Origin of the sequence: Pseudomonas sp. SWRI81, assembly GCF_014268545.1 — a bacterium.
GTDB lineage: Bacteria > Pseudomonadota > Gammaproteobacteria > Pseudomonadales > Pseudomonadaceae > Aquipseudomonas > Aquipseudomonas hamedanensis.
This window is the reverse complement of record NZ_JABWQS010000002.1, coordinates 57,132-171,698: the sequence shown is the minus strand read 5'-3', so window position 1 is coordinate 171,698 and position 114,567 is coordinate 57,132. Positions and strand designations below refer to the sequence as shown.

General features: G+C 60.5%; 107 protein-coding genes (2 of these 107 running past the window's edge). 60 read left to right on the top strand and 47 right to left on the bottom strand.

The window, feature by feature from the left end; all coding sequences use genetic code 11:
* From HU765_RS02255 to HU765_RS02240, 4 genes are all read right to left on the bottom strand, one after another.
* A protein-coding gene (locus HU765_RS02255; protein ID WP_186618871.1) for a hypothetical protein crosses the window boundary here: on the bottom strand, positions 1-219 show its beginning. 939 nt of this gene lie to the left of the window's left edge; only the first 219 of its 1,158 coding nucleotides appear in the window; the start codon lies at positions 217-219; the stop codon falls past the left edge of the window.
* Between the two features lie 17 nt (positions 220-236).
* On the bottom strand, positions 237-734 hold the full coding sequence (locus tag HU765_RS02250; protein WP_186618870.1) for a PAAR domain-containing protein: 498 nt from the start codon (positions 732-734) through the stop codon (positions 237-239).
* A 430-nt stretch (positions 735-1,164) separates the two neighbouring features.
* Positions 1,165-1,932: a TerC family protein gene (locus HU765_RS02245; protein WP_186546257.1), complete on the bottom strand. Its 768-nt coding sequence runs from the start codon at positions 1,930-1,932 to the stop codon at positions 1,165-1,167.
* A gap of 67 nt (positions 1,933-1,999) precedes the next feature.
* Positions 2,000-3,307, bottom strand: coding sequence for a CitMHS family transporter (locus HU765_RS02240; protein ID WP_186546256.1), 1,308 nt, complete (start codon positions 3,305-3,307; stop codon positions 2,000-2,002).
* A 322-nt stretch (positions 3,308-3,629) separates the two neighbouring features.
* Between HU765_RS02240 and HU765_RS02235 the strand changes: the two genes are divergently transcribed.
* Positions 3,630-4,034: a GFA family protein gene (locus tag HU765_RS02235; protein ID WP_186546255.1), complete on the top strand. Its 405-nt coding sequence runs from the start codon at positions 3,630-3,632 to the stop codon at positions 4,032-4,034.
* On the opposite strand, the gene HU765_RS02230 is transcribed toward HU765_RS02235, so the two are convergent.
* Positions 4,031-4,357, bottom strand: a complete 327-nt coding sequence (locus HU765_RS02230; RefSeq protein WP_186546254.1) for a DOPA 4,5-dioxygenase family protein — start codon at positions 4,355-4,357, stop codon at positions 4,031-4,033. The two genes, HU765_RS02235 and HU765_RS02230, sit on opposite strands and share 4 nt — an antisense overlap.
* Positions 4,358-4,439: 82 nt before the next feature.
* Between HU765_RS02230 and HU765_RS02225 the strand changes: the two genes are divergently transcribed.
* Positions 4,440-5,108, top strand: coding sequence for an NAD(P)H-binding protein (locus tag HU765_RS02225; RefSeq protein ID WP_186618869.1), 669 nt, complete (start codon positions 4,440-4,442; stop codon positions 5,106-5,108).
* A gap of 3 nt (positions 5,109-5,111) precedes the next feature.
* Here the strand turns inward: HU765_RS02225 and HU765_RS02220 are convergent, their stop codons facing one another.
* Positions 5,112-6,062, bottom strand: a complete 951-nt coding sequence (locus tag HU765_RS02220) for a LysR family transcriptional regulator (protein ID WP_186546252.1) — start codon at positions 6,060-6,062, stop codon at positions 5,112-5,114.
* A 114-nt stretch (positions 6,063-6,176) separates the two neighbouring features.
* Here HU765_RS02220 and betC point away from each other — a divergent pair, with 114 nt between their 5' ends.
* From betC to HU765_RS02205, 3 genes are all read left to right on the top strand, one after another.
* The gene (gene betC / locus HU765_RS02215; protein WP_186546251.1) at positions 6,177-7,691 is read left to right on the top strand and encodes a choline-sulfatase; all 1,515 of its coding nucleotides are present in this window, start codon (positions 6,177-6,179) and stop codon (positions 7,689-7,691) included.
* A 16-nt stretch (positions 7,692-7,707) separates the two neighbouring features.
* On the top strand, positions 7,708-8,628 hold the full coding sequence (gene choX / locus HU765_RS02210) for a choline ABC transporter substrate-binding protein (RefSeq protein ID WP_186618868.1): 921 nt from the start codon (positions 7,708-7,710) through the stop codon (positions 8,626-8,628).
* Between the two features lie 211 nt (positions 8,629-8,839).
* Positions 8,840-10,408 (top strand): SulP family inorganic anion transporter, encoded by a 1,569-nt coding sequence (locus tag HU765_RS02205; protein WP_186618867.1) that lies wholly within the window; start codon positions 8,840-8,842, stop codon positions 10,406-10,408.
* Positions 10,409-10,516: 108 nt separating this feature from the next.
* Here the strand turns inward: HU765_RS02205 and aroE are convergent, their stop codons facing one another.
* A complete protein-coding gene (gene aroE, locus HU765_RS02200; protein ID WP_186618866.1) occupies positions 10,517-11,338 on the bottom strand; it encodes a shikimate dehydrogenase in 822 nt (273 codons plus the stop codon).
* 9 nt (positions 11,339-11,347) lie between these two features.
* Positions 11,348-12,262 (bottom strand): oxygen-dependent coproporphyrinogen oxidase, encoded by a 915-nt coding sequence (gene hemF, locus HU765_RS02195; protein WP_186546247.1) that lies wholly within the window; start codon positions 12,260-12,262, stop codon positions 11,348-11,350.
* A gap of 151 nt (positions 12,263-12,413) precedes the next feature.
* On the opposite strand from hemF, the gene HU765_RS02190 reads away from it, so the two are divergent.
* Positions 12,414-13,391, top strand: coding sequence for a quinone oxidoreductase (locus HU765_RS02190; protein WP_186618865.1), 978 nt, complete (start codon positions 12,414-12,416; stop codon positions 13,389-13,391).
* A gap of 21 nt (positions 13,392-13,412) precedes the next feature.
* Here HU765_RS02190 and HU765_RS02185 read toward each other — a convergent pair whose 3' ends face one another.
* The 8 genes from HU765_RS02185 to HU765_RS02150 form a co-directional block, all read right to left on the bottom strand.
* Positions 13,413-14,735 carry an AMP-binding protein gene (locus HU765_RS02185; RefSeq protein WP_186618864.1) on the bottom strand — a complete coding sequence of 441 codons (1,323 nt, stop codon included), beginning with the start codon at positions 14,733-14,735 and terminating at the stop codon, positions 13,413-13,415.
* Entirely contained in the window at positions 14,725-15,993 is a 1,269-nt protein-coding gene (locus HU765_RS02180) for an aminotransferase class I/II-fold pyridoxal phosphate-dependent enzyme (protein ID WP_186618863.1), read from the bottom strand. Before HU765_RS02180 ends, HU765_RS02185 begins: the two co-directional genes overlap by 11 nt.
* Positions 15,990-17,084 carry a DUF3419 family protein gene (locus HU765_RS02175; protein ID WP_186618862.1) on the bottom strand — a complete coding sequence of 365 codons (1,095 nt, stop codon included), beginning with the start codon at positions 17,082-17,084 and terminating at the stop codon, positions 15,990-15,992. The genes HU765_RS02180 and HU765_RS02175 overlap by 4 nt, the downstream gene beginning before the upstream one ends.
* A 42-nt stretch (positions 17,085-17,126) precedes the next feature.
* Positions 17,127-17,861 carry an iron-containing redox enzyme family protein gene (locus tag HU765_RS02170; protein ID WP_186618861.1) on the bottom strand — a complete coding sequence of 245 codons (735 nt, stop codon included), beginning with the start codon at positions 17,859-17,861 and terminating at the stop codon, positions 17,127-17,129.
* On the bottom strand, positions 17,839-18,507 hold the full coding sequence (locus HU765_RS02165; protein WP_186618860.1) for a hypothetical protein: 669 nt from the start codon (positions 18,505-18,507) through the stop codon (positions 17,839-17,841). Before HU765_RS02165 ends, HU765_RS02170 begins: the two co-directional genes overlap by 23 nt.
* A gap of 272 nt (positions 18,508-18,779) precedes the next feature.
* Positions 18,780-19,337 carry an L-threonylcarbamoyladenylate synthase gene (locus tag HU765_RS02160; protein WP_186618859.1) on the bottom strand — a complete coding sequence of 186 codons (558 nt, stop codon included), beginning with the start codon at positions 19,335-19,337 and terminating at the stop codon, positions 18,780-18,782.
* A 54-nt stretch (positions 19,338-19,391) separates the two neighbouring features.
* Positions 19,392-20,492 carry a DNA-processing protein DprA gene (gene dprA, locus HU765_RS02155; protein ID WP_186618858.1) on the bottom strand — a complete coding sequence of 367 codons (1,101 nt, stop codon included), beginning with the start codon at positions 20,490-20,492 and terminating at the stop codon, positions 19,392-19,394.
* A gap of 81 nt (positions 20,493-20,573) precedes the next feature.
* Positions 20,574-21,599, bottom strand: a complete 1,026-nt coding sequence (locus HU765_RS02150; protein ID WP_186618857.1) for a LysM domain-containing protein — start codon at positions 21,597-21,599, stop codon at positions 20,574-20,576.
* 160 nt (positions 21,600-21,759) lie between these two features.
* Between HU765_RS02150 and def the strand changes: the two genes are divergently transcribed.
* From def to HU765_RS02125, 5 genes are all read left to right on the top strand, one after another.
* Positions 21,760-22,266 carry a peptide deformylase gene (gene def / locus HU765_RS02145; protein ID WP_186546237.1) on the top strand — a complete coding sequence of 169 codons (507 nt, stop codon included), beginning with the start codon at positions 21,760-21,762 and terminating at the stop codon, positions 22,264-22,266.
* 57 nt (positions 22,267-22,323) lie between these two features.
* Positions 22,324-23,283, top strand: a complete 960-nt coding sequence (fmt, locus tag HU765_RS02140) for a methionyl-tRNA formyltransferase (protein ID WP_186618856.1) — start codon at positions 22,324-22,326, stop codon at positions 23,281-23,283.
* Positions 23,280-24,590, top strand: coding sequence for a 16S rRNA (cytosine(967)-C(5))-methyltransferase RsmB (rsmB, locus tag HU765_RS02135; RefSeq protein ID WP_186618855.1), 1,311 nt, complete (start codon positions 23,280-23,282; stop codon positions 24,588-24,590). Before fmt ends, rsmB begins: the two co-directional genes overlap by 4 nt.
* Positions 24,591-24,612: 22 nt before the next feature.
* A complete protein-coding gene (gene trkA / locus HU765_RS02130) occupies positions 24,613-25,989 on the top strand; it encodes a Trk system potassium transporter TrkA (protein WP_186546234.1) in 1,377 nt (458 codons plus the stop codon).
* A 142-nt stretch (positions 25,990-26,131) separates the two neighbouring features.
* Positions 26,132-26,449 carry a tetratricopeptide repeat protein gene (locus tag HU765_RS02125; RefSeq protein ID WP_186618934.1) on the top strand — a complete coding sequence of 106 codons (318 nt, stop codon included), beginning with the start codon at positions 26,132-26,134 and terminating at the stop codon, positions 26,447-26,449.
* A gap of 1 nt (position 26,450) precedes the next feature.
* Here the strand turns inward: HU765_RS02125 and HU765_RS02120 are convergent, their stop codons facing one another.
* From HU765_RS02120 to tag, 3 genes are all read right to left on the bottom strand, one after another.
* Positions 26,451-26,690 carry a PilZ domain-containing protein gene (locus HU765_RS02120; RefSeq protein WP_186618854.1) on the bottom strand — a complete coding sequence of 80 codons (240 nt, stop codon included), beginning with the start codon at positions 26,688-26,690 and terminating at the stop codon, positions 26,451-26,453.
* 82 nt (positions 26,691-26,772) lie between these two features.
* Entirely contained in the window at positions 26,773-27,660 is an 888-nt protein-coding gene (locus tag HU765_RS02115; RefSeq protein WP_083367454.1) for a lysophospholipid acyltransferase, read from the bottom strand.
* A gap of 40 nt (positions 27,661-27,700) precedes the next feature.
* Positions 27,701-28,258, bottom strand: coding sequence for a DNA-3-methyladenine glycosylase I (gene tag, locus HU765_RS02110; protein ID WP_186618853.1), 558 nt, complete (start codon positions 28,256-28,258; stop codon positions 27,701-27,703).
* Positions 28,259-28,339: 81 nt separating this feature from the next.
* On the opposite strand from tag, the gene glyQ reads away from it, so the two are divergent.
* The 4 genes from glyQ to HU765_RS02090 all read left to right on the top strand — a co-directional run bounded on the left by glyQ (position 28,340) and on the right by HU765_RS02090 (position 32,750).
* Entirely contained in the window at positions 28,340-29,293 is a 954-nt protein-coding gene (glyQ, locus tag HU765_RS02105) for a glycine--tRNA ligase subunit alpha (RefSeq protein WP_003187265.1), read from the top strand.
* Positions 29,290-31,344, top strand: coding sequence for a glycine--tRNA ligase subunit beta (gene glyS, locus HU765_RS02100; RefSeq protein ID WP_186618852.1), 2,055 nt, complete (start codon positions 29,290-29,292; stop codon positions 31,342-31,344). The genes glyQ and glyS overlap by 4 nt, the downstream gene beginning before the upstream one ends.
* Positions 31,345-31,348: 4 nt before the next feature.
* A complete protein-coding gene (gene gmhB / locus HU765_RS02095) occupies positions 31,349-31,888 on the top strand; it encodes a D-glycero-beta-D-manno-heptose 1,7-bisphosphate 7-phosphatase (RefSeq protein ID WP_186618851.1) in 540 nt (179 codons plus the stop codon).
* 82 nt (positions 31,889-31,970) lie between these two features.
* Positions 31,971-32,750 (top strand): lysophospholipid acyltransferase family protein, encoded by a 780-nt coding sequence (locus tag HU765_RS02090; RefSeq protein ID WP_186546228.1) that lies wholly within the window; start codon positions 31,971-31,973, stop codon positions 32,748-32,750.
* Between the two features lie 166 nt (positions 32,751-32,916).
* Here the strand turns inward: HU765_RS02090 and HU765_RS02085 are convergent, their stop codons facing one another.
* Positions 32,917-34,449, bottom strand: a complete 1,533-nt coding sequence (locus HU765_RS02085; protein WP_186618850.1) for a HAMP domain-containing sensor histidine kinase — start codon at positions 34,447-34,449, stop codon at positions 32,917-32,919.
* Between the two features lie 167 nt (positions 34,450-34,616).
* Here HU765_RS02085 and HU765_RS02080 point away from each other — a divergent pair, with 167 nt between their 5' ends.
* Positions 34,617-35,336, top strand: a complete 720-nt coding sequence (locus HU765_RS02080) for a response regulator transcription factor (RefSeq protein WP_186618849.1) — start codon at positions 34,617-34,619, stop codon at positions 35,334-35,336.
* A gap of 102 nt (positions 35,337-35,438) precedes the next feature.
* On the opposite strand, the gene gyrB is transcribed toward HU765_RS02080, so the two are convergent.
* From gyrB to dnaA, 4 genes are read right to left on the bottom strand one after another with little or no spacing between them, the layout of a single operon-like run.
* On the bottom strand, positions 35,439-37,856 hold the full coding sequence (gyrB, locus tag HU765_RS02075; protein WP_186618848.1) for a DNA topoisomerase (ATP-hydrolyzing) subunit B: 2,418 nt from the start codon (positions 37,854-37,856) through the stop codon (positions 35,439-35,441).
* Between the two features lie 5 nt (positions 37,857-37,861).
* Positions 37,862-38,965, bottom strand: coding sequence for a DNA replication/repair protein RecF (recF, locus tag HU765_RS02070; protein WP_186618847.1), 1,104 nt, complete (start codon positions 38,963-38,965; stop codon positions 37,862-37,864).
* 14 nt (positions 38,966-38,979) lie between these two features.
* Positions 38,980-40,083 (bottom strand): DNA polymerase III subunit beta, encoded by a 1,104-nt coding sequence (gene dnaN / locus HU765_RS02065; RefSeq protein ID WP_186546224.1) that lies wholly within the window; start codon positions 40,081-40,083, stop codon positions 38,980-38,982.
* Between the two features lie 39 nt (positions 40,084-40,122).
* The gene (dnaA, locus tag HU765_RS02060) at positions 40,123-41,649 is read right to left on the bottom strand and encodes a chromosomal replication initiator protein DnaA (protein ID WP_186618846.1); all 1,527 of its coding nucleotides are present in this window, start codon (positions 41,647-41,649) and stop codon (positions 40,123-40,125) included.
* 566 nt (positions 41,650-42,215) lie between these two features.
* Between dnaA and rpmH the strand changes: the two genes are divergently transcribed.
* The 21 genes from rpmH (at position 42,216) to glmS (ending at position 62,502) form a co-directional block, all read left to right on the top strand.
* Entirely contained in the window at positions 42,216-42,350 is a 135-nt protein-coding gene (gene rpmH / locus HU765_RS02055; RefSeq protein ID WP_003213577.1) for a 50S ribosomal protein L34, read from the top strand.
* A gap of 16 nt (positions 42,351-42,366) precedes the next feature.
* Positions 42,367-42,768, top strand: a complete 402-nt coding sequence (gene rnpA / locus HU765_RS02050) for a ribonuclease P protein component (protein WP_217844315.1) — start codon at positions 42,367-42,369, stop codon at positions 42,766-42,768.
* Positions 42,761-43,006, top strand: coding sequence for a membrane protein insertion efficiency factor YidD (yidD, locus tag HU765_RS02045; protein ID WP_010465488.1), 246 nt, complete (start codon positions 42,761-42,763; stop codon positions 43,004-43,006). Before rnpA ends, yidD begins: the two co-directional genes overlap by 8 nt.
* 2 nt (positions 43,007-43,008) lie before the next feature.
* Positions 43,009-44,691, top strand: coding sequence for a membrane protein insertase YidC (gene yidC, locus HU765_RS02040; protein ID WP_093096467.1), 1,683 nt, complete (start codon positions 43,009-43,011; stop codon positions 44,689-44,691).
* Between the two features lie 81 nt (positions 44,692-44,772).
* A complete protein-coding gene (mnmE, locus tag HU765_RS02035; protein ID WP_186618845.1) occupies positions 44,773-46,140 on the top strand; it encodes a tRNA uridine-5-carboxymethylaminomethyl(34) synthesis GTPase MnmE in 1,368 nt (455 codons plus the stop codon).
* 552 nt (positions 46,141-46,692) lie between these two features.
* The gene (gene mnmG, locus HU765_RS02030; protein WP_186618844.1) at positions 46,693-48,591 is read left to right on the top strand and encodes a tRNA uridine-5-carboxymethylaminomethyl(34) synthesis enzyme MnmG; all 1,899 of its coding nucleotides are present in this window, start codon (positions 46,693-46,695) and stop codon (positions 48,589-48,591) included.
* Entirely contained in the window at positions 48,588-49,232 is a 645-nt protein-coding gene (rsmG, locus tag HU765_RS02025) for a 16S rRNA (guanine(527)-N(7))-methyltransferase RsmG (RefSeq protein ID WP_186618843.1), read from the top strand. The genes mnmG and rsmG overlap by 4 nt, the downstream gene beginning before the upstream one ends.
* Positions 49,233-49,250: 18 nt before the next feature.
* Positions 49,251-50,048 carry a ParA family protein gene (locus HU765_RS02020; RefSeq protein ID WP_186546219.1) on the top strand — a complete coding sequence of 266 codons (798 nt, stop codon included), beginning with the start codon at positions 49,251-49,253 and terminating at the stop codon, positions 50,046-50,048.
* A 9-nt stretch (positions 50,049-50,057) separates the two neighbouring features.
* Complete coding sequence (locus HU765_RS02015; protein ID WP_186618842.1) at positions 50,058-50,930, top strand: ParB/RepB/Spo0J family partition protein; 873 nt, start codon at positions 50,058-50,060, stop codon at positions 50,928-50,930.
* A 148-nt stretch (positions 50,931-51,078) separates the two neighbouring features.
* Positions 51,079-51,486: a F0F1 ATP synthase subunit I gene (locus HU765_RS02010; protein WP_008084411.1), complete on the top strand. Its 408-nt coding sequence runs from the start codon at positions 51,079-51,081 to the stop codon at positions 51,484-51,486.
* A gap of 16 nt (positions 51,487-51,502) precedes the next feature.
* Entirely contained in the window at positions 51,503-52,372 is an 870-nt protein-coding gene (atpB, locus tag HU765_RS02005) for a F0F1 ATP synthase subunit A (protein ID WP_186618841.1), read from the top strand.
* A gap of 133 nt (positions 52,373-52,505) precedes the next feature.
* Entirely contained in the window at positions 52,506-52,763 is a 258-nt protein-coding gene (gene atpE / locus HU765_RS02000; protein ID WP_003097235.1) for a F0F1 ATP synthase subunit C, read from the top strand.
* A gap of 58 nt (positions 52,764-52,821) precedes the next feature.
* Positions 52,822-53,292, top strand: coding sequence for a F0F1 ATP synthase subunit B (locus tag HU765_RS01995; RefSeq protein WP_016772403.1), 471 nt, complete (start codon positions 52,822-52,824; stop codon positions 53,290-53,292).
* 12 nt (positions 53,293-53,304) lie between these two features.
* Complete coding sequence (locus HU765_RS01990) at positions 53,305-53,841, top strand: F0F1 ATP synthase subunit delta (protein WP_016772404.1); 537 nt, start codon at positions 53,305-53,307, stop codon at positions 53,839-53,841.
* Positions 53,842-53,862: 21 nt separating this feature from the next.
* Positions 53,863-55,407, top strand: a complete 1,545-nt coding sequence (atpA, locus tag HU765_RS01985; protein WP_103302851.1) for a F0F1 ATP synthase subunit alpha — start codon at positions 53,863-53,865, stop codon at positions 55,405-55,407.
* Positions 55,408-55,457: 50 nt separating this feature from the next.
* A complete protein-coding gene (atpG, locus tag HU765_RS01980) occupies positions 55,458-56,318 on the top strand; it encodes a F0F1 ATP synthase subunit gamma (RefSeq protein ID WP_007911960.1) in 861 nt (286 codons plus the stop codon).
* Positions 56,319-56,345: 27 nt separating this feature from the next.
* The gene (gene atpD, locus HU765_RS01975; RefSeq protein ID WP_007911961.1) at positions 56,346-57,725 is read left to right on the top strand and encodes a F0F1 ATP synthase subunit beta; all 1,380 of its coding nucleotides are present in this window, start codon (positions 56,346-56,348) and stop codon (positions 57,723-57,725) included.
* Between the two features lie 45 nt (positions 57,726-57,770).
* Complete coding sequence (locus tag HU765_RS01970; protein ID WP_016772407.1) at positions 57,771-58,196, top strand: F0F1 ATP synthase subunit epsilon; 426 nt, start codon at positions 57,771-57,773, stop codon at positions 58,194-58,196.
* Positions 58,197-58,313: 117 nt separating this feature from the next.
* On the top strand, positions 58,314-59,681 hold the full coding sequence (gene glmU / locus HU765_RS01965) for a bifunctional UDP-N-acetylglucosamine diphosphorylase/glucosamine-1-phosphate N-acetyltransferase GlmU (RefSeq protein ID WP_186618840.1): 1,368 nt from the start codon (positions 58,314-58,316) through the stop codon (positions 59,679-59,681).
* 209 nt (positions 59,682-59,890) lie between these two features.
* Positions 59,891-60,667 (top strand): DeoR family transcriptional regulator, encoded by a 777-nt coding sequence (locus tag HU765_RS01960; protein WP_186618839.1) that lies wholly within the window; start codon positions 59,891-59,893, stop codon positions 60,665-60,667.
* A gap of 2 nt (positions 60,668-60,669) precedes the next feature.
* Positions 60,670-62,502 carry a glutamine--fructose-6-phosphate transaminase (isomerizing) gene (glmS, locus tag HU765_RS01955; RefSeq protein ID WP_186618838.1) on the top strand — a complete coding sequence of 611 codons (1,833 nt, stop codon included), beginning with the start codon at positions 60,670-60,672 and terminating at the stop codon, positions 62,500-62,502.
* A 200-nt stretch (positions 62,503-62,702) separates the two neighbouring features.
* On the opposite strand, the gene HU765_RS01950 is transcribed toward glmS, so the two are convergent.
* From HU765_RS01950 to HU765_RS01930, 5 genes are all read right to left on the bottom strand, one after another.
* Positions 62,703-63,071, bottom strand: a complete 369-nt coding sequence (locus HU765_RS01950; RefSeq protein WP_186546214.1) for an antibiotic biosynthesis monooxygenase — start codon at positions 63,069-63,071, stop codon at positions 62,703-62,705.
* Between the two features lie 76 nt (positions 63,072-63,147).
* Positions 63,148-63,858, bottom strand: a complete 711-nt coding sequence (locus HU765_RS01945; protein ID WP_186618837.1) for a glutamine amidotransferase — start codon at positions 63,856-63,858, stop codon at positions 63,148-63,150.
* Between the two features lie 37 nt (positions 63,859-63,895).
* Positions 63,896-64,957 carry a 2Fe-2S iron-sulfur cluster-binding protein gene (locus tag HU765_RS01940; protein WP_186618836.1) on the bottom strand — a complete coding sequence of 354 codons (1,062 nt, stop codon included), beginning with the start codon at positions 64,955-64,957 and terminating at the stop codon, positions 63,896-63,898.
* On the bottom strand, positions 64,954-65,916 hold the full coding sequence (locus tag HU765_RS01935) for a diiron oxygenase (RefSeq protein WP_186618835.1): 963 nt from the start codon (positions 65,914-65,916) through the stop codon (positions 64,954-64,956). Before HU765_RS01935 ends, HU765_RS01940 begins: the two co-directional genes overlap by 4 nt.
* Positions 65,917-66,072: 156 nt before the next feature.
* Complete coding sequence (locus HU765_RS01930) at positions 66,073-67,287, bottom strand: MFS transporter (protein ID WP_186546210.1); 1,215 nt, start codon at positions 67,285-67,287, stop codon at positions 66,073-66,075.
* Between the two features lie 259 nt (positions 67,288-67,546).
* Between HU765_RS01930 and HU765_RS01925 the strand changes: the two genes are divergently transcribed.
* A complete protein-coding gene (locus HU765_RS01925) occupies positions 67,547-68,845 on the top strand; it encodes a serine hydroxymethyltransferase (RefSeq protein ID WP_186546209.1) in 1,299 nt (432 codons plus the stop codon).
* A 30-nt stretch (positions 68,846-68,875) separates the two neighbouring features.
* Positions 68,876-69,052 carry a hypothetical protein gene (locus HU765_RS01920; protein WP_186546208.1) on the top strand — a complete coding sequence of 59 codons (177 nt, stop codon included), beginning with the start codon at positions 68,876-68,878 and terminating at the stop codon, positions 69,050-69,052.
* Here the strand turns inward: HU765_RS01920 and HU765_RS01915 are convergent.
* Positions 69,049-70,545, bottom strand: coding sequence for a PLP-dependent aminotransferase family protein (locus tag HU765_RS01915; protein WP_186618834.1), 1,497 nt, complete (start codon positions 70,543-70,545; stop codon positions 69,049-69,051). The two genes, HU765_RS01920 and HU765_RS01915, sit on opposite strands and share 4 nt — an antisense overlap.
* A 134-nt stretch (positions 70,546-70,679) precedes the next feature.
* On the opposite strand from HU765_RS01915, the gene serC reads away from it, so the two are divergent.
* The 7 genes from serC to HU765_RS01880 all read left to right on the top strand — a co-directional run bounded on the left by serC (position 70,680) and on the right by HU765_RS01880 (position 78,483).
* The gene (gene serC / locus HU765_RS01910; protein WP_186546206.1) at positions 70,680-71,762 is read left to right on the top strand and encodes a 3-phosphoserine/phosphohydroxythreonine transaminase; all 1,083 of its coding nucleotides are present in this window, start codon (positions 70,680-70,682) and stop codon (positions 71,760-71,762) included.
* Positions 71,763-71,885: 123 nt separating this feature from the next.
* The gene (locus tag HU765_RS01905) at positions 71,886-73,139 is read left to right on the top strand and encodes a benzoate/H(+) symporter BenE family transporter (RefSeq protein ID WP_186546205.1); all 1,254 of its coding nucleotides are present in this window, start codon (positions 71,886-71,888) and stop codon (positions 73,137-73,139) included.
* Positions 73,139-73,984 carry a YggS family pyridoxal phosphate-dependent enzyme gene (locus HU765_RS01900; protein WP_186546204.1) on the top strand — a complete coding sequence of 282 codons (846 nt, stop codon included), beginning with the start codon at positions 73,139-73,141 and terminating at the stop codon, positions 73,982-73,984. Before HU765_RS01905 ends, HU765_RS01900 begins: the two co-directional genes overlap by 1 nt.
* Positions 73,985-74,007: 23 nt before the next feature.
* Complete coding sequence (locus HU765_RS01895) at positions 74,008-75,189, top strand: aspartate aminotransferase family protein (protein ID WP_186618833.1); 1,182 nt, start codon at positions 74,008-74,010, stop codon at positions 75,187-75,189.
* Between the two features lie 25 nt (positions 75,190-75,214).
* Positions 75,215-76,480 (top strand): serine hydroxymethyltransferase, encoded by a 1,266-nt coding sequence (gene glyA / locus HU765_RS01890; protein WP_186546202.1) that lies wholly within the window; start codon positions 75,215-75,217, stop codon positions 76,478-76,480.
* Between the two features lie 346 nt (positions 76,481-76,826).
* Positions 76,827-77,753, top strand: coding sequence for a LysR family transcriptional regulator (locus tag HU765_RS01885; RefSeq protein ID WP_186618832.1), 927 nt, complete (start codon positions 76,827-76,829; stop codon positions 77,751-77,753).
* Positions 77,754-77,856: 103 nt separating this feature from the next.
* Positions 77,857-78,483, top strand: coding sequence for a glutathione S-transferase (locus tag HU765_RS01880; protein WP_186618831.1), 627 nt, complete (start codon positions 77,857-77,859; stop codon positions 78,481-78,483).
* 229 nt (positions 78,484-78,712) lie between these two features.
* On the opposite strand, the gene HU765_RS01875 is transcribed toward HU765_RS01880, so the two are convergent.
* Genes HU765_RS01875 through HU765_RS01840 form a run of 8 tightly spaced genes read right to left on the bottom strand, consistent with a single transcriptional unit; the run spans position 78,713 to position 87,722 of the window.
* Positions 78,713-79,843, bottom strand: coding sequence for a glycosyltransferase family 4 protein (locus HU765_RS01875; RefSeq protein ID WP_186618830.1), 1,131 nt, complete (start codon positions 79,841-79,843; stop codon positions 78,713-78,715).
* The gene (locus HU765_RS01870) at positions 79,844-80,974 is read right to left on the bottom strand and encodes a glycosyltransferase family 1 protein (protein ID WP_186618829.1); all 1,131 of its coding nucleotides are present in this window, start codon (positions 80,972-80,974) and stop codon (positions 79,844-79,846) included.
* Complete coding sequence (locus tag HU765_RS01865; protein WP_186618828.1) at positions 80,958-82,334, bottom strand: glycosyltransferase family 1 protein; 1,377 nt, start codon at positions 82,332-82,334, stop codon at positions 80,958-80,960. The genes HU765_RS01870 and HU765_RS01865 overlap by 17 nt, the downstream gene beginning before the upstream one ends.
* Positions 82,331-83,596 (bottom strand): ABC transporter ATP-binding protein, encoded by a 1,266-nt coding sequence (locus HU765_RS01860; RefSeq protein WP_186546196.1) that lies wholly within the window; start codon positions 83,594-83,596, stop codon positions 82,331-82,333. Before HU765_RS01860 ends, HU765_RS01865 begins: the two co-directional genes overlap by 4 nt.
* The gene (locus tag HU765_RS01855; RefSeq protein ID WP_186546195.1) at positions 83,596-84,393 is read right to left on the bottom strand and encodes an ABC transporter permease; all 798 of its coding nucleotides are present in this window, start codon (positions 84,391-84,393) and stop codon (positions 83,596-83,598) included. Before HU765_RS01855 ends, HU765_RS01860 begins: the two co-directional genes overlap by 1 nt.
* Positions 84,394-85,836 carry a mannose-1-phosphate guanylyltransferase/mannose-6-phosphate isomerase gene (locus HU765_RS01850; protein WP_186618827.1) on the bottom strand — a complete coding sequence of 481 codons (1,443 nt, stop codon included), beginning with the start codon at positions 85,834-85,836 and terminating at the stop codon, positions 84,394-84,396.
* Between the two features lie 3 nt (positions 85,837-85,839).
* Positions 85,840-86,811 carry a GDP-mannose 4,6-dehydratase gene (gmd, locus tag HU765_RS01845; RefSeq protein ID WP_186618826.1) on the bottom strand — a complete coding sequence of 324 codons (972 nt, stop codon included), beginning with the start codon at positions 86,809-86,811 and terminating at the stop codon, positions 85,840-85,842.
* Positions 86,808-87,722, bottom strand: a complete 915-nt coding sequence (locus HU765_RS01840; protein WP_186618825.1) for a GDP-mannose 4,6-dehydratase — start codon at positions 87,720-87,722, stop codon at positions 86,808-86,810. The genes gmd and HU765_RS01840 overlap by 4 nt, the downstream gene beginning before the upstream one ends.
* Before the next feature lie 428 nt (positions 87,723-88,150).
* On the opposite strand from HU765_RS01840, the gene HU765_RS01835 reads away from it, so the two are divergent.
* Genes HU765_RS01835 through HU765_RS01805 form a run of 7 tightly spaced genes read left to right on the top strand, consistent with a single transcriptional unit; the run spans position 88,151 to position 97,266 of the window.
* On the top strand, positions 88,151-89,767 hold the full coding sequence (locus HU765_RS01835; RefSeq protein WP_186618824.1) for a glycosyltransferase: 1,617 nt from the start codon (positions 88,151-88,153) through the stop codon (positions 89,765-89,767).
* Positions 89,761-91,065, top strand: coding sequence for a glycosyltransferase (locus tag HU765_RS01830; RefSeq protein WP_186618823.1), 1,305 nt, complete (start codon positions 89,761-89,763; stop codon positions 91,063-91,065). The genes HU765_RS01835 and HU765_RS01830 overlap by 7 nt, the downstream gene beginning before the upstream one ends.
* Positions 91,062-91,937, top strand: coding sequence for a class I SAM-dependent methyltransferase (locus HU765_RS01825; RefSeq protein WP_186618822.1), 876 nt, complete (start codon positions 91,062-91,064; stop codon positions 91,935-91,937). Before HU765_RS01830 ends, HU765_RS01825 begins: the two co-directional genes overlap by 4 nt.
* Positions 91,934-93,088 (top strand): acyltransferase, encoded by a 1,155-nt coding sequence (locus HU765_RS01820; RefSeq protein ID WP_186618821.1) that lies wholly within the window; start codon positions 91,934-91,936, stop codon positions 93,086-93,088. The genes HU765_RS01825 and HU765_RS01820 overlap by 4 nt, the downstream gene beginning before the upstream one ends.
* Positions 93,082-93,909, top strand: a complete 828-nt coding sequence (locus tag HU765_RS01815; protein ID WP_186546187.1) for a class I SAM-dependent methyltransferase — start codon at positions 93,082-93,084, stop codon at positions 93,907-93,909. The genes HU765_RS01820 and HU765_RS01815 overlap by 7 nt, the downstream gene beginning before the upstream one ends.
* 50 nt (positions 93,910-93,959) lie before the next feature.
* Entirely contained in the window at positions 93,960-95,144 is a 1,185-nt protein-coding gene (locus tag HU765_RS01810; RefSeq protein ID WP_186618820.1) for a DUF3142 domain-containing protein, read from the top strand.
* Positions 95,131-97,266, top strand: coding sequence for a hypothetical protein (locus tag HU765_RS01805; RefSeq protein WP_186618819.1), 2,136 nt, complete (start codon positions 95,131-95,133; stop codon positions 97,264-97,266). Before HU765_RS01810 ends, HU765_RS01805 begins: the two co-directional genes overlap by 14 nt.
* On the opposite strand, the gene HU765_RS01800 is transcribed toward HU765_RS01805, so the two are convergent.
* Positions 97,263-97,892, bottom strand: coding sequence for a LysE family translocator (locus tag HU765_RS01800; protein WP_186618818.1), 630 nt, complete (start codon positions 97,890-97,892; stop codon positions 97,263-97,265). The genes HU765_RS01805 and HU765_RS01800 overlap by 4 nt on opposite strands.
* A 144-nt stretch (positions 97,893-98,036) precedes the next feature.
* On the opposite strand from HU765_RS01800, the gene HU765_RS01795 reads away from it, so the two are divergent.
* Positions 98,037-98,510: an Lrp/AsnC family transcriptional regulator gene (locus HU765_RS01795; protein ID WP_186618817.1), complete on the top strand. Its 474-nt coding sequence runs from the start codon at positions 98,037-98,039 to the stop codon at positions 98,508-98,510.
* A gap of 110 nt (positions 98,511-98,620) precedes the next feature.
* On the opposite strand, the gene lpdA is transcribed toward HU765_RS01795, so the two are convergent.
* Positions 98,621-100,021 (bottom strand): dihydrolipoyl dehydrogenase, encoded by a 1,401-nt coding sequence (gene lpdA, locus HU765_RS01790; protein WP_186618816.1) that lies wholly within the window; start codon positions 100,019-100,021, stop codon positions 98,621-98,623.
* A 208-nt stretch (positions 100,022-100,229) separates the two neighbouring features.
* Here lpdA and HU765_RS01785 point away from each other — a divergent pair, with 208 nt between their 5' ends.
* From HU765_RS01785 to cfaB, 5 genes are all read left to right on the top strand, one after another.
* On the top strand, positions 100,230-102,188 hold the full coding sequence (locus tag HU765_RS01785; RefSeq protein WP_186618815.1) for a protease modulator HflK: 1,959 nt from the start codon (positions 100,230-100,232) through the stop codon (positions 102,186-102,188).
* Positions 102,185-103,225 carry a protease modulator HflC gene (locus HU765_RS01780; protein ID WP_186618814.1) on the top strand — a complete coding sequence of 347 codons (1,041 nt, stop codon included), beginning with the start codon at positions 102,185-102,187 and terminating at the stop codon, positions 103,223-103,225. Before HU765_RS01785 ends, HU765_RS01780 begins: the two co-directional genes overlap by 4 nt.
* On the top strand, positions 103,222-104,271 hold the full coding sequence (locus tag HU765_RS01775) for a protease modulator HflK (RefSeq protein WP_186618813.1): 1,050 nt from the start codon (positions 103,222-103,224) through the stop codon (positions 104,269-104,271). The genes HU765_RS01780 and HU765_RS01775 overlap by 4 nt, the downstream gene beginning before the upstream one ends.
* Complete coding sequence (locus HU765_RS01770; protein WP_186618812.1) at positions 104,268-106,175, top strand: heavy metal translocating P-type ATPase; 1,908 nt, start codon at positions 104,268-104,270, stop codon at positions 106,173-106,175. Before HU765_RS01775 ends, HU765_RS01770 begins: the two co-directional genes overlap by 4 nt.
* Before the next feature lie 177 nt (positions 106,176-106,352).
* A complete protein-coding gene (gene cfaB / locus HU765_RS01765) occupies positions 106,353-107,540 on the top strand; it encodes a C17 cyclopropane fatty acid synthase CfaB (RefSeq protein WP_186618811.1) in 1,188 nt (395 codons plus the stop codon).
* A gap of 29 nt (positions 107,541-107,569) precedes the next feature.
* Here cfaB and cls read toward each other — a convergent pair whose 3' ends face one another.
* On the bottom strand, positions 107,570-109,009 hold the full coding sequence (gene cls / locus HU765_RS01760; RefSeq protein ID WP_186546176.1) for a cardiolipin synthase: 1,440 nt from the start codon (positions 109,007-109,009) through the stop codon (positions 107,570-107,572).
* 132 nt (positions 109,010-109,141) lie between these two features.
* Here cls and HU765_RS01755 point away from each other — a divergent pair, with 132 nt between their 5' ends.
* The gene (locus HU765_RS01755) at positions 109,142-109,660 is read left to right on the top strand and encodes a DUF3617 domain-containing protein (RefSeq protein WP_186546175.1); all 519 of its coding nucleotides are present in this window, start codon (positions 109,142-109,144) and stop codon (positions 109,658-109,660) included.
* Positions 109,661-109,731: 71 nt separating this feature from the next.
* On the opposite strand, the gene HU765_RS01750 is transcribed toward HU765_RS01755, so the two are convergent.
* The 6 genes in view from HU765_RS01750 to folE2 are tightly spaced (at most 11 nt apart) and all read right to left on the bottom strand, a layout consistent with a single transcriptional unit that may run on beyond the window.
* Positions 109,732-111,063, bottom strand: coding sequence for a dihydroorotase (locus HU765_RS01750; protein WP_186618810.1), 1,332 nt, complete (start codon positions 111,061-111,063; stop codon positions 109,732-109,734).
* Positions 111,064-111,066: 3 nt separating this feature from the next.
* Complete coding sequence (locus HU765_RS01745; RefSeq protein ID WP_186546173.1) at positions 111,067-111,627, bottom strand: carbonate dehydratase; 561 nt, start codon at positions 111,625-111,627, stop codon at positions 111,067-111,069.
* Entirely contained in the window at positions 111,624-112,499 is an 876-nt protein-coding gene (locus HU765_RS01740) for a metal ABC transporter substrate-binding protein (protein WP_186618809.1), read from the bottom strand. The genes HU765_RS01745 and HU765_RS01740 overlap by 4 nt, the downstream gene beginning before the upstream one ends.
* Positions 112,500-112,510: 11 nt before the next feature.
* Positions 112,511-113,377 (bottom strand): metal ABC transporter permease, encoded by an 867-nt coding sequence (locus HU765_RS01735; protein ID WP_186546171.1) that lies wholly within the window; start codon positions 113,375-113,377, stop codon positions 112,511-112,513.
* Entirely contained in the window at positions 113,377-114,045 is a 669-nt protein-coding gene (locus HU765_RS01730; protein ID WP_186546170.1) for an ATP-binding cassette domain-containing protein, read from the bottom strand. The genes HU765_RS01735 and HU765_RS01730 overlap by 1 nt, the downstream gene beginning before the upstream one ends.
* Positions 114,042-114,567, bottom strand: the 3' portion of a protein-coding gene (gene folE2, locus HU765_RS01725; protein ID WP_186618933.1) for a GTP cyclohydrolase FolE2. Its footprint extends 371 nt past the window's final position; only the last 526 of its 897 coding nucleotides appear in the window; its start codon lies beyond the right edge, outside the window; it ends in the stop codon at positions 114,042-114,044. The genes HU765_RS01730 and folE2 overlap by 4 nt, the downstream gene beginning before the upstream one ends.

The window sequence follows — 114,567 nt, the reverse complement described above, 5'->3', positions numbered from 1 at the left end:
GGGGTCGGCGATGAGGACGCCGCCGGGGGCGACCCAGTCTTCGGCTTCTTTCTGGAAGCGCCGCCACAGGCAGTTGCAGGTCAGCAGCGGGACTTCGACGCGGGTTTTCGGATTGGGGCCGGCGGTGCTGGTTTCCCGTTTGCAGGTGGGCAGCTCGCAAGTGCTGTCCCAGAGTTTTTTCATGTCCAAGTCGTCTGGCGCGATGCATTGTGCAGTCATTGTTTCTTCCTTGAAGCTCAGGCAGTCCAGCGTACGACGGCGAGATCGGGCTGCAGGGTCGCGACGCTCTGGGTCATGCCCTGCGCATTGGTCAGGCCTTTGACGATACGGCCTTCAGCAGTTTCGATTTCATAGCCCTGTTCGGCGATGGGTTCGCCGTTGCCGGCACTGATCGCTTTGAATTCGACCAAGGGCTGGCCGATGATCGGCAACGGTGGAACGAACGGCGCAGGGGTGTGCGAGCTGCCGATAATCACATTGCCGGAACCGCCAATCACGACGCCGCCATGGCTGGCGGTGCTGTCGATAGTCATGGCGTTCTTGCCGTTGATGAACACAGTCGACGAAAAGGCGCCGCTGAGCGCCTGGCCGCAGGTGCACTTGTCGCCGAGGCGGGCGGCGGCGAGGCCGTTGAAGAACACGTCGCCGGAACCGCTGGCAATCGGGTTTGTACCGTGGCCGGGAATCGGGCAAGTGGTCGGGTCCGTGACGCGCGCGGCGGGTTTTCCAGACATGAACGTTCCTTGTTCGTCGTTGAGGCGAGCAGGGACGCTAACGAGCGAAGGTCGGTGAGTCAACCTTTTCGGCCCGTTTCGAATGGATGCGATATGCCGCTGTGGGAGCGAGCCTGCTCGCGAAAGCGGTGGGTCAGACAGCCTCTTCTTCGACCGATATGGCGCCTTCGCGAGCAGGCTCGCTCCCACAGGTTTGGTGTCCGATCCGGAGCGAAATTCGTTGTTGGGGATCCAGCAAGTCATCATGTTGGGTGAGCTGGCCATCAACCGCGTCCTCGACAACCTCGTGCCGCCAGCCTGAACACAGAAACAAATGTAGGCGTGAGCCTGCTCGCGATAGGGCCATCAGCTTCAACATCATTGTTGACTGACAGACCGCTATCGCGAGCAAGCTCACTCCTACAAGGGGTGTTGCCTGAAGACTAGCGGGTTATTGGCCCGGCATATCCTTGCGCAGTTTCACCGGATCCTGCTGCTTCTTTTTCCGGTCCATCGCGCCGCGCAATTTGATGTTGATCGCTTCCACCGCCAGCGAGAACGCCATGGCGAAGTAGACATAGCCCTTCGGTACGTGCACGTCGAACGATTCGGCGATCAGCACGGTACCGACCACCAGCAGGAACGACAGCGCAAGCATTTTCAGCGATGGGTGCTTGTCGATGAACTCGCTGATCTTGCCCGACGCCAGCATCATCACCAGCACCGCAACGATAATCGCCGCAACCATGACCGGGACGTGGGACACCATGCCCACGGCGGTGATCACCGAGTCCAGCGAGAAGACGATGTCGATGATCGCGATCTGGATGATGGTGTAGAGGAAGTTGCCGCCCTTGCCCGAAGGCGCGTCGTCGCTTTCGTCTTCGCCTTCCAGCGCGTGGTACATCTCCTGCGAGCTTTTCCACAGCAGGAACAGGCCACCGAAGAACAGAATCAGGTCGCGGCCGGAGATGCCCTGGCCGAACACTTCGAACAGGTCGGCGGTCAGGCGCATGACCCACGTGATCGAGAGCAGCAACAGGATCCGCGTGATCATTGCCAGGGCAAGACCGAAGATCCGGGTGCGCGCCTGCATGTGCTTGGGCATGCGGCTGACCAGGATCGAAATCATGATGATGTTATCGATACCGAGGACGATTTCCAGGGCGGTCAGGGTAAAGAAGGCAACCCAGATTTCGGGGTTGGTCAGCCATTCCATGTGTATTCCTTTGATGTGTTAAACCAAGACGCCAGCGGGCAGCTGGCGTGTTGGTGAGTTGATGCCGTTACAAAGTGCTGAACAGCGGGAAAGTTCCCAACAGCAGGGCGGCCACCAGTATGCACAGGCAGACCAGAACTGCCCACTTCAGGGTGAAACGTTGATGGTCACCGAACTCGATACCGGCCAGGGCCACCAGCAGGTACGTCGACGGAACCAGCGGGCTGAGCAAGTGGACGGGCTGACCGACGATCGAGGCACGTGCCATTTCCACAGCGGTGATGCCGTAGTGGCTGGCCGCTTCGGAAAGCACCGGCAACACGCCGTAGTAGAACGCGTCGTTCGACATGAAAAACGTGAACGGCATGCTCACCAGCGCCGTGATCACCGCCAGGTACGGGCCGAGGAAGTCCGGAATCACTGCCAGCAAACTTTTCGACATGGCGTCGACCATCCCGGTTCCCGACAGGATACCGGTGAAAATGCCCGCTGCGAAAATCAGACTGACCACCGACAGCACGCTGCCGGCGTGGGCCGCCACACGATCCTTCTGCATTTGCAGGCACGGGTAGTTGACGATCATCGCGATACTGAACGCCACCATGAACAGCACCGGCAACGGCAGCAGTCCGGCGATCAGGGTGCACATCAACACCAGGGTCAAGAGGCCGTTGAACCAGATCAGCTTCGGACGGCGGGCGTCGGGGAACTGCGACACGCTGATTTCGCTGTGATCGAGGTCATCGCCGATCAGGTGCAGTTCGCCCAGGCGCGCACGTTCACGCTTGCCGTAGAAGTAGGCAATGATCAGGATCGCCACCACACCGGCGCACATTGCCGGAATCATCGGCACGAAAATATCCGAAGGGTCGACATGCAGCGCACTCGCCGCACGGGCAGTCGGGCCGCCCCATGGGGTCATGTTCATCACGCCGCCGGCGAGGATGATCAGACCGGCCATGATCCGCGGGCTCATGCCGATGCGGCTGTACAACGGCAGCATGGCGGCCACGCAGATCATGTATGTGGTCGCGCCGTCACCGTCCAGGGAAACGACGAGCGCCAGCACGGCGGTGCCGACCGACACTTTCAGCGGGTCGCCCTTGACCAGCTTGAGGATCTTGCGCACGGCCGGGTCGAACAGGCCGGAGTCGATCATCAGGGCGAAATAGAGAATGGCGAACATCAGCATCACGCCGGTCGGCGCGAGCTTGGTGATGCCTTCGAGCATCATCGGGCCGATCTTCGGCGCGAAACCACCGAACAGGGCAAACAGGATCGGGATAATGATCAGAGCGATCAGCGCGGACAGGCGCTTGGTCATGATCAGGAACATGAACGTGATGACCATGGCAAAGCCAAGGAAAGTCAGCATGGGAATACTCCAGGCGTAGCGCGGCGAATGAAATGAGCGGATCGGGCGCGATCAGCGCAGAGCAGCAAGCACAAGGCGTACGGGTGGAGTGACAGCGAAGAGGCGGGTTACAGAGAACATCAGAATCACCATTGTTGTTGTTAATTGGGCCGGGCGTGCAAGCCATCACACGCGTTGGGCCAACCGGTCTGTTGCCGGAGGTGGGGCGATCCTAATCGCGGAAGCTTTCAGCTACCTTTCGGTAGCGAAAGCGTCGAATGAACGGTCAACCGGCTGTCGGTTGCGGCCAAAGTCAATGAATACGGAAACGGGAGCTTTCGGAATGAGCCAATTGCACAGCGGTGGTTGCCATTGCGGACATATCCGCTATCAGTTCAGCGGGGCGTTGCAGGACATCGCTCATTGTCATTGCTCGATCTGCCGCAAGGTCAGTGGCGGGATCGTCACGACGTGGATCACCGTGCCCTCAGCGAATTTTCGTTGGCTGGCCGGTACGCCGGCGCGTTACGACTCGTCGTCCAGTTGCAGGCGGTTTTTCTGCCCGAACTGCGGCGCACATCTGGCGCTGGTGACATCGCTCAGCCCGGACAGCATCGATGTGACCATCGCTACCCTGGAACACGCGGAGCGGGCTGCCGCCGAGCGGCATATCTGGACCGACAGCCAATTGCCGTGGCTGCACCTGGATGAGCACCTGCCCGGCGAAGCCGAAGAAACGCTTGATTAGAAAACCGACAAATCCAACCGCCGGACCGCGCCCATCCAGATCGCATGCTCGGTGTGATCAAGCAAATCATTGCCCGTGTCCGGGTGCAGGAACACCACCAGGCCTTTGCGGTGGAGCGCAAGCCACGGCAATACCTCGCCAAGGAGCTCTGGACCGAAGGCCAGTTGGCAGCTCCAGTCGGGGTGCGGTCCCACCGGACGCTCATGTACACGGCCCATTTTCACGGCGAACAACTGCACAGCCTGTTCGCACAAGGCACGCGCCTGCTCGATGGTTTGTGCATCGAAATAGACATGGGCGTGGTAGCCCTTGATCGCTTGCATGTGTACCTCTTCTGAATCGGTTCGAACCCTTGGCGGTTTCCACCGTCACAGGCCATATAGGACAACGATAAGGAAAACAGCCATGAAAAATGCCGAAACCCCGGCGATGAAAGTGGCGCTCTATGGTGCCATGGCCAGCCTGGGCGGTGCGTTGATGGCTGAATTGCTGCGTCGCCAGCACGAAGTCATCGCCATTCTCGACGATCTCACCGCGCTCGCGCCGCGCCCTGGGCTGCGCACTAAAACCGGCGATCTGTTCGACGCCGAGCGGGTCAATCAGAGTGTCGCCGGCAGTTCGGCAGTGATCTGCCTGCTGGACGCGCCGGGTTTGCCCTTCAATAGTGACCACGTTGAGCGTTCGGTAACGCTCGGGCCGGTCGAACAAGTGCTGGCCGTCGACGCGTTGGTTGAAGGCTTGCAACTGGCCAGCGTGCCGCGCTTGTTTCTGATCGGCAATTTCGGCGTACTCGACGAGCCGGACAGCGACGAGCGCCTGCAACGCCATGCTGCCGAAGAAATGCTCGAGGCCGTACAAAGCAGCTCACTGCGCTGGACTTTGGTCAATGCGCCGCATGGCGTGGCCGGATTGACGATTGAGCATTTCAGCCAGGTCGGCGGCAATCTTGAGCCGGGTCTGGCCGAACCGCTGGAGCGCTTGAATCGCGTCGCGGTGGGGATTGCCGATGAGCTGCGGCTGAATCTGCATGTGGGGGAGCATGTGAATTTCGTGGCGGCTTCAGCGATCTCTTGATCTTCATACCGCAATCGAGGGCAAGGCCAGACCGTTGAGCGATTCGGCGCTGCTGGCCTGCTCGGACATCAACCAGTCGACAAACTGCTGGATCAGCGCCCCGCGGCGTTTGCGTTGCGGCAGCACCACGTAATACCCGAGTCGCGACAACGTGGTTTGCGCCAGCGGCCGGCACAGCAGACCCTGGACCAGCAAGTTATCCACAAGGTGGCGCCAGCCGATCGCCACGCCCTGACCACCAATCGCCGCTTGAATCAGCAAGGTGTAATTGTCGAAACGCAACTGCCCCGGTGCCGGCGGCGTGGTGATGCCCAGTTCGCGAAACAGACCACTCCAGTCAAACCAGTTGCTGCTGTTTTCCCCGCGCAAGTGCAGCAGCGGAAACTCCAGCAGCGCCTGGGCGGGCAGGGGCAATGGACGATCCTTGAGTAATTGCGGACTGCACACCGGGAAGACCTCCTCGCTGAAGAGCCAATGGCTTTCGCCCTGCTTGAATCGACCGTCGCCAAACAGGATGGCCACATCGATATCGGTGCGCAGCATGTTGTGGTTGCGCTCGCTGGTGACCAGGCTGACGTCGACCTGAGGATTGGCGGCATGGAAGCGGTGCAAACGCGGCATCAGCCAATACGCGGCGAAGGCAAAATCCGTGGCGACCTGCAGCACTTCGTGCTGCTGCTGTGCGCTGATCGCGCTTAATCCGGCGTCGATATGGTGCAAACCGAGGGCCACTTGCTCAAACAGCAGGGCGCCGACCTCGGTCACTTCGATCCCCCGATAAATCCGATCGAACAGCCGCGCGCCGAGCTGCTCTTCCAACCGCTTGATTTGCTGGCTGATCGCCGGTTGTGTGGTGCCCAGCTCCACCGCTGCCGCCGTGAAGCTGCGATGGCGAGCAGCGGCTTCGAAGGCGCGCAGCAGGTCGAGGGACAGGCTTCCCAAGGCTTCATACATAAGCTGTGCTTATCCTAGTCATTGCCCGGCGCGGGCTTTACCCGATCCAGCATGGACTCCATGCTGGATCGCAGCAATGTCGCATAAATATTCACTATGGAATGCCGCGATCAGATGAAGCGCAAGAATATCCTGTTCATCATGGCCGATCAGATGGCCGCGCCCCTGTTGCCTTTCTACGGCCCGTCGCCGATCAAATTGCCCAATCTTTCGCGCCTCGCCGCTCAGGGCGTGGTGTTCGACGCGGCGTATTGCAACAGCCCGTTGTGTGCGCCGTCGCGTTTCACCTTGGTCAGCGGCCAGTTGCCGAGCAAAATCGGCGCTTATGACAACGCCGCCGATTTTCCCGCTGACATCCCGACCTACGCCCACTATCTGCGTCGCCTCGGCTACCGCACCGCGCTGTCGGGCAAGATGCATTTCTGTGGCCCCGATCAACTGCACGGCTATGAAGAACGCCTGACCAGCGACATTTATCCGGCCGATTACGGTTGGGCTGTGAACTGGGACGAACCGGATGTGCGGCCGAGTTGGTATCACAACATGTCGTCGGTCTTGCAGGCAGGGCCGTGCGTGCGTACCAACCAGCTCGACTTCGACGAAGAGGTGGTGTTCAAGGCGCAGCAGTATCTGTTCGATCACATTCGCGAGGAGGGCGATCAGCCGTTCTGCCTGACCGTGTCGATGACGCACCCCCACGATCCGTACACGATTCCCAAGGCATTCTGGGATTTGTATGACGACAGCGATATTCCGCTGCCGACAACGCCGGATCAGCACGAACTCGATCCGCACTCGCAACGCCTGCTCAAGGTCTACGACCTGTGGGACAAGCCGCTGCCTGTGGATAAGATTCGCGACGCACGCCGGGCCTACTTCGGTGCCTGCAGCTACATCGACGCCAATGTCGGCAAACTTCTGCAGACCCTCGAAGAAACCGGGCTGATCAACGACACCATCATTGTTTTCTCCGGCGATCACGGCGACATGCTTGGCGAGAAAGGCCTCTGGTACAAAATGCACTGGTACGAAATGGCCGCGCGGGTACCGCTGCTGATCAGTGCGCCCGGGCAGTTTGGCGCCGGTCGCGTCAGCGCTGCGGTTTCCACCGCCGATTTGCTGCCGACCTTCGTCGAACTGGCCGGCGGCACGCTGCAGCCGGGCCTGCCACTGGACGGCCGTTCACTGGTGCCGCACCTGCAAGGGCAGGGCGGCCATGACGAGGTGTTCGGCGAATACATGGCCGAAGGCACCGTCAGTCCGCTGATGATGATCCGCCGTGGCGCCTACAAATTTATCTACAGCGAAAGCGACCCGTGCCTACTCTTCGATGTGCATAACGATCCGCACGAAAGGGAAGAGCTGAGCCAGTCACCGCAACATCGTCAGCTGTTTGAAGACTTTCTCGCGCAAGCGCGGGCCAAATGGGACATCCCGGCGATCCATCGGGACGTACTTGCCAGCCAGCGCCGACGCCGTTTCGTCGCCGACGCCCTGACCATCGGCAAGCTGAAGAGCTGGGACCACCAGCCGCTGGTCGACGCCAGTCAGCAATACATGCGCAACCACATCGACCTTGATGATCTGGAGCGCAAAGCCCGTTATCCACAACCCTGCCAAAACCAATAATCTCAAGGGGAAGTCCATGCGCAAGTTATCCACAGCAGTGACCGTCGGCCTGATCGCGTTGAGCAGCGCCTCGGCCTTCGCCGAGCAAGGCTGCGAAACCGTGAAAATGGCCGATCCGGGCTGGAGCGACATCGCCGCGACCAATGCCATCACCGGGTTTCTGCTGGACGGCATGGGCTACAAGGCCAAGGTCGATACCCTCGCGGTGCCGATCACCTTCGGCGGCTTGAAGGACGGCCAGGTCGATGTGTTCCTCGGCAACTGGATGCCGGCGCAACAGGGTTTCTACGACAAATTCGTCGCCACCGGCGATGTCACGCAACTGGCGAAGAACCTCGAAGGCACCGAATTTACCCTCGCCGTACCCGATTATGTCTGGGAGGCGGGTGTGCATGATTTCGCCGATCTGAACAAGTTCGCCGACAAGTTCGACAAGAAGATCTATGGCATCGGTTCGGGCGCACCGGCGAACATCTCGTTGCAGGACATCATCAAGAAAAACGACTTCAACATGGGCCAGTGGAAACTGATCGAATCCAGCGAGCAGGCGATGCTCGCCGAAGTATCGAGGGCGGTGAAAAAGCAGAAATTCGTCACCTTCCTCGGCTGGACGCCGCACCCGATGAACGTGCAACTGAAGATGCGTTACTTGAAGGGTGGCGAAAAGTACTTCGGTGACACCGGCAGCGTATTCACCCTGACCCGCAAGGGCTACGCGGAGGCTTGCCCGAATGTGGGTAAATTGCTGACCAATCTTTCGTTCACTCAGGAAATGGAGAACAGCATCATGGCCGAGGTGGTGAACAAGAAGATCAGCAATGCCGAAGCCGCCAAGGCGTGGATAAAGGCCAATCCCGTGGTGCTGGACAAGTGGCTGGATGGCGTGAAGACTCTGGATGGCAAGGATGCGTTGGCGGCGGTGAAAGCCAAACTGTAAGGCCATCTGACTGTCGACCACATACCTGTGGCGAGGGGATTTATCCCCGATCGGCTGCGAAGCAGCCGCAAGACCCATGAACTCGATATACCTGACTCACCGAGAACGCTGGGTTTGGGGCCGCTTCGCGGCCCATCGGGGATAAATCCCCTCGCCACAATGATTGCTGTGTCCTGATAGGCTTGCCTGAAAACCCTAACCGCGAGGACCCATGGCCTTCCCCAGCCGTCACTCACTGTTCCCCTTCCTCGCCTGGCTGCCCCGGCAAACCCGTGCCAGCGTCGGACGGGATCTGGTCGTTGGCCTCAGCGGTGCGATTCTCGCCTTGCCCCAGTCGATTGCCTACGCGCTGATCGCCGGCCTGCCCCCCGAATACGGCCTGTACGCTGCGATTATTCCGGTACTGATCGCCTGCCTCTGGGGGTCGTCCTGGCACCTGATCTGTGGCCCGACGGCGGCCATTTCGATTGTGCTGTATGCCAGCATCAGTCCGCTTGCCATGCCGGCTTCCGAGGATTACATCACGCTGATTCTGCTGCTGACCTTGCTCGCCGGGGTTTTCCAGTGGCTGCTGGGTTTACTGCGCTTCGGCGCGCTGGTGAATTTCGTTTCGCATTCGGTGGTGCTCGGCTTCACCCTCGGCGCAGCAGTGGTAATTGCCATCGGGCAGTTGCCGAATCTGCTGGGACTTGAGTTGCCGGCCAGTGCCACGGCTCTTGCCAGTCTGATGGACCTGCTGCGCCACCTCGGCGCTGTGGATAACCCTTCGCTGATGCTTGGCGCGGCGACGGTGGTGCTCGGCGTGGTGTTGAAACGCCTGTTGCCACGCTGGCCGACCCTGCTGATCACCTTGGTGTTGGCCAGTCTGTGGGTGTGGTTGTGGCCGGCCATGTTCGCGCATGTGCATCTGGTCAGCGCCTTTGTCGGGCGCTTGCCGCCCTTCAGTGCGCTGCCGCTGGATCTGGATCTGGTCCTGCGGTTGCTGCCCAGCGCCGTGGCCGTCGGCATGCTCGGGCTGGTCACCAGTCTGTCGATTGCCCGTTCGATTTCGGCGCGCTCGCAGCAACTGCTCGATGCCAATCAGGAAGTGCGTGCCCAAGGCTTGTCGAATATGGTCGGTGCGTTTTTTTCCGGATCGTTGTCGGCGGGGTCATTTACCCGTTCCGGTCTGAGCTACGAAGCAGGCGCCTGCTCGCCGCTGGCCGGGGTGTTTTCAGCGCTCTGGGTGGCGCTGTTCGCGCTTTTCGGTGCAGGGTTGATCGCGCACATTCCGATCCCGGCCATGGCCGGCAGTATTTTGCTGATCGCCTGGGGCCTGGTGGACCATCGCGGCATTCGCGCCTTGTGGCGGGTCAGCCGCGCCGAATTCGTGGTGATGGGCCTGACGTGCCTGGCGACACTGCTGCTGGAATTGCAGACCGCCATTTACGCCGGGGTGCTGGCCTCGTTGTTCTTCTACCTCAAACGTACCTCGCAACCGCGGGTGCAGCATTGGCGCGATGGTGAAGACGATGTGCTGCGGGTCGGCGGTTCGATCTTTTTCGGCGCCAGCCATTACTTGCAGGTGCGCCTGCAACGCCTGCACGGCACGCGAGTAGTGATCGAGGCGCAGCAGATCAACTTCATCGACTATTCAGGGGTGGAAATGCTGCATCAGGAGGCACGGCGCCTGCTGCGCCAGAATCGCAGCCTGACCTTGCGCCGGGCGCGGCCGCAGGTGGTGGAGGAGTTGCGGAAACTGGAAGGGGCAGAGAAATGCCCGATCCGCTTTGAAGACTGAACATCACATACCCTTGTAGGAGTGAGCCTGCTCGCGATAGCGGTGTATCAGTTGAAACATTTATATCTGACCCACCGCTATCGCGAGCAGGCGAAGGCCTACAGGGAATTATTGCGCTAGCTGGCGGCGTAGCTCGGCCAGTACCGACGCCGTATCCGGGCGCACACCGCGCCACAGGAAAAACGCCTCGGCCGCTTGCTCCGCCAGCATTCCCAGGCCATCCATCGAGACCGTCGCGCCGTGCTCACTGGCCCAGCGGCAGAACGCGGTCGGCTCCTTGCCATACATCATGTCGTAGCACAGCGTCTGCCCCGGTTCGATCAGGCTCGCGACGATCGGCGGCACATCACCGGTCAGGCTGGCGGACGTGGCGTTGATGATCACATCCACCGGCTCGCGCAGCCAGTCGAACCCACTGGCCGACACTGGCCCCAGATCGCCGAACAATTCGGCCAGCCGCTCAGCCTTGTCCACGGTGCGATTGGCGATGATCACCGACGCCGGTCGTTCCGCCAGTAACGGCTCCAGTGCGCCCCGCACTGCGCCCCCGGCCCCGAGCAGCAGGATGCGTTTGCCCGTCAGGCTGAACCCGGCATTGACGGTCAGATCGCGTACCAGCCCGGCGCCGTCGGTGTTGTCGCCGAGCAACGAACCGTCGTCCAGTTTGCTCAAGGTATTCACCGCACCGGCTCGCTGTGCGCGTGCGGTCAGGCTGTCGGCTAGACGATAAGCGTCTTCCTTGAACGGCACGGTGACATTGGCCCCACGCCCCTCCTGGAAAAATACCGTGGCGCAGCCGACAAAATCATCCAGCGGCGCCAGCAGCGTGCTGTAGTCAAGGTGCTGGCCGGTCTGTTCGGCGAACAGTTTGTGAATCATCGGCGATTTGCTGTGGCCGATCGGGTTACCGAAAACAACGTAACGATCCATCGAAGGTCCTCAGGCCTGGGCCAGCCAATCGCGGTCTTGCAGGAAGTAGTCGGTCAGGCGCGCTTCTTCGCTGCCCGGTTCGGCCTTCCAGTCGTAGCCCCAGCGCACTTGGGGCGGCAGCGACATCAGGATCGACTCGGTACGCCCGCCCGATTGCAGGCCGAACAGCGTGCCACGGTCGTAAACCAGGTTGAATTCGACGTAACGGCCACGACGAAACTCCTGGAACTCGCGCTGCTGCGCAGTGAACGCAGCGTTCTTGCGGCGTTGCACGATGGGCAGGTACGCCTCGATGTAGGCGTCGCCGATGGCACGCATGAAGGCGAAGCTGGTGTCGAAGTCCCATTCGTTCAGGTCATCGAAAAACAGACCGCCGATACCACGCGGTTCATGCCGATGCTTGATGTGGAAGTAGGTATCGCACCAGGCCTTGTAGCGCGGATAGACGTCCGCGCCGAACGGTGCGCACGCTTGCGCGGCGACACGGTGCCAATGAATGCAGTCTTCTTCGTTGCCATAGTAAGGGGTCAGGTCGAAGCCGCCGCCGAACCACCAGACCGGCTCTTCACCTTCTTTCTCGGCAATGAAAAAGCGCACGTTGGCGTGGGACGTCGGCACGTGCGGATTGTGCGGGTGAATCACCAGCGACACGCCGAGGGCTTCAAAACCGCGACCGGCCAATTCCGGACGATGAGCGCTGGCCGAGGGCGGCAGACCGCTGCCGAAGACGTGAGAAAAGTTGACGCCGCCCTTTTCGATCAGCGTGCCGTTCTCGATCACGCGCGTGCGACCGCCACCACCGGCAGGCCGGGTCCAGGCGTCTTCGACGAAGCGCGTGCCGCCGTCCTCGGTTTCGAGCGCGGCGCAAATGCGGTCTTGCAGGTCGAGCAGATAGGCCTTTACGGCGTCGGTGCGGGTCGTCATGGCATCACCTTGGATCGAGCGGCGCCCCAGGCAGGCGGGCAGCGCAAATGGGCGCGTAGCATACCATCGCAGACCGGCGCGCCGCAGTTGACGAAGACCAACCAGGGGAGTTGCATAGGGTCCTCGCAACAATCCCAAGGAGAGCAGGCAGATGGCAAAGCGTATCCAGTTCCGCGCCCATGGCGGTCCCGAAGTGCTCGAGTATGTTGACTACGAACCTGCCGCGCCCGGACCGAATCAGGTGCGCGTGGCCAACCAGGCGATTGGCCTGAATTTCATCGACACTTATTACCGCAGCGGGCTGTATGCGCCGCCCGCCTTGCCGTCCGGCCTCGGTGCCGAAGGCGCCGGTATTGTTGATGCGGTGGGCAGCGAGGTCACCCGGTTCAAGGTCGGTGACCGCGTGGCGTATGGCAGCGGCCCGTTGGGGGCTTACAGCACGCAACACGTTTTGCCCCAGGACAATCTGGTGCACCTGCCTGACGAAATCAGCTTCGAAACCGCTGCCGGGGTAATGCTCAAGGGCCTCACCGTGCAATACCTGCTGCGCCAGACCTACGAATTGAAGGGTGGCGAAACCATTCTGTTCCACGCCGCTGCCGGTGGCGTCGGGTCACTGGCCTGCCAATGGGCCAAGGCGCTGGGGGTGAAACTGATCGGCACGGTCAGTTCGAAAGACAAGGCTGAACTGGCGAAGGCTAACGGCGCATGGGCAACCATCGATTACAGCCATGAAAACGTGGCCGAGCGCGTACTGGCGTTGACCGATGGAAAGAAAGTCCCGGTGGTGTACGACGGGGTCGGCAAGGATACCTGGCTGACGTCGCTGGACAGCGTCGCACCGCGCGGGCTGGTAGTGAGCTTCGGTAATGCGTCAGGTGCGGTGGACGGCGTGAACCTGGGCATTCTGGCGGCGAAAGGCTCGCTGTACGTCACCCGTCCGACCCTGGCGACGTACGCCAATAACGCCGACAACCTGCAACGCATGGCGGATGAGCTGTTCGAGATGATTATCATCGGCAAACTCAAGGTGGACATCAGCCAGCGCTACTCGCTGGCTGATGCGGCAAAAGCACAAACCGAACTGTCGGCACGGCGCACCACCGGTTCCACCATTCTGCTGCCCTGAACCAGTTGCTGACCCGACCCGTCACGCCAGGCGGGTCGGCGCCTGTTGCAACTCGACAAAGAACGGCGTCTTGCCGGCCGTGGTGGTCGCGAAGGCTCCACGGGGTAGCCGCCGCACCTGCAACCCCAGCACGCCGGGCAATTTGAGCAATGCACTGGCCTGCGCCTCGGCGTGCAAAGCCTGCTCAAGGCCACCCTGCGCAGCAGCGGGCAGTCTGTCCTCGGCGATGACCAGACGCATGCACGTGCCGTTCACCTGTCGCTCAATCTGCACCTGAATATCCGCCGCATGCAGATCAGGAATTGCTTGTGCGAGCACACTCAGAATCTGCCGCTGGGTAATGATCGCGCCGCCCAGCTTGATCGTCGTCTCTACTCGCCCCACAAGCTCCAGCACTGGCAGGGCACTGCCACAGGCGCACTTGGGCAAGTTGGGCACGATTCGCCCGCAGTCACCAATGCGGTAACGCAGCAACGGCACATGGTCCGGCAGCAATGGCGTCAGCAGAAACTCGCCGCATTCACCCTCGGGCAGCGCTTGCAGGGTCAACGGATTGACCACTTCGACCAGCATCGCGTCGGCATGCAGATGATAGAAACCCGGCTCCAGATGGGCGCACTGAAAACCGATCGGGCCGGTCTCCGTCGCGCTGTAGCCCAGTGATCGCAAGGTCAGGCCTGGCCAGTCCCGCGCCAGTTGCTCACGAAGCAGCGCGCTGCACGGTTCTCCGATGTAGTAGAGCCACTTCAGGCTACCCAACTGTCTTCTGTCGACAGCGACATCATTGAACAGCGCCGCCGCGAAGGAGGGCGTGCAGATCAGGGCATCGGCCTTTTGTGACTGGACCAGTTCGGCAATGCGTTGAAGGCCCATCAGTGAGCCGGCGGGTAACAAGCGCGCGCCGAGGCGCTGAACGATGGCCGCCGCGTATTGAAACGCGCCCTGCATTTCGCCGGCAGTGAGGCAATCGATCACCACAGAGGGGGTCTGGCCCGTCGCAAACATCCGTACGCCCAAGCGCACGATGCTGTCGTTGAAGGCCCAGGAGTGGGTGATGTGTTTGCGGTTGCCGGTGCTACCGCCCGATGTCAGGGTCAACCCACCGCCCGGCGCCAGGTGCGATGCCTCGCCCAGCAGAGAAAACAGCAATCCGCCCTGTTCGTCCTCTACGGCCTGAACCGGCAGCAGGTGCAGATCCTCCGCGCTCTGCACGCGCCGTATCGGCGGACACACCGTACAGAACCAGGACAACGAACGCGCATGGGCGAACTTGCGCGCAAGGGCTTCGGTCGCTGCCGCGTAAACCGTGGCAGCGCTGGCAAACAGCAGCGGATCATCGGTCATGGGTGCGTTCTCCCTGACGGATGCACAACTCGTCGAAGCCAGTGCTCACGGCTGTCGCCAGGTGTTCGAGCTGGGCCTGGCTGTGATTCGCGCTGATTGCCAGACGCAGCATCGCCTCGCCTTTGGCCACCACCGGAAACAGCGCAGTGGTGACCGCAATGGCATGCCGGCGCAGATGCAGCGCCAGACTGACTGCATCACGCTCGGCGCCGACCCGGACGAAGCGTATGGGCGACGCGATCCGGTGATTGCCCAGTCGCGCCCCCAGCAAGTCATCGATCAGCGCGACATTGCGCCACAACGCGGCCTGAAGCAGACCCAACTGCGGTGAAAGATGAATATTTGCAGAGGCGACCGCGGCACCGACACCGCCCATGGACAGAGGGCCGCCGAAGGTATAGGTCGAGGCGTGGCGCCGTATCAGTTCGGCATCGGCCACCGTCCGCACGGTAATTGCCCCACCGGTTGCGCCAAACGCCTTGGACAGGGAAGACAGCACAATCATGCGATCGCGCAGTGACTCCGTGGCGGCGACAAGCGCATATCCGCCGCCTGCCAGCCCATGGATCGAGGTGCCATGGGCGTCATCTGCATACAGATAACCGTCAAAGCGCTCGGCCAGTTGCAGCAAGCGATTGACCGGATACACCCCGCGCATCGAACCGATGCTGTCGGTCAGGATGATTGGCGTATTGCCTGCCGCGACGGTTGTCGTACAGGCATCTTCGACTTGCTGCACATCGCTGCAATCGCAGCGCAGCACGGGCCCGAACTGGCAAAGAATGCCTTGCAATACTTGCATTGAGGCATGGGCGGCCCGGTCGACGATCCAGCCGGGACCTCGACGCAAGGGATACGAGGGCAACTCGCCGGAGCCGAGCAGCGGCAGGCAACCGAGGTGTGCGCTGCCGACCGAGTTGAAGGTGACCGTATGCCCCTGGAAAATTTGGTTCAGCCGCTCATCAAGTTCGCACATCGGCGGCAGCAGTGCCCGGGTGCGCGCGGCAGCGAACTGCACACCGAACATTTCCACGGCCTGCACCGCGCCTTCAATCAAGCGGGGATCGCATTCGAGTCCCAGATAAGAGCAGGAAAGAAATTCAGTCAGGCATTCGCCACTGTCCAACTCGATGTTCTTGCCTTCGCGCTTCATGACCTTGAGACCGTTGAGGCCGGCATCGAACAGTTGCTGTTGGTCGTCACGGGCCTGGCGAACGCGATTGCTGACCCAGTTGACGGTCGGATGAGGTGTATTCATCGGGATACCTGCACAGGTGAGGTCTGGCGATAGACCTGTACGCGCCAGAGCTGGGTTTTTTCACGCGCAATCGCTTCGTGAAACTGCGAGCTGACATCACGGAAGCCTTCGCAATCGGGCCGGACCACGCACAAATGGCCGCGTATCACCGTGAGGGCATGCTCGGCCAGGGCCGGCCGCAGCCGCTGCAGAACCATGGCGGCAGTAGCATCGGGCAAAAATGAAGGCACATCCGACAGCGAGACGAAATCCACGTCCGTGCACCCGGCCACGCAATCAACGATGTCGCCCTGCACCACGCTCACTCGGCACTGCTTCAACGCTTCACGAGCACTTTGAAAAATCTGCGGATCACACTCCAGCGGGTAGCCTTGCGGATACCGCAGCTCACCGAAGAACAGCATCTGCAGAAAGAAGCTTTCGCGCACGACCTGGGTCGTGAACAAGGCATGGAAAATGTCGAGGTAGACCTTGCGCGAACTGATTCCGAGGTTATTCGCCGGAAACGCACCGCGGTAAAGCAACGAATTGAGTACGGCGGCATTGCCCAGTAACCCGATGACGGCTTTCCAGCGCCGAAGTGGAAAATGGCGGCGGTAATAGTCCGATTGCTCGCCAAGGTCGCAACACTGGAAGATCCCACGGCCGGCCTTTCCGGTGACCAGACCGTTGATCCTCGCCAGGCGCCGCAAGGTCTGCTCGAACGCGCCCAGATAGATCGGCGCGTGCCAGTGACTGGACTGGAACAGGTCCGCCAGCCAGCGGCGATCCGCCAGAGGCAGGTCCAGTTGCCGAAAAACCGACTGGCGCCAAGTAGTCGATGTGTCTGGGCGATACCCCATGAAGTCCATGAACGACTCATGGTCGGTCTGCTCCAGCAAGGCCAGGCGCAACCGGGTGAACGCCAGTTGCGGTGCACTGATATCAGCACAGGTCAGGCGTGCCGGGCATCGGGCGAGCAAGGGCAAAAGCCGGCTGCCACATCCAGCGACGTCCACCACATGCCGGGCATGCTCGGGCACAATCCTGTGCTCGAGCGCGGCATCTTCATCACCCAGCGAATAATTCAGCCGCTCGAAGTAATCAGCCATGCCGGCCTCCCTGCGTCCGCTGCGAAAATGAACAGGCACGCGTCATGATTGATCCAGGGCATGCAGAAAGTCGTAGCGGGGCGCCTGGCCGCTTTGCCAGGCTTCGTACTGCTCATACACCGCTTCGAGCATGTTGCCGGTCAGGCGCAGACTGGTTTCCATCACCACCGTAATGGCGTCCCAGTCAGCCTGACTTTTGCAGGTTCGCTGCAGGATGAGTTTGATTTCGTTGAAGTGCTCGATATCGATATCGGAGTGCGCAATAAAAAATGTCAACTGGGCAGGTTTCAGCGCCAGAACTTCGCTTATCCGCGTGATCAATGGCGTGATGAACTGATAGGCGTTTTCTGCCCAATAACTGTAGCCAAGTCGCTGTAAGGGATTCCCGGTGAAAGAGATCCAGTACAAATAAGCGATCAGCACTTCTGTGGCCGGAAGTGCAGGCGGCATATCGAAAACTTCGCTCTTGAGGCCCAGACTCATGACATCGTGCAGGGCCATTTTTTCATGGCCGACTTCCTGGGCGGCATGTTCGAAGCAGAACTTTGCATAGACCGGATTATCGGCGTGACGCACGCCCACCAATCCCTGATTACGGGCATTGTGCGCGGTGTAGTGGAATGTTTCGATCATATAGAGGGCATATAACGCTTTGTTCACGCTTCCTTCGCGGATGACCCTGACCAACCGTGAGTTGTCGAGAATACCGGCCCATGTTTTTTCGATTCGCTGGTCAAGCAGAATCAACTGCTGTTCAAAACTGACGGACAGGTTCATCGCAATTCTCCGAAGGGTTGGCATTGAGGGCGACGGGTTGCTGCAGGGCTGCAAGGATTTCCCGCCATTGCGCCGCGAGCAGCCAGTAATCGCCACGCGCGCGTTGCTCGATATGAAGTGCAAAGGAGGGAAGCGGGGTCAGGCCGAAACGCTGGAACATCCGCCGCTGTGGCGACCGGCACAAGGCGGTGATTCCTTGATAGCCACGGTTGATCGCCCACTCGGTAGCAACCGCCAGCAGGCCATTGATCGGTACGGACCGGTGCTGTTGCGATTGGGTGATCAGGCGACTGAACTCGACATGACGCGCCAGCGCCACCGTCGGTGAAAGATACTGTTGCGCCAGGGAGGCCCATTCGAAAGGCGAGGGCGTTACCCTCAATACGCCCACCAGTTGGTCACGCTGGTACATCAGAAAATGAGTACTGCGCGCCACAATCGCCAGGCTGGTTTCCAGCGCCCGGGCTCTGGAGGTCAGCATGTAATGTTGTAAGCGCAAACGAAACTGCCGCCCGACAAATCGCTCAAATTCGCGAGCATCCGAGCCGGCTTCAAGAATAACGACACGATAACCGCCTTGCTGATTAATCAATGCCACTTGCAGTCGTTGCAGATAGTCCCTGAGTTGTAAATCCGTAGTATCCATTCCTTCTCCGCAAACGTTAACTTATCGAAGTTTTCTGCGCGCATTTGAATGATGGATGCTTTTGGAAATATCGCCACTGCGCGACTTCTGATAATCACGTGGGAAAAATTACTGGATTTTTATAGTTATCGATTCGTCTGACACACAAAGAAACAGCACAACAAACAAGTTGTTTAAATTACGAGTGAGATTGAAAGACGAATAACCAACGGATGTAGTACTCCTCGTCTGGACGATCGAGGAGTACTCACGGATTGCGGGAAAAAATGCTGTCAGTCGGGACGAACGACATTGCCGGTGACCAGATCGCGGATGACGCTGGGGTTCTTGCGCCCTCCCAACTGCCCGCCCAGCACGCGGTCGATCTGTCCGCGAAAATATTGCTCGACACGCAGGCGGGTACGCGCCGCCGGGCGTCCCTGTGGGTTGGCCGAGGTGGAGATCAGCGGCCCGACCATCGAGCACAGATCGCGCACCTGCGGATGATCGCTGACGCGCAGCGCCACGGTGTCGTGCACCCCGGTCACCCATTCCGGCAACAGGTTCTGGTGCGGTACCAGCCAGGTGTTTGGCCCCGGCCAGGTGCTGGCCATGCGGTCGAGCCACTCTTGCGGGAAGTCTTCAAACAAAAAGTCGAACTGGCGGATGTTGTCTGCCACCAGAATCAGGCCTTTATTGACCGAGCGATTTTTGATCGCCAGCAGCCGATCCACCGCTTCCTCGTTCCACGGGTCGCATCCCAGACCCCAGACGGCTTCGGTTGGATAGGCAATCACCGCGCCGGCGCGAATATCTCGTGCGGCTTGCTGCACACGCCAACTGTTGACCATGAAAAAATCTCCGCAAACAGGTTTCGCGCAGTTTACCGATCTTCCCCGTAAAACCTAGCTTGTCCTGGCCAACCAGCGACCGTTTTCGCACACGGCGCGGCCGTCCATTTCCAGTTCGGTCAGCGCTGCCAACACTTTGGGCAAGGCCCAGCCACTGCTGTTGGCCAGCGCCTCGCTGGTATGAGGCGCCGCGTGGAGCAACATGAGCAGCGGATGATCGGCCTCAGCTATATCGGTGGATAAAGGCAGATGTTGCCAGCCACGCAAGGCTTCGAGGATATGTTCTATGGTTTCCACCAGGACCGCGCCGTCACGGATCAACTGGTGACAGCCACGCGCACCCGGATGGTGGATCGACCCCGGAATCGCATACACCTCGCGCCCCTGTTCCGCCGCCAGCCGGGCGGTGATCAGCGAACCGCTGGCGACACTCGCTTCGACCACCAGCACGCCGAGGGACAAGCCGCTGATAATCCGGTTGCGCCGGGGGAAGTTGCTGGCGCTCGGCCCGGCATCCAGCACCAGCTCCGACAGCACGGCACTGCCTGACTCGATCATGGCGTCGGCCAACCGCCGATTGCGCTGTGGATAAAATTTTTCAAGCCCGGTGCCAAGGACGCCAACGGTCTGCCCGCCGACGTCCAGTGCAGCTTGATGGGCCGCCGCATCAATGCCCAGCGCCAGACCACTGGTGATGACGAAACCGGCCCCGGCGAGACTGCGGGCGAACGCGGCCGCGGTGTCCATTCCCGGGCGCGATGCGCGACGGCTGCCAACCATGGCCAGTTGCGGCTTTTCCAGAATCAGCGGATCCCCGGCCACGAACAGCAGCGGCGGCGGGTCGGGAATCTGCGCCAGCAGCGCCGGGTAATCCGGCTGGTCCCACATCAACAGATGTTGGCCCGGACGCTCTAGCCAGCGCAGTGCATGGCTGGCGCCATCACGAACTTCAGGGCTGCGCCGGGCCTCGGCGCACGTTGCTGGCAACCCCAGCGAGCGCCAGGCGCTGGCCGGTGCGCTGAGGGCTTTCGACGCCGAGCCGAAGGCTTCGAACAATTTTGCAAAACGCTTGGGACCGATGTCCGGCAAGCGGTGCAAGCGCAGGCGCGCTTCCAGTTCTGCCGGCGAGACCGGCGTACAGACAGACGACATCATGGATCATCCTTGATCGTGGACAAGCCCCGAACCCTTCGGGACAAGTTGTGGATAACTCTGTTTATAACTTGTTGAGCAAGCTTACGGATTGCGTACCTTGTCGAGCACCGCCAGCGAGCGCGATGCGTTGAGGACGAGGCCATAGCTGAGCTTTTCGTACGTACGAAACACCATCAGCAAACCGGCGCGTTCGTCGGGAATTTTCACCGGCTGGCCGGTGATCCGGTCGCGCACGGTTTCACCGGTTTTCATCACCGCCAGCACGTTTCCTTCGGCCAGACCGTCGCGCCTGCCCTTGTTCAGGGTAACGACATCCATCACGCCGATCTGCGTGACGCCGCGTGGCACGTCGATGATCACGCCGTTAATGGCGGTAGTGGGCGCGCCGGGCATGAAGGTCGAGTTGATCGAGCGCTCCTCGCCGCTGAACAAGCGGTCACCCAAACGGACTTCCTGGGTGGTGCGTTGCAGCGCGAGCGTGGCGACGTCGCCTTCGGTGGCGATAATCTCGCCGCCGCCGATGTCGTCGGCATTGATGCCGAGGAATTCCTGGGTCTGCGGGTCGGTGTAGACCTTGCCTTGGCGGAAGATCCCGTAGACCGGCTGATCCGGGTCGAAGTGACCACGGGCAAAGATGCGATCGCCGGTGCCGCTGAGGACGCGTTCGGCATCACCGGCAACGATATAGGGCGCCTTGTCGAAATCTTCCGCCGTGTCGACGATACGGTTGCTCAGCAGAAAACTGTTGATTGACTTCAGTGGAATGCTCGGAATCGCCTCGGCCACCGGGCTGGTGCGGATCCGTGGCGACAGTTTGATGGTGCCGCGTGAGTCGCCGCGCTTGACCGTCAGTTGTGGCTGGCCGTTGACGTAGCTGAGCGTCAGCGTGTCGCCGGGGTAGATCAGGTTGGGGTTTTCGATCTGCGGGTTGGCCCGCCACAGTTGCGGCCACTGCCAGGGCTCGCGCAGGTATTTGCCGGAAATGTCCCAGAGGGTATCCCCTGTCACCACCGTGTATTGCTGCGGAAAACCATCCCTGAGTTGCACCTGCCCTTGTGCCACGCCGGCCGAAGCCAGCAACAGCAGGGCGAGTAGTGTTTTCCTCATGCAGTGAATCCCTTTATCATGTGCGTTCGCGTGAATCGTCAGAGCCCCCGTGGCTCGCTTCTGATTTTGTAGAAGCTACGCTTCACAACGGTAGCCTGCATCCTCGGACCTGCCAGGCCATCGACCCGACTTTACTCAACGTGTGCAGCAATCAAAGCCTATGGCCATTTTAAACATCCTCGAATTTCCGGACCCGCGTCTGCGCACTATCGCCAAACCAGTGGCTGTAGTGGACGACGAAGTGCGTCAGTTGGTCGACGACATGTTTGAAACAATGTATGAAGCGCCCGGCATCGGCCTCGCCGCGACCCAGGTCAACGTGCACAAACGTATCGTCGTGATGGACCTTTCCGAAGACCGTACCGAGCCACGGGTGTTCATCAACCCCGAGTTCGAACCGCTGACCGAAGAGATGGACCAGTATCAGGAAGGCTGCCTCTCGGTGCCGGGCTTCTACGAAAACGTCGACCGCCCGCAAAAGGTCCGAATCAAGGCGCTGGACCGCGACGGCAAGCCCTATGAACTGATCGCCGAGGGCCTGCTCGCGGTGTGCATCCAGCACGAATGCGACCACCTCAACGGCAAATTGTTCGTCGATTACCTGTCCACGCTCAAACGCGACCGGATCAAGAAGAAGCTGGAAAAGCTGCACCGCCAGAACGCTTGATGCCCCTCTTCAAAGGCTTGCTGCGGCAAGCCTTTTTCTTTTTGTGAGACGCCTTTCATGACTGAGCCATTGCGCATCGTATTTGCCGGCACCCCGGAATTCGCCGCCGAACACCTCAAGGCCCTGCTGAGCAGCCCTTACGAGATCGTTGCGGTCTACACCCAACCGGATCGCCCGGCCGGTCGTGGACAAAAACTGATGCCGAGCCCGGTCAAACAGCTGGCCCTGGAAAACCATATCCAGGTGTTGCAGCCACCGACGCTGCGCAACGCTGACGCTCAGGCTGAACTGGCCGCGCTGAAACCAGACCTTATGGTGGTGGTCGCCTACGGCCTGATCCTGCCGCAAGCGGTGCTGGATATTCCGCGTCTGGGCTGCATCAACAGCCATGCGTCCCTGCTGCCGCGCTGGCGCGGTGCGGCACCGATCCAGCGCGCCGTCGAACACGGCGATGCCGAAAGCGGCGTGACCGTGATGCGCATGGAGGCCGGTCTCGATACCGGACCGATGCTGCTCAAGGTCGTCACTCCGATCAGCGCCGAAGACACCGGCGGCACGTTGCATGATCGACTTGCCGAGATGGGCCCGCCCGCCGTGGTGCAAGCGATCGCCGGTCTGGTGGCCGGCACGCTGGAAGGTGAGGTGCAGAACGACGAACTCGCCACCTATGCGCACAAACTGAACAAAGACGAAGCGCGGATCGACTGGAGCCGTCCGGCGGTTGAACTGGAGCGTCTGGTGCGCGCCTTCAATCCATGGCCGATCACCCACAGCACGCTCAACGGTGAAGCACTGAAAGTGCTGGCGGCGACGCTCGCCGACGGTCAGGGCGCGCCCGGCGAAATCCTCAGCGCCAGCAAGGACGGCCTGATCGTCGCTTGCGGCGAACAGGCGCTGTGCCTGACCCGCCTGCAACTGCCCGGCGGCAAGGCACTGAACTTCAGCGACCTGCTCAACAGCCGCCGCGAGAAATTTGCCGTCGGCACCGTGCTGGGTAAAGCGGTGGACGCACTATGAATCCGCGTCTGGCTGCAGCCAAGGCACTCGCCGCCGTGCTCAGTGGCAAAGCTTCGCTGAACAGCTCCCTGCCGACACAACTGGACAAGGTTGAAGATCGTGACCGTGGCTTCACCCAGGACCTGGCCTTCGGCACTGCGCGCTGGCAGCCACGGTTGTCGGCGCTGGCGGAAAAGCTTTTGCAAAAGCCGTTCAAAGCCGCCGACGCCGATGTCGAGGCGCTGCTGCTGGTCGGTCTCTACCAATTGCTCTACACCCGCGTACCGGCCCACGCCGCCATCGGCGAAACCGTCGGTTGCGCCGACAAGCTGAAAAAACCGTGGGCTAAAGGTTTGCTCAACGCGGTGCTGCGCAATGCCCAGCGCGAAAGCGAAACCATCTTTGCCGAGCTGGAACGCGACCCGGTGGTGCGCACTGCCCATCCTCGTTGGCTGCAAAAATCGCTGAAAGCGTTCTGGCCGGAGCAGTGGGAAGCCATCTGCGAGGCCAACAATGCGCATCCGCCGATGATTCTGCGGGTCAACCGCCGTCATCACAGCCGCGACGCCTACCTCGCCCTGCTGGGCGAAGCCGGAATCGCCGCAACGCCGTGCGTGTACAGCCGCGACGGTATTGTCCTCGAAGCCGCTGCCGATGTACGCAGCCTGCCGGGCTTCGCCGAAGGCTGGATCAGCGTGCAGGACGAAGCCGCGCAACTGGCTGCCGATCTGCTCGACCTGGCGCCGGGCCAGCGGGTGCTCGACGCCTGCTGCGCGCCCGGCGGCAAGACTTGCCACATCCTCGAAGCCGAACCGGCGCTGGCCGGCGTGGTGGCGGTGGACCTGGAAGCCAAGCGCCTGGTGCGCGTGAAGGAAAACCTTGAACGCCTCGGCCTCAGCGCTGAACTGATCGCCGCCGACGGTCGTGATATTGATAAATGGTGGGACGGCAAACCGTTCCAGCGCATCCTGCTCGATGCGCCTTGCTCAGCCACCGGCGTGATCCGCCGGCATCCGGACATCAAGCTGACCCGTCAGCCCGACGACATCGCCGCCCTCGCGCAACTGCAAGGCGAACTGCTCGACGCGATGTGGAAAACCCTTGAAGTCGGCGGCGTCCTGCTCTACGCCACTTGCTCGACGTTGCCGACCGAGAACACCGAAGTGATTGCCGCGTTCCTTGGACGCACGCCGGGCGCCCGCGAACTCGATCTGGCGACGGCGGCGGGCATCAAGCAGCCCCACGGTCGCCAGTTGCTGGCCCAGCAGGGCGGGCATGATGGGTTCTACTACGCCAAGCTGATCAAGATCGCTGCCGCGCGCGGCTAAACAGATTCGATGGAGTGACTGGATGAAAATCATCATCCTCGGTGCGGGACAGGTCGGCGGTTCGCTGGCCGAACATCTGGCCAGCGAGGCCAACGACATCACCGTGGTCGACACCGACGGCGAACGCCTGCGCGACCTTGGCGACCGCCTCGACATCCGCACGGTGCAGGGCCGCGGCTCACTGCCGTCGGTGCTGCGCCAGGCCGGTGCCGACGACGCCGACATGCTGGTGGCCGTGACCAACAGCGACGAGACCAACATGGTCGCCTGCCAGGTCGCCCACACGCTGTTCCACACGCCGACCAAGATCGCCCGGGTGCGCGAGGCTTCCTACCTCAATCGCGAGGAACAACTGTTCCAGAACGAGGCGATACCGGTCGATGTGCTGATCAGCCCCGAGCAGGTCGTGACCAATTACATCAAGCGCCTGATCCAGCATCCCGGCGCCTTGCAGGTGATCGACTTCGCTGAAGGCGCGGCGCAACTGGTGGCGGTGCGCGCCTATTACGGCGGGCCGCTGGTGGGTCAGCAACTGCGCCAGTTGCGCGAACACATGCCGAACGTCGAAACCCGCGTGGCAGCGATTTTCCGTCGCGACCGGCCGATCCTGCCGCAGGGCGACACGGTGATCGAGGCCGACGACGAAGTGTTCTTCATCGCCGCCCGTGAGGACATTCGCGCGGTGATGAGCGAGATGCGCCGCCTCGATGAAACCTATAAACGCATTGTCATTGCCGGCGGTGGGCAAATCGGTGAGCGCCTGGCCGAAGCCATCGAAAGCCGCTATCAGGTGAAAATCATCGAGATGAGCCCGGCGCGCTGTCGCTACCTCTCCGACACCCTCGACAGCACCGTGGTGTTGCAGGGCAGCGCCTCGGACCGTGATTTGCTGCTGGAAGAAAACATCGCCGACGCCGATATTTTCCTCGCCCTGACCAACGATGACGAAGCCAACATCATGTCGTCGCTGCTGGCCAAACGGCTGGGGGCGAAGAAGGTCATGACGATCATCAACAACCCGGCCTATGTCGATCTGATCCAGGGCGGCGACATCGATATCGCCATCAGCCCGCAATTGGCGACCATCGGCACCTTGCTCGCCCACGTCCGTCGCGGCGACATCGTCAGCGTGCACTCATTGCGCCGCGGTGCGGCGGAAGCCATCGAGGCGATTGCCCACGGTGATTCGAAATCGAGCAAGGTCATCGGCAAACCGATCGAGAAGATCGGCCTGCCGCCAGGCACGACCATCGGCGCCGTGATCCGCAACGAACAAGTGATCATCGCCCACGACGACACGGTGATCGAAGCGGGCGACCATGTGATTTTGTTCCTTGTGGATAAAAAGCATATCCGCGATGTGGAGAAGCTGTTTCATGTGGGGTTGAGCTTTTTCTGAGATATGCAACGACTCACGGGCCCTTTCGCGAGCAGGCTCGCTCCCACATTTGAAATGCGGTCCCCCTGTGGGAGCGAGCCTGCTCGCGAAGGCTGCCTCACTGGTTAGAAGACCGTCCTGACGATCAATAGAAAGGGATCCGCTGATGCTCGAATCTTTGGAAAAAATGCTCGCCAAGGGTGTGGATAACTCACTGCTGCGCTTCGGCCTGGGCAAGGGCTATCTGGATCAGGGCGAGCACGCCAAGGCTGCCGAACATTTCCAGCGCTGCGTCACGTTCGACCCAAAATACTCGGCGGCGTGGAAGCTGCTGGGCAAGGCGCACTTGGCGCTGGGCGACCACGCGGCGGCGCGTCAGGCCTGGGAGCACGGACTGGAAGCGGCCCGCGCCCATGGCGACAAGCAGGCCGAGAAAGAGATGACGGTGTTTCTGAAGAAGCTCGAGCGTCAGGCGCCTTGATCTACAAATAGCGCAGGCCGATGCCCTCGGCGTCTACGCTGACCACTTCCATGCGCACGCTCGGCGCGCCTGTGGGTAAGTCCTGAACCTGACCATAGACCACCGCGCCTTTGGGCAATGACGCCAGTTTCGGATGCTGAACGTAGACCCCGGTCGGTGACAGGTTGCGCGTCTGCCCGAGGCATTCGCCGAAGCTGTCGTGGGTGATCTTGATGCGAAACGACTTGCGGTGTTCGGACATCTGCTGCGCCCTTGAATGAACGATTGTGGATAACCTCGCCAATGAGGTTATCCACAGACCATGCCAATCCCGTCGAATCTGTTCAGTACCAGCGTGCCTCACCCGGCGGACGTTTCTTGAAGCGTTTCATGCTCCACATGTACTGGCTCGGGTACGCCGCCACGTAACGCTCCACGACCTTACTCATGGCCGCGCAGGATTCAGCGGTATCCGTGCTGTACATGGCTTCGGGGGCGGCTTCGAGAATCACTTTGTAGCCTGAACCGTCCGGCAGGCGCAGGGCATGCAGAAACACACCGACCGCTTTGCCGCCGGCCAACATGTTCGGGACGAATTTGCTGGTCAGCGCTTGCGTGGCAAAGAACGGCACGAAGATCCCGGCGGATTCGGCCGGTTCCGGGTCGGCGGGAATACCCACTGCACCACCTTTGCGCACTTCCTTGATGACGCTGAGAATGCCTTCCTTGGTGGAGGCGGCGACCTTGTTGCCCAGTTGCACGCGCTGCTTGCGCAACAATTCATCCACAGCCTTGAGCTTGGGCGGGCGATAAAAAATGATCGGTTTGCACTGGCTGCAATAGAAGTGGTTGAGCACTTCCCAGTTGCCCAGATGGCTGGTGATGCCAACCACGCCTTTGCCCGAAGCCAGCGCATCCTTGAGGATGTCGAGGCCTTCGACTTCGCGCACCAGATCGATCGAACGCTGCGCCGGCCAGATCCATGCGCAGGCGCTTTCGGTCAGGGACTTGCCGATGTCCTTCAGGCTCTGACCGACCAGACGCTCGCGTTCGGCCGGGTCCATCTGGGGAAAACATTTGGCGAGGTTGATCCGCACCACGTCGCGGGAACGGTTGGGGGTTTTCCACATGATCCAGCCGATCGCCGAACCCACGGCTTGCACGGCCCGCCATGGCAGCAGGGCAAACAGCCGCAGAGCGCCTACCAGCAAGGCGCCTTTAAACTTTTCCACAGGTCACTCCTGATCTTGTGCGGTGCGCGAGGCGGCCATTCTAACCGCCGTTGGCGAGCTGCGCGTAGCGGTCGCAGTCTTGCGTGTGGTCCATGACCATGCCTGAGGCCTGCATCAGCGCGTAGCAAATGGTCGGGCCGACGAAGGTGAAACCGGCTTTTTTCAGCGCTTTGCTCATCGCCAGCGCTTCAGCGGTAATCGCCGGGACTTCGCTGCGATCCTTGAAATGATTGATGATCGGTCGGCCGCCAGTGAACGACCAGAGCAACGCCACCGGATCCTCCAGCGCCAGCCACGCCTGGGCATTGCGCCGGGCGGCGTTGAGTTTCAGGCGATTGCGGATGATGCCCGGATCTAGCATGAGTTCGTCGATCTCGGCGTCGCTCATCTGCGCCACGCGCTGCACGTCGAAGCCGAACAGCACTTCACGATAACGCTCGCGTTTGCGCAGCACCGTGATCCACGACAGCCCGGCCTGGAACCCTTCGAGCAAAAGCAACTCGAACAAACCCTGCGCATCGCGTAGCGGCGTGCCCCACTCCTGATCGTGATAAGCCATGTACAGCGGATCTTCGGTACACCAAAAGCAGCGTGGCATAAGGCTCCAGGGGGCGTGCGCAGCAACGAATCGGGTATACTCCCGCTCTTTAAATCGCAGCCCAAGAAACAGGTGAATTTCGTGAGCCAGCCTACGCCAGCCGTGCGTACCTTCCAAGACTTGATCCTCGCGCTCCAGCAATACTGGGCCGAGCAAGGTTGTGTGGTACTTCAGCCCTACGATATGGAAGTAGGCGCCGGCACTTTCCACACCGCGACCTTCCTGCGCGCCATCGGCCCGGAAACCTGGAACGCCGCCTACGTGCAGCCAAGCCGCCGTCCGACTGACGGCCGTTATGGTGAAAACCCTAACCGTCTGCAGCACTACTATCAGTTTCAGGTCGTGCTCAAGCCCAACCCGGACAACTTCCAGGAACTGTACCTGGGCTCGCTCAAGCATGTCGGCCTCGACCCGCTGGTCCACGACATCCGCTTCGTTGAAGACAACTGGGAATCGCCGACCCTCGGCGCCTGGGGTCTGGGCTGGGAAGTCTGGCTCAATGGCATGGAAGTCACTCAGTTCACTTACTTCCAGCAGGCCGGCGGCATCGAGTGCTACCCGGTAACCGGCGAGATCACCTACGGTCTCGAGCGTCTGGCCATGTACCTGCAAGGCGTGGACTCGGTCTACGACCTGGTCTGGGCTGACGGTCCGTTTGGCAAGGTCACCTACGGCGACGTGTTCCACCAGAACGAAGTGGAGCAGTCCACTTACAACTTCGAACACGCCAACGTCGATAAACTGTTCGAACTGTTCGACTTCTATGAAAGCGAAGCCAAGCGCCTGATCGAACTCGACCAGCCGCTGCCGTTGCCGAGCTATGAAATGGTTCTGAAGGCCTCGCACACCTTCAACCTGCTGGATGCGCGCCGGGCGATCTCGGTGACCGCGCGTCAGCAATACATTCTGCGCGTGCGCACCCTGGCGCGTTCCGTTGCGCAAGCCTACCTGCTGGCGCGCGCCAAGCTGGGCTTCCCGATGGCGACCCCGGACCTGCGTGACGAAGTACTGGCCAAGCTGGAGGCTGCACAATGAGTGCGCAAGATTTTCTGGTTGAACTGGGCACCGAAGAACTGCCACCCAAAGCCCTGAACACTTTGGCTGAAGCGTTCCTCGCCGGTATCGACAAGGGCCTGCAAGCCGCCGGCCTGAGCTACGAAAGCAAAACCGTCTACGCCGCGCCGCGTCGTCTGGCCGTGCTGATCACAGCGCTGGCCACCCAGCAGCCGGATCGCAGCATCAACCTCGACGGCCCGCCACGTCAGGCCGCGTTCGACGCCGAAGGCAATCCGACTCAGGCCGCCCTGGGCTTTGCCAAGAAGTGCGGCGTCGAGCTGAGCGAAATCGACCAGAGCGGGCCAAAACTGCGCTACAGCCAGAACATCGCCGGCAAGCCGACCGCGAGCCTGCTGCCGACCATCGTCGAAGATTCGCTGAACGACTTGCCGATCCCGAAACGCATGCGTTGGGGTGCGCGCAAGGAAGAGTTCGTGCGTCCGACCCAGTGGCTGGTAATGCTGCTTGGCGACCAGGTCATCGACTGCACGATCCTCGCGCAGAAGGCTGGTCGTGATTCCCGGGGCCACCGCTTCCACCATCCGGAATCCGTGCGCATCGGTTCGCCGTCGAGCTACCTCGCCGATCTGCGTGCCGCCTACGTGCTGGCCGACGCCAACGAGCGTCGCGAGATCATCAGCAAGCGCACCGAAGAACTGGCCACGCGCCAGGAAGGCACCGCGATCGTGCCGCCGGCGCTGCTCGACGAAGTGACCGCACTGGTTGAATGGCCGGTGCCGCTGGTGTGCTCGTTCGAGGAACGCTTCCTCGACGTGCCGCAGGAAGCGCTCATCACCACCATGCAGGACAACCAGAAGTACTTCTGCCTGCTGGATGCCGACGGCAAGTTGCTGCCACGTTTCATCACTGTGGCCAACATCGAAAGCAAAGACCCGCAGCAGATCATCGCCGGTAACGAGAAAGTGGTGCGCCCACGCCTGACCGACGCTGAGTTCTTCTTCAAGCAAGACAAGAAGCAGAAACTCGAAGATTTCAACCTGCGCCTGCAGAACGTGGTGTTCCAGGAAAAACTCGGCAGCGTCTACGACAAGGCCGAGCGCGTGTCGAAACTGGCGGCGTACATTGCCGCACGCATTGGCGGCAACGCTTCCTGGGCCGCCCGCGCGGGCCTGCTGTCGAAGTGCGACCTGGCCACCGAAATGGTCGGCGAGTTCCCGGAGATGCAAGGTGTCGCCGGCTACTACTACGCGCTGAATGACAACGAGCCGCAAGACGTTGCGCTGGCGCTGAACGAGCAGTACATGCCACGCGGCGCCGGTGCTGAACTGCCGGCAACGCTGACCGGTGCGGCCGTCGCGATCGCCGACAAGCTCGATACCCTGGTCGGCATCTTCGGTATCGGCATGTTGCCAACCGGCAGCAAAGACCCGTATGCCCTGCGCCGCGCCGCCCTCGGCGTGCTGCGCATCCTGATCGAGAAACAACTGGATCTGGACCTGAACGACGCCGTCGCCTTCGCCGTGAATGCGTTCGGCAGCAAGGTCAAGGCTGCTGGCCTCAACGAGTCCGTGCTGGAGTTCATCTTCGACCGTCTGCGTGCGCGTTACGAAGACGAAGGCGTCGATGTTGCCACCTACCTGTCGGTACGTGCCCTGAAGCCGGGCTCGGCGCTGGACTTCGACCAGCGTGTGCAAGCGGTACAGGCCTTCCGCAAACTGCCGGAAGCGGCAGCGCTGGCGGCGGTGAACAAGCGTGTGTCGAACCTGTTGAGCAAAGTCGAAGGCTCGGTGCCGACTGTGGTCGAAGCCAAGTATTTCGACAACGCCAACGAGTTCTCGCTGTATTCGGCGATCCAGCAAGCGGATCAGGCCGTGCAGCCGATGGCCGCAGCGCGTCAGTACAACGAATCGCTCGCGCGCCTGGCGGCGCTGCGTGAGCCGGTGGACGCGTTCTTTGACGCGGTGATGGTCAATGCCGACGACGCCAAAGTGCGGGCCAACCGTTACGCGCTGCTGGCGCGTCTGCGCGGTCTGTTCCTCGGCGTTGCCGACATTTCGCTGCTGGGTTGAGGGATTGCTGGTGAAACTGCTGATTCTCGATCGGGACGGAGTCATCAATTTCGACTCCGACGCTTACATCAAGTCGGTAGAGGAGTGGATTCCGCTGCCCGGCTCGATCGAAGCGATTGCGCAGTTGAGCAAGGCCGGCTGGACGGTGGCGGTGGCCACCAACCAGTCGGGCATTGCTCGCGGCTATTACGACCTCGCCACCCTTGAGGCCATGCACGCGCGCTTGCGCGAACTGGTCGCGGAACAGGGCGGCGAAGTCGGGCTGATCGTGTATTGCCCGCATGGTCCGGACGAGGGTTGCGATTGCCGCAAACCGAAACCTGGGATGCTGAAAACCATCGCCGAGCGTTACACCGTGCCATTGACCAACGTCTGGTTCGTGGGTGACAGCCTTGGTGACCTGGAGGCTGCCAAAGCCGTCGATTCACAGCCAGTTCTGGTGAAGACCGGGAAAGGCGCAAAGACTCAGGGCAAACCCCTGCCGGTTGGCACTCTGATTTTTGACGACCTGGCGGCGGTTGCCGCAGAACTTATCCACAAATAGAGTATTTCCGATTTCCTGACCAGGGATTGATCGGGAGTGCGCTTGAACAGTCGGGCATTGCCCCGTAACGGTAAACGTCACTATGTCGATACTGCGGGCCATCAGGATTTTTCTCTTTTACCTGCTGCTGGGCACCACATCCCTGCTGTGGTGCACTTTGAGTTTTTTTATCGCGCCTTTTCTTTCGTTCAAGGCGCGTTATCGTTTTATCAACGTGTACTGGTGCCGCTGCGCCTTGTGGTTGACCAAGGTATTTCTCGGTATCCGCTACGAAATCAAAGGCGCGGAAAACGTGCCAGACCGGCCCTGCGTGATTCAATCGAACCACCAGAGCACCTGGGAGACTTTTTTTCTCTCCGCTTATTTCTCGCCATTGAGCCAGGTGCTCAAGCGGGAACTGCTTTACGTGCCGTTCTTCGGCTGGGCCATGGCCATGCTGCGACCGATTGCGATCGACCGGGACAACCCGAAAGCCGCGCTCAAGCAAGTGGCGGCCAAGGGTGACGAGCTGCTCAAGGACAATGTCTGGGTGTTGATCTTCCCTGAAGGCACGCGCGTTCCTTTTGGCACTGTCGGCAAATTCTCACGCAGTGGCAGCGCATTGGCGGTGAATGCGGCGCTTCCGGTACTGCCGATTGCACACAATGCCGGCAAGTTCTGGCCGAAAATCGGTTGGGGCAAGAAGTCCGGCGTGATTACCGTGGTCATCGGTGAGCCGATGTACGCCGAAGGCACGGGTCCTCGTGCCATCGCCGAGTTGAACGACCGTGTGCAAGCGTGGAACGAAAAAACCCAGCGCGAAATGGGCTCGTTGCCAGCGGCCCCACAAGCCCCGGCTGCAACCGACCAGTTGGCTGTCTGAGATTTGTGGATAACCTGTGTACGGTTTTCTCTATATCGACCGCAATCAAGACTTAACCAGTTGATTTTTCTATATATTTCTTGAGCGACTAAACCGCCGTAAAAGGTGCATAAGTTTTTTTCGGGAGTAAAAAAACCGGCTTATATAGCCGGTTTTTTTGCGCTCGTCATTCGGCGACCAATGGCAGGCCGAGTCGAAACGTCGTCCCATGATTAACCATGCTATGGCATTCAATCGTGCCGCCATGGTGATCGACCACAGCCTTGACCATCGACAGGCCCAAGCCGACGCCGTCGATGCCCTGCGCGGAAGAGAAACGCCGATACTGGCTGAACAGATCCGGCAACTCGTCGGCGGCGATGCCTTTGCCCTGATCCGTCAATTCGCAACACAGCCAGTCCTTTTCGCAACTGACGCGCAATTCAATCGATGTATCTGCCGGACTGTACTTGATCGCGTTTTCCAGCAGGTTAAACAACGCCCGGGTCAATAAGCCTTGATCCGCCATGATCAGCCGCTCCTGGCAGGCCTCATCAAGATCATGAAGCAGTTCGATGCGTTTCTGCCGAGCGATGGGCATCGCCTGGTCGAATACATCCAGCACCAGCATGGCGAACAGACTTGGCTGGAATTGATAGGCCTCGGACTCGGCCCTCGCCAGCAAGACAAAGCCATCGGTGAGTTCCAGCGCCCGGCGCACTTGACGCTCAATCTGCTCGAACAGCGGGGCGTCGGTGCCGGCCTCATGCCGATGCACATCCAGCAGCGCAAGAATCGCTGAATGCGGGGCACGCAAATCATGGGAAAGAAAGCGCAACAAAACCCCACGCTGCTCTTCGGCTGCGCGCTCGGCGCTCAGGTCGGTGAGGCTGAGCAACCAGCCGATCGGGGTGTCGCCGTCCACCGGCAGCAATGCTGCACGTTCCAGGCGCAGGCTTCGTTCGCGCAGGTCACGAAATTCAAGCAGGGGCAGGGCCGACAAGGCAGGGCGCGCACCTGTGGACAAGTCGGGATAGCCGAGCCGCGCCAGTTGTTCGAGAATGCCATCGCCCACCAACTCGCTGTCGAAGAGCTGCCGGGCCTTGCGATTGCCTAAAAGGATCTGCCCCTTCGGGTCACTGATCAGCGTCGCCACGGGCAAGTACTCCAGACCATCGGCGATGAAGCGACGCGTATCGCGCGTGCGGCTCATGGCTTGTTCAAGGGCCATGATTTGTCCTTGCAACCGATCAGCGCCGGTAAATTGTGTGCGTCGGCGTTCGGGGAACACTTTGGGTTCGCTGTCCAGCCGCGCCAGTTCCCAACCAAAATAGGTCAGTACGACGCTCAGGCGCCGCCAGTTCCAGATCAGATAACCGAACAACATCCCCAGCACAGCCGATGTCGGCGACCACCAGCGCTGTATTTCGGCCAGACCGGCGCTGGCCGCCAGCGCACCGGCCATGCCGGTCAGGGTGATCCACAACGCCAGGCGTGGGCGCCACAGCAACAGCCCGAGCACACAGGCGACCAGCCCTGCCGAGAACAACGCTCCGATGATGGGCGATATATCCCGCAGGTTGACCTGTGTGCGATACGACAACAGTGCAGTCAGCGGCAACAGCACTAGACTTATCCACAACCACTCGCGCACCAATCGCCGAAACAATCGCTGCACTTGGCTGGGCTCGCGGCTTTCACGTCGGCGCGGGTTAGACATGGCAAACAGGGCAGGGCAGTGGGAATGGTTTCATGGGCCACAGGTCAGAGACGTAGACCCGGGAATCATAGCGGACGTCGACCCATGTCGGGCTGCTGACTTTCATCGCGTTGATCGAAGCACTATCGTGCGAGACTCACCGCCCAAGCAACAAGGAATCGTCACCCATGCGCGTTGCCATTCTGGACGACGAGCCCGCCGAGTTACGGCGGGTCGAGCAAACCCTGCAGCAAATTGCCGATGCCGACGGACAGGTCTGGTCGCTGCACAGCTTCGAACGCGGCGAAGACCTGCTGCGTCAGCTGCGCAGGGAGACCTTCGACTTGCTGATCCTCGACTGGCAACTGCCCGACCTCACCGGCCTGGCACTGCTGCGCTGGACCCGCGAACACATGGAAGCGCCCCCGGCGGCGATCATGCTCACCAGTCGCGACGGCGAAAACGATATCGTCCAGGCGTTGAATGCGGGTGCCGATGATTACGTCAGCAAGCCGTTTCGACCGAATGAACTGAAGGCCCGGGTGGCTGCCGTTTTGCGTCGGCACAGCCAGCAACGCACCGCTGGCGCCGAAGTACTGAGCATTAATGACCTGACGTTTGACGATGCCGAGCTGACCGTAACCCGCGAAGGCAAGCCGATCGTCATGACCGAACGCGAGTACCGACTGGCCCGCTGCCTGTTCAGTAATCTGGGGCGGCCGTTGTCGCGGGATTATCTGTATGAGCGGTTCTGGCCGCACGAAGAAATGCCGTCGTCGAGACCGCTGGATACGCATATCTACCGCTTGCGCAACAAGCTGGGGCTGACGGCTGATCGCGGTTGGCAGTTATTGACGATCTATGGGTATGGGTATCGATTGGAGAGTGTGGCGGGAGCTGCCGAATAACGCGACAGGACGCAGGCTGGGCAACGCTGGCACAACTGCGATCTTTTGATCCGCCAACAAAAAGGCCAACGCAATGCGTTGGCCTTTTTTATGCAACCCTGATCAGAAATCCAGGTTGGAAACCGCCAGCGCATTGCTCTCGATGAAGTCCCGGCGAGGTTCGACCGCATCACCCATCAGGGTGTTGAAGATCTGGTCTGCGCCGATGGCGTCTTCGATGGTGACTTTCAGCATGCGACGCACGCTTGGGTCCATGGTGGTTTCCCACAGCTGATCCGGGTTCATTTCGCCCAGACCTTTGTATCGCTGGATGGTGTGGCGCTTGGTGCTTTCGGCCATCAGCCAGTCCAGGGCTTCCTTGAACTCGGTGACGGCTTTCTTGCGCTCGCCACGCTGGATGTACGCGCCTTCGTCGAGCAGGGTGCTCAGTTGCGCGCCAAGCGTAACAACGGTTTTGTAATCGTTGCTGCCGAAGAAGTCGCGGTTGAAGGTGACGTAGTTCGACAGGCCGTGGGAGATCAGTTCGACCTCTGGCAGCCATACACCACGTTCACGGTCTTCGCGAAGGCTGGCCTTGTAGACCAGACCCGACTTCTCGTTGGTGCGCAGGCGCACTTCGTACTGGGCCAGCCACTCTTGCATCGCCGCGTGGTCGCCAAGCTTTTCAAGGCTGACGGCTGGCAGGTAGATGAAGTGTTCGGTCAGTTCCTGCGGGTACAGGCGCGACAGACGCTTGAGGGTCTTCATCACCATGCGGAAGTCGTTCACCAGACGTTCCAGCGCTTCACCGGAAATGCCCGGAGCGTCTTCGTTCAGGTGCAGGCTCGCATCTTCCAGGGCCGACTGCGTCATGTACTCTTCCATGGCGTCGTCGTCTTTGATGTATTGCTCTTGCTTGCCTTTCTTGACCTTGTACAGCGGCGGCTGGGCGATGTAGATGTAGCCGCGCTCGATCAGCTCCGGCAACTGACGGAAGAAGAAGGTCAGCAGCAGGGTACGGATGTGCGAACCGTCAACGTCAGCATCGGTCATGATGATGATGTTGTGATAACGCAGCTTGTCGATGTTGTACTCTTCGCGGCCGATGCCGCAACCCAGCGCGGTGATCAGCGTGCCCACTTCCTGGGACGAGATCATCTTGTCGAAACGGGCTTTCTCGACGTTGAGGATCTTGCCCTTCAACGGCAGGATCGCCTGGGTCTTGCGGTTACGTCCCTGCTTGGCAGAGCCGCCCGCGGAGTCACCTTCCACCAGGTACAGTTCGGACAGCGCCGGGTCTTTTTCCTGGCAGTCAGCGAGCTTGCCCGGCAGGCCGGCGATGTCCAGCGCGCCTTTGCGGCGGGTCATCTCACGGGCCTTGCGCGCGGCTTCACGGGCACGGGCGGCGTCGATCATCTTGCCGACGACCAGCTTGGCTTCGTTGGGGTTTTCCAGGAGGAAGTCGGAGAAGTACTTGCCCATCTCCTGTTCCACTGCGGTCTTCACTTCGGAAGACACCAGCTTGTCTTTAGTCTGGGAGCTGAACTTCGGATCCGGCACCTTCACCGAAATGATCGCAGTCAGGCCTTCGCGGGCATCGTCACCGGTGGTGGCGACCTTGTGCTTCTTCGCCAGACCTTCCTGCTCGATGTAATTATTCAGGTTACGCGTCAGCGCCGAACGGAAGCCCACCAGGTGGGTGCCGCCGTCGCGCTGCGGAATGTTGTTGGTGAAGCACAACAGGTTCTCGTTGAAGCTGTCGTTCCACTGCAGGGCGATTTCCACGCCGATGCCGTCTTCGCGCTGGATGTTGAAGTGGAACACCTGATTGACCGCAGTCTTGTTGGTGTTCAGGTATTCAACGAACGCACGCAGGCCGCCTTCGTATTTGAACAGCTCTTCCTTGCCGCTGCGTTCGTCCTTGAGGACGATGCCGACACCGGAATTGAGGAAGGACAGTTCACGAATTCGCTTGGCGAGGATGTCCCAGCTGAAGTGAATGTTCTTGAAGGTCTCGCTGGAAGCCTTGAAGTGAATCTGCGTACCGGTGGTCTCGCTGTCGCCAACGATGGCCATCGGTGCCTGAGGCACGCCGTGGACGTAGGTCTGTTCCCAGATCTTGCCGCTGCGGCGAACGGTCAGTACCAGCTGTTCCGACAATGCGTTCACTACCGACACACCTACACCGTGCAGACCGCCGGAAACCTTGTAGGAGTTGTCGTCGAACTTACCGCCCGCGTGGAGGACGGTCATGATGACCTCGGCGGCAGAAACGCCTTCCTCTTTGTGCACGTCTACCGGGATGCCACGACCGTTGTCTTTAACGGTGATGGACTCGTCCGGGTGGATGATGATGCTGATGTCGTCGCAATGGCCGGCGAGGGCTTCGTCGATCGAGTTGTCGACCACCTCGAACACCATATGGTGCAGACCGCTGCCATCATCGGTGTCACCAATGTACATACCGGGACGTTTGCGTACGGCATCCAGGCCTTTCAGCACTTTAATGCTCGTTGAGTCGTACGTATTTTCTTCGCTCAATGCCTTCACTCCCGATGGTCGTGGGTCTGGGTGATACGGCCCTGTTCCACGTGGAACAGAGCGACTGGCGTTTCCGTCTGCCAGCCTTCCCTCAATAATTCGTGATCTACACAGGTGATGAAAACCTGGCAGCGTAAGTCTTCCAGCAAGCGGCACAGCGCGCGGCGGTGACCCTCGTCCAGCTCGGACGGCAAGTCATCCACCAGATAAATACACTGACCGCGGCGGGCCTGGCTGACCAGATGCCCTTGGGCAATCCGCAGTGCACAGACCACCAACTTTTGCTGACCCCGCGACAAGATGTCCGCGGCGTTGTGTGCGCCCAATCTGAGACGCAAATCAGCCCGTTGCGGTCCGGCCTGGGTATGGCCCATTTGCTGATCCCGTTGCACGGAACCGGCGAGTACGGCGCTCAATTCCCGGTCTTTGTCCCAGCCTCGGTAATAGCTGAGCGTCAAACCCTCGAGCTCAACCAGTTCGCTCAAGGTCTGTTCGAAGACCGGTTTCAAGGCTGTGATGTAAGCGCGGCGGTATTCATCGATTTCAGCGCTGGCCTGGCACAGTTCCCTGTCCCAAACCGCTTGCGAAACGGCGTCAAGTGTACCATGCCGCAGCCAGGAGTTTCTCTGGCGCAAGGCCTTCTGCAAACGCTGCCAGGTCGCCATGAAACGCGGTTCGACGTGGAACACACCCCAGTCGAGAAACTGCCGGCGAATCTTCGGCGCACCTTCCAGCAGACGGAAGCTGTCCGGGTTGATCAACTGCAGCGGCAGGATCTCCGCCAGTTGCGCAGCGCTACGGGCATTCTGTCCGTCGATGCGGATCTGGAATTCGCCCTGACGGTCGCGGGAAATCCCCAGCGCGCTATGCCCGCCCTCAGCCAGTTCAACCTGGCCGAATACGGTGCAGGCCAATTGTTCGTACTGGATGACCGGCAACAGCCGCGTGCTACGAAACGAACGGGCAAGCCCCAGCAGGTGTATGGCTTCCAGAACACTGGTTTTGCCGCTGCCGTTGGCGCCGTAAAGAATATTGATGCGGGGAGAGGGGGAGAAGGTCACCGGGTGCAGATTGCGCACCGCGGTGACCGAAACACGACTTAAGGACATCCAGATTCAGCTGATTACAGACGCATCGGCATGACAACGTAAGCCGAGTCGTCATTGTCGGACTCTTGCACCAGCGCACTGCTGTTGGAGTCGGACAGGATCAGGCGAACCTGCTCGGTGGTCATCACGCCCAGCACGTCGAGCAGGTAGCTGACGTTGAAGCCGATTTCCAGGGAGCCGCCGTTGTATTCAACGCCCACTTCTTCTTCCGCTTCTTCCTGCTCCGGGTTGTTGGCCTGGATTTTCAACTGACCGCTGGCCAGTTGCAGACGGATGCCGCGGTACTTCTCGTTAGACAGGATCGCGGTGCGGCTGAACGCTTCGCGCAGCGCCTGACGATCGCCCAGCACCAGCTTGTCGCCGCCCTTCGGCAGTACGCGCTCGTAATCCGGGAATTTGCCGTCGACCAGTTTCGAGGTGAAGGTGAATTCACCCGTGGTCGCGCGGATGTGGTGCTGACCCAGGACAATGCTGACATTGCCGTCCGGTTCGGTGAGCAGACGCGCCAGTTCGAGGATACCCTTGCGTGGCACGATGACCTGGTGGCGATCCGGCTGACCGATATCGGCCTGCATCGAGCACATGGCGAGACGGTGACCGTCGGTGGCTACAGCGCGGATGATGCCGGCGGAAACCTCCAGCAACATGCCGTTGAGGTAATAACGCACGTCCTGCTGGGCCATGGCGAAACTGGTGCGCTCGATCAGGCGGCGCAGCTTGCTCTGCTCCAGGCTGCAGGTCAGCGAACCCGGGCCTTCCTCGACAGTCGGGAAATCGTTGGCCGGCAAGGTCGACAGAGTGAAACGACTGCGACCGGCCTTCACCACCAGCTTCTGCTCGTCGACCTTGATATCGATCAGCGCATCGTTGGGCAGGCTTTTGCAGATGTCCATCAGCTTGCGTGCAGGCACGGTGATGGAGCCTGTTTCAGCCGGCTCTTCAAGTTGCACACGACCGACCAGTTCGACTTCAAGGTCGGTACCGGTCAGCGACAGTTGCTGGCCTTCGACAACCAGCAGCACGTTGGAGAGTACCGGCAAGGTCTGTCGGCGCTCGACAACGCCTGCGACCAGTTGCAGGGGTTTCAACAGGGCTTCGCGTTGAATGGTGAAATGCATGGTCTAGTCCCTTGCCTTAATAAGCTGCGCTGGTGTTCATCAAGTGGTCAGTGTACGCAGCAGGTTCTTGTAGTCCTCGCGGATGTCCGCGTCGGATTCCTTAAGTTCGTTGATCTTGCGGCAGGCGTGCAACACGGTGGTGTGATCGCGGCCGCCAAACACATCGCCGATTTCCGGCAGGCTGTGGTTGGTCAGCTCCTTGGACAAGGCCATGGCCACCTGACGCGGACGAGCCACCGAGCGCGAACGGCGCTTGGACAGCAGGTCGGAGATCTTGATTTTGTAGTATTCGGCGACCGTGCGCTGAATGTTATCCACAGAGACCAGCTTGTCTTGCAACGCCAGCAGGTCTTTCAGCGATTCGCGAATCAACTCGATGGTGATGTCGCGCCCCATGAAGTGCGAGTGGGCAATCACGCGTTTCAGCGCGCCTTCCAGCTCACGGACATTGGAACGAATACGCTGGGCAATGAAAAATGCAGCGTCGTGGGGCAGCTCGACTTTGGCCTGGTCGGCCTTTTTCATCAGGATCGCCACACGGGTTTCCAGCTCTGGCGGCTCGACGGCCACCGTCAGCCCCCAGCCGAACCGGGACTTGAGGCGCTCTTCAAGGCCTTCGATTTCTTTCGGGTAGCGGTCACTGGTAAGAATGACTTGCTGACCGCCTTCAAGCAAAGCGTTGAAGGTGTGGAAAAACTCTTCCTGCGAGCGCTCTTTGCGGGCGAAGAACTGAATATCGTCGATCAGCAAGGCGTCCACCGAACGGTAGAAGCGCTTGAACTCGTTGATCGCATTCAGTTGCAGCGCCTTGACCATGTCAGCGACGAAACGCTCGGAATGCAGGTACACGACCTTGGCATTCGGGTTCTTCTTTAATAGATGGTTACCCACCGCATGCATCAAGTGGGTCTTACCCAGGCCGACGCCACCATAAAGGAAGAGTGGGTTGTAGCCGTGCTTGGGGTTGTCCGCCACTTGCCAGGCCGCTGCACGGGCGAGCTGGTTGGATTTACCCTCGACGAAATTTTCAAAGGTAAACGTGCGGTTCAGGTAGCTGGTGTGCTTGAGCGCGCCTTCCACCTGGACCGTGCGCTGTTCAGCGCGGACCGGGGCCTGTTGCGAAGCGGCGCCGGACATGGGGTCGAAACTGTCGCGAGACGGTTCATCGCTGACTTCGGGGCTTTTCTGCGTCGAGCGCTTGGCGGCCGGGGCTGGCGTCTGAGCTGGCGCCGGAGCGCTTACCGGCGCGGCATTGGCCTGAGCCTGGGACACCTGCGCGGCAGCCAGCGGCGCATTCGGCGCGGCACGCGGAGCGGAACTGCGTTTGCTGCCTATTAATAAGGAGAGCGCCGGCGCCATGCCGTTGCCATGCTCATCCAGCAGTTCAAGGACGCGCCCCAGGTACTTTTCATTGACCCAGTCGAGCACAAAACGGTTCGGTGCGTAGACGCGCAACTCGTCGCCTTCGGCTTCGACCTGTAGTGGACGGATCCAGGTGTTGAATTGTTGGGCAGGCAGCTCCTCGCGCAAAAGCTCCACGCACTGCTGCCAAAGTTCCACTGACACGGATATCCCCTAAGTTGAAAGCCGGTGAGGCAAAAACAAGCGGCCATTGTAGCGGCGAGCGGTTCACTTATCCACATGCAGGTTGCCCGCCGACCATGATTTATCAATGCCTTAAGTGATGTAAAAGCGACCAACGGTGTGTGCATAAGGTCTGTGGATAACCCCGACTGAGCTCACTGGACAACTGGGGGTTGAACTCGGTGGATAACCTGCCTGTGGATAAACAGCCATTCCACGCACAGCTTATCCGACAGCGCAGCACAGGCTTGTCACCGCTTACCACGGTAGTTGTCATTCTCTGTACACCTTGTATTCAAAGGCCTGATGGTACTTATCCACAGAGGAAGGCGGGTCTAGCTTTTATAAGCTTTACAGAAAAGCTTTAAATAATTCCCTTCTTTATTTTTATGTATACCGGGCAGGTGTTCTGGCAAAGACGAGCCTCGGATCTATTTATAAGGAAACGCTGGTTGGAAATTGACCTGAAGGCTTGCTTTCTCTAGAATCCCCGGTCTCTTAAAACGGGGGCCATTCCGGCCCGTTGTGGACGAACCAGGTAACACGACATGAAACGTACTTTCCAACCAAGCACTATCAAACGCGCTCGTACCCACGGTTTCCGTGCTCGCATGGCTACCAAGAACGGCCGCGCAGTTCTGTCGCGTCGTCGCGCCAAAGGTCGTGCGCGTCTGGCAGTTTGATAATCCGGTACTGGAGGTGAGTCAGGACTTCAGTCGGGAAAAGCGTCTGCTTACTCCCCGGCATTTCAAGGCAGTCTTTGACTCCCCTACCGGCAAGGTTCCGGGGAAAAATCTCCTGCTCCTTGCACGCAACAACGATCTTGATCACCCCCGTCTCGGGCTGGTTATCGGGAAAAAGAGCGTAAAGCTCTCCGTTGAGCGCAATCGCCTCAAACGTCTGATGCGCGAATCGTTCCGTCTGCACCAGGATTCACTGGTCGGCTGGGATATCGTTATCGTCGCGCGCAAAGGTTTGGGTGATGTAGAAAACCCCGAATTGATTCAGCATTTCGGCAAACTCTGGAAGCGTCTGGCACGCAGCAAGCCCGTTCCGGCAGTCAAAACCGAAACTGTAGGGGTAGACAGTACCGATGCGTAAACTGGCCCTCGTTCCGATCCAGTTTTATCGTTATGCCATTAGTCCTTTAATGGCCAGCCACTGTCGTTTCTACCCCAGTTGTTCCTGCTACGCGTATGAAGCCATTGAAAATCATGGCCTTCTGCGCGGTGGCTGGCTGACCTTTCGTCGTTTAGGTCGCTGTCATCCGTGGAATCCCGGTGGTTATGACCCGGTTCCACCTATCCCTACCTCCCGTTCTTCTTCGATGGCCGAGTAATCATGGATATCAAACGCACGATCCTGATCGTCGCCCTGGCAATCGTGTCCTACGTCATGGTTCTTAAATGGAACCAGGACTATGGCCAGGCTGCCCTGCCGACTCAGAATGTTGCTTCCAGTACGACTACATCCGGTTTGCCGGACACCGCCACAGGCACTAATGCTGCTGCCAGTGACGATATTCCGCGTGCCGCCAGCGATACCAGCGCACCTGCCGAAACGCCGGTCGCCGCCAGCAAGGATCTGATCCAGATCAAGACCGACGTGCTCGATCTGGCGATCGATCCACAAGGTGGCGACGTTGCCCAACTGACTCTGCCGCTGTATCCGCGTCGTCAGGATCGTCCTGATGTGCCGTTCCAGCTGTTCGATAACGGTGGCGAGCGTGTTTATCTGGCACAAAGCGGTCTGATCGGCACCAACGGCCCGGATGCAAACCCGGCCGGTCGTCCGGTTTACTCCTCGGAAAAGAAGACTTATCAACTGGCTGACGGTCAGGACCAACTGGTCGTTGACCTGAAATTCAGCAAGGACGGCGTCAACTACATCAAGCGTTTCACGCTGAAACGCGGCCTGTACGACGTAGCCGTTTCCTACATTGTGGATAACCAGAGCGCTCAGCCCTGGAACGGCGCAATGTTTGCCCAGTTGAAGCGCGACGCCAGCGCTGATCCTTCGTCGACTACGGCGACCGGTACCGCGACTTACCTGGGCGCTGCCCTGTGGACAAGTTCGGAGCCGTACAAGAAAGTCTCCATGAAGGACATGGACAAGGCGCAGCTCAAGGAAACCGTCACCGGTGGTTGGGTGGCCTGGCTGCAACACTACTTCGTGACCGCGTGGATTCCGGCGAAGGGCGAGAACAATATCGTCCAGACCCGTAAGGACAGCAAAGGCAACTACATCATCGGTTACACCGGTCCGACGTTGACCGCTGCTCCGGGTGCCAAGGTTGAAACCAGCGCTGTGCTGTACGCCGGCCCGAAAAGCCAGGCCGTGCTGAAAGAGTTGTCCCCAGGTCTGGAACTGACCGTCGACTACGGCATACTGTGGTTCATTGCCCAGCCAATCTTTTGGTTGCTGCAACACATCCACGCCATTGTCGGTAACTGGGGCTGGTCGATCATCTTCCTGACCATGCTGATCAAAGGGATCTTCTTCCCGCTGTCGGCCGCCAGCTACAAATCGATGGCGCGCATGCGTGCCGTGGCGCCGAAACTGGCTGCACTGAAAGAGCAACATGGCGATGACCGGCAGAAAATGTCGCAAGCCATGATGGAGCTGTACAAGAAAGAGAAGATCAACCCGCTGGGCGGCTGCTTGCCGATCCTGGTGCAGATGCCGGTTTTCCTTTCGCTGTACTGGGTGCTGCTGGAAAGCGTGGAAATGCGCCAGGCGCCGTTCATGCTGTGGATCACTGACCTGTCGATCAAGGATCCGTTCTTCATTCTGCCGATCATCATGGGCGCAACCATGTTTATCCAGCAGCAGCTGAACCCGACACCTCCGGATCCGATGCAGGCGAAGGTCATGAAAATGATGCCAATCATCTTCACCTTCTTCTTCCTGTGGTTCCCGGCCGGTCTGGTGCTGTACTGGGTGGTGAACAACTGCCTGTCGATTGCACAGCAGTGGTACATCACGCGTAAGATCGAAGCGGCGACGAAGAAAGCCGAGGCGTAACTTGCACTGTGGATAACACCACTCAAAACGCCCCCTAGTGGGGCGTTTTGCTATCTGCCACTTTTGTCTGGATTCCGGTTTATGAGCACACCTCGTGAAACCATTGCCGCTGTCGCCACCGCCCAAGGTCGCGGCGGTGTGGGCATCGTCCGTATTTCCGGGCCGTTGGCCAGCGTGGCGGCGAAAGCCATCAGCGGCCGCGAACTTAAACCGCGTTACGCACATTACGGTCCATTTTTCAGTGATGGTCAGCAGGTGCTTGATGAAGGTCTGGCCCTATATTTCCCCGGGCCGAACTCGTTCACCGGCGAAGACGTGCTGGAACTGCAGGGCCATGGCGGTCCGATCGTTCTGGACATGCTGCTCAAGCGCTGCCTGGAACTGGGCTGTCGTTTGGCGCGGCCGGGGGAATTCAGCGAGCGGGCGTTCCTCAATGACAAACTCGATCTGGCTCAGGCCGAGGCGATTGCTGATTTGATCGAGGCCAGTTCTGCCCAGGCTGCGCGTAACGCTTTGCGTTCATTGCAGGGCGCGTTTTCCCAGCGTGTGCATAACCTGACCGAACAGCTGATCGGCCTGCGTATTTACGTCGAGGCCGCCATCGACTTCCCGGAAGAGGAAATCGACTTTCTCGCCGATGGCCATGTTCTGAGCATGCTCGACAAGGTGCGTGACGAGTTATCCACAGTCCTCCGCGAAGCCGGGCAGGGTGCCTTGTTGCGCGACGGCATGACCGTGGTCATTGCCGGCCGGCCGAACGCCGGCAAATCGAGTCTGCTCAATGCCCTGGCGGGTCGCGAAGCAGCGATCGTGACCGAAATCGCCGGCACGACCCGGGATATCCTGCGCGAACATATCCACATCGATGGTATGCCGCTGCACGTTGTCGACACCGCAGGCCTTCGTGATACCGACGATCATGTGGAAAAGATCGGCGTCGAGCGCGCATTGAAGGCTATCGGTGAAGCGGACCGCGTTTTGTTGGTCGTCGATGCAACCGCACCGGAAGCGCTGGATCCGTTTGCACTTTGGCCAGAATTTCTGGAAACCCGACCAGATCCGGCAAAAGTTACCCTGATCCGCAACAAAGCGGACCTGACGGGTGAAGCGATTACCCTGGATACCAGTGAGGATGGCCATGTGACGATCAGTCTCAGCGCCAAGTCCGCCGAAGGACTGGACCTGTTGCGAGACCATCTCAAGGCCTGCATGGGTTACGAGCAGACCTCAGAGAGCAGCTTCAGCGCACGCCGTCGGCATCTCGAAGCGTTGCGCCACGCCAGTGCGGCGCTGGAACACGGCCGTGCGCAGCTGACCCTGGCAGGCGCGGGAGAACTGCTGGCCGAGGACTTGCGCCAGGCTCAGCATTCCCTGGGGGAAATCACTGGCGCGTTTAGCTCTGATGATCTGTTGGGAAGGATCTTTTCCAGCTTCTGCATCGGCAAATAGTCCCTTCGCTACTCCCGGCAGGTCCGCTCGCGACCTGCCATCTCCCCTCTCAGCATTATTTTCGCTCGCTGTTTGTCTGACTTTTCGGTCCCGACAAGGATTTTCTGCGTCCGCGATTCGCCTTTTCAGTCAATATCTGTGGATTAAGCCCTGTGAATAACTGCCGCTAAGGTCGGTTGATAACAGGGCCTGAAAACTGGATATAAACCCCTCTGTGGATAACAACCTCTTTCATCCACAGGCTTACACCGGTTATCCAAGCCCCTCACTGGCACATGGTCACAGGGTTTTGAATCTCTGTACACATTGAATAATAAGGCCTGCGGCGATCTATCCACAGAAAGGTTGCCCAGTAAGAGTAAACATAAAAACAAAGGTTTTATAAATTTCTCTCTTTTTTATTCTTTTAATCTCGAGTTCTCCACAGCTGGTTAAATTTTGTGCAAAGGGTTCTTTAGGAAGGGCGAAGTCCCTATACTTATCGACCAGGTCCAGAAACCTGATCTCAAACTAATTCCTGAATGACCTACATAAGCAGGCACGAGGTGCGTGGTGGATTTCCCTTCCCGTTTTGAAGTGATCGTCATCGGCGGCGGTCATGCCGGTACCGAGGCAGCACTGGCCTCAGCACGTATGGGGGCAAAAACCCTGTTGCTGACGCATAACGTGGAAACCCTCGGTGCAATGAGTTGCAACCCGGCCATTGGTGGCATTGGCAAAAGCCATCTGGTCAAGGAAATCGACGCCCTCGGCGGCGCGATGGCCATGGCCACCGATAAGGGCGGCATCCAGTTTCGCGTGTTGAACAGCCGCAAAGGCCCTGCCGTACGGGCGACCCGTGCGCAAGCCGACCGGATTTTGTACAAAGCCGCTGTCCGCGAAATCCTCGAAAACCAGCCGAACCTGTGGATATTTCAACAGGCTGCTGATGACTTGATCGTTGAGCAGGATCAGGTGCGCGGCGTTGTCACCCAAATGGGTCTGCGGTTCTTCGCCGATTCCGTGGTGTTGACCACCGGCACGTTCCTCGGTGGACTTATCCACATCGGTTTGCAGAATTTCTCCGGCGGCCGCGCTGGTGATCCGCCATCCATCGCTCTGGCCCACCGTCTGCGTGAGTTGCCATTGCGGGTAGGCCGCTTGAAAACCGGTACGCCGCCGCGCATCGACGGCAAGTCTGTGGATTTCTCGGTGATGACCGAGCAACCTGGCGATACGCCGATCCCGGTGATGTCGTTCATGGGCAACAAGGAACAGCATCCGCGGCAAGTCAGTTGCTGGATCACGCATACCAACGCTCGCACCCACGAAATCATCGCGGCGAACCTCGACCGTTCGCCGATGTACTCGGCTGCCGGTGAAATCGAAGGCGTCGGCCCGCGTTATTGCCCGTCGATCGAAGACAAGATCCACCGCTTTGCCGACAAGGAAAGCCATCAGGTGTTCATCGAGCCGGAAGGTCTGACTACCCATGAGCTGTATCCGAACGGGATATCCACAAGCTTGCCGTTCGACGTGCAATTGCAGATCGTGCAATCGATCCGCGGCATGGAAAACGCGCACATCGTGCGTCCGGGTTATGCGATCGAGTACGATTATTTCGATCCGCGCGATCTGAAGTACAGCCTCGAAACCAAAGTCATCGCCGGTCTGTTCTTCGCCGGGCAGATCAACGGCACCACCGGTTACGAAGAAGCCGGCGCCCAGGGTTTGCTCGCGGGGGCCAATGCCGCGTTGCGCGCCAAAGGCAAGGAAGCCTGGTGCCCGCGCCGCGATGAGGCGTACATCGGTGTGTTGGTCGACGACCTGATCACCCTCGGTACCCAAGAGCCGTACCGCATGTTCACGTCCCGCGCCGAGTACCGCCTGATCCTGCGTGAGGACAACGCCGACCTGCGTCTGACCGAAAAAGGTCGCGAGCTCGGCCTGGTCGATGACGCGCGTTGGGCGGCCTTCTGCAAGAAGCGCGAGAGCATCGAGCTCGAAGAACAGCGTCTGAAAAGCACTTGGGTTCGTCCGGGCACGCCGCAGGGCGAAGCGATTGCGGCAAAATTCGGCACACCGCTGACCCACGAATACAACCTGCTCAATCTCTTGAGTCGTCCGGAAATCGACTACGCTGGTCTGGTCGAAGTGACCGGGCAGGGCGCAGAGGATCCACAGGTCGCCGAGCAGGTCGAGATCAAGACCAAATACGCCGGTTACATCGACCGTCAGCAGGACGAAATCGCCCGTCTGCGCGCCAGCGAAGACACGAAACTGCCTGTGGATATCGATTACACCAACATTTCCGGTCTCTCCAAGGAGATCCAGAGCAAGCTCGGTGCAACGCGTCCAGAGACGCTGGGCCAGGCTTCGCGGATTCCGGGTGTAACCCCGGCGGCGATTTCGCTGCTGATGATTCATTTGAAAAAACGCGGCGCGGGCCGTCAGTTGGAGCAAAGCGCTTGAGTTCTAAGGTCACTTCGCAGCACGCCGAAGAGTTATCCACAGGAGCCCGCGCGCTCGGTGTCAATCTGACGGAAACCCAGCATGAATTGCTGCTGGGTTACCTGGCCCTGTTGATCAAATGGAACCAGGCCTACAACCTGACCGCCGTGCGCGATCCGGATGAAATGGTTTCTCGTCACTTGCTCGACAGCCTCAGCGTGATGTCGTTTATCGAAAACGGCCGTTGGCTCGATGTCGGCAGTGGCGGCGGCATGCCCGGTATCCCGCTGGCGATCCTGTATCCGGACTCGCAAGTGACCTGTCTGGACAGTAACGGCAAGAAAACCCGCTTCCTGACTCAGGTCAAACTCGAACTGAACCTGGATAACCTCCAGGTTATCCACAGTCGTGTCGAAGCGTTCCAGCCTGATCAGCCGTTCAACGGGATCATTTCCCGGGCGTTCAGCAGCATGGAAAACTTCACCCACTGGACGCGTCACTTGGGCGATGCCAATACACGCTGGCTGGCAATGAAGGGCGTTCATCCGGCCGATGAGCTGGTAGCATTGCCGGCAGACTTCAAACTCGATAGCGAACACGCCCTGGCCGTACCCGGTTGCCAAGGCCAACGCCATCTGCTGATACTGCGCCGCACGGCATGATTGGGAACACAAGCAAGAATGGCTAAGGTATTCGCGATAGCGAACCAGAAGGGTGGTGTGGGCAAGACCACCACCTGCATCAACCTCGCAGCATCCCTGGTCGCTACCAAGCGCCGGGTGCTGTTGATCGATCTCGATCCACAGGGCAACGCCACCATGGGTAGCGGTGTGGATAAACACGGCCTGGAAAACTCGGTCTACGACCTGCTGATCGGCGAATGCGATCTGGCCCAGGCCATGCACTACTCCGAGCATGGCGGTTATCAGTTGCTGCCGGCCAACCGCGACCTGACGGCGGCCGAAGTGGTGCTGCTGGAAATGCAGATGAAGGAAAGCCGCCTGCGCAGTGCCCTGGCGCCGATCCGTGATAATTACGATTACATCCTGATCGACTGCCCGCCGTCGCTGTCGATGCTCACGCTCAACGCACTGGTTGCCGCTGACGGGGTGATTATCCCCATGCAGTGCGAATACTTTGCGCTCGAAGGGTTGAGCGACCTTGTGGATAACATCAAACGCATCGCCGAGCTGCTGAACCCAAACCTGAAGGTCGAAGGTTTGCTGCGCACCATGTACGACCCGCGCCTGAGCCTGATGAACGACGTCTCGGCGCAGCTCAAGGAACACTTTGGCGAGCAGCTCTACGACACGGTGATCCCGCGCAACATCCGCCTGGCCGAAGCGCCAAGCTACGGCATGCCGGCGCTGGCCTACGACAAGCAATCGCGCGGCGCGCTGGCCTATCTGGCGTTGGCGGGTGAGATGGTTCGCCGTCAGCGCAAAAATTCACGCACCGCCGCCGCTCAGGCAATTTAAGGAATCCCCATGGCCGTCAAGAAACGAGGTCTCGGACGTGGACTGGATGCACTGCTGAGTGGTCCGACGGTCAGCGCGCTGGAAGAACAAGCTGCGCAGGCCGATACCCGCGAACTGCAACACCTGCCGCTGGATTTGCTGCAGCGTGGCAAATATCAGCCACGCCGCGACATGGACCCGCAGGCGCTGGAAGAACTGGCGTCGTCGATCAAGGCCCAAGGCGTCATGCAGCCTATCGTGGTGCGCCCGATTGGCGGCGGTCGCTATGAGATCATCGCCGGTGAGCGACGCTGGCGAGCCAGCCAGCAGGCCGGGCAGGAAACGATCCCGGCCATGGTTCGCGATGTACCGGACGAGACCGCTATTGCCATCGCGCTGATCGAGAACATCCAGCGCGAAGACCTCAATCCGATCGAAGAAGCGGTTGCCCTGCAGCGCTTGCAGCAGGAGTTCCAGCTGACCCAGCAACAAGTGGCTGACGCTGTGGGTAAGTCGCGGGTGACTGTGGCTAACCTGTTGCGACTTATTGCACTGCCGGAAGTCATCAAGACCATGCTGTCCCACGGCGACCTGGAAATGGGTCATGCCCGTGCTTTGCTCGGTCTGCCGGACAATCAGCAGGTTGAAGGGGCGCGACATGTTGTCGCACGAGGGCTGACCGTGCGCCAAACCGAGGCACTGGTTCGTCAGTGGTTGAGTGGCAAACCGGAGCCTGTTGAAGCAAGCAAACCCGACCCGGACATCGCTCGCCTCGAGCAGCGCCTGGCCGAGCGCCTAGGCTCTGCGGTGCAGATTCGCCATGGCAAGAAGGGCAAAGGACAACTGGTGATTGGTTATAACTCGCTCGATGAGCTGCAAGGCGTGCTCGCACACATTCGCTGAAACAATTCCTCATGTAGCGCGCAGTCGGAAATCACTACCTGACAGTTGAATAGGGGCAGAACCGCCCCTATACTCTGCGCGCATTTTGTCGGCACAAATTATGCCAAGTTATTGAATTCTGGCAGCCGACCATTGGAGAGCAAACGTGATGGAAACCCGCAAGCCAAACCGCCTGCCCTTCCATCGCCTGGCAGTTTTTCCGGTGCTGATGGCTCAATTTGTCATTTTGCTCATTGCCGCTTTGGCGCTCTGGCAATGGCATGGAGTCGTTGCCGGATACTCGGGACTTTGCGGAGGCCTGATAGCCTTGCTGCCCAATGTTTATTTCGCTCACAAGGCATTTCGGTTTTCCGGCGCCCGAGCAGCCCAGTCCATCGTCCGGTCTTTTTATGCCGGCGAGGCAGGCAAACTGATTTTGACGGCAGTGCTGTTTGCACTGGTGTTTGCAGGTGTGAAGCCACTGGCGCCGATAGCAGTATTCGGCGTGTTCGTGCTGACTCAGTCGGTCAGCTGGTTCGCTCCCCTGCTGATGAGAACAAGACTTTCGAGACCTTAGGGCGTTTGAGGCAACCATGGCAGAGACAACCGCTTCGGGCTATATCCAGCACCACTTGCAGAACCTGACTTTCGGTCAGCTACCCAACGGCGGCTGGGGCTTTGCCCACACCGCAGCAGAAGCCAAGGAAATGGGCTTCTGGGCTTTCCACGTCGATACTCTCGGCTGGTCGGTCGCGCTGGGTCTGATCTTCGTTCTTCTTTTCCGCATGGCGGCAAGGAAAGCGACTTCGGGTCAGCCGGGTGCCTTGCAGAACTTCGTTGAAGTATTGGTCGAATTCGTCGATGGCAGCGTGAAAGACAGCTTCCATGGCCGTAGCCCGGTGATTGCACCGCTGGCACTGACCATCTTCGTCTGGGTGTTCCTGATGAACGCTGTCGACCTGGTACCGGTCGACTGGATTCCTCAGCTGGCCATCCTGATCTCCGGTGATGCGCACATCCCGTTCCGCGCCGTGTCGACGACCGACCCGAACGCGACCCTGGGCATGGCCTTCTCGGTGTTCGCACTGATCATCTTCTACAGCATCAAGGTCAAGGGCATCGGCGGCTTCATCGGCGAACTGACCCTGCACCCGTTCGGCAGCAAGAACATTTTCGTTCAGGCCCTGCTGATCCCGGTGAACTTCCTGCTGGAGTTCGTGACCCTGATCGCCAAGCCGATCTCTCTGGCTCTGCGTCTGTTCGGCAACATGTATGCCGGCGAGCTGGTGTTCATTCTGATCGCTGTGATGTTCGGCAGCGGCCTGCTCTGGCTGAGTGGCCTGGGCGTTGTTCTGCAGTGGGCGTGGGCTGTGTTCCACATCCTGATCATCACCCTGCAGGCGTTCATCTTCATGATGCTGACCATCGTCTACCTGTCGATGGCGCACGAAGAAAACCATTAAGACCAGTCTCGACTAGTCTGATGTCCTTCCCGGTAAAACGGGAAGGGGCTCCTGACGGGGCATCTGAAACGATTTGTTTTACCGCTTTAATCTAAAAAACCTAAACCATACGACGTAAAAGTCGGGAGGAAAGATGGAAACTGTAGTTGGTCTAACCGCTATCGCTGTTGCACTGTTGATCGGCCTGGGCGCACTGGGTACCGCAATTGGTTTCGGCCTGCTGGGCGGCAAGTTCCTGGAAGGCGCCGCGCGTCAGCCAGAAATGGTGCCAATGCTGCAAGTTAAAATGTTCATCGTTGCCGGTCTGCTCGACGCCGTAACCATGATCGGTGTTGGTATCGCTCTGTTCTTCACCTTTGCGAACCCGTTCGTTGGTCAGATCGCTGGCTGATTACTCGGATATTCCGGGTAATTTGGTGTGATGGACAACGTAACTGCGAGGTGTTGGCGTGAACATTAATGCGACCCTGATTGGCCAGTCCGTTGCGTTCCTGATTTTTGTACTGTTCTGCATGAAGTATGTATGGCCACCGGTCATCGCTGCTCTGCACGAACGTCAAAAGAAGATCGCTGATGGTCTGGACGCTGCCAGCCGTGCAGCTCGCGACCTGGAGTTGGCCCAAGAAAAAGCGGGTCAGCAACTGCGCGAAGCGAAAGCTCAGGCAGCTGAAATCATCGAGCAAGCCAAGAAACGCGGTAACCAGATCGTCGAAGAGGCTGTTGAAAAAGCCCGTATCGACGCTGACCGTGTGAAGGTTCAGGCTCAAGCCGAGATCGAACAGGAACTGAACAGCGTCAAAGACAAGCTGCGTGCCCAAGTGGGCTTGCTGGCTGTTGGCGGCGCCGAGAAGATCCTGGGTGCCACAATCGATCAAAACGCGCACGCAGAGCTGGTTAACCAACTGGCTGCTGAAATCTAAGCGAGGGCGATCATGGCAGAACTGACCACGTTGGCCCGACCTTACGCTAAGGCGGCCTTCGAGCACGCTCAGGCCCACCAGCAACTGGCCAATTGGTCAGCCATGCTCGGCCTGGCAGCGGCGGTGTCGCAAGACGACACCCTGCAGCGCGTGCTCAAGGCCCCGCGACTGACGAGCGCAGAAAAGGCCGCCACGTTCATTGACGTGTGCGGCGACAAGTTTGATGAAAAGGCACGCAATTTCATCAACGTCGTTGCCGAAAACGACCGTCTCCTGCTTCTGCCGGAGATCGCCGCTCTGTTCGACCTGTACAAGGCCGAACAAGAGAAATCGGTAGACGTTGAAGTCACCAGTGCTTTCGCATTGAACCAAGAACAGCAAGACAAACTCGCCAAGGTTCTCAGTGCACGACTCAACCGGGAAGTGCGCCTGCAAGTTGCGGAGGATGCTGCCCTTATAGGTGGTGTCGTTATCCGCGCCGGCGACCTGGTTATCGATGGCTCGATTCGCGGCAAAATCGCGAAACTTGCCGAAGCATTGAAATCTTGAGTTTGAAGGGGCAGCAGAGCAATGCAGCAACTCAATCCTTCCGAAATAAGTGAAATTATCAAGGGCCGCATCGACAAGCTCGATGTGACCTCCCAAGCCCGTAACGAAGGCACTGTCGTCAGCGTATCTGACGGCATCGTGCGGATTCACGGTCTGGCCGACGTCATGTACGGCGAGATGATCGAGTTTCCGGGCGGCGTCTACGGTATGGCCCTCAACCTGGAGCAGGACTCCGTAGGTGCCGTAGTATTGGGCTCCTACCAGTCGCTGGCTGAAGGCATGAGCGCCAAGTGCACCGGCCGCATCCTTGAAGTTCCTGTTGGTAAGGAATTGCTGGGCCGCGTAGTCGATGCACTGGGTAACCCTGTTGACGGCAAAGGTCCACTGGGCAACACCGAGACCGACGCGGTCGAGAAAGTTGCTCCAGGCGTGATCTGGCGTAAGTCGGTAGACCAGCCTGTACAGACTGGCTACAAGGCTGTCGATGCCATGATTCCTGTCGGCCGTGGCCAGCGTGAGCTGATCATCGGTGACCGTCAGATCGGTAAGACCGCTCTGGCAATCGACGCGATCATCAACCAGAAAGACAGCGGCATTTTCTGCGTCTACGTAGCCATCGGTCAGAAGCAATCGACCATCGCCAACGTGGTTCGCAAGCTGGAAGAAAACGGCGCCCTGGCCAACACGATCATCGTGGCTGCCAGTGCTTCGGAATCTCCTGCGCTGCAATTCCTGGCACCGTACTCCGGTTGCACCATGGGTGAATTCTTCCGTGACCGCGGTGAAGACGCGCTGATCGTTTATGACGATCTGTCCAAGCAAGCAGTGGCTTACCGCCAGATTTCCCTGCTGCTGCGCCGTCCACCAGGCCGTGAAGCTTACCCAGGCGACGTGTTCTATCTCCACTCCCGTCTGCTGGAGCGCGCATCCCGCGTTTCGGAAGAATACGTAGAGAAGTTCACCAACGGCGCAGTGACCGGCAAAACCGGTTCCCTGACCGCACTGCCGATCATCGAAACCCAGGCTGGCGACGTTTCCGCGTTCGTTCCGACCAACGTGATTTCCATCACCGACGGTCAGATCTTCCTGGAATCGGCCATGTTCAACTCGGGCATCCGCCCTGCAGTGAACGCCGGTGTTTCGGTATCCCGTGTGGGTGGTGCCGCTCAGACCAAGATCATCAAGAAGCTCTCCGGTGGTATCCGTACCGCTCTGGCTCAGTACCGTGAGCTGGCGGCATTCGCCCAGTTCGCTTCTGACCTGGACGAAGCGACCCGTAAGCAACTTGAGCATGGTCAGCGCGTTACCGAGCTGATGAAGCAGAAGCAATACGCACCAATGTCGATCGCTGACATGGCGCTGTCGCTGTATGCCGCTGAGCGTGGGTTCCTGACTGACATTGAAATCGCCAAGATCGGCAGCTTCGAACAAGCGCTGATTGCTTTCTTCAACCGCGATCACGCCGATTTGATGGCCAAGATCAACGTTAAAGGTGACTTCAATGACGAAATCGACGCTGGCATGAAAGCCGGTATCGAGAAGTTCAAGGCCACCCAAACCTGGTAAGCCGCAGCGGGAGCCGCGAGGCTCCCGCTTGCTAACCTGATAGGTGTTACATGGCAGGCGCAAAAGAGATTCGCAGTAAGATTGCGAGCATCAAAAGCACGCAAAAGATTACCAGCGCCATGGAAAAAGTGGCGGTCAGCAAAATGCGCAAGGCACAAATGCGCATGGCTGCTAGCCGTCCTTATGCGGAGCGTATCCGCCAGGTAATTGGGCATCTGGCCAACGCCAACCCGGAATACCGCCACCCGTTCATGATCGACCGCGAAATCAAGCGCGTCGGTTATGTCGTCGTGAGCAGTGACCGTGGTTTGTGCGGCGGCTTGAACACCAACCTGTTCAAGGCCCTGGTCAAGGACATGGCGGTAAACCGCGAAAACGGCGTCGAGATTGATCTGTGTGTAGTCGGTAGCAAGGGTGCGGCCTTTTTCCGCAACTTCGGCGGTAACGTCGTTGCAGCTATCAGCCACCTGGGTGAAGAGCCGTCGATCAATGATCTGATCGGCAGCGTCAAGGTGATGCTGGATGCCTACCTGGACGGCCGTATTGACCGCCTGTCCGTGGTGTCCAACAAGTTCATCAACACCATGACGCAACAGCCTACCGTGGAGCAGTTGATTCCATTGGTGGCGACCCCGGATCAGGATCTCAAGCACCACTGGGACTATCTCTACGAACCGGACGCCAAAGAGCTGCTTGACGGCTTGATGGTCCGTTACGTCGAGTCGCAGGTCTACCAGGCGGTGGTCGAGAACAACGCGGCTGAACAGGCTGCGCGGATGATCGCGATGAAGAACGCTACCGACAACGCCGGTGATTTGATCAGCGATTTGCAGCTGATCTACAACAAGGCGCGTCAGGCTGCGATCACCCAAGAGATCTCGGAAATCGTCGGCGGCGCTGCCGCGGTTTAACGGTTCAAATATTCAGAGGATCCAGCTATGAGTAGCGGACGTATCGTTCAAATCATCGGCGCCGTTATCGACGTGGAATTTCCACGCGACAGCGTACCGAGCATCTACAACGCGCTGAAAGTAGTGAGCGCGGCTGAAACCACCCTGGAAGTTCAGCAGCAGCTGGGCGATGGCGTGGTTCGCACCATTGCGATGGGTTCCACCGAAGGCTTGAAGCGCGGTCTGGAAGTCACCGACTCTGGCGCAGCCATCTCCGTACCGGTCGGTAAAGCGACTCTGGGCCGGATCATGGACGTCCTCGGCAACCCGATCGACGAAGCTGGCCCGATCGACACCGAAGAGCGTTGGGGCATTCACCGTCCAGCACCTTCGTTCGCTGAACAAGCGGGCGGCAACGACCTGCTGGAAACCGGCATCAAGGTTATCGACCTGGTTTGCCCGTTCGCCAAGGGCGGTAAAGTCGGTCTGTTCGGTGGTGCCGGTGTAGGCAAAACCGTAAACATGATGGAACTGATCCGTAACATCGCCATCGAGCACAGCGGTTATTCCGTGTTCGCCGGTGTGGGTGAGCGTACTCGTGAGGGTAACGACTTCTACCACGAGATGAAGGACTCCAACGTTCTGGACAAAGTGGCACTGGTTTACGGTCAGATGAACGAGCCGCCGGGTAACCGTCTGCGCGTAGCACTGACCGGCCTGACCATGGCCGAGAAGTTCCGTGACGAAGGTAACGACGTTCTGCTGTTCGTCGACAACATCTATCGTTACACCCTGGCCGGTACCGAAGTATCCGCACTGCTGGGCCGTATGCCTTCGGCAGTAGGTTACCAGCCGACCCTGGCCGAAGAGATGGGCGTTCTGCAGGAACGTATCACTTCGACCAAGGAAGGTTCGATCACGTCGATCCAGGCGGTATACGTACCGGCGGACGACTTGACCGACCCGTCGCCAGCGACCACCTTCGCCCACTTGGACGCCACCGTCGTTCTGTCCCGTGACATCGCTTCCCTGGGTATCTACCCGGCGGTAGATCCACTGGATTCGACTTCGCGCCAGCTGGACCCGAACGTGATCGGCCAGGACCACTACGACACCGCTCGCGGCGTCCAGTACGTTCTGCAGCGTTACAAAGAGCTGAAAGACATCATCGCGATCCTGGGTATGGACGAGCTGTCGGAAGCCGACAAACAGTTGGTAAACCGTGCTCGTAAGATCCAGCGCTTCTTGTCGCAGCCGTTCTTCGTGGCTGAAGTCTTCACCGGTGCCTCGGGTAAATACGTTTCCCTGAAAGACACCATTGCTGGCTTCAAAGGCATCCTCAACGGTGACTACGACCACCTGCCAGAACAAGCGTTCTACATGGTTGGCGGCATCGAAGAAGCGATCGAGAAAGCCAAGAAACTGTAATCCCGGCGCCCGGCAACGGGCGCTAATTTAGGTTGAGGCAATCAGATGGCTATGACAGTCCATTGCGATATCGTCAGCGCGGAAGGGGAAATCTTTTCCGGCCTGGTCGAGATGGTGATTGCGCACGGTGCACTGGGTGATCTTGGTATCGCTCTGGGTCACGCGCCGCTGATCACTAATCTCAAGCCGGGTCCGATCCGCCTGATCAAGCAAGGCGGGGAAGCCGAGGTGTTCTACATCTCCGGTGGTTTCCTCGAGGTTCAGCCGAACATGGTCAAGGTGCTTGCCGATACTGTGCAACGTGCCGCCGATCTGGATGAAGCTCAGGCTCAGGCAGCGCTCAAGGCTGCCGAGAATGCGCTGAACGAAAAAGGCGCGGACTTCGACTACGGCGCCGCTGCCACACGTCTGGCCGAGGCTGCAGCCCAGCTGCGCACCGTCCAGCAGATCCGCAAGAAGTTTGGCGGTTAATCCGTCAGCCGCTTGTTGTGCGATTGATAAAAAAGGGTAGCCTCGGCTACCCTTTTTTCTTTTCAGAATTTCAAACCCCGGTCGCAGTTGCTGACCACCCAGGATTGGTAGCCAGTCATGTCTCTCGAAATCGTTATTCTCGCGGCCGGTCAAGGCACTCGTATGCGCTCGGCACTGCCGAAGGTATTGCACCCGATTGCCGGCAACTCCATGCTGGGTCATGTTATCCACAGTGCGCGGCAACTTGATCCACAGCGCATTCATGTGGTCATTGGCCATGGTGCCGATGCGGTACGCGAGCGCCTGGCCACCGACGATCTGAACTTCGTTCTGCAGGACCAGCAACTGGGTACGGGTCACGCCACGGCTCAAGCAGTGCCATTCATCAGCGCCGACACGGTATTGATCCTCTATGGTGACGTGCCTTTGATCGAAGTTGAGACCCTGCAGCGCCTGCTCAAGCATGTCGTGCCCGGGCAGATGGGTTTGCTCACTGTTGAGCTGGACGATCCGACCGGTTATGGCCGCATCGTGCGCGACGCTGATGGCAAAGTTGCGGCGATCGTAGAACACAAAGATGCCAGCGAAGCACAGCGGGCAATTACCGAAGGCAACACTGGAATCCTCGCCGTGCCGGCCAATCGCCTGGCCGACTGGATGAGTCGCCTGTCGAACAACAATGCCCAGGGCGAGTATTACCTGACCGACGTGATCGAGATGGCGGTCAGCGACGGTCTGGTGGTGGCCACCGAACAGCCGCACGATCCGATGGAAGTGCAGGGTGCCAACGATCGCAAACAGCTGGCCGAGCTGGAGCGTCATTACCAGTTGCGTGCCGGTCGCCGTTTGATGGCGCAAGGCGTGACCCTGCGTGACCCGGCGCGCTTCGATGTGCGCGGTGAAGTCACTGTGGGCCGCGACGTACTGATCGATATCAACGTGATCCTCGAAGGTCATGTGGTGATCGAAGACGACGTTGTCATCGGCCCGAATTGCGTAATCAAGGACAGCACCCTGCGTAAAGGCGTAGTGGTCAAGGCCAACAGCCACATCGAAGGCGCTGTGCTGGGGGAGGGCAGCGATGCCGGCCCGTTCGCGCGGCTGCGTCCTGGCACGGTGCTCGAAGCACGCGCGCATGTGGGTAACTTTGTCGAGTTGAAAAACGCTCACCTGGGCGAGGGCGCCAAGGCCGGGCACCTGACCTACCTGGGCGATGCCGAAATCGGCGCGCGCACCAACATCGGGGCGGGCACCATCACTTGCAACTACGACGGCGCCAACAAGTGGAAAACCGTATTGGGTACGGACGTGTTCATCGGATCGAACAATTCGCTGGTCGCGCCTGTGGATATCTCCAACGGTGCAACCACCGCGGCCGGTTCGACCATTACGCAGAATGTGGATAACGCGCAATTGGCCGTTGGCCGTGCACGGCAAAAGAACATCGACGGCTGGAAGCGGCCGGAAAAGATCAAGAAAGACTGAGTTATCCACAGCGGAAAATATGTGGGAGCGGGCTTGCTCGCGAATGCGGTGTATCAGGTGCACATTTGGCACTGACACTCCGCATTCGCGAGCAAGCCCGCTCCCACATTCGTTTTTGCGTTTGTAAAAAATCAATCAGCGACTTGACGATTTTCATCTAATAGGTTTTGATTGCTTTCGTTATCTTTCGAATCGAAACTTAAGCCGCCATGTCGAAACGCAACACGCCCCAGCGCCGTCACAATATTCTCGCCTTGCTCAACGAGCAGGGCGAGGTCAGTGTCGACGAGCTGGCCAGACGCTTCGAAACTTCGGAAGTTACGATTCGCAAGGATCTGGCTGCGCTTGAAACCCATGGTCTGTTGCTGCGTCGCTACGGCGGAGCAATCACCATGCCCCAAGAGTTGGTCGCGGAACCTGCCCAGAGCGTTTCCAGCTACAAGCAGGCGATCGCTCGTGCGGCGGTCAAACGCATCCGTGAACACGCGCGCATCATCATCGACAGCGGCAGCACTACCGCGGCGATGATTCCCGAACTCGGCCAGCAGCCGGGTCTGGTGGTGATGACCAATTCCCTTCACGTCGCCAACGCCCTGAGCGAACTTGAGCACGAGCCGGTGCTGCTGATGACCGGCGGCACCTGGGATCCGCATTCGGAATCCTTTCAGGGCCAGGTCGCCGAGCAAGTACTACGCTCGTATGACTTCGACCAGTTGTTCATCGGTGCCGATGGCATCGACCTGGTGCGTGGCACCACCACCTTCAATGAGTTGCTGGGTCTGAGCCGCGTGATGGCCGAAGTCGCGCGCGAAGTCATTGTCATGGTCGAAGCCGACAAGATCGGTCGCAAGATTCCCAATCTGGAGTTGCCCTGGAGCAGCGTCCATACCCTCATTACCGATGATCGCCTGCCCGATGCTGCACGCGATCAGCTCCAATCCCGCGGTATCAACGTGATTTGCGCGGCTGTCAGTCAGGAGAATTAAACATGTGTGGAATTGTTGGCGCAGTGGCCGAACGTAATATCACTGCCATCCTTCTCGAAGGCCTCAAGCGCCTCGAATACCGCGGCTATGACAGTGCCGGTGTAGCTGTTTTTACCAACGACGCAACCCTTGAGCGCATGCGCCGCCCGGGTAAAGTCAGCGAACTTGACGCCGCGCTGGCCGAGCATCCGCTGGTGGGGCGACTTGGTATTGCCCACACCCGCTGGGCCACCCACGGCGCCCCGTGCGAGCGCAACGCTCACCCGCATTTCTCCGGCGATATCGCGGTGGTGCACAACGGCATCATTGAAAACCACGAAGCGCTGCGCGAACAGCTCAAGGCGCTGGGTTACGTGTTTACCTCTGACACCGACACCGAGGTGATCGCGCACTTGCTGACGCACAAGCTCAAGGACCAGCCTGACCTGACCGTTGCGCTCAAGGCTACGGTCAAGGAATTGCACGGTGCGTACGGTCTGGCGGTGATCAATGCCAAGCAGCCGGATCGTCTGGTCGCCGCGCGCAGTGGCAGCCCGCTGGTGATCGGCCTCGGCCTGGGTGAAAACTTCCTCGCGTCCGACCAACTGGCCCTGCGTCAGGTTACCGACCGTTTCATGTACCTGGAAGAAGGCGATATCGCCGAAATTCAACGCGACAGCGTGCAGATCTGGGACGTCACCGGCAAAGCGGTCGAGCGTCAGACTGTGCAATACAGCGACGGTGCCGAAGCGGCCGACAAAGGCGAATTCCGCCACTACATGCTCAAGGAAATTCACGAACAACCGGCGGTGGTACAACGCACGCTCGAAGGCCGTCTGAGCGACCAGCAAGTGCTGGTACAGGCTTTCGGCCCGCAAGCGCCCGAGCTGTTCGCCAAGGTCCGCAACGTGCAAATCGTCGCCTGCGGCACCAGTTACCATGCCGGCATGGTTGCCCGCTACTGGCTTGAAGAACTGGCCGGCATCCCCTGCCAGGTCGAGGTCGCCAGCGAGTTCCGCTATCGCAAAGTCGTGGTGCAGCCGGACACCTTGTTCGTGACCATCTCACAGTCCGGTGAAACCGCCGACACCCTGGCGGCCCTGCGCAATGCCAAAGAGCTGGGTTTCCTCGCCAGCCTGGCCATCTGCAACGTCGGCATCAGCTCGCTGGTGCGCGAATCCGACCTGACCCTGCTGACCCAGGCCGGCCGCGAAATCGGTGTGGCCTCCACCAAAGCCTTCACCACGCAACTGGTCGGGCTGCTGCTGTTGACCCTGTCGCTGGGTCAGGTTCGCGGTACGTTAGGCCAAGGCGTCGAAGCCACACTGGTCGAAGAACTGCGCCGCCTGCCCACCCGTCTGGGCGAAGCGCTGGCGATGGACAGCACCGTGGAAAAAATCGCCGAGCTGTTTGCCGAGAAAAACCACACCTTGTTCCTCGGCCGAGGCGCGCAGTTCCCGGTGGCGATGGAAGGTGCCTTGAAACTCAAGGAAATCTCCTATATCCACGCCGAAGCCTACCCGGCCGGGGAGTTGAAACACGGCCCGCTGGCGCTTGTAGATAACGACATGCCGGTGGTCACCGTCGCGCCCAACAACGAACTGCTGGAAAAGCTCAAGTCCAACTTGCAGGAAGTCCGCGCCCGTGGCGGCGAACTGGTGGTGTTCGCCGACGAGAAAGCCGGAATGACCAACGGCGAAGGCACCCACGTCGTACAGATGCCGCACATCCACGACATCCTCTCGCCGATTCTCTACACGATTCCGCTGCAGTTGCTGTCGTACTACGTCGCGGTGCTCAAGGGCACGGACGTTGACCAGCCGCGTAACCTGGCGAAGTCGGTGACGGTGGAGTAAGTTATCCACCGCTAAAGAATAGATTTTCGAGCAATGCCAAAGCCCCTGATTTCAGGGGCTTTTTCTATTTAAGGGCTTCTACCGAATGTACGAATGGGCGTTGCGGGATTATCGATGTCGAAGAGCGGGTTGCGGTGAGCCCTGCTCACCACAGTCGGCAATAAATTTCTCGCCCCTGTGCAGGTGACGAGAATACGCCGTTAAACCACCGCGGCAGCCGCGCCGGGTTCACCGTCGACCACTACGTTGTACGGTGCCTGTTCGCGATCACGCAGACCGTAATCACGAATCACCGATGTCACACGCACGCGATAGTCATCGAAGATTTTGTCGCGTCCGGCGCGCTGTGCCGACAGGTGGGCTGTCACGTTGCGCCATTGCACCACGGCCTCCTCATCGCGCCAGGTAGTGACCGACATCACCTTCTTGGGGTTGAGCGTGCTTTGAAAGCACTCGACGGAGATAAACCCGTCCATGGGTTCAAGCAGCGGGGTCAGCTTGTTGACCAGGTCAACATAGGTCTCGCCCTGGCCTGGCAGTGCCTGTAACTCAAACAAAACGACGATCATTTTTGATTCCTCATCCTTGATATTTTTCAGGTGGTTTTACACGGTGCAAATGCGCTGGGCGGGTGCCCGACCGCTATCAGTGTTTTATCGGGGCGCCCAGGTTGTTCAGCCAGGCCCGCATGACTTGGCTCGCGGCGCGGGTGAGGCGGTCGCCGAGGTGAATGGCCTCGCTGCGCAGCGCAACAGGGTCGATGCCGGTTTGTGCAAGTTCGCTGGCATGGCCAACCAGCCATTGCTCGATGTTGGCGGTATCGGCTTCGAGGTGAAATTGCAGGCCGAGAATCGTGTTGCCCACGGCGAACGCCTGATGAGCACCCACCGGGGTACTGGCCAGCAGCACAGCGCCTTCTGGCACATCGAACTGATCGCCGTGCCAGTGCAGCACGGGGGTGTCCATCAGTGCGGCGAGCGGCGAGTCTTGACCGGCCGCGGTCAGGGTCAGCGGTGAAAAACCGATCTCCTTGACCCCCATCGGGTAGACGTCGGCCTGCATGGCCCGGGCGATCAGTTGCGCACCGAGGCAGATGCCCAGCAGGGGATTTCCCGACGCAACGCGCTGGCGCACCAGTTTCAACTCGTCGTGCAAAAACGGATACAAATGCTCGTCATAGGCTCCAATCGGGCCGCCGAGCACGATCAACAAGTCGGCCTGCAGCACCGGCTCGCTGTAGATGGCGTCGACCGTGGGGTCCAGGTAAATCAGCGTATAGCCTGCTTCGGCGAGAACGGCATCCAGGGTGCCAACGTCTTCGAAGTGAATGTGGCGCAATGCAATGGCAGTTTTCATGGAAAAAACCAGTTGTTGAAGTAAGGGCGGTAAGTGTTCATACCGTGGTTGAGAGGTCGACTTTGATCGTCCCGGATTGCGGGAAGGTGCAGCAGGCGAGGGCGTAGCCGTCGTCCTTGTCCTTGTCGGTCAGGCAAAAGTCGGGTTCAAGGGTGTAGTGACCCTCCGATACCTTCAGCCGGCAGTGACCGCAGATGCCGGCGCGGCAAAGGCTGCGCACCGCGATGCCGCTGGTTTCAAGCATCTCCAGCAAACTCTTGCCGGCGGGCGGCTCCAGCACCTGATCGTTGTGGTTCAAGTGCAGGCGCAGCGTCGCGTCGGCTTGAGCCTGCGGCTGAGCGGCGCAGGCCGGCGCGGCCGGTGGTGTGAATGACTCGATGAGCAAGCGGCTCGCGGGGAACATGGCCAGGGTGTGTTCGCGCATGCCCTGGGCGAAGCCATGGCTGCCGCAGATCACCACGCGGTCGGGATTACCCAGCCGGCTCAGGTCCTGGATCTGCGGACGACCGGCGCTGAAGTGTCCGTTGTTGTTGACCGCTTCGCGGGTTACGAACACCTGCAAGGAGAACCACGATGTGGTCAGCTCAAGCTCCAGCAACTCCTGTAGAAACGCAATCTCGGCGATGGACGGCACACACAGCAGCAGGCTCACATCGGGCACCGCCAATCCGCGTCGCGCACGCTCGGCCAGGCCACGCAACAATGCAATCGGCAAGGTGATGCCGATGCCGCCGGCGAGCATGCCGACCTGGCGGCAACCCAGAACCGACTCCAGCGAAATATCACCTGCGACAAACTGCATCGCGATGCTTGAGCCGGCTTGCAGCGTAGTGTGCAACTGGTCCGAAACTCCGCCATGGCCTTCACGCTTGATCGCAATGTCGAACCGGTCGACGCCATGCTTGCGCGTGATCGAATACAACCGTTGGTGATAGGTGCCCGCCATGTCAGCGGCGTGCAGGGCCACGTGTCTGCCAGCCTCCAGGCTGTCGAGAAATTCGACGGGGGCGTCCACCGCGCGCAGGGTGAAGACTTTTACGTTGGCCGTTTCAGTGCTTACGTGTTCGCACAGGGCCGTGAGGAATGCCATGCCGTTCATGCGCGGGCCTTCTCGCCTAAGGTTTCAATGGCATGCTCGGCACTGCTGAGGCCGTTGCCGGTCAAGCCGATCCGGTCTATCAGGGCTTCGAGCGAGTCGGTGTAGACGCTGATTTCGTTGTTGTCGCCCACGTCACGCACGATCTCGCCGGCGTGGGGGAAATCCAGCATCGAAAACACGTTGGACCATGCGCCCATTTCGTTATTGGCGAACATCTGCACCGTGCGCAGGATGATCGCGCGCAGGTACTCGCGTTCCTTGCGGCTCAGGCCATTGACGATGTCGGAAGCGACGAAGCTGAAGACGCTGGAATGGCTCCACTCGTCCATGGCATGGGTGCGCGTGACCTCATGGCACACTGCCTGAATGCTGGCGTCCTCGGCCATGGTCTTGAGGTAGTCGGTGATGAGCGTTTCGCTGGCACACGCGACGCCGAAGCGGGTCAGGCGTCGCTCCCATTCGGCAGTGCAGTTGGCCAAGAGGGCCTCGCGCCAGGTCACCAGGTTGAACGCGCTGAAGTCCAGAGGGGGGAGTTTGCGCATGTCATAGATATAGTTGCAGGCCATGATGGACATGCGCGTGTGCAGGGCTTCGTCGAGCAGTGCCTGAGACATCACGTCTTGCAGCAGGGCGCGGTTGTTGCTCGGCGGCGGGGTCTTGATAATGTCCTCGCAGGCCGGCACGACCACATTGCATTCGATGTAGATGGTCTTTAGGTTGTAGATGCCCCACGCATAGGACAGACATTTGGATTGCAGGTCCTGAGGGGCTTCGAGCCAGGCCTGGTGATGACGAAACGGTAACAGCGACAGACTGAAGTCGTGCTTGTCGGCATCGAAGGCGAGGCCCCAGTAGTTCGGTTGCGGGTTGTTGACGGCCGCGCGGGTTTTCCAGAGCGTGGAGAGTTTGGCCAGCATGTTTTTTACTACGTCATCGGTACCACAATTCAAACGTTCCATGTTTTAACTCCAAGGGAATCGGCTATTGGTGTTGGGGTTTACCGTGCAGTCCTTGCAAAAATAACGAGTGCGCACAAGCGAGGGGTGCAGCGCAATAAATGCGGGACGGCGCCCTTCAAGTCTGCGGCAAAAACACGTGGCGGCTATTGATTCAGGTCACTTGAAAGCCACTTGGAGTGCTGCCATTTTTCGGACCCTTGCCATGGACCGCTCCTGTATCAGGGTCAGTACAACGGTCAGGCTCATGAAGGCGGCGCTGGCCCAGAAAATGGCGTTGGGCTGACCTTGGTCGAGCAGCCAGCCGAACCCGACTGGCCCGATGGCGCCACCGATGTTGAAGCCGGTAGAGACGATGCCGAAGGTTTTGCCTTCAGCACCCTTCGGGGCAGCCGCCCGTACCAGCATGTCGCGGGACGGGGCGATCACTCCAGTCAGAAAGCCCGCAGCCCCCAGCACGATCAGCAGTGCGGGCTCGCTCAAGCGTGCCGTGGCGACCAGCAGCATCAGCACGGTGGCCAAGGCGAACGCGCTGGCCGCGACTACGCCATGGCGGCGAGTCCGGTCGGCCAATGCTCCCCCCGCCAGCACGCCGAAAGCGCTGGCAAAGAGGAAGGCGGTCAACGCCGAGTTGGCCCAAGTCAAGGCCACGCCCTGACCTTGCATCAGGGCGGCGACCGAGAACTTCTCAATCGCGCCGGTGCTCAGGTTCAGCAGCACGAACAACAGGGTCAGGCTGAGCACCATAGGCGAGAGCAGCGACAGGCGACTGGCGCCGATGGGTGTCGGCTCTGCAGCGGGATACACGTGAGTGACTCGGGCCAGTGCGGAGCCAGGGAGCAACAATAGCGCCAGCACGAAAAAGCCCACCAGGGCCGCAGCCGCGAAGGCCATGGGCAGGTTGCTCGCCATCGCGATACTCAGCAAAAACACCGGGGCCACGGCCGCGCCAAGGAACCCGGCAAAGGTATGCACGGAGAACGCCTTACCTATGTGGGCGGGGTCAATGTGGCGCGACAGCAGGGCGTAGTCGGCCGGGTGATAAATGGCGTTGGCGACACCGGCCAGCACCATGCCGATCAACAAACAGGTGTAGCCGGGCATGAGTGCAATCAGCAGGAAACTGCTGCTGCCCAGTGCCAGCGCGACCGAGAGCAAACGCCTGGCACCGTAGCGGTCCACGGCAAACCCCATGGGTGCCTGCACCAGCGCCGTAACGATATTGAACAGACTCAACGCCAGGCCCAGCTCCACATATTCCACGTTGAAAAAAGCCGGAAGCAAGGGGAATAGCGCCGCCAGCACCATGATGTGCAAATGACTGACAAAGTGTGCGGCGGCGACCTGAGGCAGCAACCCGATACGAATCGTCATGGCGAAACCCGTGTAGTGAGCATGGCAAATCCGGCGCAGAGCTTAATAAGGCGCCGGTCTTGCGCGATAGTCCATTACCGATGCGGCCACCAGACCACTTTTAATGGCGGCGATTTCACCACGCCTGCCCCCGCTTAGACGCGTGGCAAGGACTTTGGGTGCGGTGGTCTGCAACAACCGAGTGAACTGGTATGGTTGGCCGGCCCTTGGGCGGCTAGGGTAGTGCGGCGTGTTATCGGGCGTTTACAAAGGAGTGACCATGCCGCATTTCGCTTATCAGGAGGGCCACGCTCTGCCTGGGGTCAGTGGCGTTGCGCTGCCCCAGGTGGACGGGCAGGTGTGGCGCGCCATTGACGCCGAGCGCCAGCGCCAAGTGCAGTCAATCGAGCTGATCGCCGCTGAGAATGTGGTCAGTCGTGCGGTGCTCGAAGCCCAAGGGTCGGTACTGACCAACAAATATGCCGAGGGCTACGCAGGGCGTCGCTATTACGCCAGTTGCTGCAATGTCGATGCAATTGAAGAGCTCGCCATCGAACGGGCCAGGCAGCTGTTCAGCTGTGCCTATGCCAACCTGCAGCCTCATTCGGGCAGCCAGGCCAACCAGGCGGTGTTTCTGGCTCTGCTGGCGCCGGGGGACAAGATCCTCGGCCTTGACCTCAAGTCCGGTGGGCACCTGTCCCATGGTGCTGCGTTCAACTTGTCCGGGCGCTGGTTTCAGGCCCTCAGCTATGGCGTGCACCCGGTGACCCACAGGGTCGACATGGATCAGGTCGAGCAGATCGCCCGACAAGAACGTCCACGCCTGATCATCGCAGGGGCCTCGGCGTATTCACGAGCGCTGGATTTCGCCAGGTTTCGTGCGATTGCCGACGAGGTGGGTGCGTACCTGATGGCCGACATTGCCCACGTTGCAGGGCTGGTCGCGGGTGGTGCGTATCCGTCTCCTGTGCCGTTCGCCCATGTCACTACCCTCAGTACCCATGCCACATTGCGCGGCCCGCGTGGCGGGATGATCCTGTGTAATGAGCAGGCCATTGCGCAGAAGATCAATGCAGCGGTGTACCCCGGCCTGCAGGGCGCAGCACTGATGCATATCGTTGCAGCCAAGGCCGTGGCGCTGGGTGAGGCATTGCAACCGGCGTTCGGCGCTTACGCCCACGCCGTGGTCGCCAACGCCCAGGCCTTGTGCGGCCGATTGGCTGAAGGTGGGTTGTTGGTCGTGTCGGGAGGGACCGACTGTCACTTGGGGGTGATTGACCTGCGGCCGTGGGGCCTGGCGGGGAATGTCGCCGAACGAGCGCTGGAGGCAATCGGTATTACCGTGAACAAAAATGTGGTGCCCGGCGATGAGGTCAAGCCCACCGTGACGTCCGGGATTCGTCTCGGCAGTGCGGCGTGCACTTCGCGTGGCATGGGGGTCGATGAATTCAGAGAGATCGGCGACATGATTCTGGCCATGCTCGGTGGCGTACGCAGCGGTGCCCTTGACGGCCGCACTGAACGCTCGATTCGTGAAGGTATCAGCGACCTGACCAAGCGTTTCAGGCTGCCGTATTAACCGTCTGCGCTTTTTTGCAAAGGAAATCCGATGCCCGACATCATCCCCACCGGCCGCCTGGCGGCTACCCGCACGTCACGTTTCAGGTTGTTCACCACCGCCAAGCCGCAACCCGTCAGCACGGTTGAACACTCCATGCTGCCCCGGCGTGCGCGGATGGCCGTCCAGGCCCAGCAGTTGCTGATGAACTATGCGCTGGGCCATTAGATTTTCAGGGCGTTGGCCAGACGCAACATGGCGGCTTCTATTTCATACGCGGTCAGTGAGGAGTAACCCAGCAGCCAGCCCTGTTGCTTCGGTTCGCCCGCGTACAAGCCGCTGAGGCCGGACAGTTGCACGCCGGCAGTGGCGGCCTGGCGGATGGTTTTTTCCTCGGACCATCCGGCTTTCAACAAGCAGGGGATTTGCAACCCGCCCGGCGGCAGTTCGGCGTTGACCACCGTGCTCAAGTACTTGCCGATGGCGTCGTGCATGATCGATCGGCGTCCGGCATATAGCTTGCGCATGGCCCGGACATGCGCGTTGTAATGGCCGTCCTCCATAAAGCGCGCCAGCGTCAGTTGCAGCGTTTGCGGAGTGTGGCCGTCCATCATGCTGCGCGCATAGGCAAAGGGCTTGACCAGTTCGCAGGGCAGCACCATGTATCCCATGCGCAGTCCGGGGTAGAGGGTTTTGCTGAACGTGCCGATGTAGAGCGTGCGCTGATACTTGTCCAGGCCTTGCACGCACGCCGTGGGTTGCCCGTCGTAATGGAACTCGCTGTCGTAGTCGTCCTCGATGATCCACTTGCCTTTTTGCGCCGCCCAATTGATCAACTCAAGACGCCGCTCCAGCGGCAATGTCGCGCCGGTGGGGTATTGGTGAGAGGGCGTGACATACACGCAATTGGCGCCGCTGCGGTCGGCGTACAACAGGTCGGTACGGATGCCCTGTTCATCGACATCAATGGGCATCACCTTGGTTTCGGCGATCTGGAAGGCCTTGCGGGCGCCATAGTAGCCGGGGTTTTCCATCAGGATCGGCTTGCCGGCGTCTACCAGCAATTGCGCGCACAGATACAACGCCTGACGCGTACTGCTCAAGACCAGTATCTGGTCGGGGGAGCATTTGGCGCCGCGTTCGAGGTTCAGGTAGGTGGCGATCGCTTTGCGCAGGGGCTCAGCCCCTTGTGGATCGCCATGCAGCAGCACGCTTGCGCGATAGTCCTTCATGACCTGGCGTTGCAAACGCTCCCAGACATCCGTCGGGAAACTGCGGGTTTCCGGCAGGCCGGTAGCGAATGCCTTGATGACTTGCTGATCGCGCACGCCGCCGGTGTCGAAGATCATGCGTCCGCGTTGGCTGAGTGCTGCGCCCGGTGCGGCGACGCTGCTCCTGATCTCCTGAGCCCTGAGGCGTCGGCGGCCAGCACCGCGCAATTCGACGCCCACCGTGTCGCAGACGTAACTGCCGGCGCCTTCGCGGCGCACGATAAACCCGTCCCGATGCAACTGCACATAAGCATTCTCAACGGTATCGCGGGCGCACCCCAGTGATTTGGACAGCACCCGCGTGGCGGGCAGTTTCAAGCCGGGGCCGAGGGCGCCGTCGAGAATCAGCGCACGCAATGCACGCTGGATCCGCTGATGCAGATCCAGCAGCTGAAATTCAGCGTCGTTGAGGCGCATCTTCAGGGTTTCCAGCTCGAAGGTCTTGGCCATGTGGTCTGCTCTCTTTCCATGAACTGGCAGGTAAAGGCAGGCCAGTTTATCCGTAGACTCTGGCCCTCGCTACTGCACCTTTACCTCGATTGATGACGCGAGGGCGAGCGTTCTCGAACAGGAGTTACTCAACCATGGCTCGGTCACACAACTTCAGTGCAGGCCCCACCGCGGTGCCGTTGGACGTCCTCACTCAGGCGCACGAGGAGTTTTTCGATTTTGCCGGCACCGGCATGTCGGTGATGGAAATCAGCCATCGTTCGCAGGTATTCATGGCGGTGGCCCGTGATGCCGAACGGGACCTGCGCGATATTCTCGGGGTGCCGCCCGCCTACAAAGTGCTGTTCCTGCAAGGCGGCGCCTCGTTGCAGTTCGCACAAGTGCCGATGAACCTGATCGGCGATAAAGGCACGGCGGATTACCTGCACACCGGCCTCTGGTCGGGCAAGGCGATCGAGGCCGCCCGGCGCTACTGCGATGTGCGCGTGGTTGCCAGCGCCCACGCGTCCGGTTTCGACCATGTCCCCCACGCCTCGGACTGGCGCCTTAACGCCGACGCCGCCTACCTGCACTACACCGAGAATGAGACGGTGCACGGCGTGCAGTTCATCGACACGCCCTCGAGCGACGCGCCGCTGGTATGCGATGCCTGTTCAAGCCTGCTGTCCAAGCCGATCGACATCGCCAGGCATGGGCTGGTGTATGCCGCCGCGCAGAAAAACATGGGCGTGGCCGGGTTGACGGTGGTCATCGTGGACCCGGCGTTGCTGGAGCGTTCCCATGCCTTTACCCCGGACATCCTCAACTACGCGCGCATCAGCGACGCGCAGTCGATGCTCAATACCCCTGCGACCTTCCCCTGGTACCTCACAGGCCTGACGCTCAAGTGGATCAAGCGCAGTGGCGGTCTGCAGGCCCTGCATCAGCGCAACCAGGCCAAGGCGCGAATGCTTTACCGCGCCATCGATGAAAGTGACGGGTTTTATCGCAACTCGGTGCAGGCACCCTATCGCTCCATCAATAACGTGCCCTTCCGCTTGGCAGAAGTGGCGCTGGAGAAGACCTTTTTGCGGCAAGCGGAGCAGGCCGGCCTCAACGGCCTCAAAGGCCACGTCAGCGTCGGCGGCCTGCGCGCCAGCCTCTACAACGCCGTTTCAGTGGCGGCAGTCGAAGCGCTGTGCGATTTCATGAGCGCCTTTGCACGTGAGCACGGCTGAGCCGACCACAAAAAGTGGTCTGGTCTGCTGCGTTAAAGCGTAGGGGTAAAACCCGCCATTCAACCGCTATAAATGACCGCCTACCAGCGGCCGGATGCATCGTCCAGCAAGGAGCCAAGACCTATGTCATCTACTCAATCCCTCTCGTCCCTGCGTCTGCGGGACCTGCTGCACCCGGTGGTTGCCGGGTTGATTTCGGTGATCGTCAATTACGGCGGCACCTTCATCCTGGTGTTTCAGGCCGCCAAGGTCGCAGGGCTCAGCCCCGAGCTGACGGCTTCGTGGGTCTGGTCTGTGTCGATCGGGGTAGGGGTGACCGGGCTGTTCCTCAGTTGGATGAGCCGCGAGCCGATCATCACCGCATGGTCGACCCCGGCGGCGGCATTTTTGATCGTCGCCCTGGCGACCACACCCTACGCCGAAGCCATTGGGGCGTACATGATTTCGGCTGCAGCGTTCGTGCTGCTGGGCGTATCCGGTTACTTTGAAAAAGCCGTCCGCCTGATCCCGCCGGGTGTAGCAGCGGGCTTGTTGGGCGGCATCTTGTTGCAGTTCGGCATCGGTGCGTTTGCCAGCATGAGCGTCGACCCGTTATTGGTCGGGGTGTTGATCGGCGCCTACATTCTGTTCAAGCGTTTAAGTGCGCGCTACGCGGTCGTCGGCATTCTGCTGCTGGGGCTTGGCTTTCTGCTGATGCAGGCACGCGTGGATTTCACGGGGCTGGCGCTGGAGTTTGCGACACCGGTGTTCACCCGCCCGGAGTTCTCGATCAATGCGTTGTTGAGCGTGGCGTTGCCGCTGTTTCTGATCACCCTTACCGGGCAGTACATGCCGGGCATGCTGGTGCTGCGCAGTGACGGCTTCAACACCAGTGCCAACCCGATCCTCAGCGTGACCGGGCTGGGTTCTCTGCTGATGGCGCCGTTCGGTTCTCATGCCTTCAACATCGCGGCCATTACCGCCGCTATCTGCACGGGCAAGGAAGCGTCGGAAGACCCGTCCCAACGCTGGATCGCAGGCGTGGCCGCGGGCATCTTCTACATTCTGGTGGGGATCTTCGGCGTAACCCTGGCGGCGGTGTTCATGGCCTTCCCGGCGACCTTCATCACCACCCTGGCCGGGCTGGCTCTGCTGGGCACACTCGGCGCGAGCCTGGCCAATGCCATGGCGGACGTGAAATCGAGGGAAGCGTCGCTGATCACGTTCCTGGCCTGCGCGGCCAATATCACCTTGCTGGGCATCGGTGGCGCGTTCTGGGGTCTGGTCATCGGCCTGGCCGCCTATGTCGTACTCAATGGGCAGTTGCCGCGTCGTGAAAAGACTGCAGGCCCACAGGCCGAACCGGTTGCAGTGTCTACCAAGGGAGCAGCCAACTGATGCCTGATCAAACCGAAGACCTCAACATCCTGCATGCGCGCCATGGTCGTTACCCACAGGCCGACAGTGTCGAAGACTTTCGCCGCAACCTGGCCGCCGTGCAGCAACGCATTGTCCAAGCGTGCCATCGGGTAGGGCGGGATCCGGCCGGTGTGCGCTTGCTGCCGGTCAGTAAAACCTTTGATGAAGCTCATCTGCGTCTGGCCTATGCCGCCGGTTGCCGCCTGTTGGGCGAGAACAAGGTGCAGGAAGCACAGCGCAAGTGGGAAGCCATGACCGACCTGCAAGACTTGCAATGGTCGGTGATCGGCCACTTGCAGACCAACAAGGCCAAGCAGGTCGCGCGCTTCGCCAGTGAATTCCAGGCCCTGGACAGCCTGCGGGTGGCCGAGGCGCTGGACCGTCGCCTGCGCATTCTGGATCGGCAGATGGACGTGTTCGTTCAGGTCAATACCTCCGGCGAAGCCAGCAAGTACGGGCTGGCGCCCGATGACGTGGCGGCTTTCCTTGAGGCAATGCCAGCGTTCCCGACGCTGCGGGTTCGCGGGTTGATGACGCTGGCGCTGTTCTCGGCCGACGCGCTGCGGGTACGCCCTTGCTTCGTCCGGCTGCGTGAATTGCGCGACCGGTTGCGTCATTGCGCCCCTGACGGGGTGTCGCTGCAAGAGTTGTCGATGGGCATGTCGGGTGATTTTGAAGTCGCCATTGAAGAGGGCTCGACCGTGGTGCGCGTCGGGCAGGCGATCTTCGGTGCCCGAGCCATGCCGGATGCGTATTACTGGCCGACCGCTGATGCCCGCCCTCCCATTGAAGACACGTTGTTATCGATCACACCCAGCCGTTGATCCCCCTCTACAGGAGGCCCGCAATGTCCGCTGCACCCGCTTACCTCATGCACACCTCAGCCCGACAACCGGTTTCGTTCAGCCGAGGCCAGGGCGCCTCGTTGTGGGACACCGAGGGTGTTGAATACCTGGATGCCATCGCCGGCGTGGCGGTGACGAGCCTGGGGCATGCCAACCCCGAAATTGCCGCGGCCATCGCCGAACAGGCCTCGGTGTTACTGCACACGACCAACATGTTTCGCATCCCATGGCAGGAGCAATTGGGCGAACGACTGTGCCTGTTATCGGGCATGCAACGGGCGTTTTTCTGCAACTCCGGAGCGGAGGCCAACGAGGCGGCGCTCAAACTGGCCCGCCTGCATGCCAACGCGCGGCAGGTGGCCCAGCCGCAAGTATTGGTGATGGAAAACAGTTTTCACGGGCGCACCCTGGCCACTCTCGCCGCCACCGGCAACCCCGCCGTGCATCGCGGCTTCGAGCCCCTGATGCCGGGCTTTGTGCGGGTGCCTTTCGACAACATCGAGGCGATTCGCCAGATCGCGGCGCAGTCTCCCGATATCGTCGCGGTGCTCGTCGAGCCGGTGCAGGGTGAGGGGGGCGTGCACGCCGCCTCTGCCGGCTACCTGCAGGCCCTGCGCCAAGTGTGTGATGAACATGACTGGCTGATGATGATCGATGAAGTGCAGACCGGGCTGGGCCGCACCGGTACCTGGTTTGGCTTTGAGCATGCGGACATCAAGCCGGACGTCATTACCCTGGCCAAAGCGCTGGGCAACGGTTTCCCCATCGGCGCATGCCTGGCGCGGGGCAAGGCCGCCCAGCTGTTTTCCCCCGGCCACCATGCGTCCACGTTCGGCGGTAACCCGCTGGCGTGCCGCGTGGGCTGCACAGTGCTGGACATCATGCAGCGCGATCACATCCCGCAACGCGCCGCAGCGTCGGGCCGCCGCTTGTTGGCGGCCTTGAAGCTCGCGCTGGGCAACCATCCTCAGGTGGTGTCCGTTCGCGGCATCGGCTTGATGATCGGCATTGAACTCAATGGCCCGTGCGCCGAACTGGTCGGCCGGGCCCGTGAAGAACAACGTCTGCTGATCACCGTCACACGCGGCAACACCGTGCGCCTGTTGCCGCCGCTGATCTGCGATGACGCACAGATCGACGACATCGCCGCGCGCATCACCCGCCTGCTGTCACCCGCCGCTTGAATTCTTGACCAAGGACACTTTGCCCATGTACGACTCGACGCTGACCCTCCACGCTTTCGATCCTGAGTTGTATGAATCGATTCAAAACGAAGAGCATCGCCAGGAAGACCATATCGAGCTGATCGCCTCGGAAAACTATGCCAGCCCGCTGGTCATGAAAACCCAGAGCACGGTGCTCACCAACAAGTACGCCGAAGGCTACCCCGGCAAGCGCTATTACAGCGGTTGCGAGTACGTCGATGTAGCCGAGCGGCTGGCCATCAAGCGGGTCAAGGCCCTGTTCGACTGCGACTACGCCAACGTACAACCCCATGCGGGCGCCCAGGCCAACGCGGCGGTCTTCCTGGCGCTGATCAACCCCGGTGATACGGTGATGGGTATGAACCTGGCCCAGGGCGGTCACTTGACCCACGGCAACCCGGCCAACTTTTCGGGGCGTCACTACACCATCGTGCCTTACGGGCTGGACCCGAAAACCGGCTTTCTCGACTATGACGAGATGGAGCGAATCGCACTGCAGACACGCCCAAAAATGCTGATCGGTGGTTTTTCTGCGTATTCGCGGTACAAGGACTGGGCACGCATGCGCAGCATTGCCGACAAGGTCGGGGCTATTTTCTGGGTCGATATGGCCCACGTCGCCGGGCTGGTCGCCGCGGGCGAATACCCAGACCCGCTGCCCCATGCGCATGTGGTCACCAGCACCACACACAAAACCCTGCGTGGGCCACGCGGCGGTTTGATTTTGTCCAAGGGACAGGATGAAGCTTTCTACAAAAAGCTTGATTCCGCTGTGTTTCCCGGCGTTCAGGGCGGGCCGCTGATGCACCAGATCGCAGCCAAGGCCGTGGCGTTCAAGGAAGCGCTTGCGCCTGAGTTCAGCATCTATCAGACCCAAGTGGTCATCAACGCCCGGGCCATGGCCGGGGTGTTGCAGAAGCGCGGGTACAAGATCGTCTCGGGCGGCACCGACAACCACATGATGCTGATCGACCTGTCCGACAAGCCCTACACCGGCAAGGAGGCAGACGCGGCCCTGAGCAATGCCTATATCACCGCCAACAAAAACTCGGTACCGAATGACCCGCGCTCACCGTTTGTGACATCCGGCCTTCGTATCGGTACCCCGGCGGTGACCACCCGCGGGTTTGGCGTGGAAGCCTGCGAGCAAGTGGCCGGCTGGTTATGCGACATACTGGACGCCCTGGAAAACGGAAGCAGTGACAAGGTCGGGCACCACGTGCGCGAACAGGTTGTCGCGCTGTGCCGTCGTTTTCCGGTCTATCGCTGAGTCTGGCCCGGCCATTGCCTGATCGGGTGGTGGCCTGGTATTAACTGTTTTATCAGGCGATCCCTTTGGCCACGCCCACGCACCATTGACCTGGCAATTGCCCACAATCCTAAAGCCGCATCCAGATGCCAGGACAACAGGCGCTTGCGACTCTAATAAATTGATCATTGTGATCAATTCGCTTTACGCCCAATGTACCGGGACGGCAATGTTGATGTTTCACTGCTCGCATGACTGGCTGTCAGGGCGGCATCAAGCCCAGTGCGACAGTTCTGATTCACAAAATTCAACACTCCAACAATCGCAGCTTCGGCTGCGATTGTTGTGTCCGACCCGGGGGAATTTCATGGACCGCTTCCAGGAAATGCACATCTTCATCACCATCGCTCAAGAGCAGGGTTTCTCTGCCGCTGCGCGGCGGCTGGGGTTGTCGGCGGCGAGTGTGACGCGGGCGGTGGCGGCGCTGGAGCTGCGGATCGGTACGCAGTTGTTGGTGCGGACCACGCGCAGCGTGCATCTGACCGAAGCCGGTCAGCGTTATCTGGACGACTGTCGGCGGATTCTGCTGGAAGTGCAGGAAGCTGAGAATTCGGCGGCGGGCAGCCATGCGCAGCCGCGCGGGCAATTGACGGTGACGGCGCCGGTGTTGTTTGGCGAGCTGTTCGTGACGCCGCTGATGGCGGCGTATCTGACGCAGTATCCGGACGTTTCGATCAATGCGCTGTTGCTCGATCGGGTGGTGAGCATGGTCGAGGAGGGCATTGATGTGGCGGTGCGCATCGGTGAACTGCCGGACAGCAGTCAGCATGCGATTCGCGTCGGCGAGGTGCGGCGCGTGGTGTGTGGTTCGCCGCTATACCTGGCGCAACATGGTCGGCCGCAACATCCGCAGGCGCTGTCCGCAATGCCGGTGGTGGCGACTTCTGCTGCCTGGCAGCCACGCAACTGGCCGTTTCTGGAACACGGCGAACCGTTGCTCGTGCGCCCTGAGCCGCGGCTGGTGGTAACTGCTAACCAGGCGGCTATCACGGCGGCCTGTCTCGGCCTGGGGTTGACGCGGGTGCTGTCGTATCAAGTGGCAAGCAAGGTGGCGGCCGGCGAACTGGAGATCGTCCTCGCCGAGTTCGAGCTGCCGGCATTGCCCATTCATGTTGTCTATCAGGGCGGACGCAAGGCTGCAGCACGGGTGCGCAGTTTCGTCGACTTCACCGTGCAGGCCTTGCGCGAGCACCCGGCCCTGCAGAACGCAGCGTTATTACACCCAGTGAAATAATCGATTGCGGTTGCTGGTTATTCTGTTGTTTTGAACAAACGTGGAAGATTGCTGCCATCGGTGACGTCAACTCGGACGCCACCCTCACCCAGCGGAGTCGACCATGCAAGCGATCAAACTCTACAACTTCCCGCGTTCCGGCCATGCCCACCGCGTCGAGCTGATGTTGTCCCTGTTGCAGTTGCCGACCGAGCTGATTTTCGTCGATCTGGCGAAAGGCGAGCACAAGCAGCCTGCCTATCTGGCGATCAACAGTTTTGGCCAGGTGCCGGCCATCGATGACGGCGGCGTGGTGCTCGCCGACTCCAACGCGATTCTGGTGTACCTGGCGCAAAAATACGGCAACGGGCGTTGGTTGCCGGCCGACCCTGTCGGTGCGGCGCGGGTGCAGCGCTGGTTGTCCGCCGCGGCCGGCCCGATTGCCTTTGGCCCCGCGGCCGCGCGTTTGGTGACAGTGTTTGGTGCCCAGTTGAACGCTGAAGAAGCGATCGCCCGTGCGCACAATCTGCTCAAGGTAATGGATGTCGAGTTGGGCAAAACTGCGTTCCTGGCCGGCGCCGAACCGAGCATTGCCGACGTTTCCGCCTACAGCTATATCGCCCACGCGCCGGAGGGCAATGTCTCGCTGGACGACTATGGCAACGTTCGCGCCTGGCTGGCCCGGGTCGAAGCCTTGCCCGGTTTCGTCGGCATGCCGCGCACGATCGCCGGTCTGCAAACTTCAGCCTGACAGGCGCAGGGGGGGAATCGTGATGGAACGTTCACCTTGGCACGCCGGCGAGCAGCGGTTGCAGTCCCAGTGCACAGCCGCTGGTGCTGGATCTCTAAAGCGCACCCATCGGAACCTTGGGGGAGTGAGCCCGCTCGCGAATGCGGACTGCCAGTAAAGACTTCAGCGGCTGACTTGACGCTTTCGCGAGCAGGCTCGCTCCCACAGGGTGAATGTGTTTCGACCTGAATCAAGCGTAGGACAGGGCCTTTTCTTCCAGCAGTTCCTGATACAGCGCTGTCCACTTGCGACCCATGTCATCGGCGGTAAATAGCTGCCGGTATCGCGCCTCGGCCTTGAGACCCATGGCCGCGGCACGATCCGGGTTGTCCCAGAGCGTGCGCATCGCCTCGCGAAATGCCTGTGGATGACTGGGTGGCACCACCAGTCCGGTTTCGTTGTGGATATTGATGTAGCTGGTACCGGTGCCGATCTCGCTGGAAATCATCGGTTTGCCGTACATCGCCCCTTCCAGCAGCGAAATACCAAACGCTTCCGAGCGCAGATGAGACGGGAAGACGATGGCGTAGCTCAATTGCAGCAGCGCCACCTTGTCTTCATCACCCAGACGTCCGAGAAAGTGAACGTTGCGCAGGCCCAATGCCTGCGCCTGGGCATGCAGTTCCAGCTCCAGCGGACCGGCGCCGACAATCACCACCGGATAGTCGACGTCTTTCATGGCGTCGAGCAGGATGTGCAAGCCTTTGTAATAACGCATCACGCCGACGAACAGAAAAAACTTATCCCCAAGCTGCTGGCGCCAGTGATTCATGCGCTCGCTGTCAGCCTGTGGATAACCGGCCTTGTTCAAGCCGTAGGGGATGACCCGGGTCTTGTCCTGAAATTGCTGCAGCACATCGCTGGTGTGCAGGTAGTTCGGCGAGGCCGCGACGATGCGGTCGGCGCTGGCGAGGAAGCGGTTCATCAGCGGTCGGTAGAGTTTGAGCAGGTGCTTCTGGCGAATGATGTCGGAGTGGTAGGTGACCACGCTCGGTTTGTTCAGGGCACTGGCGAAATGCACCAGGTCCATGAACGGCCACGGGAAGTGGTAATTGACCACGTCGGCTTCAGCGGCCAATTCGCGAAACTGTTTGAACACGCTCCAGGAAAAACCGGTGGAGGCGAACTGAATATCCAGGCGCGCCCGGTGGACTTCATGCTGACCCAATTGCACCACCGCCGGCGTCGGATCGGCGCTGAGCGTCAGGACCTGGCCGTCAATGCCATGCTGGGCACCGCTCTCGCAGAGCTGGAAGATGACTTGCTCGATGCCACCGACCGAGTCCGGCAGGTACGTCTTGAAAAAATGAAGAACTCGCATTCAACCTCCCATGGCCTGGCGGTAGGCACCGGCCGTGGCCTGTGCACAACGTTCCCAGGAAAACAGCCGTGCCTGCTGCAATCCGGCGTGTCGGCATGCCTGCCAATGCGCGGGATCGTCGATCAGCCGGCTCAGCGCATCACGCAAGCCTTCTGCATCGTCAGCTTCAATGTAGTTGCCCGCCGGGCCCGCAACTTCCGGCATGGCCGAAGCGTCAGTGAGCACCACCGGCGTACCGCTGGCCATGGCCTCCAGTACCGGCAGACCAAATCCCTCATACCGCGACGGAAAAATCAGCGCCCTGGCGCCGGCCAACAATTGCGCTACCTGTTCATCGGGCAAATAACCGAGCAGGCACACATGTCCGCTGGCCAGCGCCTGACGCAAGGGCTCGTTGAACTGCTCGCGTTGCCACCCGGCCATGCCCACGATCAGCAGCGGAAAGCGCTGGCGCACGGCTTCGGGTAACAGCGCGTGAGCGCGCAAGGCCAAGCCGAGGTTTTTACGCGGCTCCAGCGTGCCGACACAGAGGAAATATTCGCGCGCCGTCACCGCATGGGCCCTGAGCACCGCATCAATGGCGCTCGCTTCGCGCGGATGAAAGCGTTCGGCGACCCCCAGCGGCGCCACCACAAAACGCTCGGCGGGCAGGGCGAAATAGTCTTGGGCTTCGTCGGCAATAGCCTGCGAGTCGGTGAGAATCACTTGTGCCTGCTGCACCCCCAAGGTCAGTCGCCGCTCGATCTCCTTGAGCCGTGCCGGTGGCTGGGTTTGCGGGAAATGCAGATGAGTCAGGTCATGCAGGGTGATTACCGTCGGGCCGTCGAAGGCCAGCGGCCACAGGCTCGGCTCGTGATAAAGGTCGATGCCTTGCGCGCGGCCCTGATCGAAGCGTTTCTGCTCCAGCCAGCGGCGCGCCTGATACGCCCCGGGGATCTGCCGCAGCAGCGGTGTCAGACGCGAGTAACCGGGCATGGCCGCTTGCGGCAGCGCCGAGCTCCAGCCCCAGCCATGGAACAGCGTCACCTCAACGTCGGATTCGTTGCGCAAGGCGTTGACCAGTTCAGCCACGTAATGGCCGATGCCGGTGCGCGGCGCCTGCAGAATCCGCGCGTTAAGAGCAATGCGCATGCTGACCTTCACGTGCCGGCAGGGCAGGGTTGAGGTGACGTTCGATACGCTCGACCAATTGTCCGCTTGCCTCGCGCCAGCTCAGCCAGCGCCAGTGTTCCAGGCTCAATGGCGCCGGGAAGACTCGGGTGCGCTCCATGTCGATCAGCAGATCGGTCAGGCTCTGCGGGTCGGCGAGGTTGAAATAGGCCATGTAATCGCCGCCGATTTCGCGAAACACCGGAATATCGCTACCCATCGCCGGCAAGCCGCGTTGCATGGCTTCTACCAGCGGCAGGCCGAAGCCTTCGACGTGGGACGGGAACACCAGCGCCGTGGCGTGGGAGTAGGCGTGCTCCAGGCTTTTGTCCGAGAGTTCGTTAAACATGAACAAGCGTCGGTTCAATTCGGGGTGCTGACGGATGCGTTCGATCAGCGCCTCGCACTTCCAGCCGATCTTGCCGACGATGCATAACCTGGCGTTGCCGCCCGCAGCCCAGGCACGTTCGAACGCATCAAGCAGATAAGCATGGTTTTTGCGCGGCTCGATGGTGCTGACCATGAGGAAAACCGGCTGCGGTTTTTCAAACATCTTCAGCAAGTTCCGGTCGACCGCAACATCGGCTGCACTCAAATCCAGTTCCGAGCCCAGGTGGAAATAATCGAACCAGCGGTGTGCGACCTGTTGTGCGCCGATCCTGCGCAGCATCTCCTCGCGCACCTGATCGCGAATGGTGGTCGAGATCGCCACATAGCCGTCGGCGGTGCGGGCGATCCAGTCGAACCAGTCGTTGAAGACCTTGACCAGTCCGGCGTCGCAGAACTGTGGGTGAGTCAACGGAATCAGGTCATAAATGACCGACACGATGCCGACGCCGTCACGTTTGAGTTGTTCGGCCAACGGGAAAAAATTCGCGTGCCAGGACGAGTCGAGCAGCACCAGTTGATCGCCGGCCCGGTGCGCCAGTGGCACGCAGCGTTGCGGAATCTGCTGGCCTCTGAGCACGCGATCGAGCAGGCGCATCGGCACACTGAAACAGGCGAGTGCCGTGAGCCGGCAGCCGACGTAAAGCACCCGGCGGGCAAAATGTGACCGACTGAAGGGACGCCGCCGCTCCACGGCGCGGTGGCGTAGCCAGAAGCCGTTTCTCCATTGCTCCAGCTTCACCCGCAGGCCGGTCAAATCGAGTTTCAACGACTTCAACGGCGCCAGGCTTTTCACCTCATAGAGGGCGCCGTCGATCATCACCACAGGAATACATTGGGTTTTTTCGTCAGGCGGCGGCAGTTGCTGAATGACGTTACGCACCACCCGCTGAATGCCCGAGTTGGCGGTGGGGTGTTCGAAGACGTAAGTGCATTCCACCAACAATCGCGTCATCGCAGCATCTCCGTATCCGGCGCTTGTTCAAGGTGGTCACTGCTACGGCTGATGGCGGTCTGCGCCTGGAGCCACGAGCAGCCGACAAAATCTTCCTGGCGGTTGTTGATCACGTGGAAGACCAGCCCGTAGTCGCGCCATTCGTAATTGCGGTCAAGGTGCGAGTCCAGGCGCGAGAGGCTCAGGGCCACCGAATAATTGCCCTTGCCCAGGCGCATGTCGAAGGCGAAACGGAAGGTCACGCGCTCGCCGGCGGTCAGGTCGGTGACGGCCTTGTCCAGTCGGTGGGTGTTGATCCCATAGATCGCCTGGCCCAGGCGATCCTTGATCATGAAGCCCAGCACCAGACGCTCGATGTCCTGACGCACTTCGGTCTGCACCTCCAGCACCACGGGCTGGCCGACCTCGGCCACTTCCAGACTGCGGCCCTGCGCATCGAGCAAGCGCACACTGACGATGCCAGCTTCTCCCGTGCCGGAAATGGTTTGCACCTGACCGTTGGCGAGCATTTCCTGGCGCACGGTCTGGCCTTCGCGCTGGGCGAGCATGGCGTTGTAGTAGTCCATGACTTCTTCCGGCTTGCCGCGCATGGCCAGACGACCGTTTTCCAGGAGGATGGCCGTGTCGCAAATCGACTGAATGGCGGAACGGTCATGGGAGACGATCAACAGGGTCGTCCCGGCCTTGCGAAAGCTGCGGATGCGGTCGAAGCTTTTGTGTTGGAAATAGGCATCGCCTACCGACAACGCCTCGTCGACGATCAGGATGTCCGGACGTCGCGCGGTCGCGACGCTGAACGCCAGGCGCATCTGCATCCCGCTGGAATAGGTGCGTACGGGGTGATCGATGGCCTCGCCGATTTCGGCAAAGTGCTCGATTTGCGGCATCAACGCTTCGATCTCTTCGACCTGCATGCCCAGCAACTGCCCGGCCATGAACGCGTTCTGGCGGCCGGTGAAGTCTGGGTGAAAGCCCATGCCCAGTTCGAGCAAGGCGGCCACGCGGCCTTGCAGTTGAATCTGTCCACGGGTCGGTTGCGTGGTACCGGTGATCATTTTCAGCAGGGTGCTTTTACCCGCGCCGTTGACACCGACGATGCCCACGGCTTCACCGGGTTTGATCTCGAAATCGACGTCTTGCAGGATCCAGTGCAAGTGATGGCGGGGCCGTGAGAACGGCACCAGCCACTCCAGCAGGCGGCTCCAGCGATTGGGGTATTGCTTGTAGGCCTTGGCCAGGCCAGTGACGCGTATATGTCCCATCAGAGTTCGTCCACCATTTCACCGACACGCTGACGAAACAGGCGCAGGGCCATGGCACAGCACAGCAGGCCGAGGATCAGTAGCGGCAGCAGGGAATGCCAGTCGGGCCATTGGTTGTAGAGGAAAACGTTCTGGTAGCTGGTCATCAGCGCCGTCATCGGGTTCAGCCCGATAAGGTGCTGGATGCCGGGGGGGAGAATCGACAGCGGATAAACGATCGGGGTCAGCCAGAACCAGAATTGCAGGCAGATGCCGAACATCTGCCCGACATCACGAAAGAACACATTGAGGACGCCGAGCAACATGCCCAGTCCGGCGGCAAACAGTACTTGCAACATCAGCAACGGTATCAGCGCCAGCAACGCCATGCCGGGCAGACGCCCGCTGATCAACAGGAAACCGAAAAACAGGCCCAGGATGATCGCAAAATTGACCCCGGCATTGAGCAGCGTAATGACCGGCAGACAAATGCGCGGGAAGCTGATTTTCTTCAACAGGTTGGCATTTTCCAGAAACATGCTCTGGCTGCGCGTGGTGATCTCGGCGAACAGGCCCCAGGTCAACAGGCCTGCGCACAGGTACACGCTGTAGGCCAGGCCATCCTCTACGCCGGGCAGGCGGGCGCGCATGATCTGGGAAAAGATCACGGTATACACCACGATCATCGATAACGGATTGAGTACCGTCCACAGCGCACCGAACAGCGAATTGCGATAGCGCGTCTGGAATTCGCGCTTGACGCTGCCGAAGATGAATCCGCGGTAGCTGCGCAGCGAGCGGTAAAGAGAAAGCAGCATTCAGACCGTCCTGCCGTATTGGTCTTCGAAGCGGACGATATCGTCCTCTCCCAGGTATTCGCCGCTCTGCACTTCGATGATCACCAGATCGATCACGCCGGGGTTTTCCAGACGATGCTTGTGGCCGGCGGCGATGAATGTCGATTCGTTCTTGGCGACCAGCGTCGTGCCGGAGCCGTTGTTAGTGACCTTGGCCATGCCTTCGACGACCACCCAGTGTTCATTGCGATGGTGGTGCATCTGCAGCGAGAGCTTGCCGCCGGGCTTGACCACGATGCGCTTGATCTTGAAGCGCGGACCTTCCTCGAGCACGGTGTAGGTGCCCCACGGGCGGCTGACCGTGCGGTGCAGGCGATAGGCCTCGTGGGATTTGTCCTTGAGTTGCCTGGCGACGCGACGCACGTCCTGGGCGCGGTCGGCATGCGCTACCAGTACCGCATCGGCGGTGTCGACGATGATCAGGTTGTCCACACCGACGGTGGCCACCAGGCGCCCGTCGCTCTGGACGAAGTTGTTATGGCTGTCGATGAAAATCGCTTCGCCGTTGGCGCGATTGTTGTCGGCATCGGCGGGTATCAGCGCGGCGACGGCGCCCCACGAACCGATATCGCTCCAGTCGAAGCCGGCGGGCACCACGACGACTTTGTCTGAGCGTTCCATCAACGCGTAGTCGATGGAAATATCGGTGATTTCAGCGAACAGCGCCGACGCCAGTTCCTGTTGCAGACAACCGGCGTTTTCCACCGGAGCGCTGGCGGCCATGCACGCTCGGGTCTGCTCCAGCAGCTCGGGCGCATGCACTTGCAGCTCGGCAATCAGCGTCGCGGTGGTAAAGCAGAACATGCCTGAGTTCCACAGAAAGTCTCCGCTTTCCAGGTAGTGCGTGGCGGTTTGCAGGTCCGGCTTCTCGACGAAGCGCTGGACTTTCGCCGCGCCCCTGGCATCGAGTGGCGCGCCGGTCTCGATATAACCGAAGCCGGTTTCCGGTGCGGTCGGGATCACGCCGAAGGTCACCAGATAACCGTCTTTCGCGAGATTTATCGCATGTTCGACGGCGCTTTTCAGCGCGTCCTGATTGACGATCAGATGGTCGGCGGGCATCACCACCATAATCGCGTCGTCACCGTGCAAGGCTTGCAATGAGAGCGCTGCCGCGGCGATGGCGGGAGCCGTGTTGCGTCCGCTCGGCTCCAGCAGGAAGTGGCCGCGATGGCGTGATACCTGAGCCGCGCAATAGTGATCCTTGCTCTGGAAGTAGTACTCGCGGTTGGTCACCGTGACAATGTCGCCCCAGCCGTCGAGCAGCGCGGCAGCCCGCTGGTAGGTCTTGCCCAGCAGCGACTGGCCGTCGGGCAGAATCATGAACGGCTTGGGATGGCCCTCGCGGGACACCGGCCATAAACGGGTGCCGGCACCGCCGGACAGAATCACGGGAATCAGCATGGCCTACTCCTTGGCAACGCGTTGCATGTCCGCATCCATCATCATGCGGATCAAGGTGTCCAGGTCGGTTTTCGGTTTCCAGCCCAGCACGCGCTGGGCCTTGGCCGGGTTGCCGAGCAGCACTTCGACTTCCGCCGGCCGGAAGAACGCCGGGTCGATCTTGACGTAGTCGCGGTAATTGAGGCCGACGTGATCGAAAGCGATGCGGCACATCTCGCGTACCGTGGTGGTGATGCCGGTGGCGACCACATAGTCGTCAGGCTTGTCCTGTTGCAGCATCAGCCACATGGCTTCGACGTAATCGCCGGCAAAGCCCCAGTCGCGTTTTGCGTCGATGTTGCCCAGGGCCAGCGCCTGCTGTTTGCCCTGCTTGATGCGTGCGGCGGCATCGGTGACTTTGCGGGTAACGAATTCGATGCCGCGCAGTGGCGATTCATGGTTGAAGAGGATGCCGCTGCTGGCGTGCAGGTTGAAGCTTTCGCGGTAGTTGACGGTGATCCAGTGACCATACAACTTGGCCACGCCGTAAGGGCTGCGCGGGTAGAACGGGGTGTTCTCGTCCTGCTGCTCAGCCTGGATCAGGCCGAACATTTCGCTGGTCGAAGCCTGATAAAAGCGTGTGTGCGGGCTGAACTGGCGAATCGCTTCGAGCAAGTGGGTGACGCCCAAACCATCGACGATGCCGGTGGTCACCGGTTGATCCCAGGACGCGGCGACAAAACTCTGCGCGGCGAGGTTATAGACCTCGTCCGGTGCCGACTTGATGACCGCGCGCTGGACCGAGCAGGCATCGGCCATGTCGCCGTCCAGATAGACGATGTCGGCTTCGACCCCCATCTCGCGCAGGCGCCAGCGCGAGTCACTGCTGCGTCGTGCCACCAGGCCGTGGACCTTATAGCCCTTGTCCAGCAACAGTTTGGCCAGATACGCGCCGTCCTGACCGGTGATCCCTGTGATCAATGCACTTTTTGTCATTCTTGTCGTACTCGCGTCTCCCAGTCGGACAGGATCGCCCGCAGGGATTGTTGTGTGGTGATGGCCGGCGACCATCCGGTGGTTTTCGCCAGTCTGGCGTGGCTGCCGCAAACGCGGCGCTGCTCGGCACGGCGCATGCGCGCCGGGTCCTGAACCAGTTGCACTTCGACTTCGGCCAGATCAGCCAATTGCTCGATCAGGCTGCGGATGCTTTGCTCACGGCCCGAGCAGATGTTGTAGACCTGCCCCGGCGTGGCGTTTTCCAGGAGTGCGAGGTAGGCCGAAACCACGTCGCTGACATCAAGAAAATCGCGGGTCACGTCGATATCGCCGACTTCCAGTTGTGGCGCCTGCAGACCCTGTTTGATGCGGCAGATCTGCCGGGCGGCACTGGCGATGACGAAGCTGTCCTTCTGCGCGGTGCCGATGTGGTTGAACGGCCGCGCGACCAACACCGGCCAGGCTTCGCTCAGGCCCCATTGCAGCGTGAGAAATTCCGCTGCGAGTTTGCTCACCGCATAGGGATTGCGCGGCAGGGGCGCTTGTTGCTCGGTGATCGGCAGGGCGCTGGTTTCGACCTGACCGTAAACATCGCCCGAGCTGACATACAGGAAGGTGCCGCAAAAGCCGCGTGCCTTGAGCGCCTGCAACAGATTGAGGGTACCGAACAGATTGATGTCGAGGGTGCGGGCCGGGTCGCGAAAGGCTTCCGGCACGAATGTCTGGCCGGCCAGATGTATGACCGCGTCCGGCATCTGCGGCCATAGCCCGGTGAGGCTATCGGTGTCCGTCAGGTCGTAAGGGGTGGCGGCAGGCAGCAGCTCCCACGACGAGTCGGGCAAGGCCAGACGTGATTGAAGATGTTGCCCCACGAAGCCACTGAGGCCCGTGACGAACAGACGCTTTTTCAAACAGCGACCCCTTGGTCTTTGACTTTTGCCCATTTCCCACAGGCTTTGTGGGAAACGTCTGTCTGACCGATAGAAAGGTCCGACAGGAAAACAGGCGAAGTCGTTGTTGTAGTTGTTTGGTTGCCAATCTGTGCCAATTGCGCGGCAATTTCAACAGGGCAAACCGTGACCGGTCAGTTCTCGTCAGCGTAGTCCGATTTATTCTTGTCGGGCGGTTCCCGGATCGTTGATGGATGTGTTTAGAATGGCCCTCGTCGCCGCTTCCCCGGTCCACCGCGGGCGCAGCGCAACAGGGTGAAACTGACCACTAAAACAAGAACGAAGACGTAACTGAGGATGATGGACAAGCAACGGCGCTGCCGGCTTGCTCCAGCGCCCGGTCGTCATAGCATGAGGTTGCCGGGACGGCTGCTTCATCGTGGGATGCCATGAATTTCATTCTTTACTCGGACGTCAACGACCGCACCATCAGCCAAAGTCTCGGGCGTCCCGAATACAGTTATTACTTCGTGCTCAAGGCCTACCGCCCGGTGCTGGAAAGCCTTGGACAAGTGCACGTCGTGTCCTCGGCGGCCGAGGTCGATCCGCTGTATCGGCAACTGCAACAGGCCGGTCAGGACAGCCTCTTTCTTTCGTTTGCGCCGCCGCACAAGACCCCGATCGACCTGCACTGCCCGATGGTCTGCGTGATCGCCTGGGAGTATGACTCGATTCCGTCCGAGGTCAGCGATGACGATCCTCGCCACGACTGGCGCCAGACACTGGCGCGCCATGGCCGGGTGATTACTCTGTCGACCCACACGGCACAGGCCATCCGTCGCAGCCTCGGTGAAGATTTCCCGGTACTGGTATTGCCGACACCGCTGTGGGAACGCTTCGCCGAGGTACGGCGCGACTATCCCAGTGTCCCGGTAAACCCCGGCAGCACATTGCAGATCAAGGGCTGCATCATCGACAGCCACGCGCTGGGACTGTCGGCGGATGGCTTGATCGCACCGATACTCGATGAGCAGCAAATCCCCGAGCCAGAGGCGATCGAGCCAGTGCCGGAGCCGACTCCGGAACCGCCGCCCGAACTGACCCTGCGACGGCGGGCTTTCATCACCCGGCATTATTTGTACGAAGGCTATAAGGCCCTCGCGAGGCCCTCCGAGCACACACCGCTGTTTTTGCTCAAGCACAACCTGCGGCAGTGGTATCGCGAAGCGGTCAGTGATCTGCTGCCAAGTGCCATCCGCGAGGAACGCCCTGAGCTGCTTGAGCCAGCGCCGCCCGCTCCTGCGGTGGCTGAAGTGCCGGCGCAGCCTGAGCATCCGCAAGCCTTGCTGCCCGATACCCGTCAACACGTGCAGATCGACGTCAGCGGCGTGGTGTATGTCAGCGTGTTCAACCCCGAGGACGGACGCAAGAACTGGCATCACTTGATCACCGCGTTCTGCTGGGCCATGCGCGATGCCGACGACGCGACTCTGGTGCTGAAAATCACCCAGAACGACCTGTCGAGCTATTACGTTCACCTCATTACCTTGCTCTCGCAGCTCTCGCCATTCGCCTGTCGCGTGGTGGTCATGCATGGCTATCTGGAAGACGAGGAGTTCGCCCGGCTGTATGGCGCTGCCAGTTTCTACGTCAATGCATCACGCTGCGAAGGACTGTGTCTGCCGCTGATGGAGTTCATGTCATGCGCACGCCCGGTGATCGCGCCGAATCACACGGCGATGGGCGATTACATCGATGAACGTGTGGCGTTCATCGTCAAGTCCGGCCGCGAGCCGGCCATCTGGCCGGAAGACGCGCGCATCCTTTATCGGACCCTGCGTCATCGCCCCGACTGGGGCTCCTTGAAAGCCGCTTATGAGGACAGCTACGCCATGGCCAAGAACCATCCAGAGGCCTATGTGGCAATGGCCGCTGCCGCCAATGAACGCATGCGTGAATACTGCGGTTTTGCCCCGGTGCAGCAGCGCGTAGAGGCGTTTTTTGGTCTGAAGGCTACTAGCGAAAGCAGCGCCATGGCACTTGCGACCGGAGCGGCGTCATGCTGATCATCATTCATTCGGAAACCAACAAGAGCAACATCCAGCAGAACCTCGGTCGGCCTGAGTACAGCTATTACTTCGTGCTCAAGGAGTTTCGTCCCGTTCTGGAACGCATCGGCCAGGTACTGGAAGTCAGCCACCCTGACGAGTTGGTGGATCGTTTGTATTTCGACTGTTTGAGCCGGGGCGAAGACTGCGTCTTTCTGTCGTTCTCGCCGCCACACCGCACGCCCGTTCATTACGCTTGCCCGACCATCCCGGTGTTCGCCTGGGAATTCAGCACGATCCCCACTGAAAGCTGGCAAGGCGAGCCGCGTCACGACTGGCGTACGGTGCTTCAGGCCTGTGGCCGGGCGATTACCCATTCAACGTTCACGGTGAATGCGGTGCGTGACGTGATGGGGCCGGACTATCCGATCTGCGCGATCCCGGCACCGGTATGGGACCGCTTTGCCGCGCGTGGCGCGTCCTTGGCCAAGCGTCCGGTGATTGACCCGGTCACGCTGAATTTGCGTGGATTGCTGATCGACAGCCGGCGCACGGATTTGCGTCCCTACGGTCCTCCGGGATTGCGTGACGGATCGCCGTTAGATTTGTCCGCACCGGCCGCGGATTGCCAGTTGCAGCTTGAAGGGGTGGTCTACACCTCGGTGTTCAACCCTTACGACGGTCGCAAAAACTGGCAGGACATGATCAGCGCGTTCTGCACGGCGTTTCGCGACATCAGTGATGCGACGCTGGTGCTCAAGCTGACCCACCATGACATCGCCGATGCGCTGACCGACATGCTGCATCACCTGTACAAGAACCAGTCGTACCAATGCCGCATCGTGCTGATCCACGGCTATCTGGCCGATGCCGATTACGAAGCACTGGTGCAGGCCACCAGCTATGTGGTCAACAGTTCCTACGGAGAAGGACAGTGCCTGCCGCTGATGGAGTTCATGTCCTGCGGCAAGCCGGCGATTGCGCCGTTGAACACGGCGATGGCCGATTATGTGAGCAGCGATAACGCCTTTATCGTCGACTTCACCGAAGAGCTCACCGCCTGGCCGCACGACCCGCGCGCGGCCTATCGCACGCTGCGCTACCTCACCGATTGGGATTCGTTGTGCCTGGCGTACCGCACCAGCTATGACGTGGCGAAAACCGATGAGCCGCGTTACGCCGCCATGTCCGGCGCGGCGATTGGCAGTCTGCAGCGCTTCTGCAGCCAGGCCAGTACCGAGCAGCGACTGCGCGCGTTTTTCGCCCAGCCCCTGCGCGCCGTCGGATCGTTGCCTGCGCAAGTCACGCTCGCATGATCCGTCGTTTGCTCGGCCGATGGCGTCCGGCGCGTGCTGCGCAACCGGTGCCGGCACCGTCGGCCAAAGTGTCGCCACGGGATGTCGGTCTGCATGACGCAGTGCTTGACGGCTGGTTCCTGAACGACAGCGGCGAGTTGCTCAAGGGCTTTGCGATAACGGCGCAAGACACGTTGCTCGATGTCGGTTGCGGCGAAGGCGTGGCGACGCTGTTTGCCGTGCGTCAGGGCGCTTCGGTGATTTTCACCGACAGCGAACATGCCAAGGTGCGCGACCTTGCGCGGCAGGTCGAAGCGCAAAGCGACAACGCCAGTCTGGGACTGGTCAGCAATAGCCTGCCGTTACCTCTGGCTGACGGCTGCGCCAGTAAAGTGGTGTGCATGGAAGTGCTGGAACACATTGATCAGCCTGAGCCGTTCATGGCTGAACTGGTGCGCATGGGCCGCCCCGGTGCGCAGTATCTGCTCAGCGTGCCGGCACCGCTGGGCGAGCACCTGCAAAAAGGCATCGCTCCCGACAGCTACTATCGGTCGCCCAATCACGTACAGATTTTCACCCTCGAGCGCTTCGCTGCGCTGGTAGAGGAGGCCGGGCTGGTAATCGAGCATCGTCAGGCCAGCGGATTTTTCTGGGTGATGGGCATGATATTTTTCTGGGCCGGCGAACGGGCTGCCGGGCGCGATCCGGGCGGTGCGGTGCGTGACCGTATTCAGGCGCCGTTCATGCCCTTGATGGAAAGCTGGGCGAGGACTTGGCAGGACCTGCTCGCACAGCCGGACGGACTGGCGATCAAGCAGACGCTCGACCGCTTCATGCCCAAGAGCCAGGTGATCATTGCGCGCAAGCCAATGGCTGCGAGGGAGGCGCCATGAACGGCAAGCGCATCATGGACATCGAAGTGCTGCGCGCCATTGCCGTGCTGGGCGTGTTGTTCCATCACTTGCAGGGAAGCCTGTTTACCGATGTCGTGCCGACGCTGGAAAAAATTCATGCCTGGGCGCAACCGTGGTGGGGCGTTGACCTGTTTTTTGCGATCTCCGGTTTTGTCATTGCCCGTAGCCTGATTCCGGCGCTGCGAGGTTGCACAAGCAGCCAGGAACGCTGGCAACAGACACGCAACTTCTGGCTTCGTCGGGCTTTCCGGTTATTGCCGTCTGCCTGGTTATGGCTGGCGCTGATGTTGCTCGCGTGCCTGTTCGTCAATCGCTCGGGGGCGTTCGGCACGTTGCCCGCCAACCTGCAGGCGACGCTGGCCGGGGTGCTGCAATACGCCAACTTCCGTTTTGCCGACAGCTTCTTTCGCTACGAGTACGGCAGCAGTTTCGTCTACTGGAGTCTGTCACTGGAGGAGCAGTTCTATCTGCTGTTTCCGCTGCTGATTGTGTTCTGTCGCAAGCATCTGGTCTGGGCATTGCTGGCGCTGATCGTGGTACAGATTTTCAGCGTGCGCACGCCGTTGCTGATGGTGGTGCGCACCGATGCGCTGGCCCTCGGTGTGCTGCTGGCGATGTGGAGTGCGCAGCCGGGTTATCAACGGTGGCGGCCGGCGTTTCTCGCGCGGCCTTGGCTCGGGATTTCGGCGTTGATCATGATCGGCGCGTTGCTGAGTTTCATGGCCACTGACCGCTTCACGCTCGCCTGGTATCGCATCGGTTCAATCGCCGTGCTGAGCGCGATACTGGTGTGGATCGCGTCGTACAACCGCGATTACCTGATGCCCGCTGGCGCCGTGCAGCGGCTGCTCGGGTGGGTCGGCAGCCGTTCCTACGGCATCTACCTGATTCACATACCCGCCTATCAACTGGTACGTGAACTGATCTTCCGCCTGCAGAGCGCCGGTCTGCCCAGTCCCGCTGGCCACCCTGTGCTGACGGTGCTGATCGCTTTCTGTCTGATCGTGCTGCTCAGCGAGCTCAATTACCGCCTGGTCGAAATGCCCATGCGCAACCGCGGTGCTGCACTTGTGCGTCGCCTCGGCACGTCCCGATCCGTCGTCCCAACCTCTGGAGCCACCCCATGCTGAGCCTATTGAAGAAACTCACAGCGGCGACGCCAGCGCCGGCCCCGACAGCGCCCGCGGAACCGCCCGCCGGCAAGGTCGATCCGTACATGCTCGGGCTGTACGATGCCAAGCTCAGCGGCTGGTTCAACCAGGAGACCAACGAGCTGTTCAAAGGCTTTGTGGTGTCTGCCGATGACACCCTGCTGGATGTCGGCTGCGGCGATGGCGGCAACGTGCATTTCTGCGGCATGCGCGGGGCGAAGATCATCATTGCCGACATCGATGCCGCCAAGGTCGAAGCGACCCGCCAGCGCTTGAGCGATACCCCGGCGCGTGACGTCGAGTGTCACGTCACCGACTGCAATCCGTTGCCGATTGCCGACGCCACCGCGTCGCGCGTGGTGTCCACGGAAGTGATTGAACACGTCGACGATCCTGCGCAGTTTCTTGCCGAGCTGGTACGGGTCGGAAAACCCGGCGCGCTGTACCTGTTGAGCGTGCCGCACCCGAGTTCCGAGGACCTGCAAAAAGACCTCGCCGCGCCCGAGTATTTTCAGAAGCCCAACCACATTCGCATTCTCAGCGAGGCGCAGTTCAAGGCGCTGGTCAGTGAGGCTGGATTGGAGATCATCAGCCACAGCCAGTACGGTTTTTACTGGTCGATGTGGATGCTGCTGTTCTGGGAAGCCAAGGTCGATTTCAGCGACCCGGATCATCCGCTGCTCAATCACTGGGCCGAGACCTGGCAGGCCGTGCTCGATTCACCGCGCGGCGCGCAGATCAAACAGGCGCTGGATGCGGTGGTCGCGAAAAGCCAGGTGATTATTGCCCGCAAGCCCTGATCATGATTTGTGTAACCTTGCAGCCTCGTAGTGTCAGGGATCTGCTAGGTATGCGCTTTTTCGTCGGTCTGTTTGCGTTGATGGTGCTTTCTGCTTGCCGGCAGCAGGACGCGCCCGCTCTCGACCAACAACTCTACATCTGGCAACGCCAATGGACGCCGGCCCATGAACAGGCGTTGCGTGACAGCCGCGCTGACTTCTCGACGCTGCGTGTGCTGGCGCTGCAGGCCTTCCCCAATACGGGACTGAGCCGGGCGCGGATCGATGCGCGCTTATTGAAAGCCGATGGCCGTCCGTTGATCGCGGTGATTCGTCTCGACGGACAGCTCAAGTCGCTGGATCAGGATCAAGTCACCATGCAGATTCTGCAGGTGCTGAGCGACTGGCGGGCGCAGGGGCTGGTGCCGAGCGGTGTCGAGATCGACCACGACGCGGGCACTGCGCGGTTGCCGGCTTATGCCGAATTCCTCAACCATCTGCGCTCGGCATTGCCGACCTCCCTGCCGTTGAGCATCACCGCGCTGCCAGCCTGGCTCAACAGTGCGCAACTGCCGGCGTTGCTGCAAACCGTCGACAGCAGCGTGCTGCAAGTCCACGCGGTCAGCGATCCGCGCCGTGGTCTGTTCGATGCCAAGCAAGCGTTGAAATGGGCAAAGGCCTGGGCGCGCAGTACGGACAAGCCTTTTTATCTGGCGCTGCCGGCTTACGGCGTGGCGCTGTTGCCGGATGACGGCGGTGCGCCACAGATAGAGAGCGAAGTGCAGCTTGAGCGGGGCGGGCAGCGTCGGGAATTGCTAGCCGATCCGCTGCAACTGAGCCAATTGGGCAAAACCCTGCGCGACGATCCGCCGCCACACCTGGCCGGGCTGATCTGGTTTCGTCTGCCCTTGGCCAATGATCGTCGTGCCTGGAGCCTGACTACGCTGCGCGCCGTCGCCCGGGGGGATGCGTTGGGCAGCCGTCTCGGCGTGACAGTCAGCGCACAGGACGGCCTTTACGCTATTCAGCTCGACAACCCGGGCAATCTCGACAGCGCCTGGCCAGCGCGCATCACCTTAACGGGCCGAGGCTGTGAGAGCGCCGATGCGCTTGCCGGTTACTCGTTGCAACAGCGTGCGGATCTGCTTACCTTCACCCGCTTGCACGACGGCCGCTTGCCGGCGGGCGGGCAGCGCGCCATCGGTTGGGCGCGTTGCGCAATCATTGATCAAGGAGGTTCGCATGTTGACCCGTAACTGGCCTCGCCATCTGCTCTGTCTGAGCCTCAGCCTGCCGCTGGGTTCGGCGCTGGCCTGTGGTCCGGACTTCCCGATGCGGCTGCTCGACAATCGCGCGCAGACACTGGCCGATCTGCCGGAGGGCAGCTTCAGCTTCGAAGTCAGTCGCCTTGGCAAAACCATCGCCGGCCTGAAAAACGTCACGGCAGCGACCCATAACCCCAACGATTATGCCGAGGACAACGCCTCTGAAATGGCCCGCGAACGGGCTGAGCAGGTGGGCCTGAGTGCCGAGCAACAAGGTGTGGTCAAACGCCTGCGCGGGTTGAGCGATGCCCGTCAGGTTGAAGAGCAGGGCGCCAGTCTGCCCGCGGAAATTCGTTTGTACGTGGCCGGTGCGGTGGCCTTTGCCACCGGCGATCATCAAATGGCAGCCGACTACTTCAACAAGGTCTTGGCATTGCCGGCAGACCAGCGTCCATTGCGCAGCACCTGGGCGGCCTATTCCCTGGGGCGTCTCGCCTTCGCCACGAGCAGTGCGGCGCAGAACCGCATCGACGCGCTGGAGCAGGCGCGGGATGCCTTTCGCCAGACCCGCCAGTTGAGCATCGACGGCTTCAGCGATCCGCTGGAACTGGGTGTCGCCAGCCTGGGCGAGGAGGCGCGGGTGTTGCGCACCGCTGGCGACTGGAGCGGCGCCATCCAATTGTATGAAGCGCAGAACCTGCACGGTTCCGCCGTCGGCTATACCTCGCTCAAGCAGGTGATGAACGAACTGGCCGAGTTGCCCGAGGCGCAGCTGGCGCGATTGCTGGAGCACAAAGCGGTGCAGCAACTGGTCACCGCATCGCTGGTCAGCCGCCAGGGCTGGTCGTTTGGCGATGAGCCGCCGAACCAGAAGAAACTGGTGAAGCTACTGCAGGACAGCACCCGTGGCAGCCTCGAAAACGCCGATCGGCTGGCCGCGATGAGTTATCAACAAGGCGACTACGCCGGTGCCAGGGCCTTTCTGGAAAACGCCGGTGACGGCGGGCTGGCCTGGTGGCTGCGGGCCAAACTGGCGGTGCGTGACGGCGACAGGAACGCGGCAGCTGCCGCCTATGCCAAAGCCGCGCAGGCCTTCCCGCAGAATGAAGACTGGGGCGACCGGCGTACGCCGGACTGGGCGTTTGAAACCGTGCAGCCCAAGTGCCGGGTCGAGGGCGAAAGCGCGATTCTCGCGTTGCAGCGCGGCGAATACCTGCAAGCTTTCGTGCAGTTGTACCGTAGCAACAGCGTTTATTGGTTCGATGCCGCAACCGTCGCCGAACGCGTGCTGACGGTTGCCGAGCTCAAGCAGTACGTCGACGAAAACGTCCCCGCACCGCCAGCATTGACCCAGCAGGAACGCGACAACTACGTGCCGCTACCGGTCGCTGCCAGCCTGCGCAACTTGCTCGGCCGGCGATTGCTGCGCGAGGGCCGCTACGCGGAAGCTGTGGCTTATTTCGGCAATCGCGACCTGCAAAAAAAAGCGCAGCTCTACGGCGAACAACGGCTGAAGGCTGACGCCGCGTGGTGGCCGACCAAACGCGCCAGTGCGTTGTACAACGCCGCCTGGACGGCACGTGAATGGGGTATGGATATTCTCGGTTACGAGATGGCGCCCGACTACGCCACATTCGGCGGCAACTACGTGCTGGAGAGCGCCGTGCTGCAAGTCGGTCCGCTGGTGAGCGAGGCCGAAGTGCAGCGACAGGTCGCCAGTGCAGCGAAACCGGATCAGCGCTACCACTACCGTTTCGTCGCCACTGCGCTGGCGGCACGCGCTGCTGATAACTTGCCGCACACCAGCCAGGCGTTTGCCGCTGTGCTGTGTAATGCGGCCGGCTGGAACAGCAGCCTGGAAGATCAGAGCGCGCTGTATCAGCGCTATGTGAAGGAAGGTCCGTTCGTACCGTGGGCGGTGGATTTTGGCAACCAGTGCCCGTACCCGGATTTTGAAAACGCCGATAAACGTTACGTCACCCAGGTCACCGATGCCGTGCGCGCCACGTTGCGCCCTTACAAGTGGCCAGTGCAGGTTGCGGCGATTGTGCTGGTCACGGCCGCCGCGTTACTGCTGATTACCCGTCGCCAACGCAAGGCCCGCCGGGACTAAGCCTGCTGGACGAAGGTCAGGCGCACGGCGAAACCGATCAGCAGGCTGCCGAACAGCCATTGTTGGACGCGTTGCGCCGTTGGATTGTGTTGCAACCAACGGCCCAGCGCGGCGCCGGCGAGGGCGTAGGCACTGTCGAACAGCAGGCCGACGCCGACCAGCAGCAGACCGAGCACGGCAAATTGGCTGAGCACGGAGGCGCCGTCATTGACGATGAATTGCGGCAGCAGCACCGAGCAGAACAACAGTGCCTTGGGGTTGAGCAGGTTGGTCAGCAATCCCCGACGGATCGCTTCGCGCCATTGGCCGTGGGTATCGCCAGCCTCGTCAGCATTAAGGTTCGGCAGCAATGTGCTGCGCAGGCACTGGATGCCGACCCAGAGCAGATACGCCGCCCCCGCCAAGCGCACCACCTCGAATGTCCATGGCGCCGCTTTGAACAGTGCCGCCATGCCCAGCGCTGCCAGCGCCACATGACTAGCTCGGGCGACAGCAAGGCCGACCGCGGTGGCCAACGCCGCGCCGCGTCCCTGGCGCGCACCGGTTTGCAGCAGCAGGATCATGTCCGGGCCGGGCAATAGAAAGACCACGGCCAATGCCAGGAAAAACAGCCAGAGATTCGCCATGTCGCAGCCCTTTCGTTGTCGATTCGGTCCGCCAAGTCTAGGGCTGAAGGGTGGGGCAGGTGCTTGCGTAGTCAGCTTCAAATCGACATTGGATTGGCATAATCTGCCGATCTAACGTGCAGCAACTATCGGAATCTGCCAAACATGAAACTTGATGCCTTCGACCGCAAGATTCTCGCGGCCCTGCAACGCAACGGTCGTCTGAGCAATGTCGAGCTGGCCGACGAAATCGGTTTGTCCGCTTCGCCGTGTCTGCGTCGGGTGCGGATACTGGAAGAGGCCGGGGTGATTCGCGGTTATCAGGCCAATCTCGATCGCGACGAAGTCGGGCTGGGCCTGACGGTATTTGTCGGGGTCAAGGTCGAGCGCCACAACGATCAACAGGCGGAGGCGTTTTATGCAGCGGTGACGGCACTGCCGGAAGTGATTTCCGCGTTTCTGGTGTCCGGTGAATCGGATTTTCTCTTGCAAGTGGTGGTGCCGGATCTGCGCGCTTATGACCGGTTTCTCAGCGGCTGTCTGCTGAAACTGCCGGGGGTGAGCGACATTCGCAGTAACTTTGCGATTCACACGGTGAAGGCGCCGGGGCCGTTGCCGTTGGGGCATCTGCCGCTGTGAACCGGGGCGCGATCCCGCATTCGAGCGCATTTCTCCTGAAGGAAAACGCTCGAATGTGGGAGCGAGCCTGCTCGCGAAAGCGCCGGTTCAGCCAATAAAATTGGCGAAACCTACATCTGCGTCGCCATCCCCTCGACATTCATCGCCGCCTGGCGCAACGCCTCGGAGCGGGTCGGATGTGGATGGCACGTCAGGGCGATGTCCTCGGCCGAGGCACTGAATTCCATTGCCACACAAAACTCGCCAATCATTTCGCTGACACTCGGGCCGACCAGGTGCACGCCGAGCACTTCGTCAGTGCGCTCGTCAGCCAGGACTTTGGCAAAGCCCTCGGTCTCATGGTTGATTTTTGCCCGGCTGTTGGCAGTGAACGGAAACTTGCCGACCTTGTAGGCGCGTCCTTCGGCCTTGAGCTGTTCTTCGGTCTTGCCGACGCTGGCCAGTTCCGGTTTGGTGTAGATCACGTTGGGGATTAGCGCGTAATTGACCTCGCCGGCCTTGCCGTGAATCTGCTCGACGCAGGCCATCGCCTCGTCTTCGGCCTTGTGCGCGAGCATCGGCCCGGAGGTCACGTCGCCGATGACCCAGACGCCCGGGGCTTCGGTGCGGTGTTGTTGGTTGGCGAGCATGCCGCGCTTGTCGGTGCTCAGGCCGACGTTTTCCAGGCCCAGCCCTTGGGTGTAAGGACGCCGGCCGATGGCCACCAGCACGTAGTCGGCTTCGAGCAACTCGGCGCTGCCGCCTGCCGCTGGCTCGACACTGAGCTGCACGCCAGTGGCTGACGTCGTCGCGCCAGTAACCTTCGAACTCAACTTGAACGCGATGCCCTGTTTGCTCAGCGCGCGCTGCAAGGTTTTTCCGGCTTCGCCGTCGACGCCGGGACAGATCCGGTCAAGGTATTCGATCACTGTCACCTGCGCGCCCAGACGACGCCATACTGAGCCCAGTTCGAGGCCGATGACCCCGGCGCCAATCACCACCAGATGTTTCGGCACCTCGCTCAGGGACAACGCGCCGGTGGAGTCCAGAATACGTTGGTTGTCGATCTCGACGCCCGGCAGGGGAGTGGGTTCGGAGCCGGTGGCGATGATGATGTCTTTGGCGGTCAGCCCGATTTTGCCGCCCTGACTATCGGTGACCGTGACCTTGCCCGGTCCGTCGATGTGGCCCCAGCCTTTGATCCAGTCGACTTTGTTTTTGCGAAAAAGGAATTCGATGCCTTTGGTCAGACTGGTCACGCTCTGGTTTTTTTGTTTCATCATTTGCGCAAGGTTCAGCGTCGGTTTGACCTCGATGCCGAGGTTGGCAAACTCCGCGCCCATTGCCGCGTCGTACAGCTCAGAAGCATGCAGCAAGGCTTTGGATGGCATGCAACCGACGTTCAGGCAGGTGCCGCCCAAGGTCGCACGGCCTTCGACACACGCGGCCTTGAGGCCAAGCTGTCCTGCACGGATAGCGGCGTTATAGCCGCCGGGGCCACCGCCGAGAATCACTACGTCATAGTTGCTCATGCGCCTTGCTCCTGATTGAGGGATGCGGATCGCTACACGTGGTCGGCCAAGATTACGGACGTAATATGTTGCTTTCGAGAGCTTTCGGTCAAGGCTTCAGCCAAGCGACAGGTGGCAGCCTTTTAATAAACCTGATTGTGTACGAATATTTCACGTTTTTCGTTATATCGTAACTCTATGAATGGCGAGCCAAAGAGTTTGGGGTGATATGCAAGTCGATCTGCAGGTTGATGGCACGTCAGTCAGCGCATTGCCGCGCTTTCAGCAGGCGGCGGTGCAAGGGCGGCGATTGCGCAGGCTGGCCTTCGGTCTCGGCACACTGGCCGGTGGCTCATGGGCACTGGCGTTGTTGGTTGCGCTGTTTGCAGCGCAATCGCTGTGGGTCCCGTGGCTGGTTAATCAGGGTGCGGCGCTGTGGCTGCTGGTCGCCGGGCTGCAATCGGCCTGGCGGGTGACGCAATGGCGCGCGCGGGTGATCACCCCCGTGGAGGCGCCGCCTTCGCAGGATGAGCCCGCGCCGCCTGAGGGTTGGTATGAGCGGCTGCTGGACCGGCTGGGCCAGCGCGGTGCGCAGGCGCTCGACCAAATTGGCCCGGCGACGCTGTGGCTGGGTGGATGGGCGCTGCTGGTGTTGCTCGGCATCGAACAGGTCTGGGACCTGACGTTGCCGAGCGCAGCGTTGGGTGTGTCTGCTTCTGTCGGCGCGGCATTGGCGTTGTCGCTGGCGTTCGGCCTGTTGGTCGTGGAGCGGCAACTGGCTCAGGAGCACCCGGCGCAATGGCCTGAGGCGGCAGCGCTTGCCCGGTTGGTCCGGGTGCCGATTATCAGTTTGGTGTTGGGCGGGCTGTGCTTGTTGTTTGCCAGCGAGGGCGCGATGTGGCCGGTGCGCCTGGCCGTGTTGATCGGGCTCTTGCCAGGGCTGGTCGCGATCGAGCTGCTGCTGCGCGCGGTTCTGTCGCTGTTCACGCCTCGCCGCGAACAGCTTGAACCGACGTTGCTGGCGCGCAGTTTTGTTGCCGATCTGCTGCGCTGGCCGCCACAACCGTTGCTTGCCTTGCAGGATGAATTGCACAACCGTTTCGGCATCGATTTACGGCAGATCTGGGCGTTCAGCTACATGCGCCGCGCGTTGCTGCCGGTGCTGGCGCTGGTCGCTGTGGTGGCCTGGCTGCTGACCGGCATTCATGAAATTCCACTGCAAGGTCGGGGCATTTATGAGCGGTTCGGCAAACCGGTGCAGGTGTTCGGCCCCGGCCTGCACGCCGGCTGGCCCTGGCCGTTAGGGCGGGTGTTGAGCGTTGAGAATGGCGTGGTGCATGAGCTGGCCACCAGTGTCGGCGCCAATCCTGCGCCGGCCGCACTCGATCCCGCTGAAGGCCCGGCACCGCTTGCGGCCAACCGGTTGTGGGATGCCAGTCATGTCAACGATAAGTCGCAGGTGATTGCCAGCAGCCGGGGCGGGCAACAGAGCTTCCAGATCGTCAACATGGACGTGCGCTTCGTTTACCGGATCGGCCTGGACGATCAAGCAGCCCTCGCCGCTACCTACAATCACGCCGATGTACCGACGCTGATTCGCAGCACCGCCAGTCGAATTCTGGTGCACGACTTTGCCTCGCGCACGCTGGACGGTTTGCTCGGACAGGACCGGGTCGGTCTGGCCGAGGAAATCGGTCGCGCGGTGCAAAGCGACCTGAAGACACTCGACAGCGGTGTGGAAATACTCGCCACGGTCGTCGAAGCCATTCATCCACCCGCCGGCGCGGCGAATGCTTACCACGGCGTGCAAGCGGCGCAGATTGGCGCGCAGGCGCTGATCGCCCGGGAACGCGGTGCCGCCGCGCAAGCCAGCAATCAGGCGCAGTTGCAAGCCACGCTTGCGCGCGACAAAGCCAGCGCCAGCGCCCGCGAGAATCAGGCCACCGCGCAAGCGGCTGACCTTAAATTCAGCGCCGAGCAAAAAGCCTACGCCAGTGCCGGTCAGGCTTTTGTGCTGGAACAATACTTCGCGCAACTCAGCCAGGGCCTGGGCAAGGCCAAACTGTTGCTGCTCGACCACCGTCTGGGCGGCAGCAGCAATGCGCCGACCATCGACCTGCGTACGTTTACGCTGCCGGCTGATCCGACGCCCGCGCGCACCACCGTTCAACCAGGAGTCGCCCCTTGAGCCAGTCGCCCACTCACGACCATCACGATCACAGCGGCCACGCTCATCACCATGGCGGGCACCACCACCATGGGCATCATCACCACGGTGCAGGGGAGGAAGCGGCGGGACCGTTTCCCTGGCGACGCATGGCTTGGGCGGCGCTGTTAGTCGCGTTTGCGCTGGCGGCCGCAAGCCTGGTGCAAGTGCGTTCCGGGGAAGCGACGGTGATTACCCGTTTCGGCAATCCTTCGCGGGTCCTGCTTGATCCGGGCTTGAGCTGGCGTTGGCCAGCACCGTTCGAAGCGGCAATTCCCGTTGACCTGCGCCTGCGGACCACCTCAAGTGGCTTGCAGGATGTCGGCACGCGTGATGGCTTGCGCATCATCGTGCAGGCTTACGTGGCGTGGCAGGTGCAGGGCGATCCGGACAACGTACAGCGCTTTATGCGTGCGGTGCAGAACCAGCCGGACGAAGCCGCGCGGCAGATTCGTACCTTCATTGGTTCGGCCCTGGAGACCACTGCCAGCAGTTTTGATCTGGCCAGTCTGGTCAACACTGATGCCAGTCAGGTGCGCATCGGCGATTTCGAGGCGCAGTTGCGCCAGCAGATTGATCAGCAGTTGCTCGCCACTTATGGCGTGCGTGTATTGCAGGTCGGTGTTGAGCGGCTGACATTGCCGTCCGTAACGCTCACGGCCACGGTCGACCGGATGCGCGCCGAGCGTGAAACCATCGCCACGGAGCGCACCGCGATCGGCAAACGCGAAGCGGCGCAGATTCGCTCTGCTGCCGAGCGCGACGCACGCATCGTCCAGGCGGACGCGACGGTGCAGGCCGCCGAGATCGAAGCGCAGTCGCGCGTCGAAGCCGCGCAGATTTACGGCCGCGCCTACGCCAGCTCACCGCAGCTCTACAACTTGCTGCGCTCGCTGGATACCCTCGGCACCATCGTTACCCCAGACACCAAATTGATTTTGCGTACTGACGCCGCACCTTTCCGCGTACTGGTAGACGGCCCGCCGACACTGGGCAACAAAGCCGGGTCGCAGCCATGAATGATGAAGTTCCACGTGGAACACCCATAACGAACAGTCCGTGGATTCAGGCCGGACGTTTGGCTTTTTTAGCCCTGTATGCGGTGACGGTGCTGGCCGCGCTGGCTTGGGCATTCTCCAACGTCCGGCAGATCGATCCGCAGAATCGCGCCGTGGTTTTGCACTTCGGCGCCCTCGACCGGGTGCAAAATGCCGGTCTGTTGCTGGCGTGGCCACAGCCGTTCGAACAGGTGGTTTTGCTGCCAGCAGCGGATCGGGTGATCGAGCGTCGAGTCGAGAATCTGCTGCGCAGCGATGAAGCCCTAAAGGCCGATCGAGTCGCGTCCTTTGCCACACCGTTGAGCGATGCGTTGGCCGGCTCCGGTTATCTGTTGACCGGTGATGCCGGGGTGGTGCAACTGGATGTGCGGGTGTTCTACAAAGTCACCGACCCCTACGATTTCGTCTTGCAGGCCGATCACGTGCTGCCGGCACTCGACCGACTGGTGACGCGCAGTGCGGTGGCGCTCACTGCTGCCCGTGACCTGGATACCATTCTGGTCGCTCGCCCGGAATTGCTCGGATCTGACAATCAGGCCGCCGAGCGCCGCGAACGCCTGCGTGGCGATCTGGTCCACGGCATCAACCAACGCTTGGCCGAACTGAAGGTGGCGGGGCAGGGTATCGGTATTGAAGTGGCGCGGGTCGATGTGCAATCGAGCTTGCCGGATCCCGCCGTCAGCGCGTTCAACGCGGTTTTGACGGCCAGTCAGCAAGCTGACAAGGCAGTCGCCAATGCGCGCACCGACGCCGAAAAAGTCACCCAGATGGCCAACGAACAAGCCGATCGAACCCGCCAAGTGGCCCACGCGCAAGCCGGCGAACGTTTGGCCAAGGCCAGCGCTGACACGGCCACCGTGCTGAGCCTGGGCAATACCCACGATCCACAATTACTCCTGCGTTTCTACCGTGAGCGTATGCCGAAAATTCTCGGCCAGGCCGGTTCCGTGACCACAGTCGACCCGAAAGACGATTCCCGCCTGATCATTCAGGGAGCCAGCCAATGACTGCATCCACCGCTGCACCGAGTCTGTTGTCCTCGGCCGAGCAACGCCGCGCCGCCCGTCAACTGACCCTGGCGATGCTGGCGCTCGGTCTGTTGGGCCTCGGTCTGGTCTGGCGCTGGCTGTTGCCGGAGCAGACCGGCGTCAGTCAGTTGCTGCTCGGCGTCGCTTCGTTGTTGGTGGCCGTCCCGGTGATGCGTTCGGCCTGGTACAGCCTGCGGTATCCGAGTCTGCACGGCATCACCGATCAATTAATCGCCCTGGCGATGTTGGGCGCGTGGGCGACCGGCGATCTGCTGACCGCTGCGTTGCTGCCGATCATCATGATTTTCGGCCACGTGCTGGAGGAGCGGAGCGTCATCGGCTCCCAGGAAGCCATTCATGCGCTCGGCCAATTGACCCGCAGCCACGCTCGCAAGGTTCTGGCCGATGGCACGATCGTCGAGGTGGACAACGGCACACTCCGATCCGGTGACACCGTTGAGGTGCGTGCCGGCGATCGGGTGCCCGCGGACGGGCGAGTGTTGGCCGGCCAGGCGAGCCTCGACACCGCGTCGATTACCGGTGAATCGGTGCCGGTGGAAGCGGGCGTCGGCATGTCGGTGTTTGGCGGCGCGATCAACCTCGATGGGCTGCTGCGCATCGAAGTCACGCGCACCGGGGATGAATCGACGCTCGGCAAAGTCATCGCACTGATGCAAAACGCCGAGCGCTCGAAGCCGCCAATCACCCGTTTGCTCGAACGGTATGCCGGCAGCTACATGGTGTTGGTGCTGATGCTGGCGGCGGTGACCTGGTTCATTACCCACGACGCGCAAGCGATGCTCGCGGTGCTGGTGGCGGCGTGTCCCTGCGCGTTGGTCCTGTCGGCGCCAGCCACCGCGATTGCCGGGGTTGCCGTCGCTGCGCGGCACGGGATTCTGATCCGCAGCTCGGCGTTTCTCGAGGAGCTGGCCGACCTCACCTCGTTGGTGGTCGACAAGACCGGCACTCTGACCTTCGGCACTTTGCGTTTGCACTCGATCAACACGCTGCACGCGGACACCTCGACGCTCCTGGCGCTGGCCGCCAGTTTGGGCGCGTCAAGCAGTCATCCGGTGAGCCGGGCGCTCGCCGGACTGGGCCAGCAAAAGGATGCGCTGCCACTGAGCGACATCCACGAACGGCAGGGCCTTGGCGTGGTTGCCATGACCGCGCAGGGCCAGGCAGCGCTAGGCCGGCCAGAGCTGTTTGCGCAACTGGGCGTAGTCACCACACCTGTCCCGGCCCACGACGGGCCGATTGCCGGCCTGGCGTTGAACGGTGAATTTCTCGCCTGGCTGTTGCTCGCCGACACGGTCAAACCGGAAGCGCGATTTGCCCTCGGCGAATTGCGCGAACTGGGCCTCGGCCGCCAATTGCTGCTGACCGGTGACCGTCAGAGCGTGGCGCAGTCGCTGGCCGAGGAGGTCGGCTTGCACGAGATCGAAGCCCAGGCCTTGCCCGAGGACAAACTGAATCGGGTGCTCAAGGAAATCGACAGCGGCTTCCGCCCGATGGTGGTGGGCGATGGCATTAACGATTCGCTGGCTCTGAAGGCCGGCGTAGTCGGTGTGGCGATGGGCGCGGGAGGCGCGGATATCGCGCTGGCCTCGGCGGACATCGTGCTGATCGGCAGCGATCTGCGCAGGCTGGGTACTTGTGTACGGCTCAGCCGCCAATGCCGGCGGACATTGCAGGTCAACGTCATCATTGGGCTGGGCTGGACGCTGGCGATCGTGGTGTTCGCCGCGTTCGGCTGGCTGGGCGCCGCCGGGGCGATGATTGCCGCGTTGTTGCATAACCTCAGCACGTTGCTGGTGTTGGGCAATGCTGGTCGCTTGTTACGCTTTCAAGAGCCGCTGCTCAAGCTCGAGGCCGATACATGACAAGAATTTCATCGAACTGCGCCTGACGTTGGCAGTCCTTTATTCTGAGGGCGTTTGCCAATGACTGCCTGGCTGAAGCGTCCGTAGCGATAGATACGGCTAATCATATCGATAGCCTGCTATTTTTCCGCAATGGGCTACCCTCAGATCTGACGTCTGAAACAAGGGGGGATTTCCATGCTCGCGCAACTTCCACCGGCCTTACAGAATCTGCAGCTTCCGCTTCGCCTGCGTCTCTGGGACGGCCATGAGTTCAATCTGGGGCCAACGCCCAGCGTTACCATCGTGGTCAAGGACCCACAGATGGTCAGTCAGTTTACCCATCCAAGCCTGGACGCCCTCGGGGCCGCCTTCGTCGAAGGCAAACTCGAACTGGAGGGGTCAATCAGCGAGGTGATTCGGGTTTGCGACGAATTGAGCAGTGCCTTGCTCGATGAAAACGAAGGCAGTCATCCCGAGCGCAAACTGCACGACAAGGAAACCGACGCCAAAGCCATTTCCTACCACTACGACCTGTCGAACGCTTTCTACCAGCTCTGGCTGGACAGCGACATGGCGTATTCCTGCGCGTACTTCGAAACCGGCAGCGAGACGCTCGAGCAAGCGCAACAAGCCAAATTCCGTCATTTATGCCGCAAGTTGCGTTTGCAACCGGGCGAATACCTGCTGGATGTCGGTTGCGGCTGGGGCGGGCTGGCCCGCTTTGCTGCCCGCGAATTCGGCGCCAGGGTGTTCGGTATCACCTTGAGCCAGGCGCAACTGGAACTGGCCCGCGAACGGGTCAAGGCCGAGGGCCTGGACGACCAGATCGAACTGCAATTGCTCGATTATCGCGATCTGCCCCAGGATGGTCGCTTCGACAAAGTCGTCAGCGTGGGCATGTTCGAGCACGTCGGCCACGCCAATCTCGCGCAGTACTGCAAAACCCTGTTTGGCGCGGTGAAGGAGGGCGGGCTGGTGATGAACCACGGCATCACCGCCAAACACACCGATGGCCGCCCGGTCGGGCGAGGCGCCGGGGATTTCATCGAGAAATACGTGTTCCCCAACGGCGAACTGCCGCACCTGTCGATGATCAGCGCCGAGATCAGCGAAGCGGGGCTGGAAATCGTCGACGTCGAGAGCCTGCGACTGCATTACGCGCGCACGCTGGACCACTGGAGTGAGCGGCTGGAGGACAACCTCGAAGCCGCCGCGAAACTGGTGCCAGAGCAAGCCCTGCGTATCTGGCGCCTTTACCTGGCCGGTTGCGCTTACGCTTTCGCACGCGGCTGGATCAATCTGCACCAGATTCTGGCGGTGAAAGCGCACCCCGACGGTAGCCATGAACTGCCGTGGACGCGCGACGACCTCTACCACCCATGACGCTCAACTGGTTGAGACGCTGAGGTTGTTCAGAGGATCGGTGAAATCAGCCGGGCGATTCGCATGCCGACCTGTTGCAGGCGGTGGATCTCCCGGCTTTCCTCTTTGGCAATTTCACTGGCCTGGGCGAAGTCATCGATCAGCATCTGTTCCACGGACGTGGCGAACTCGCTGTCGACGGTCAGCAACATCACTTCGAAGTTCAGCCGGAACGAGCGGTTATCGAGATTGGCGCTGCCGATGGCGCTGATCTCGCGGTCGATCAATACCACTTTCTGATGGAGAAACCCGGGCTGATAGCGGAACACCCGCACCCCGGCTCGTACCGCTTCGAAGGCATACAGACTGGAAGCGGCATAGACGATGCGGTGATCGGGCCGCGACGGCAGCAACAGACGGACGTCCACGCCGCGTAAAACCGCCAGGCGCAGCGCGGCGAACACGGCTTCATCGGGGATGAAATAAGGGCTGGTGATCCACACCCGTTCAGTTGCCGCATGGATCGCTTCGACAAAGAACAGTGAACAGGTTTCGTAGGCATCCGCCGGACCGCTGGCGAGCAGTTGGCAGAGCACGCCGTCTTCGGGGTACGCGTCCGGGAGGATCAACGGTGGCAAGGTACGCGCGGCCCAGAACCAGTCTTCGGCAAACGACTCCTGCATGCACGCGACCACCGGGCCACGCACCTGCACATGGGTATCGCGCCACGGTGCCAGCGGCGGTTTTTCACCCATGTATTCATCGCCAACGTTATGCCCGCCGACAAACCCGAGCACGCCATCGACCACGACAATTTTGCGGTGGTTGCGGAAGTTGACCTGGAACCGATTGAGCCAGCCACTGCGCGTAGCGAAGGCTTTGACCTCGACGCCGGCATCGCGCAAGGCCTGCACATAGCGGTGGGGCAGGGCGTGGCTGCCGATGCGATCGTAGAGCAGATGAATAATTACGCCTTCAGCGGCCTTCTTGAGCAGCAAATCCTGCAAGCGCTGGCCGAGCCGGTCGTCGTGAATGATGAAAAACTGGATCAGAATCGCTTCCTTGGCGTGTTCGATCGCTTGGAAGATTGCGTTGAAGGTTGCGTTGCCATTGATCAGCAATTGCACTTCGTTGTTGGCCAGGCAGGGCATGCGGCCCAGCTTGGGCATGGCCCGCAAGGAACCATAGGCATTCGATGCGCGAGCGGCGAGGGCTTCTTCCACCCACGGCCGCCAGTTCAACTCAGAAATCGCCAGGCGCATCTGTTCGTTGGCCTGGCGCCGCGCCTTGATATAGCCATCGAAAGTGCTGCGGCCGAACACCAGGTAAGGAATCAGCGTGAGGTAAGGAATAAAGATCAGCGACAATGCCCAGGCGATCGAGCCTTGCGCGGTGCGCACGGTGAGCACCGCATGGAGGGCAGCGATGAGGCCGAGGGTGTGTAGCAGGGCAATCAGATAACCGAAAAGGTGCGGTCCGAAGTAATCCATGGGGCAGCCTTGCTCCGCGAGAATCAATGCTTAACAGACCATGTTCTACCGCGAATGTCGCTATTTAATTGGGGCATGAACCGAAGCGATTGGCCGACGTCTAACGGCCACTACTGATCAGGAGTTTTTTTGATGAACGTTCGTCTGCTGGGTTTGGCGCTGGGCCTGGGTTTGGCATTGCCGGTGGTTGCGCAAGCGCAGATGCTGCAGCCAGGGCTGTGGGAGATGTCTTCGAGCAATCTGAAGGTCGATGACCAAGCGATGGATGTGCAATCGATTCTTGGCCAGATTCAAGGTCAGATCACGCCGCAACAGCGCGCTGCGCTGGAAAAGAACGGCATCAATATCGGCGGCAAGGGGATCCGTGCCTGCCTGACACCTGAGCAAGTAGCGACCAACGATATCCCTTTGGCCGACCCGCAATCGGGCTGCAAACAGCAGATCACCGAGCGTAACGGCAACCAGTGGAAATTCCGCTTCAGTTGCCCGAAAGCCCAAGGGACGGGTGTAGCGACATTCCTCAGCGATCGAGAATTCACCACGGTGGCCAACGGCACGTTCAATGCCATCGGCATCAACCAGAAAGGCAGCCTGGAAACCCGCGCCGTGTGGCTGGGTCAGGACTGCGGCACCGTCAAACCGCGCGCCTGAACCCTGTCGCCAGCCAGCTCGCTCCCCTGTTTTTTGCGGAAGCGAGCCTGCTCGCGAAAACGTCAGCCAAGTCAGCGCATGAACCTTAACGCCAACCCCCGACACTGCTCATTTATCCGGCCCTCATGCCAGGCGATTTGCCCCGACACCATGGTCAGGCTCACCCGGTGCCGAAAGCTGCGCCCGGCAAATGGCGTCCACCCGCACTGCGACAGAATCGGCTGCTGATTCACTTCAAATGCCTGCGCAGCGATCAGCACCAGATCCGCCCAGTAGCCCTCGCGCAAATACCCACGATCCGGAATGGCAAACAGATCTGCCACGCGATGGCTGGTCTTCGCCACCAGCGTGGTGATCGGTAGCACGCCCTCGGTGACCAGCTCCAGCAACGCCGGCAAGGCGTGTTGCACCAATGGCAGACCGGCGGGTGCCTGGGCATACGGCCGTTGTTTTTCTTCCCAGGTATGCGGCGCGTGGTCACTGCCGATGACATCCAGGCGATTGCTGTTCAACGCCGCGCGCAGGGCGTCGCGGTCAGCCTGGGTCTTGATCGCCGGATTGCATTTGATCAGGTTGCCGAGGTCGGCATAGTCGCGATCGTCAAACAGCAGATGGTGCAGGCAGACTTCCGCGGTGATGCGTTTGTGCGCCAGTGGTTTATCTTCGAACAGCGCCAGTTCACGCGCGGTCGTCAGGTGCAGGACATGCAAGCGGGTGCCGTGACGTCGGGCCAGTTCCACCGCCAGACTTGAAGACCGATAGCAGCTTTCGGCGTTGCGGATTAGTGCGTGCGCTGTCGGCGGCAGACGTTCACCGAACTGCTCATGCAGGTTGGCTGCATTGGCGTCGATGCTCGGCGTGTGTTCGCAGTGGGCCAACAGAATCGTCGGCACTTCGGCAAACAGCCGCTCAAGCGTCGCCGGGTCATCCACCAGCAGATTGCCGGTCGACGCCCCCATGAACACTTTCACACCGGCCACTTCACAGGGATTGAGCGCGGCCACTGTATCGAGATTGTCGTGACTGACACCGAAGTGAAAGCCGTAATTGGCCACCGAAGTGGTTGCCGCCCGGTGCTTCTTGTCTGCCAGCGCTTCGAGGGTCAGCGTCGCCGGTTGGGTGTTGGGCATGTCCATGAAACTGGTGATGCCGCCTGCCACCGCTGCGCGCGACTCGGTGTAAAGGCTGCCCTTGGCCGGCGCCCCGGGCTCACGGAAATGCACCTGGTCGTCGATCATGCCCGGCATGAGCCATTGGCCGTTTGCATCGATCTCCAGCGTCGCCCGTTCGCCTTCAATGCTGCGGGCGATTTTGACGATGCGGCCATGGCTGACCAACAGATCGCCTTCTACCTCGCGCCCTTCGTTGACCAGCCTTGCGTTGCGAATCAGCACGCTGTTCATGGCTCAGAACTCGTTCTGCAAGGCTTTGTAGCCACGCACCAGATCGACATTGGTGCGTGCCACGTCTTCGGAAAACTCCGATGCGCTGACGCTTACCGGCGGGAATTGCGTGAGGTCGGTGGTCGGGCCGATGCGCGTGGTCGACGGTACGTAAAACGCATCGGGCAAGTCTCGTCCGTCGACCACCGAGTTGTGCCGCACCACGCAGCCGTTGCCGACGACGCAGTTGAACAGCACGCTGTTGAACCCGATGAACACCCGGTCGCCGACTACGCAGGGACCATGCACGATCGAGCGGTGGGCAATCGAACTGAACTCGCCGATGGTCACTGCCGCGCCGGATTTCGAGTGGATCACCACGCCATCCTGGATGTTCGAATTGGCGCCAATGGTGATTGCCTCCATCTCGCCTGACGCATCTACTTCATCGGCGCGGATGACCGCGTAGGGACCGACGAAGACGTTTTCGCCAATCACCACTTTGCCGCAGATGATTGCGGTTTTATCGACGTAGGCCGACTCAGCGATGGTCGGCAGATCGCCCGAAGGATTCTTGCGGATCATGGTTGGCTCAGCGCGTTGTAAAGGGTGTTGAGGTTGTATTCGAACAGTCCGGTGAACGTGCTCGCCGGTCCGCTGGCAGCGAGGGCATCGGAGTACAGCGTGCCGCCGATGTGCGCACCGCTTTCATCGGCGATCTGCTTGAGCAGGCGTGCGTCCTTGATGTTTTCCATGAACACCGCTTTGACCTTGGCCTGACGGATCTGGGTAATGAGCGCAGCCACTTCGGCGGCCGACGGTTCGCGCTCGGTGGACAGTCCCTGTGGCGCCATGAAGTCGATACCGTAGGCCTGTCCGAGATAGCCGAAGGCGTCATGGCTGGTGACGATCTTGCGGTTGCCCGCTGGCAGCGCACCGAGTTTGGTTTTTGCTTCAGCGAGCAAGGCGTAGATCTGCTTGAGGTAGGTCTGGCTATTGCGCTCGTAGTCCGCCTTGTTCGCCGGGTCGGCAGCGATCAGCGCCTTGGTGATGTTGCCAACGTACAACTCGGCGTTAGCCAGATTGTGCCAGGCGTGCGGGTCGGGAACGGTTTCGCCATCTTCATCCAGCGCGCGCGGAATCACGCCGCGACTGGCACTGATGACTGTGGCCTGGGTGCCGGTACTGGTCACGAGGCGATCCAGCCAGGGCTCGAAACCGAGACCGTTTTTGATAATCACGCGTGCCTTGAGCAAGGCTTTGGCGTCGTCCGGGGTCGGCTCGTAAGTGTGGGCATCGGCGTCCGGGCCGACCATGCTGGTGATCTGCACATGATCACCGCCAACTTGATGAACCATGTCGGCGAGGATGCTGAAGCTGGTGACCACCGGCAATTTCTCCGCCGCCGACAATGACATCGACAGCAACAGACTGAACAGCACGAACAAGACGCGCATCGGGAAACACCTCATAGGGATGTGAGCAAAGGAGGGCGGCGCAACAAACCGTGAACCGGCCCGAACACTACGGACAGCAGATAACCCGCTCCAGCAACCAGCACGATGGCCGGGCCGCTGGGCAGCGAGTAATAGAACGACAGCAACAATCCGAGCCATACCGACAGGCAGCCGATCAGCGCGGCGATTGCGATTAGCATCGGCAGGCGGCGGCTCCAGAATCGAGACGCGGCGGCGGGCAGCATCATCAGTCCGACAACCATCAGCGCGCCGATGGCCTGAAACCCGATCACCAGGTTGAGCACGACCAACGTCAGGAATACGCCATGGGCGAGGGGGCCGAGGCGGCTGACGGTGCGCAGAAATAACGGGTCCAGTGTGTCGAGCAGCAGCGGTTTGTAGATCAGCAGCAAGGTGATCAGGCTGATCGCCGAGACCCACAGCATGCCGTGGAGTGTCGGGCCGTCGACGGCCAGTGCCGAGCCGAATAGCAGATGCAACAGGTCCAGACGTTTACCGGCAATGCCCAGTATCAGTACGCCACTCGCCAAGGAAATTGGATAGATCGCGGCAAGGCTGGCGTCTTCGCGCAGGCCGGTGCGGCGAGTGATCCAGGCCGCGAGCCCTGCCATGCTCATGCCCGCGCCGAGACCGCCGAGCGTTAGCGCCGGCAGGCTCAGGCCGGCGAACCAGAAGCCCAACGCCGCGCCGGGGAGGATACCGTGCGCGACGGCGTCACCGATCAGGCTCATGCGCCGCAGAATCAGAAACACGCCCAATGGCGCCGTGCTGCAAGCCAGTACCAATCCGCCCAGCAAGGCGCGACGCATGAACATGAACTCACTGAACGGTTGCCAGAAGTGAGCGAGGGTGAGCATCAGGCCACCTGCGCATGCGGTGTCTGTTGAATCAGTTCGGTGCTGGGACCATAGACGCAACGGCTGTTCTTGATCAGCAATGTCTGGGGGATGTGTTGGCGCACAGCGCTGAGATCGTGGCAGACCACAACGATCGTTCGGCCTTCGGCGTGCCAGGCGTGGATGTGTTGCCAAAGCAGCGCCTGGCCCAGTTCATCGAGGGCAGCATGAGGCTCGTCCAGCAATAATATCGGGGCGTCGGCGAGGCTTAGCCGCGCGAGCAGGGCACGTTGCAATTCACCGCCGGAGAGGGCCATCAACGGGCGATGGCCGAGGCCGCTCAGATGCCAGTTTTCCAATGCGGCATTAAGGCGTTGCGTGCGCAGCTGCGTCGAGAGCCTGCGTCCCCAGAACCCGGCGGCGACCAACTCTTCCAGGCTGATCGGGAATTGTCGATCCAGGTGCTGCTGCTGGGGCAGGAACGAGAGCCCGCTCTGGCGTGGAACACTCAGCGCCACGTGCCCCGCCAAGGGTTTTTGCAGCCCGGCGATGACCTTGAGCAGGCTGCTTTTTCCACAGCCGTTAGCGCCAATAATGGCGGTCAGGCTCGCGCTTTCCAGTTCAAGATCCAGCGGTGTCGTCAGTGGCTGGCCGGGTGCACCCCAACTCAGGGAATGGCAGCGAATCATGCTTGCTCCCGACGCCAACTGCTTTCAGCCACAGCATCATGGGCGTGTAGGCTTTCAGCGTGGATGACTTTCAAGTGGAACTGGCTGACGCCTTGGGTGCGGCGCAGCGCCAGATTCAAGCGCCTCGCCGCGTCTTCGCAGAACATCAAGTTCTGGCCATTGGCGAGCGCGAACGCTTGTTCATCGGCGCGTTTCACTGCGGTTTGTACGGCGGTGCCGAGCGCTGCTTCGACGTCATCAATAACCTTGATCAGCGGCAACTCGCTGAGGGACTCGTTCAGGTGCAGGCGTAACTGCGCGGTGCTGCGTTGGCTATGCGGTGTCGCGACGATGCCTTTGGTCGAACCCAGCCAGGCCAAAACATCCGCGTGCTCAAGTGATTGGTTGGCGAAGTCGTCGATAAATTGCTGCTGAATCAGCTGGCGGGCTAATGCTGCAGAACATGGGCAAGTGGAGGAATAGGGCACTTCGATTTCTAGTTCCACGTGGAACATTTGGTTCTTCAAGCGTGCGGAAACGCTC

What these genes read in the sequence shown, in the direction of transcription:
- serC (WP_186546206.1), top strand. Translation starts at nt 70,680, where the DNA reads ATGGCTCGGTCACACAACTTCAGTGCAGGCCCCACCGCGGTGCCGTTG.
- HU765_RS01855 (WP_186546195.1), bottom strand. Translation starts at nt 84,393, where the DNA reads ATGCTGCTTTCTCTTTACCGCTCGCTGCGCAGCTACCGCGGATTCATC.
- rsmB (WP_186618855.1), top strand. Translation starts at nt 23,280, where the DNA reads ATGAATCCGCGTCTGGCTGCAGCCAAGGCACTCGCCGCCGTGCTCAGT.
- HU765_RS01895 (WP_186618833.1), top strand. Translation starts at nt 74,008, where the DNA reads ATGTCCGCTGCACCCGCTTACCTCATGCACACCTCAGCCCGACAACCG.
- HU765_RS01800 (WP_186618818.1), bottom strand. Translation starts at nt 97,892, where the DNA reads ATGGCGAATCTCTGGCTGTTTTTCCTGGCATTGGCCGTGGTCTTTCTA.
- atpG (WP_007911960.1), top strand. Translation starts at nt 55,458, where the DNA reads ATGGCAGGCGCAAAAGAGATTCGCAGTAAGATTGCGAGCATCAAAAGC.
- HU765_RS01940 (WP_186618836.1), bottom strand. Translation starts at nt 64,957, where the DNA reads ATGAACGGCATGGCATTCCTCACGGCCCTGTGCGAACACGTAAGCACT.
- glyS (WP_186618852.1), top strand. Translation starts at nt 29,290, where the DNA reads ATGAGTGCGCAAGATTTTCTGGTTGAACTGGGCACCGAAGAACTGCCA.
- mnmE (WP_186618845.1), top strand. Translation starts at nt 44,773, where the DNA reads ATGAGCACACCTCGTGAAACCATTGCCGCTGTCGCCACCGCCCAAGGT.
- HU765_RS01870 (WP_186618829.1), bottom strand. Translation starts at nt 80,974, where the DNA reads ATGCGCATTGCTCTTAACGCGCGGATTCTGCAGGCGCCGCGCACCGGC.
- HU765_RS01850 (WP_186618827.1), bottom strand. Translation starts at nt 85,836, where the DNA reads ATGCTGATTCCCGTGATTCTGTCCGGCGGTGCCGGCACCCGTTTATGG.
- gmd (WP_186618826.1), bottom strand. Translation starts at nt 86,811, where the DNA reads ATGACAAAAAGTGCATTGATCACAGGGATCACCGGTCAGGACGGCGCG.
- HU765_RS02160 (WP_186618859.1), bottom strand. Translation starts at nt 19,337, where the DNA reads ATGGTCAACAGTTGGCGTGTGCAGCAAGCCGCACGAGATATTCGCGCC.
- fmt (WP_186618856.1), top strand. Translation starts at nt 22,324, where the DNA reads ATGACTGAGCCATTGCGCATCGTATTTGCCGGCACCCCGGAATTCGCC.
- HU765_RS01750 (WP_186618810.1), bottom strand. Translation starts at nt 111,063, where the DNA reads ATGAACAGCGTGCTGATTCGCAACGCAAGGCTGGTCAACGAAGGGCGC.
- HU765_RS02165 (WP_186618860.1), bottom strand. Translation starts at nt 18,507, where the DNA reads ATGGATACTACGGATTTACAACTCAGGGACTATCTGCAACGACTGCAA.
- HU765_RS02170 (WP_186618861.1), bottom strand. Translation starts at nt 17,861, where the DNA reads ATGAACCTGTCCGTCAGTTTTGAACAGCAGTTGATTCTGCTTGACCAG.
- HU765_RS01815 (WP_186546187.1), top strand. Translation starts at nt 93,082, where the DNA reads ATGCTGAGCCTATTGAAGAAACTCACAGCGGCGACGCCAGCGCCGGCC.
- HU765_RS01990 (WP_016772404.1), top strand. Translation starts at nt 53,305, where the DNA reads ATGGCAGAACTGACCACGTTGGCCCGACCTTACGCTAAGGCGGCCTTC.
- HU765_RS01835 (WP_186618824.1), top strand. Translation starts at nt 88,151, where the DNA reads ATGAATTTCATTCTTTACTCGGACGTCAACGACCGCACCATCAGCCAA.
- choX (WP_186618868.1), top strand. Translation starts at nt 7,708, where the DNA reads ATGCGCAAGTTATCCACAGCAGTGACCGTCGGCCTGATCGCGTTGAGC.
- HU765_RS01730 (WP_186546170.1), bottom strand. Translation starts at nt 114,045, where the DNA reads ATGATTCGCTGCCATTCCCTGAGTTGGGGTGCACCCGGCCAGCCACTG.
- HU765_RS01785 (WP_186618815.1), top strand. Translation starts at nt 100,230, where the DNA reads ATGCAAGTCGATCTGCAGGTTGATGGCACGTCAGTCAGCGCATTGCCG.
- HU765_RS01915 (WP_186618834.1), bottom strand. Translation starts at nt 70,545, where the DNA reads ATGGCCAAGACCTTCGAGCTGGAAACCCTGAAGATGCGCCTCAACGAC.
- HU765_RS01920 (WP_186546208.1), top strand. Translation starts at nt 68,876, where the DNA reads ATGCCCGACATCATCCCCACCGGCCGCCTGGCGGCTACCCGCACGTCA.
- HU765_RS02090 (WP_186546228.1), top strand. Translation starts at nt 31,971, where the DNA reads ATGTCGATACTGCGGGCCATCAGGATTTTTCTCTTTTACCTGCTGCTG.
- HU765_RS02080 (WP_186618849.1), top strand. Translation starts at nt 34,617, where the DNA reads ATGCGCGTTGCCATTCTGGACGACGAGCCCGCCGAGTTACGGCGGGTC.
- HU765_RS01770 (WP_186618812.1), top strand. Translation starts at nt 104,268, where the DNA reads ATGACTGCATCCACCGCTGCACCGAGTCTGTTGTCCTCGGCCGAGCAA.
- lpdA (WP_186618816.1), bottom strand. Translation starts at nt 100,021, where the DNA reads ATGAGCAACTATGACGTAGTGATTCTCGGCGGTGGCCCCGGCGGCTAT.
- HU765_RS01905 (WP_186546205.1), top strand. Translation starts at nt 71,886, where the DNA reads ATGTCATCTACTCAATCCCTCTCGTCCCTGCGTCTGCGGGACCTGCTG.
- def (WP_186546237.1), top strand. Translation starts at nt 21,760, where the DNA reads ATGGCCATTTTAAACATCCTCGAATTTCCGGACCCGCGTCTGCGCACT.
- HU765_RS01830 (WP_186618823.1), top strand. Translation starts at nt 89,761, where the DNA reads ATGCTGATCATCATTCATTCGGAAACCAACAAGAGCAACATCCAGCAG.
- dprA (WP_186618858.1), bottom strand. Translation starts at nt 20,492, where the DNA reads ATGATGTCGTCTGTCTGTACGCCGGTCTCGCCGGCAGAACTGGAAGCG.
- HU765_RS01885 (WP_186618832.1), top strand. Translation starts at nt 76,827, where the DNA reads ATGGACCGCTTCCAGGAAATGCACATCTTCATCACCATCGCTCAAGAG.
- HU765_RS02020 (WP_186546219.1), top strand. Translation starts at nt 49,251, where the DNA reads ATGGCTAAGGTATTCGCGATAGCGAACCAGAAGGGTGGTGTGGGCAAG.
- HU765_RS01805 (WP_186618819.1), top strand. Translation starts at nt 95,131, where the DNA reads ATGTTGACCCGTAACTGGCCTCGCCATCTGCTCTGTCTGAGCCTCAGC.
- HU765_RS01925 (WP_186546209.1), top strand. Translation starts at nt 67,547, where the DNA reads ATGCCGCATTTCGCTTATCAGGAGGGCCACGCTCTGCCTGGGGTCAGT.
- HU765_RS02220 (WP_186546252.1), bottom strand. Translation starts at nt 6,062, where the DNA reads ATGTATGAAGCCTTGGGAAGCCTGTCCCTCGACCTGCTGCGCGCCTTC.
- HU765_RS02240 (WP_186546256.1), bottom strand. Translation starts at nt 3,307, where the DNA reads ATGCTGACTTTCCTTGGCTTTGCCATGGTCATCACGTTCATGTTCCTG.
- atpD (WP_007911961.1), top strand. Translation starts at nt 56,346, where the DNA reads ATGAGTAGCGGACGTATCGTTCAAATCATCGGCGCCGTTATCGACGTG.
- HU765_RS02180 (WP_186618863.1), bottom strand. Translation starts at nt 15,993, where the DNA reads ATGAATACACCTCATCCGACCGTCAACTGGGTCAGCAATCGCGTTCGC.
- recF (WP_186618847.1), bottom strand. Translation starts at nt 38,965, where the DNA reads ATGTCCTTAAGTCGTGTTTCGGTCACCGCGGTGCGCAATCTGCACCCG.
- HU765_RS02205 (WP_186618867.1), top strand. Translation starts at nt 8,840, where the DNA reads ATGGCCTTCCCCAGCCGTCACTCACTGTTCCCCTTCCTCGCCTGGCTG.
- cfaB (WP_186618811.1), top strand. Translation starts at nt 106,353, where the DNA reads ATGCTCGCGCAACTTCCACCGGCCTTACAGAATCTGCAGCTTCCGCTT.
- HU765_RS02235 (WP_186546255.1), top strand. Translation starts at nt 3,630, where the DNA reads ATGAGCCAATTGCACAGCGGTGGTTGCCATTGCGGACATATCCGCTAT.
- yidC (WP_093096467.1), top strand. Translation starts at nt 43,009, where the DNA reads ATGGATATCAAACGCACGATCCTGATCGTCGCCCTGGCAATCGTGTCC.
- HU765_RS02230 (WP_186546254.1), bottom strand. Translation starts at nt 4,357, where the DNA reads ATGCAAGCGATCAAGGGCTACCACGCCCATGTCTATTTCGATGCACAA.
- HU765_RS02150 (WP_186618857.1), bottom strand. Translation starts at nt 21,599, where the DNA reads ATGAGGAAAACACTACTCGCCCTGCTGTTGCTGGCTTCGGCCGGCGTG.
- HU765_RS02225 (WP_186618869.1), top strand. Translation starts at nt 4,440, where the DNA reads ATGAAAAATGCCGAAACCCCGGCGATGAAAGTGGCGCTCTATGGTGCC.
- atpA (WP_103302851.1), top strand. Translation starts at nt 53,863, where the DNA reads ATGCAGCAACTCAATCCTTCCGAAATAAGTGAAATTATCAAGGGCCGC.
- HU765_RS01755 (WP_186546175.1), top strand. Translation starts at nt 109,142, where the DNA reads ATGAACGTTCGTCTGCTGGGTTTGGCGCTGGGCCTGGGTTTGGCATTG.
- dnaN (WP_186546224.1), bottom strand. Translation starts at nt 40,083, where the DNA reads ATGCATTTCACCATTCAACGCGAAGCCCTGTTGAAACCCCTGCAACTG.
- aroE (WP_186618866.1), bottom strand. Translation starts at nt 11,338, where the DNA reads ATGGATCGTTACGTTGTTTTCGGTAACCCGATCGGCCACAGCAAATCG.
- glmS (WP_186618838.1), top strand. Translation starts at nt 60,670, where the DNA reads ATGTGTGGAATTGTTGGCGCAGTGGCCGAACGTAATATCACTGCCATC.
- HU765_RS01875 (WP_186618830.1), bottom strand. Translation starts at nt 79,843, where the DNA reads ATGCGAGTTCTTCATTTTTTCAAGACGTACCTGCCGGACTCGGTCGGT.
- HU765_RS01795 (WP_186618817.1), top strand. Translation starts at nt 98,037, where the DNA reads ATGAAACTTGATGCCTTCGACCGCAAGATTCTCGCGGCCCTGCAACGC.
- HU765_RS02245 (WP_186546257.1), bottom strand. Translation starts at nt 1,932, where the DNA reads ATGGAATGGCTGACCAACCCCGAAATCTGGGTTGCCTTCTTTACCCTG.
- HU765_RS01740 (WP_186618809.1), bottom strand. Translation starts at nt 112,499, where the DNA reads ATGCGCGTCTTGTTCGTGCTGTTCAGTCTGTTGCTGTCGATGTCATTG.
- HU765_RS01930 (WP_186546210.1), bottom strand. Translation starts at nt 67,287, where the DNA reads ATGACGATTCGTATCGGGTTGCTGCCTCAGGTCGCCGCCGCACACTTT.
- HU765_RS02190 (WP_186618865.1), top strand. Translation starts at nt 12,414, where the DNA reads ATGGCAAAGCGTATCCAGTTCCGCGCCCATGGCGGTCCCGAAGTGCTC.
- betC (WP_186546251.1), top strand. Translation starts at nt 6,177, where the DNA reads ATGAAGCGCAAGAATATCCTGTTCATCATGGCCGATCAGATGGCCGCG.
- hemF (WP_186546247.1), bottom strand. Translation starts at nt 12,262, where the DNA reads ATGACGACCCGCACCGACGCCGTAAAGGCCTATCTGCTCGACCTGCAA.
- HU765_RS01820 (WP_186618821.1), top strand. Translation starts at nt 91,934, where the DNA reads ATGAACGGCAAGCGCATCATGGACATCGAAGTGCTGCGCGCCATTGCC.
- HU765_RS01775 (WP_186618813.1), top strand. Translation starts at nt 103,222, where the DNA reads ATGAATGATGAAGTTCCACGTGGAACACCCATAACGAACAGTCCGTGG.
- HU765_RS01900 (WP_186546204.1), top strand. Translation starts at nt 73,139, where the DNA reads ATGCCTGATCAAACCGAAGACCTCAACATCCTGCATGCGCGCCATGGT.
- atpB (WP_186618841.1), top strand. Translation starts at nt 51,503, where the DNA reads ATGGCAGAGACAACCGCTTCGGGCTATATCCAGCACCACTTGCAGAAC.
- HU765_RS01745 (WP_186546173.1), bottom strand. Translation starts at nt 111,627, where the DNA reads ATGATCCGCAAGAATCCTTCGGGCGATCTGCCGACCATCGCTGAGTCG.
- HU765_RS01970 (WP_016772407.1), top strand. Translation starts at nt 57,771, where the DNA reads ATGGCTATGACAGTCCATTGCGATATCGTCAGCGCGGAAGGGGAAATC.
- yidD (WP_010465488.1), top strand. Translation starts at nt 42,761, where the DNA reads ATGCGTAAACTGGCCCTCGTTCCGATCCAGTTTTATCGTTATGCCATT.
- HU765_RS01880 (WP_186618831.1), top strand. Translation starts at nt 77,857, where the DNA reads ATGCAAGCGATCAAACTCTACAACTTCCCGCGTTCCGGCCATGCCCAC.
- HU765_RS01960 (WP_186618839.1), top strand. Translation starts at nt 59,891, where the DNA reads ATGTCGAAACGCAACACGCCCCAGCGCCGTCACAATATTCTCGCCTTG.
- trkA (WP_186546234.1), top strand. Translation starts at nt 24,613, where the DNA reads ATGAAAATCATCATCCTCGGTGCGGGACAGGTCGGCGGTTCGCTGGCC.
- cls (WP_186546176.1), bottom strand. Translation starts at nt 109,009, where the DNA reads ATGGATTACTTCGGACCGCACCTTTTCGGTTATCTGATTGCCCTGCTA.
- glyA (WP_186546202.1), top strand. Translation starts at nt 75,215, where the DNA reads ATGTACGACTCGACGCTGACCCTCCACGCTTTCGATCCTGAGTTGTAT.
- rpmH (WP_003213577.1), top strand. Translation starts at nt 42,216, where the DNA reads ATGAAACGTACTTTCCAACCAAGCACTATCAAACGCGCTCGTACCCAC.
- HU765_RS01935 (WP_186618835.1), bottom strand. Translation starts at nt 65,916, where the DNA reads ATGGAACGTTTGAATTGTGGTACCGATGACGTAGTAAAAAACATGCTG.
- HU765_RS01825 (WP_186618822.1), top strand. Translation starts at nt 91,062, where the DNA reads ATGATCCGTCGTTTGCTCGGCCGATGGCGTCCGGCGCGTGCTGCGCAA.
- HU765_RS01810 (WP_186618820.1), top strand. Translation starts at nt 93,960, where the DNA reads ATGCGCTTTTTCGTCGGTCTGTTTGCGTTGATGGTGCTTTCTGCTTGC.
- HU765_RS01950 (WP_186546214.1), bottom strand. Translation starts at nt 63,071, where the DNA reads ATGATCGTCGTTTTGTTTGAGTTACAGGCACTGCCAGGCCAGGGCGAG.
- HU765_RS01860 (WP_186546196.1), bottom strand. Translation starts at nt 83,596, where the DNA reads ATGGGACATATACGCGTCACTGGCCTGGCCAAGGCCTACAAGCAATAC.
- HU765_RS01945 (WP_186618837.1), bottom strand. Translation starts at nt 63,858, where the DNA reads ATGAAAACTGCCATTGCATTGCGCCACATTCACTTCGAAGACGTTGGC.
- glmU (WP_186618840.1), top strand. Translation starts at nt 58,314, where the DNA reads ATGTCTCTCGAAATCGTTATTCTCGCGGCCGGTCAAGGCACTCGTATG.
- HU765_RS02010 (WP_008084411.1), top strand. Translation starts at nt 51,079, where the DNA reads ATGGAAACCCGCAAGCCAAACCGCCTGCCCTTCCATCGCCTGGCAGTT.
- HU765_RS02175 (WP_186618862.1), bottom strand. Translation starts at nt 17,084, where the DNA reads ATGGCTGATTACTTCGAGCGGCTGAATTATTCGCTGGGTGATGAAGAT.
- HU765_RS02015 (WP_186618842.1), top strand. Translation starts at nt 50,058, where the DNA reads ATGGCCGTCAAGAAACGAGGTCTCGGACGTGGACTGGATGCACTGCTG.
- HU765_RS01735 (WP_186546171.1), bottom strand. Translation starts at nt 113,377, where the DNA reads ATGCTCACCCTCGCTCACTTCTGGCAACCGTTCAGTGAGTTCATGTTC.
- HU765_RS01865 (WP_186618828.1), bottom strand. Translation starts at nt 82,334, where the DNA reads ATGACGCGATTGTTGGTGGAATGCACTTACGTCTTCGAACACCCCACC.
- HU765_RS02185 (WP_186618864.1), bottom strand. Translation starts at nt 14,735, where the DNA reads ATGACCGATGATCCGCTGCTGTTTGCCAGCGCTGCCACGGTTTACGCG.
- HU765_RS02085 (WP_186618850.1), bottom strand. Translation starts at nt 34,449, where the DNA reads ATGTCTAACCCGCGCCGACGTGAAAGCCGCGAGCCCAGCCAAGTGCAG.
- tag (WP_186618853.1), bottom strand. Translation starts at nt 28,258, where the DNA reads ATGCCACGCTGCTTTTGGTGTACCGAAGATCCGCTGTACATGGCTTAT.
- HU765_RS02120 (WP_186618854.1), bottom strand. Translation starts at nt 26,690, where the DNA reads ATGTCCGAACACCGCAAGTCGTTTCGCATCAAGATCACCCACGACAGC.
- HU765_RS02250 (WP_186618870.1), bottom strand. Translation starts at nt 734, where the DNA reads ATGTCTGGAAAACCCGCCGCGCGCGTCACGGACCCGACCACTTGCCCG.
- atpE (WP_003097235.1), top strand. Translation starts at nt 52,506, where the DNA reads ATGGAAACTGTAGTTGGTCTAACCGCTATCGCTGTTGCACTGTTGATC.